This is a genomic window from Roseivirga sp. YIW32 (assembly GCF_057219245.1).
The window spans coordinates 1,033,255-1,148,597 of sequence record NZ_JBXVVG010000001.1; the positions used below are offsets into that span (position 1 = coordinate 1,033,255).

Here is a 115,343-nt window from a genome sequence, read left to right on the forward strand (position 1 = left end):
AAAAGAAATGAAAGGTTATTGGATCTGTCAACCTCTCGGCAATGATCGGATCAGCATAGAATATAGAATGTATGTAGACCCAGGCAGCAGCATCCCTAGCTGGTTGTACAATATGCGCATCAAGAAAGATCCATTCACTACACTCAAAAATATTCAAGCGATCGTCAAGGAAAGCGCTTTTAAGGATGCCTTTTATGCTGAACTCGTTGATGAACAAAACGAGTAGTCTACTGACTTATTTGATGATCTTCTCTTTGGTTTGATCTGCCCAATCGAGTGGTTTACGCAAAAACTTGGGTACCCTAAACCGGTAGCCGATAAACACTTCAAATCCATTTCTTGCTGCTGAAAGGTCGATTTCACGATCCGTACGATAATCAAACATGCGATAATTGAATACCGCTCCAGCAAAAAAGCGCTTGGCGTTGTAGCCGAGATTAACCCCGTAGCCATAGGCGATAACACTATTCGACACATTAAAATCCGGTCTGCTGCTGCCTGTGATGTCGGAATGTATCACCCCATAGCCTAAAGAAGCCACAGCACCAATGTAGTAATATTCGTAAATCACAAACTTATGGTTGTATGACAACCCTAAAACGGCTTGGTAATTATCCGTCCTATCAAATGGGATCAGATCAGTTTGTTTTTGGATGGTGTTGAAGTAAGAAATGCGAGCAAAGGGGATAAAGCTACCAGAGGATTTTAACTGACGCTCTGTCAAACTGGTTAATGCCTTCAACGAAAAATTCGAGTTGGTCAAATAACCGATATCTAAATGGATAGTATTGGTGGTGAAATTAGGGAAAATAATGGTGCCGTTGGGTTGTGGGGACGGATTGAGACTATTGTTGAGATAATAACCGACATTCTTATTGTAGTCAAAATTAAAGGCCCATTTGTCAAAGTTCAAGGCAGTACTGAATCCAGAGGTTTCTGTTTTTCCTTTCGACGTGTCGTCGTTACCGAAGAAACTCGGCACTTTAAAACTAAAACCGACTGTCAGCCATTTGTAATTGACAGATAAACGATTCCTTACATCCGTATTGGGTCGAAGGTCATAGTATTGATCAGCTGTAAATTGAATTCGATCGACCTCATTGAATCCATTCAATTTGATGGACAGATACTCATCAGTAGCTGCAATAAAATCGGATCTCTTCCATGTGGTGTCGCGAGCCGCCTGACCTGAAAGCTCGGTTGAGCAAAAAATAAGCCCGATCAAAAGAAATAAAGCGACTGAGAAACGCATGATGGAAACAATGCTACGAAATTATCAGAAGACTGCTAAACATTATCTAAAGTCCCTCAATTGTCTTTCTAAAAAAGAAGATGAGTCAAGGTGAAGCGCTCTAACCTAAACCCATTTCCTGATTTCGATGCCTATGGTTTGTTCCTCTTTTTCTTTTTCTTACCCGACAAAATTAAAGGCATCCACCATTAATACAGTGCCTGTTACGCCCGTAGCGCTCCCTACTAGTGCAACGATATTAGATGTAGGTAATTCGGGTGTTTGATCATCATCGTCGTCGCAAGCGACAACGGCAGTAAAGAAAAGCGCAGCAAAACACCAGGCTGCGAGTCGATTCCATTTTTGAGTTAGCTTCATTTCGATAAAAGTTTTGTTTGCCTATGAAACAGGACTATAGCCACTTAGTCAGTCCCTTCGCGACGAGTAGTCAATTGAAAGGTGTGAATCGTCGTTCAATTAGTGTCAAAGGTGTTTGATATCGCACCCCATGGTGCTATTTTTATAGGAAGTAACCTATTTCATATGAATCTCTTGAAACGCTCACTTTTACTTTTTTTTGTTTGCCTTACCTTTTCCCTGCAAGCACAGGTATCATCTTCAAATGAACAACCAAAAATTGGCTTGGTCCTTAGTGGCGGAGGTGCTCGTGGTATGGCCCATATTGGCGTCATCAAGGTACTAGAAGAAATTGGCATCTATCCTGACCTAATCACAGGCACAAGTATGGGAAGTGTTGTAGGCGGTTTATACGCATTAGGATACACCGCAGATGAACTCGATTCCATTACCAGAACAGCGGATTGGAGTGTCATCCTAGGCAACGACATCGATTATCGCAACGTCGCCTATGAGGAGAAAGACTTTTTTGGTCGATACCTGCTCGAACTGCCCACCGTCGGCCTTAGGCCTAGCTTACCCAAAGGAGTATTGGATGGTCAGAACCTATTTAAACTGTTCTCAGATCTTACCCGTTCTGCCCATGACATCGACGATTTTGATGAGCTACCCATACCCTACCGTGCCATTGCTACAGACATTGAAACTGGTAAGAGCGTCACTTTATCAGGGGGGTCATTAACGGAAAGTATGCGTGCCAGCATGGCCATCCCTTCTATTTTTACTCCCGTTGAGATTGATGGCAAACTATTGGTAGATGGTGGTTTAGTGCGGAATTTCCCCGTTACTGAAGCGAAGGAGCTTGGGGCTGACATCATCATTGGTGTTTTTGTTAGTACGGACTTGAAGGAAAAAGAAAGCCTCAATTCGCTGGTAGATATCTTATTTCAATCGAGCTTCGTGATGAGTGCTTATGATTCTCGCGAACAAACTCAGCTGGTCGATTTTTATGTTGAGCCACAGTTGGATGGTTACAGTTCAAGTTCTTTCACAGATGCTGATTCGATTGTGGCCCGGGGTTATCAAACCGCTTCTCTACTGAAGGAACGTTTCCAAGTCTTATACGATTCGTTAACGCAGCGAGGCAAAGTGTTCCAAAAACCTAAGCGCACCTTTACCCCTAACTCTTATCAATTGAATAACATTCGTGTCGAAGGAAACAAATCACTCTCGGCTGATTTCGTTTTGGGAAGGTTGCCCGTAGAGGAAGGCGTTGAAACGACCATAGAAGCGATCGATGAAGCGGTCGATAAGATCTATGGGACGCGCTATTTTGCGAAGGTCGGTTATACACTTCATCAAAACGAGGACGGCAGCCATGAACTCGTGTTTAAGGTTGAGGAAAAAGAAAATAATCAACTGAAATTTGCTGTACACTACAACAATGAAATTCGTGCAGGCCTGAACCTCAATTACACGTCACGGAACTACCTTTTACCAAATTCAAGGCTAGTTGCCGAGATCGATCTTGCTGAGAACTTTCGTGTAGACCTGAGCTATTTGAAGTACCTCGGTAAACGGCAGCTTGGTGCCGCCTCAGTGCATTACGATTACATCAATTACATTTTGCCCATATTTTCAGATGGCAATGAATTTGCAACCTTTGGTTTTAACAGAAACGACACCTTTTTTAGAGTACAAACGACCAATCGCCCGGACATGAGTTTTGGCATGGATTATTACTGGAATTTCAGCTCCTTAAAACCCCAAGTAACGGAGACCTTTAATTTCATTGACAAGGCAAACGTGCAAACGAACTTTGTTAGGCTTTTTTATGAATACATCACCTTTGAAAAGCCTTTTATCCCAATGCAAGGGGTTGACTTGCGAGTGGAGTCTGGTTTTTCATTGTCGAATAAAGCAGACATCAGGTATAACGAATTGTCAACTCCTGCATTTGAAGCCATTGTTAATGAAGCCTTCAGAGCAGAAGACTTTTATTACGTCAAATTGATCAGCACAGTCTACTTACCTCTTGCCGAAAACATCAGCCTGATCACTGAAGCCGACATGGTTTACACCAGTAATGACAGAACTGGCTTGAATAACACTTACGGGTTTGGCGGTTTTTATGACAATTACATTCTTACCAGCTCGTTCTACGGCGCTGCATTTTATCAATATGATGCCAATCATTTTATTAAGCTTGGGCTCGGTGTACAATTGAAAGCAGCGCGAAATCTCTATTTCAAAGTACATACCAACTACATTGATGGGCGATATCCCGTGAGATGGTTCGATTCGGGAGCAACCCGTGACATCAACCTATTTGATGGCGAACCTTCTCTCATTGGTTATGGAATCGGTATAGCATTCAATTCGATACTGGGTCCACTGGAATTCAATCTGGGATCGACAGAAAATACCGACAGGGTTAGAATTGGTCTGAATGTCGGTTTCTCTTTCTAGCGCTGATCTAGGTTTTAAGTAATAAGAAATTGGACTTTGAGCACAAGCTTGTCATCACCAAGTTCAAGAGCCTAGTATTTTTTACTTTTCACTCCAGCACAACCGATTTCCCTATGGCTTTATGAAAAATTGCGCTTATTATTGCCACTTTCCTTTTGCTTGTTCCTGATGGAAAAATTCATTGATGTAAGAAAGGTTATTGCCGAAAAGAACCCGAAGGTCCTCAAATGGATTCCTGGCTTTGTGCTCAATTACCTTCGAAAGATAATTCACGAAGAAGAGGTCAATGAATTCATGTCGCGTAATAAAGAAGCCGATGCCTACGACTTCTGTGATGCCTGCATGGAGAAGTTCAATATTACCATCCATTTGCATGGTGAAGAACATATCCCACCCATGTCAGAGTCGTGCATATTCGCGGCTAATCATCCATTAGGTGGTTTTGACGCCGTAGCGCTGATTTCAAAATTACGTGATGTCCGACCTGATATCACCTTTATTGTGAACGACTTCTTGATGCACCTCACCAACCTAAGGAGCATGTTCATCGGAGTGAACAAAGTGGGTAAAAATGCAGCAGAGTCTTTACAGCAGGTAGACAAACAGTTTGGATCTGATCGGGCCACCTTCATTTTTCCCGCTGGCTTGGTGAGCAGAAGAACCAATGGAAAGATAGAAGATGTTTTTTGGCGTAAGACCTTTATTTCTAAAGCCAAAAAGTATAAAAAACCTATAATTCCAGTGTATATTGAAGGAAGGCTGACTGACCGTTTTTATCGGCTAGCCAATATTCGAAAGTTCTTGGGTATCAAATTCAATATTGAAATGATATTCCTGGTTGATGAACTCTTCAAGCAGCAAGATAACGTCATGCACATCCGCTTTGGAGAACGTATACCACCAGAGACATTCGATGAAAGCAAAAATGAAAAGGAATGGTCGGAATGGGTAAAAGCAAAAGTTTATTCCATGGCTAACACGTTTGACAACTGATGGAGAAGAAAATAGAACAGGAAATCATCCCACCTGTGGACAGGAAGCTGCTCGAGCAAGAACTCTGCAAAGAGCGGTTTGTGAAGATGACAAAAAAGGGAAATAACGAGATCTACATCGTCAACCATCATAATTCACCGCATACCATGCGAGAGATCGGTCGGTTGAGAGAGGTTTCGTTTAGAGGTGCCGGTGGTGGAACGGGTGAAGCACTCGATATTGACGACTACGACACTTGTCAACGCTGTTATGAGCAGCTGATCGTATGGAACCCGGAAGATCAGGAAATCATCGGGGGCTACCGCTACATTACGGGCGAACGAGCTTTTAACCCCGAGACGAAGGAATTCGATCTATCCACGGCTCACTACTTCGACTTTTCAGATGAAATGAAAAAGGCCTACCTGCCCTATTCCATCGAATTAGGTCGGTCTTGGGTACAACCAGCCTACCAACCCGCAAATAACCCAAGGAAAGGACTTTATGCCCTATCAAACATATGGGATGGCTTGGGTTCCCTATTGACTGAGTATCCGGAGAACAAGTACTTCTTTGGCAAAGTCACCATGTACAAAAGCTACAATACTGAGGCCAGAGACATTCTCTTGGGCTTTATGGAGCATTACTTCCCGGACAACTCGCATCTGTGCGAGCCTAAAGCAGAACTCAACGCGCCCTTCAAACAGGAAACGTTTGATCTTCACTTTGACAAGTCCTTAGACTTTCACGAAGGCTTTCGACTACTTCATAAGTTATTGAAAGATAGAGGAGAATGGATTCCACCGCTGATCAATATCTACATGAATTTATCTTCAACGATGAAAACTTTTGGAACAGCGCAAAATCCGGATTTCGGTGATGTAGAAGAAACAGGTCTGATCGTCACCATAGCCGATATCAATCCAGATGTCATTCAACGACACACTTAAGTTTACTTCTTACTGTTCATTTGGTTATATTCGCTGCCAAATCTTTAAACCATGCGTTTAGGACAAGCGGCCCGAAAATTTGAAACTACCACTGATAAGCTCGTTAATTTATTAGAGCAGCACTTCAGAACAGTCAATGACCACCCCAATATTAAATTGACCGATGAAGAGGTTACTTTTTTTGCGACCACCTTTGCGCCAAAAAAGCCTATTGTCTCGCAGGATATGGAACCAGAAACTGTGGATGAGGTTCCTGAAAAGGAAGAGATTGAAGAACCGGGTGAGCTCCTAATAGACGAACCTGCGGAAGCACCAAAATTCATTGACTCGCTACGACCTCAGGTGTTTACTTTAGAAGAGGAGTTTATAGAAAAGACCAAAGAATTAGAAAAATTCAAGGCAGAAAAGCCCGAATTGGAAGGACTGAAAGTAGTCGGTAAGATCGAATTGCCAGAACCAAAGCCCAAGGTCGAAAAAGAAGCCAAGGAAAAGAAGGTAAGCCGAGAGAGGCCTGCACGAAATAGACAGCCGAGAAGCAATTCAGTAACGGAGCAGCGAAAGCGTGAAGAGCGCATTGCCAAGCGCAAAAAGATCGAGGCTGAACAACGAGAGAAGGAACTAAAAAGGAAGTATTACGAAGAACAGGTAAAAGCGAAGCTTCAGGCCCAAAAAACAAAAAAGAAGAAGAAAAAGGAGGAAACTCCTAGCGCAAAACCAAGCAGGGCACCACAAAAAGTCAAAGCAAAACAGACAAAAAAGGCCACAGGACTTAAGCGCCTCTGGCTTTGGCTGAATGGTGCTTACGATACCCATGATTGATGCCGCGAAAAGCGACATACGTCGATCACTTATGCATTCTTTATTCCAATAACCTCGGCCATCACGCTGAGTGCAATTTCTCTGGGCAATAAAGCATGGATATCCAGTCCTATCGGGGCATGAATTCTGTTCATCTGTGCTTCTTCAAACCCATACCCTTTTAATCGTTCAAGGCGTTTAGCATGTGTCTTTTTACTCCCTAAGGCCCCGATGTAGCGGACGTTGGAATTTAAAAGGATCTTCAGTGCCTCATCATCGATCTTCGGATCGTGAGACAGAATCACAGCGTAAGTATTTCGATCCAGACGAACATCATGCAAGATCTCCTGCGGCCATTTGACATGCAACTGATCAGGTGCCTCGTGGTAGCTTGTCTTTTTAGCGAAAGTATCGCGCGGGTCGATAACGATCGTTTCGAATTCGAACTTTTTAGCCAAGCCAATCAGCTCTGCTGTAATGTGCGCCGATCCGATCAATAGCATCCGACTAGGTAGAGGAAAAACATGGCAGAAGTAGGAAATGCCATCTTTCTCGATCAGTCCATTCTCCCCTTTTTGATAATAGGCTTGCATTTGATCGTTCACTTCCTGACTGTGCGCATTCTTTGTTTCAGGATCGATAAAATAGTGGTAGCCTTTGGGCTTCAATTCTGTAAGAATGATCAAGCCCCTATTTTGGCTAGTAAAGGTTCGAATGATGTCCCAGTCTTCTCGATTGAAAAACGGCTGAATGTAAACCGATAATGCGCCACCACAGCTCAGTCCAACCTCCCATGCTTCTTCATCAGCGACGCCATAGTCGACTAATTCGGGCGTTTTGGTTTCCAGCACCTTAAGGGCTTTTCCAATAACCGATTTTTCAACACAGCCACCACTCACGGAACCCATCATCTCCCCTTCTTCGGTCACCAATAATACCGAACCAACGGGTCGTGGCGAGCTTCTCCATGTCTTGACTACACGGGCCATGGCCAATGCTGTTCCGTTACTGATCGCTTGCGAGATTAAGTCTTGGTATGCTAACATATCTTTATCCTTGCTCGTTAGGCCTTTATGTTACAAATTGAATTCAGATTAGAGCCTTGAAGTTCTAAAGAGATTTGGTATTAGAAAAGGTTTAAGCAGTCAATGGCCAAAATAAGTTGTACAAGTTCACTGAAGCGTTTTTTTCCTAGTTTGGAAAAGGAGGACATTCAAGCCGACACCTTATTAGAATCAATCGATCGAATGAATCAGCTTTATCCCGGTTTCAAAGCCTATGTGCTCGATGAACATGAAAACTTGAGGGAATTCTTACATATTTATGTCAATGATGAACTCTTAAAGGAGAGAAAGAATTTGGCTGTAAAATTAAATGCGGAAACGACTATTTACATTGCTCAAGCCATATCCGGTGGTTAAGTCATAAATAAGGCAAATTTGGAGAACAAGGAATTGGATAAGGGACTTTACGATAACCATGGCAGACGACTGAATTATTTGCGTTTAGCCGTTACGGAGAGGTGTAACCTAAGATGTTTCTACTGCATGCCAGAACAAGGGTTGGCATGGAATAAAAAAGAGGAGATCTTAAGCTATGAAGAAATGCTCAGACTCGTCGAGATACTGGCTAGGCTTGGCATTTCAAAAGTTAGGATCACCGGAGGAGAACCTTTTGTCCGCAAAGACCTGCTTCCCTTTATGGCTGAATTGACACGTGTATCAGGAATCGAAAAGATCAACATTACCACGAATGGAACCGCCCCACTCCACTCCATAGAAGCCATGAATGCCATTGGCATTCACTCGGTCAACCTGAGCTTAGACGCATTGGATGCCAAGCGCTTTCATCAGATCACAAGACGGGACGAATTTGACCAGGTCTGGGCCTTCTATCGTGAGCTGATGAAACAAGGGTTGCAAACCAAGGTCAATGCAGTCGTGATGAAAGAGCATAACATCGAAGACATCATCCCAATGGTCGCACTAACAGAAAAGGATCCGGTAAATGTGCGTTTTATAGAAGAAATGCCATTTAACGGCGGAAGCAAAGGTTATGAACCCATTGAGTGGAATTACAAAAAGATCCTAGCCCACATACAATCGGTTTACCCGCACATTACCCGTTTGTCTGATGAAAAGACATCAACAAGCTATAATTACCAAGTCCCTGAAGCAAAGGGTTCTTTTGGCGTGATCCCGGCCTACACAAGAACCATCTGCGGTACCTGTGACCGTATCAGGTTGACACCCAAAGGTGAATTAAAGACCTGTCTCTATCAGCATGGCGGCTTCAGTTTTAGGGATTTCATGCGGTCGGGAGCAAGTGATCAAGACATTGAAGAGAAATTCCTGCTACTCTTTAAGAGCAGAGCGAAGGACGGTTTTGAAGCAGAAAAACAGAAAACGAACACGAGTTCTTTTGAGTCCATGGCAACCATTGGAGGTTAGGTACTGACATTTATATTGAGTTCCTTTAAAAATTTCAAACACATCAACGCATCAGATAAACCCAGTAATGATTAGTTATCAAGAAGCACTAGAGATCATAACAAGTCACTCCTTTCAGCTGAAACAAAAAACGGTACCGCTCGCTCAGGCCAATGGATATGTTCTCGCTGAAGACGTCATAGCAGATAGGCCCTTACCTCCCTATGATCGTGTGACAATGGATGGAATCGCCATCAACTACGATGCCTATGCTCGTGGTCAGCGTAATTTTGAGGTGTTAGCAACCATTGGTGCCGGCGTACCTCAACAACACATCACAGCTTCCGATAAATGTGTACAAATCATGACAGGCGCCATCATGCCTACGGGTTTAGATACTGTTATTCGCTATGAAGAGATCAGTATTACCAATGATGTTGCCACCCTGCAGGTAGAAGAGATCAAGAGAGCACAGAATGTTCATTTCAAGGGTGAAGACCGACCCCAAGGGGAAATCCTGTTAAAAAGAGGAATCGAGCTTGGACCTACCGAATTGATCGTAGCAGCTGCGGTTGGAAAAGCCGAACTCAGTGTTTATCAATTGCCCAAAGCCGCTATCATCACCACAGGCGACGAATTGGTCGATGTACACGAAAAGCCGGAAGCCCACCAAATCAGAAGGTCGAGTAATTATGGGGTATTGGCGGCATTAGCCGAGTGGAACATACAGGCGGAACAATTTCATTTGAGGGATGGCAAAGAGTTGTTAAACAGAGAGTTATCACGCTTAATTACAAGTTTTGATGTATTGATTCTAACCGGAGGTGTTTCACGAGGTAAATTTGATTTTCTACCCGAAGTATTGGATGAACTCGGTGTAAAGAAACATTTTCACAAAGTCAAACAGCGTCCGGGAAAACCGTTTTGGTTTGGGACATCTTCATCTGGAACTACGGTCTTTGCCCTTCCAGGCAATCCTGTTTCCTCCTTTGTTTGTGCGCAGGCCTACATAAAATATTGGGTGCGCCATTCTTTAGGATTGTCTACTACTCTGTCTCATGTCAAATTGGCGAGTAACCTCACATTTGTGCCTCCTTTGACCTATTTCTTAGAATGCAAGGTACAAACCAATGCTAGCGGTGAATGTGTGGCTGAAACCTTCAAGGGAAATGGATCTGGTGATTTTGCGAACATGACACTTGCCGATGGCTTTATCGTATTGCCAGAGGACAAAAATGAATTCTCATCAGGTGAAGTTTATCCGTATATTCCCTACCGAAAAACCCTCTAATGAGTAAAAAATTCTCTCATATCGAAAAGAATCAACCGGTGATGGTGGATGTCAGCGATAAATTGGACAGTAAAAGAACTGCAATGGCTCAGGCCATCGTCCAATTGCCTGACGACATGGCTGAACATGTGAAGGACGGTGAGATCAAATCGTTGAAAGGACCTGTTTTTCAAACAGCGATCATTGCCGGTATTCAAGGAGCCAAAAGAACCTATGAATTGATTCCAATGTGCCATCAACTCAATCTTAATAAAGTTGGAATTGAGATCGAACTAAAGGAAGGACTTCGTTTAGAGATCACCTGTGAAGCCCGCTGTAGTGGTAAAACAGGAGTAGAAATGGAAGCCTTGACGGGTGCCACAATTGCGGCATTGACGGTTTACGACATGTGCAAAGCCTTTTCTCATGATATTGAAATTCATTCCACACGATTGATCAAGAAAACCGGTGGAAAGTCGGATTATAACTCGAAATAATATTTATTGTCACTGCGAGCCTGCCTGACGGTAGGCAGGGCACGAAGCAGTCTTAACACGTCAAGAGAAAAAGATTCCTTCGTCCTACGTCCTCGGAATGACGTTCTAATAAAAAGAATGAAACTAGTCACAGGAACAGATAAAGGTCTACTCGTTTACTCGAAATCGGCAGAATCATGGAAGTTGGAAAACATCCATTTCATGGGACTTCCTGTAGGTGCATTTCACCAAACTCAAACAGGCAATTGGTGGGTTGCCATTAATCATAAACACTGGGGAAGCAAATTGTACATAAGTACGGATCAAGGACAAACCTTTGACGAGCACATCGCTCCCGCATTTGATCAGGATAGTCCGTATACATTACACTCGATCTGGACGATCGCTTCTCATGGAGAAGACCTTTACCTTGGCACCGAGCCTGCTGCCCTATTCAAACGAATTGGCAATACATTTCATGAGATCAAGGCCTTGAGCAAGCACCCAAGCCGACCCGAATGGCAAGGTGGCGGCAAAGGAAGCAAAAACCCCTTTTTGCACAGTATTCTATTTCACCCTTTAGATCCAGAACAACTCATGGTAGGCATCAGCTGTGCGGGTGTTTTTAAAAGTCTTGACGGAGGACAAAGCTGGTCACCGTCTAATAAAGGTTTACAGGCCTTCTACTTACCTAAATCGACTGTAGAGGTAGGTCATGATCCACATTCCATCATACGCCATCCACAAACCTCCAATGTGTTGTGGCAGCAGAACCACTGCGGCATTTATCGGTCAATAGACAATGGTGATACTTGGCAAGATGTTTCCGATCCAAAGGGCTTGGCTTATTATGGCTTCGATTTGGTCATTGACAACAAAGACATTGACACTGCCTGGGTAATTCCCGCTGAATCGGATGACATGCGAATGCCGCACAAAGGGCAATTGGTCGTTTATCGAACCACAGATGCCGGACTGAGCTGGCATCCACTGACCAAAGGACTTCCTCAGGATGCCGCCTTTGACCTGGTATTAAGGGATGGGTTTGATAAACGTGGAGATGTTTTGGCCTTCGGCACCAATAACGGAAATCTCTACCTCAGCCACGACCGAGGTGAGCATTGGACTTGTTTAAGTCAAAGTTTAAGCACCATCCGTTCCGTTCACCTCATTTAAATATTCGTTAACTCGCTCCCAACTGAGTGAGGCACATGCTTTTCGTTCTGGAAAATCTCTGGCAGCGGCAAAAGCCAATAGCTGCTCGTTTGTGGTGATTGCTTCCGGTTCGTTCAAAGAGTCCTCATCGATCAGTTCCAGAAAGCTAGTGATCAATGGGCCGATCTCAACCAGCGTTTTGCCAATCACAAGTTCGGCCAATACAGCAGTGGAAGCTTTGGAAATCGCACAGCCATAACCTTCGAACCTGGCATCTTCTACCCTGTCCTCTAACAAACGCAAATAGACCGTGTACTGATCACCGCACATGGGGTTATAGGCTTCGAGTGCATGGGTATAGTCGGCCAACTTACCAACAAGTTGCACCTCCTTAGATTTGGCCAGAATGTGCTTCTGATATAATCCTTTGATCCGTTCGTTCATAAGAAAAAGGCTTTGGCCTCTTCGATGCCTTCGACAAGCCTGTCAATATCTTCCCTAGTATTATAAATCCCGAATGATGTCCTTGTCGTTGCATGCACATTAAGCTTCGTCATCAGCGGCTGTGCACAATGATGGCCAGCTCTAACACAAATGCCCTTTTCATTCAGAAAGGTAGCCAAATCATGGGGATGTACCCCTGCTAAAGTAAACGCAATCACCGGTGCGCGTTCTTCACCACCCTTGATATCAATCAACTCAATGGCCTTTAGTTTACCCATTGCGTAATGAGTCAATTCATTCAAGTAGTTGTGGATTACCAGCATTCCAATTTCCTCCAGAAAATCAATGGCAGCAGCAAGACCAATCGCCCCAGCTATATGCTGTGTGCCCGCCTCGTGCTTATGAGGGCTCTTCTTGATATAGGACGACGATTCCATGGCCACTCTTGTGATCATTCCCCCACCATAGGATAATGGCTCTATGGCATCAAGCAAAGCGCGTTTACCATAGAGCACCCCGATACCGGTAGGTCCGTAGAGTTTATGTGCGGAAAAGGCCATAAAGTCACAATCCCATGATTGCACATCTATTCTACTATGGGCTAATGTTTGTGCAGCATCCACAACTACTTGAGCCCCATGTTCATGTGCAAGCTGCGTAATCCGTGCAACATTGAGACAGGTTCCCAAAACATTTGACGTGGCCGTGATACCCACCATGGCCGTCTTTTTCTGCAGTAATTGGATCAGTTCCTCAAAAGAAATATTTCCTTGACCGTCAATCGGCAATGCCTTGATCACAGCTCCGGTTCGGTGAGCCAGCTCCTGCCATGGAATAAGGTTGGCATGATGTTCCATTTCACTCAAAATGAGTTGATCTCCTGCCTCGACATGCTTTTCAAAATGGCTTCTTGCTAATTTATTGAGCGCATCTGTTGTGCCTGAAGTAAAAACGATCTCTTCAGGATAGGCCGCATGAATAAACTGAGCAATTCGTTCTCTGACCTGCTCAAATGCCGTACTCGCTGCACTTGCAGGCCAATAGCTACCTCTGCCTGAGTTGGCATAGTATCCTGCATAAAAGGATGAAATCGCATCGATCACCGCTTGAGGCTTCTGCGCTGAGGAGGCAGAATCCAGATAAATCAATTCCTGTCCAAGCGGGGTTTGCTGCTTGAAGATGGGAAATTGTGATTTGATCGATTTGATGTTCATTTATCCTTAATCGTCATTCCGAGGACGTAGGACGAAGGAATCTCTTTGAAATTCAAAAAGACTGCTTCGTGTCTAGCAGTAAAGGTCTAATTATATTTTGGTGAATTCTTTTGCATTCAATACTCAACATTAAGCATTCATCAGTTACCCTTAGTCCCTAAAGGGATGCCACATAATTAAACATTCACTATTTATTAATCATGGATGGGCGCTTACCCAAACCTCACCATCTTCAAAGACTTCTTTCTTCCATATGGGTACCGTTTCTTTTAAGGTGTCTATGGCAAACTCGCAAGCGGCAAATGCCTCCTTTCGGTGAGCTGAAGAACAAGCAATGACAACCGCTTCTTCTTCAATGGGCACATGTCCGACTCTATGATGAATGACCATATCGTGTAAACCCCATCTCTTAATCGCTTCGTCGGCGATTTTGCACATTTCTTTAATTGCCATCGGTTCATACGATTCGAATTCCAAATGCTTCACCGATTTGCCTTTAGTCTGATCACGCACTGTACCTACAAAGACCACTACTCCTCCTGCTCCAGGATACACAACAGCATCCGAACATGCTTTGCTATCCAATCGTTGTTCTGTTATCAAAATTCTATTCATCAGCCACCACTTACAGGTGGAATCAACACCACCTCATCATTCGGATTCAATTGATAATCGTCCGAAACGTATTCTGTATTCACCGCAAATCTGAGCGAAGCAAGCTTTTCAAAATCTGGGAAGTTCCCGATCAACTCCTTACGCAAAGCAGCAACAGATGGATCATCCGACAGCTCAACTTGGGTGCGTTTTTGTTTTAATATGTCCTTGGCAATGCCAAATGCCGTTACTTCTATTTTCATTATTTCAACTATCCACGTCATGCTGAATTCATTTCAGCATTTGTTATTCATGAGACCCTGAAACAAGTTCAGGATGACGAATAACGATTAATAAGCCGGCAAACTCGGATCAATCTCCTTTTGCCAAGCAGCTATTCCACCTTTTAAATTTACTAAATTATCAAAGCCGTGTTCCCTTAAAAGCGCAATCGCTTTCTGACTTCTACCTCCCATTTTACACATTACGACCACTTCTTGATCTCTGGGAATTTGTTCGATTTGATTCAACAGCTTATTCAACGGAATCAAATGACCTCCCAAATTAGCGATCTCATATTCATAATCTTCACGTACATCCAAGATCCAAAGATCTCCCTTATCGATTTTTTCCTTGAGTGCCTGCACACTCATTTCATTCATTGGCTGCTTTTTGATCTCACCCATGCAAAAAGCCTCATAATCGATCAGCTCAGTGATGGTTGGGCTATCACCAGATATCGGGTTTGCCGGATTCTTGGTAACGTTTAACGTATGCGTACCGAAATCCAAGGCATCGAAAACAAACAAACGACCCGATAGGCTCTCACCTATTCCAGCTAGGAGCTTGATCGCTTCATTGGCCATCATGGAGCCAATAATACCTGGCAAGACACCCAAAACGCCTCCTTCGCTACAACTCGGCACCAGTTCTGCCGGTGGTGGCGTCGGGAAAAGATCGCGATAATTCGGTCCTCTACCTGCCGTTGATTCGGCATTAAAGACTGAAACTTGTCCTTCAAATCGATAGATGGCCCCATAGACCAAAGGAATACCGCAGAAATAGCAGGCATCATTGACCAAATAACGTGTTGCCAGGTTGTCTGAACCGTCGATCACCAAATCGTATGAAGCGAGCAGCTGCAGCGCATTGGAGGAGTTCATGGCTTCTTCATAGACCTGAAAGGTAAGCTCTGGATTGAGCGCTGCTAAGCGTTTTTCCGCCATTCTTGCCTTTGAACGTCCCAGTTGATTGCTATCAAAGAGTACCTGCCGTTGCAAGTTGGATAAACTGACCGTGTCAAAATCAACAATACCGATTTTTCCCACACCGGCAGCGGTCAAATACTGAAGGATTGGTGCACCAAGCCCTCCAGCTCCTATCACCAAGACAGCTGCATTTTTCAGCTTCGCTTGTCCTTCTTCGCCGAATTCGGGGATGATGATCTGGCGGTTGTATCGTTGATGGTCCTTATTACTGAGCACGGGTTTTGAATTCGGCTAAATTTTCTGGTGTGTCAATATCGAAAAAGTAATGGTCAGATGTTGTGTCCAAGTGTATCAAATGCGACTGGTTGGCCTGAATGATCGAAGCACATCCCTCCATGTTTGTATGTTCAGCTATTGCTTGAAAATGAGCTGCACCAAAGACAACAGGATTTCCCTTTCTAGCCTCTTTAAATGGTGCCGCGATGCCGTCTCGTCTATTGTTCTCACGGAATTTAGTTAGTAATGCATCATAATCAGCCGAAGTGAGCAAAGGCATATCTCCCAGACAGATCATCACAGCATCTGCATCGAGGGCTTCATTCAATCCCGCTTGAATGGAGGTGGTCATGCCTAACGCAAAGTTTGCATTAAAAACGAACTCTGGAATTGGCAAGTCACAATTGACAATTGACGATTGTACTCGATCAGCATCTCTACCGGTAACCACAATTAATTGATCTACGGTTGAAGCCTGCAAGGCAGCAAAAGTATGTTGTATCAAAGTCTTTCCCGGTACAATAGGCTGGAGTAATTTATTCGGTCCTTGCATCCGTGAAGACAAGCCTGCAGCAATCAATATGGCGGTTATGCGCATGTACGAATAAACAAAAAAAGGAGCACATGGCTCCTTTCCTTAAACGTCTTTTGTTAACGCTTTCTTAGTTGGCATTGTTGTAGTAAAAACGTTCGTGAACGATCTTTCCGTCTTTCCAACGCTGAACACCCACTTGTTCCATTTTTGCTCTTGTGCCATCTTGAAACGTCACATCCATCATGGTTTCATGCATAACCACTCCATCTTCCTCGTTAGAGGTAATACTCCTCACATCTAAGCCATGGAATTCTTTTACCATACTTAAAAACTCAACTTCATGGGCTCTGCAAGATTCTTTTCCTTCCCATGTTCCTCTTGGCTCGGTCAATACCACATCATCCGCGTAATACTTATCAAATGCTTCCAACAATTGACCTTGTCCAATCATGTTGTAAATGTCTTCTGTTCTTTCTCTATAAGTCATAATGATTTATTTATATGTATATACACAGAAATAACATCACAACTGAATAAAGGTTCAATTAACTGAAAATATTTTTATTTGAATTCTATTGGAGACGTTATAAAAAGAATGACTTGGGGTCTGGGCAATTCTTTAAATATAGCGCTGCTCCTGATTGTTTGCATACACCCGGATAATCACCAATGTGGCCTTGCATGTCCCACATCAACTGAAAGTGTAGATGCGGTGGCCAGTGAAAATTCTCTTCGTAGGCTCCAATGCGGGCGAACATCTCTCCTTTTGAAATAAACTGACCGACCTCTTTGTCATCCAATGACGCAATTGACAAATGCCCGTAGAGGCTATACAACTTTCTATCCCCTAAATCATGCTCCAATATAATGACAGGACCATAATCTCCATGAAAAGCCCGGTTATCAAAGGAATGAATCCTTGCATCCAGTGGCGAAAAGACTGGAGTACCTACTTTCGCCCAAAGGTCTATCCCGAGATGAACCGTCCTTGGTTCTTCGCCCTCAAAAAGATCACTTCGACTATACAAGCTGCGCTCCTCACCGTATCCTCCAATGCCAACCGTACATTCGTGCTTGTCCAGCAAGCCAAAGATATAGTCTGTGAACTGCTCTTTATTGTTCAGGTCAATGGAAGCTAACACCTCGTTATCCTTACTTAGGTCTAAATGATGCACCTTCTGTGGGTCAAATTGCACCACCTGAGCCGGCTTTATGTTATGTCGTTCTAATAGTTCTTGTAGCATTCTTATTTTTTATGAAGCCTATGTATTCTTCTGATGAGTCTCAGCGAGACGCTAAGGCTAGTCCTTCAATGATTTTAATGCGTCATTCCCTACTCCGAAAGAGAATGACGCCTAGTTTTTGAGGGACTTGGCTCAAATTGATAGTTTCTCAATCAATCGATGCATAAAATGTACCCCTTTCTCGAGCTGTTCCTTGCTGATGAACTCATCGGCGCGATGAGCTTGGGCAATATCACCAGGGCCACAGATCATAGCCTGAAATCCGGCTTCCTGGAATTGGCCGGCTTCGGCTGCATAGCTAACCGCATCAATGGTATCGTTCTGAGCCAAGTCCTTCACAAGGCTGACGATCTCCTCATCTTCGCTGGTATCTAGTCCCGGAACTGCAGGATGAATTGGGTTCGTTTTGATTTCGAAACCCGGAAAAGTCTTTCGCAAGACTGCTTTACGCTCTTCACAATAGGCTTCGAACTCCTCTAGTATTTCGTTAGGCGTCTCTGACGGAATGGTGCGCACATCCCACGTGAAGTAACAAGATTGGGCGATCACGTTGGAGGCAATCCCCCCTTTCATGATTCCGACATGGATACTTGTGTGATTAGGTGTAAATCGATCGTCCGTTTTTTTCGCTGCGATCAGACTGTTCATTTTATCTTCTAACCAGAGCACCAGACGCATGGCTTCGTGAATAGCACTTACTTCCGTTTTGATTCGGCTACTATGGCCCTCAGAGCCCGTTACTGTCGTTTCAAATATGCATATTCCTTTTTGTCCGACGGTCGGCACCATCATGGATGGCTCTCCTATAATGGCAAAGGCCGGCTTTTCCTTGTAATGATCATTTATTGCTGCGGCAAGCTCGGGTGCTGCCAAACAGCCAATCTCTTCATCATATGAAAAAGCAAAATAAATGGGTCGTTTCAGCTTTACTTTGACCATATCAGGTAAAGCAGCTAGACAGCAGGCAATAAAGCCCTTCATGTCACAACTTCCACGAGCATACAGTTTGCCATCTCCTTTATCGATCAGTTCAAAGGGATCTGAGGTCCATTCTTGACCTTCTACCGGTACGACATCAGTATGTCCAGATAAGATCACTCCTCCATCTTGAGGAGGTCCAACACGACAATGTAATGAGGCTTTTGTTCCTGCTTCATTCGGCACCAAGGTGGTCTCAACACCATAGGATTCAATGTATTCTTTGATCCATGAAATGATGGACGTGTTCGATTCTCCTCCTAATACAGGAAATGATACGAGTTTAGATAAAATTTCTTCAGCTGTCATTGGTAGTATTTAGCACACGAGATATAGTACAAAGCGCAGTTAAGCTAATTGTTCATGGTTAATTTTTAATTGAACTAGGCAGGGCCATAATTCACCGCCACTGCTATGGTAAGGGCGATCCAAGACACGAGAAGGATGACGCTGACTTTAGGCATAATAAAGCGTAGCCACCGATCGAAAGGAATTCTGCACATGGCCAGCATGGCGATCAGCCCTCCCAGGGTCGGATTGAATAAATTAGTCACACCATCCCCTATTTGGAAGGCCAAAATGGTCGTTTGACGCGTCAAGCCCAACAGATCTCCCATGGGTATCATAATGGGTAATGTGGCCAAGGCCTGACCACTACCTGAAGGAATAAAGAAGTTGATCAGGCATTGTGCCCCCGACATAGCCACTGCTGAACCGTAAAGGGGCAAAGTTTGTAGACCTTCTGCGAGATAATATGCAATGCTGTCAGAAATATTCCCCATCTCCATCGCTACTTTGATCGATGTTGCGAAGCCCACCATAAAAGCGCCTGGCGCTACGACGGCCACTGATTTGAGTGCCGTTTCGCTGATTGCCCGTCCAGATTGTCCAGAGGCAATACCGGCGAGAATAGAGACAATGATGAACATTGCTGAAATTTCATTGATGTACCAATGCGCCGTAAACACACCATAAAGCGTTACGGCTAAGCCTCCAACAAACAGTAGCAACACCAACCAATTGTTGGGCGTCATGCGATAGGCCTCAATTGGTTTCGAGAGTTCAAAGCCTTTGGTGTCGATACCCAACGAAAGACTTTTCTCAGGATGTTTTAAAATCCGCTTGAAGTAGCGCACATTCACAAAGGCCAAAAATGAAAGCCCCGTGATGCAGAGAAGTGCTCTCAACCACCATCCTGAGAACATCGGCATTTGGGCTATGGTATGACCTGTTCCGACCGTGTAGGGATTAACCGGAGACAAACCAAATCCAACGGTCACCCCGCCGACGGCAATACTGGCAGCTAGCATCAGATCGCCCCCTATCGCCAAGCTAGTAATGGCTGCGATAGGAATAAGGGCAATGTTGTTTTCATAGCCAACAAATACGCCTAGTGCACCAAAAACAAAGGTCATGGCAACGACTAGCAAGTATTTGCGCTCTACCCCAAGTTTCTTGATAAAAGAACCGACGGCATTTTCGATCATCCCCGATTCTTCCAAAATTCCGAACATAATACCGCTGGAAAGCACAATGAAGATGATGGCTATGGCAGATTCAAAGCCACCCGGAATGGCCAAGAACGTATCTAAAAAAGAAAGGGGTGTTTGCTCTACTTGCTCATAGGTTCCCGGAATTACGCGCTCACGATCGTCGATCAGTTCACGTTGAAACTCTCCTGCAGGAATCACATAGCTCAGGAATGCCGTTAAAACAATGATACCAAAGAGCATCACCAGCGGATGTGGGATTCTTTGGTACCATTGTTTGTTAGAACTTGGAGTCAATTACTGAAGTTTTTCAAATTCAGCTTTGATCGCTTCGTAGCGTTCCTGTAATTCTTCTAAACGGTCATAGGCATCTTTGCCTGGTCGTTGATCGGCCCTTCCTATCATTGAGCCTAAGTAACCCGTCTGGGCTTGTAGCATGGGCTGCATGTACGTACCCGGAGGGGTAACCAATTGATAATAAACTCCGTCGAGCGCTTCTTTTTTGCGCTGCTCCTTCTTACTTACTTTTTCTTGATCAAGTGAGTTTTGCAAGGCTTCTCTCTCTTCGTCCACCGCGGCGATCAGCTGATTGACCTTGTCTTGGAAATCTCTTATCTCCAAAGCGAGCGCTTCCTGTGCTGCCACGTCCTCATCCGTCGTCAATGTAACTCGAGGATCTAATAAGACCTTGAATTCTCGTTCTAAGACTTGGTCACCTACGGTCAATTTCGCTTTATATGTTCCTGTGCTGACCATCGGACCATTGCCTCTGTACGCTCTTCTTTCATTGGCACTCCAGCCCCCTCGGTGACGCATATTCCATACAAAACGATTGAGTCCTTGCTGATTCGGTAGACCCCCTGATGCCGGTACATTCGAAAACTCTGTCGACATGTCGCGTTCTGTATTGACCGCTGGCTCAGGTCGTCCACTGACATAATTTCGAACAAGCTGACCTTCGTCATTAAAGATCTCAATTTGAACATCTTTATCATTAGCGAGATAATAATCGAAACGAACACCCATACTTGAGTACTCAGGCCCGTTGTTATCGCTAGAAGCTCTCATATAAACTCTTAATCCATCTTTTGGCTGGAAGAAGACCGCCTCCTGATTACCTATTTCATTGATTCCACGAAGACTTGTCAAATCATCCAAAATCCAGAATCCTCTACCCATGGTAGACAAGGCCAAATCGCCATTGTGAACTTTAATATCAGTCACCGGAGTCACCGGAAATTGCTCAAACGGCGTCCATGATGTGCCATCGTTTAATGAAACAAATAAGCCGAACTCAGTACCTGCGTAAAGGATGCCTTCCTTTTCATCGTCCTCACGAACAACACGAGTGGGGTGATCTGATGGAATGCCATTGTTTCCGTCTGTTAATAAGGTCCAAGACTGACCATAATCTTCTGTTTTATAGATATATGGACGATAATCATTCAACTGATACCTTAATATGGAAACATAGGCTTTAGCAGGATCATGTGGAGAAGGCTCTACCGCATCTACTCTTCCGCCTTTCGGCATGTTTGGTGTAACGTTCGTCCATGATTTACCACCATCTTTCGTAACATGTACGGGTCCATCATTTGCACCTACCCAGATCAAGCCTTCTTGTAATGCAGATTCTCTGATCGCATAGATGGTAGAATAATACTCTTCACCCGTTACGTCTCTTGTGATAGGTGCTCCGGGCACCACTTGTTTGTCTGGTTCGAAAGCCGTTAGGTCTGGAGAAATGATCTCCCATGTTTTGCCATCATCGATGGTCTTGTGCACATACTGAGAGGTATGATAGACCACATCAGGATTATGAGGTGAAACATGAATTGGCGCCACACGCTGGAATCTAAACTTGAGATCTTTTGGGTTATGCCCGTAGATGTTGGTCGCCCCAACGTAGTATTGCAGCTCCTGACCCGTTGTTTTATCGTAAACACCAAAGCGTCCTTTACAATTTGAATAGACAATGTTCGGGTTACCCGGCTTCGGAACAGCAGGTCCTGTTTCACAACCACCAGTATTTAAAATGAAGGAATTACTTCCAGCCTGAACACTCAAAGGCGGTTCGCTAGGCACTGCAATGGTGCTGGAGTTATCCTGCTGACCAGCATAGAGGTAATAAGGAAATTGATCATCCACTTCTACTTGGTATAATTCAGCGGTTGGCTGATTGAATTGTGTGGACCACGTTTTACCGTTATTTAGCGTGACATTGGCTCCACCGTCATTGGATTGAATCCAGATACTGGTATCATTTGGATTCACCCAAATGTCATGATTATCACCATGAGGCGTGCGCATCGTACTCCAGCTTTTACCACCATCAGTAGACTTTAAAAATCTTAAGGCATTGTTGTAGACCACATCCTCATTTTTCGGATTGGCATAAATGTTGGTGTAGTAAAAGGGTCGATTTGTCAAATTACTATTGTCGGATACGAAGGTCCAACTTGCCCCTCTGTCATCCGAACGATACAAACCACCTTGCTCATCTGAAGCTTCAATATTTGCATACACCACATTTGGATTAGCAGGCGAAACCGCAAAATCGATCTTGCCAACATATTGATCTGGTAAGCCATTCGTCAATTTATTCCAAGTCTTGCCTGCATCCGTAGATTTATAAACTCCTCCTTCTTTCGAACCAGAAATGATAGTCCACGGCTTACGCTCGCCTCTCCATAGCCCTGCGTAGATCGTGTTTGGATCGTCAGGAGCTAATTCCAAATCCGAAACACCGATGCTGTCTGAATGATAAAAAACTTTATCCCATGTTTTTCCACCATCTGTGGTTTTAAAAACACCTCTTTCCTCGTTTCTTCCAAAGGCTTGTCCAATGGCCGCAACGTACACCGTATTTGGGTCATTCGGGTGAATTTCAACCGACCCGATCTGTCCGGTTTTTTCTAGGCCTACGAAGGACCAGGTTTTTCCTGCATCTTCTGACTTATAGACACCTTTCCCCGTGATCACATTAGAACGAAGCCCATCAGAACCTGTGCCGACATACATGATATCCGGTTGCGGCTGATAAACCGCTATTGCCCCTATGGAAGGAGTTGAAAAGTACCCATCGGATACGTTTTCCCAATTCATGCCGTAGTCATTCGTTTTCCATACACCACCACCGGTAGCACCCATGTAGAAGGTTGAGGGTCTTTTTTCCACACCCATGACGGCTGTCACACGTCCGCCTCTAAGTGGGCCAACGTTCCTGAATTTATAGCCATTGATGATTTGCTGCACGTCCTGTCCTTGGACCATTACGGCAAGACAAAGCGTAAGAATAGAAAGAATCGCTTTTTTCAAAATAGTAGAATTTAGTTTATGCTTGGAATTTAGCATAAAAGCCAACAAATGTTGAATAGACTTTTGATAAATGGACAGACTTTAGTGCGAAAGTTTGCCGGCGACAAAGCCCGTTGCCCAGGCTGCTTGGAAATTAAAGCCTCCCGTTACGCCATCAATGTCCAACACTTCACCGGCAAAATAGAGATTAGGTACCGTTCTGCTTTCCATCGTTTTCATCTGTACACTTGCCAAGGAAACGCCACCACAGGTCACAAATTCTTCTTTGAATGTTGTTTTTCCTTTGACATTGTATTGATCATTGGTCAGTAAGTTGATCAGCCTGTTTTTATCCTTCTTCCCTAATTCTATCCAAGGCTTTTCCAGATCAATTTCGGTCTTTTCTAAGAAGAACAACCATAGTCGTTCCGGAAGGTCGAATGGGTTTTTATTCTTCACTTTACGCTTTCCTGCCTCTTTGACCAACCCTTCAAAGCTGGCTCTCAGCTCATTTTCGGTTTGACCGCCTAGCCAATTGACTTGAATACCAAATGCATAGTTGCGCTCTGCCAATAGCTTTGCTCCCCAGGCTGATGTTTTCAGTACGGCAGGACCGCTCATGCCCCAATGGGTGATCAATAAGGGGCCTTGCTGAACGAGGTTCGTTCCCATCACACTGACTTGCGCATTTGAAACACTAAGGCCCATGAGTCGCTTGATTGGTTCCTGTGGCATATTGAAAGTAAACAATGATGGCACTGGCGGAATGATGTCGTGTCCGAGTTGTTCTAGCCAGGTAAGCCCACTGAGTTTTGGACTACCGCCGCTCGCCACGATGACGTGAGAAAATTCTTCCCACTGCCCATTGACCTGAAGGCGCAGCAGACCCTTATGTTCAATGGCATTTACTTCTTGCTTTGTTTTGATCTGGACCCCGAGTTGCTCGCAAGCTCGGCTTAAAGCGTCTACAATGGATTGCGAATTATCCGTCATGGGAAAAACCCGACCATCATCCTCTGTTTTGAGCAAAACTCCTCGAGACTCAAACCAATTGAAGGTGTCTTGAACACTGAATTGATCGAAAACCGTCCGCAACTTTTTGCGCCCACGAGGATAGAACTTGACCAATTCATGATTGGCAAAGCAAGCATGCGTCACATTACAACGACCACCACCCGAGATTTTCACCTTGGCGAGTAATTTTGAGCTTTTTTCGAAAAGCGTAACACTTGCCTCGGAATGATGCAGTGCAACAGAATGCGCTGCAAAAAAGCCTGCAGCACCGCCACCAATCACCGCCACCTTGATCTTATTCATGCGGAAAGATACCCTATTGTTGAGAATTTATTGAATGGACTGTTGCGTTCTCTGATGATCGAAGGCCTTAAATAGCCAGCCAAAGAATAATGTCGACGCGACGATTTTTGCGTCTGCCCTCCCATGTTGAATTGTCATAAATGGGATTGAACAAGCCAAAATCTTTGATCTCAATAAATTCCTCTTTCACTTTTTCATTGATCAAAAGTTCTTCGACTACCGATTCCGATCTCATTTGACTTAGCCATTCGTTGTACTCCTTACCTCCTACATTGTCGGTATGGCTGTGGACCGTAATCACATAATTATGAATATTAGGAATAGAATCGAGGAACTGTTGAACTCCAATGGATTGCTCCCAATCCACAAAAAAACTCCCGCCGCGGAAATAAACACTCTTCATGAAGGAAGGCTCACCGAAGTCTTGTCCTTGTGCACAGAACGAGCAGAGAAACATACAAAAGATCAAAGAGGCTTTTTTCACTAGAGACAATTTACAAAAAGAACGAAATGTCCATGCTACTGTTTCGCCTACTTCGTGAAAGTCTTTAACTTGAGCCACGTGCATTCAAAAAAAGTAGCGGTTGTTATGGGAATCAGCGGTTGTGGTAAAACAACCATTGGACAAGCCCTTGCGCGTCAAATTTCCGTACCCTTCCTTGACGCCGATGATTTCCATCCACGCGAGAATATTCTAAAAATGAGTCGAGGGATTCCATTGGAAGATGAAGACCGATGGCCCTGGTTGGCAGCCATTGCCGAATACATCAAACAAAGTCATCGTGAGCACTTTGTTTTGGCTTGCTCTGCATTGAGAACTAGCTACCGCAGTTTTTTGAACCAAGGCTTGGATTGTGATTTCTATTGGCTGGAGATTGATAAAGAAGAAGCCATCCAACGTTTGTCGAACCGTCAAGGACATTTTATGAAAGCAGAACTCGTCGATTCCCAGCTCGACACGCTCGAAGTTACTACAGATCTACACCGCATCGATGGAACCATGGTTCAAGACGATGTCATTCAATCCATTATTCTTAACATGAAATAATTCCCTAGCTTGTAAGGCTCAAATTTACTCCTATGGAAGAAGTTCAGTTGATACTTGCCATTGTGACTGGCGTGATCTTACTCTTAACCCTCATCATTAAGATGAGATTGAATGCCTTTCTCAGCTTATTGATCGCAGCGATCTGGGTGGGCATTTTAGGAGGGTTGAGTACAACTGAAGTCATTCAATCCATCTCGACGGGCATGGGAGAAACCTTAGCCTTCGTCGCCACCATTGTCGGCTTAGGCGCTATTTTTGGCGCTTTTCTTGAGCATTCAGGAGGTGCTCAAGCACTGGCGATGTTCCTATTGAAGAAAGGCGGAGAACAACGTGCACGTTTGGCCTTACTTATCACGGGCTTTATCGTCGCTATTCCTGTTTTCTTTGATGTGGGCTTGATCATCCTGCTACCCATTGTTAGTGCCTTATCCAAAAAAAGCGGTAAACACATCTTACACTTTGCCTTACCCTTAATCACAGGGCTGGCCGTCACCCATAGTTTCATTCCTCCCACTCCCGGACCCGTTGCTGTAGCAGAGATCTTACAGGTTGATCTCGGATATGCCATTGCCATCGGTGCCATGATCGGATTACCCATTGTACTGTTGTGCGGTTTGTATTTAAGTCGATTGATCACCCCTAAGATGCAGACAGAAGCTCAGGCCGTTGTTTTCAATTTCAACTATGATAAATCCTTGGTCAACATCATCTTTTTGGTTTTAGGATTTCCGCTCTTGCTCATCTTAGGAGGTTCTTTTGTTCAGACATTAAGCAATGAAGGCCTGTTAGCACCATCAAAATGGATAGAGATCCTCAGTTTTCTGGGGCACCCATTCATTGCCTTGATCATGGCTACGCTCCTGGCCATGTATTTTCTCGGAACCAAAAGAGGCTTGTCAAAGCAAGAACTATTTGAGGTAGCCAACAAAAGCCTAGCCCCTGCCGGGTCTATCATCCTCATTACTGGTGCCGGAGGAGTATTGAAAAACACCATGATCAACACTGGGATCGGTGACATGATCGGCAATGCCATGGCGAGCTCAGATTTCTCGGTGATCCTCTTGGCTTATCTTGTGGCTGCCTTGGTGCGTATCATGCAAGGATCAGCAACCGTTGCCATGCTTACCGCCGCAGGCATAGTGGCTGCCGTTCTGGTCGACATGGATTTGTCCATGATCGATCGAACCTTTGTCATGATGGCCATTGCAGCAGGCTCTGTCATCGCCTCGCATGTCAATGATAGTGGCTTTTGGCTGGTGAATCGTTACCTCGACCAATCAGTTCAAGAAACCATGAAGGCCTGGACCATCCAATCCACTTTTATCTCTGTCACGAGTTTCCTATTGATCTTTGCCTTGTATCAATTGATCTGATCAATCCCATTCCGTGTGGAAGATTCCCTCTCGATCGATCCGCTCGTAGGTATGCGACCCAAAATGATCACGCTGTGCCTGAATCAAATTAAGAGGAAGTCGCCCACTGGTGTAGGATAAAAAGTAATTGAGTGAAGCACTCAAAGCCGGAACCGGGTATCCAGATCCTAAAGCAGCTGATACCACCTTTTTCAATTGCGGTAATTCTGTTTTCACTTTGTCAACCAAAACTTCTGACATCAGGATATTGTCGATGGTAGGTTCCGCATCAAAAGCCTTTCTGAAATCCTCCAATAGCGTCGAACGAATAATGCAACCCCCTCGCCAGATTTTGGCAATCACTTCCATGTTGAGGTCATAGTCGTAGGCTTCGGATGCACTTTTCAATTGAACAAAACCCTGTGCATAGGCCAAGATAAAGCTCAAATGAAGCGCCTTTTTCATGTCATCCACGGTCAGTTCTAAGGGGCTTTTGTCCAGTTCATAGCGCCCTTCTGCTTTCACGCGTTGGTGTTTAAAACTTGAAATTTGACGCATACTAACGGAAACATCCACGGTTGGGATCGGAACACCTAAGTCCATGGCATTTTGGGAGGTCCATTTGCCCGTTCCTTTTTGTTTGGCCTTATCCAAGATCTGATCGACCAATTCTCCCTCGGTCAGTTCATCTTTTTGAGCAAAAATTTCTGCTGTGATTTCAACCAAAAAAGAAGAAAGATACGATTTGTTCCAGTCCTCAAAGATCAACCGAAGGCCATCGTTGGATAAACCGAGTCCATTTTTCAAAAGGTGATAGACTTCGGAGATCATTTGCATCATGGCATACTCGATCCCATTATGTACCATTTTGACATAGTTGCCCGCCGAGCCGTTGCCTAAATGTGCGACACAGGGCTCTCCGTCCACTTTTGCCGAGGCTGCCTCAAAGATCGGCTTGATGTGTTGATAGGCCTTCTGATCTCCGCCAGGCATAATGCTTGGTCCCTTACGAGCCCCTTTGGCTCCTCCAGAGACACCAGCCCCAAAAAAGTGTATACCTTCTTTTTTCAACTCTTCAAAGCGACGATCGGTATCGGTAAAATAGGAATTACCACCATCAATAATGATATCACCAGGCTCAAGCAGTGGCTTGAGGTCATTAATTACACCATCGACCGGCTTACCAGCCGGAACGAGTAACATGATCTTTCGCGGCGTTGCCAGCGCATTGACAAACTCTTCCTTTTTCGTAGTTGCAGTAACTGTTTTGTCTTCAGACTCTTCTAGCAAAGAAGACACCTTCTCTTCATCAAGATCAAGTCCAATAGCTGAAAATTCATTGTCTGCAACATTCAAGATAAAATTACGACCCATTACACCGAGTCCTACCAAACCAAAATCGTATGTTGTATTCGCCATAGGCGCAAGTTTATTAATTCCACTTGAAAATAAGCGGGAAAGAATTAGTTTATTGTCCAAATACCCGCGAACAATCTACTGCTTTTGATTAGTTTTGGGAACTATTACGCGTTGGTAACCATTGGGCAGAATAGGTTATTAGCAGATCACCCTTTTAGAATGCATGAAGAAAACTAAAGATCAACAACTAGTCATTTTTGGCGCTTCCGGAGACTTAACGGAGCGCAAGTTAATCCCTGCCCTTTTCGACTTGTACTGCGGTGGCTTTCTTCCTGAAAAATTCGCCATTACAGGCGTTGGCAGAACTTCTTTTGATAATTCCGCCTACCGCAGAAAGGTCATATTCGAGAACGAGGGAGTTCTTAAAAAGGACGAAAGCGGTGATCAACTCAACTCCTTCGCTGAAAAGATCCATTACCATGCCATGGACACCAAAAGCCTCGACAGTTATGCCGGCTTACAACAGCGACTGGAAGAAATAGACCAAACCATAGGCTGTGCGGGGAATTACATCTTTTATCTGGCCACCCCTCCCAGTCTTTACAGCACCATCACCTCAGGATTAGCAAAAACAGGACTGAATAAGAATGCGAACCACTGGAGAAGATTGATCATTGAGAAGCCTTTTGGCTATGACTTGGCTTCTGCCAAAGAGCTCAATCAGCATATCCTCCAGGACTTCGATGAAGAGCAAGTGTATCGAATCGATCACTACCTAGGCAAAGAAACGGTTCAGAACATGTTTGTGACTCGTTTTGCAAATACCATTTTCGAACCGCTGTGGAATCGGAACCATATCCACCGCGTCGAGATCACAGCCGCTGAATCTGTTGGTGTGGAAAAAAGAGGCGGCTACTACGACAATGCAGGGGCACTCAGGGACATGGTACAAAATCACCTGTTCCAACTGGTTGCGCTAGTAGCAATGGAACCGCCTGTCAAGGCAGATGCTGAGTCCATACGAAATGAAAAACTCAAGGTATTTCAAAGTTTAAGACCTTACACTCAAGACTCTGTCAAACAAGATGTTATAAGAGGTCAGTATTTAAGTTCTAATGTAAAAGATAAGCACATCTTAGGTTATCGAGAAGAGCCTGGTGTCGACCCCAATTCCAAAACGGAAACCTATGTAGGGATGAAATTTTTCATCGACAATTGGCGATGGGCAGGTGTCCCTTTTTATATCCGTACAGGGAAACGACTACCCACGCGGGTCACGGAGGTCGTGATACACTTCAAGCCTAACCATCATCATCTTTTCGCCAATGAAAAAGCTTTGGCCAATCCTCAGAATACGCTTGTGCTGCGAATTCAACCTAATGAGGGCATCTTATTAAAATTTGACATGAAAATCCCAGGGGCCGGCTTCAATACGGAAACGGTGAACATGGATTTTCACTACGACGAATTATCCCATGTCTACGTACCGGGTGCTTATGAACGTTTGATCCTAGACTGCATGCAAGGCGATGCCACCCTATATGCCAGAGGCGACAGTACGGAAGCAGCTTGGGAGTTCATCGACCCGATCTTGAAAGCATGGGCACAGGATGATGAAATTCCGATCTATGGCTATCCTTCAGGCACATGGGGACCAGAACATGCAGATGAATTGATCGAAGGCGACAATATGCAGTGGCGGTATCCATGCTCCAATCTAACCGATGATGGCAATTACTGTCAACTTTAACTTTAACCGAGCTACGTTTTGAAAACACTCATCTCACAAGATCCTTTATCCACTGCTCAAGCATTTGCTGATTTCTTTGCTGACAAAGTGAGCGAGAAGGAAACCTTTCATATTGCCCTTTCAGGAGGATCTACGCCTAAAATTCTCTTTGAATTATTGGCCGATGAATACGACGAAGACATCGACTGGGACAAAATTCATTTTTGGTGGGGCGATGAACGATGTGTAGCCCCTACTGATGAGGACAGCAATTACAAGATGACAAAAGAACGTCTTTTCGATGTCATTAGGATCAACCCAGACAACATCCACCGCATTTTAGGTGAAAATGATCCTGAGAATGAAGCTCAGCGCTACAGCAGCGAAATTGAAGCTCACTTACCCCTTGTCAATGGACTTCCACAATTTGACATTATTCTCTTAGGGATGGGTGATGATGGCCATACAGCCTCAATTTTCCCGCACCAAATGGAACTACTGGAGGCAACAGCCGTCTGCGGGGTAGCGACGCATCCTGAAAGTGGTCAAAGACGCGTAACCCTCAATGGACCTGTGATCAACAATGGACAATACATCTGCTTTTTAGTGACAGGTGCAGGCAAGGCCGAAAAAGTGGATGAGATATTTCATAAAAAAGCAGGGTATCGTTCCTATCCTGCCGCCCATTTCAATGGAGACAACGTCAGCTGGTTCATGGACGATGCGGCAGCCAGCCCATTTGCCCATCGATAAGTGAATATGATCGTTTTCACGGAATCTCTTTCGTGATCTAGGAATATCATTGGTGTGATTTTTGGAATTTGGACTCCCTAAACAACAAGTCTTACTTAACAAAATGAAAAACCTTTCGCTCCTGCTTCTTTCGATCCTTCTATGCCTGAGTTGCGAGAAGGAGGCTGAACTTTGTTCCTTGCCGCCGGATAGTACACCCGCCTGGATGAATGACTTCTATGATGATCTTCAACAGAGTGACTTGGGTAAATTCTTTTATTTCCAATCTGCTGAGCTAGACAAAAAACAAGTATTTGTCCTCAACAACTGCTGTCCCAACTGTGGGACAATCATTCAAGTATACAATTGCGAGGGTCAAGTCATTGGAAACCTTGGGGACGATATTGATCCAAACGATCTTAAAAATTTGCAGCTCTTCCTAACTCCTCCTGACTTTCAATGCCAGGTGGAAGCAGATAACTCGCCCCAGTAGATTCAAAAAATAATATTTATTGATTAGATTGGTTGTAAACAACTGATCTAATCATGTCATCAAAAAACGCGTCCCTCCTATTTACTCTCTGTCTTTTGCTCAGCTTATCAGTCTCTGCTCAGGAATCAAGACTTTTGCGCCAACCCTCACTTAGCAGTGATCAAATCACCTTTACCTATGGATCCGACATTTGGGTAGCTGACTTGGACGGGGCAAATGTAAAGCGTATCACATCAACACCTGCCATTGAGAGCAATCCACACTTTTCTCCCGATGGCCAATGGATTGCGTTTAGTTCGAATCGGTCAGGGAATACAGCTGTTTATGTAGTTTCCAAAGAAGGAGGCATGCCGACTCGTTTGACATGGGAACCTTCCGCTGCTAATGTTCGAGGTTGGACGCCTGATGGTGGTCAGGTATTGTATGCATCTGCAAGAGGTACGGCTCCTCGAGGTTATGCCCGCCTTTGGACGGTGCCCGCTCAAGGAGGTCCCTCTACTTTGGTCTCTTCCCAATGGGGTTTTGATGGCTCCTACGGTCCGAATGGTCGACTAATTGCCCTTGATCGCATGGACCGCTGGGATGTTGAATGGAGAGCCTATCGTGGTGGCCAGAACACTCCACTGATCCTTTTGGATACACGCAATCAAAACGAAACGCTTCTTCCTTTTGATGAACGCACTACGGACATACAACCGACATGGCTAGGCAATAAGGTGTATTTTCTTTCTGATAGAGATTGGAACATGAACGTCTGGTCCTACGATCCCCGCTCAAAAGCCCTAGAGCAGATCACCACCTTGGAAAATACCGATGTCAAGTGGTTAGGGTCTGGTGGTGGACAATTGGTGATCGAACACGATGGCTATTTGCATCTACTCAACCCACAAACAAAGGCCTTGACCAAATTGAGTATTGAGATCAAAGCTGATTTTCCTTGGGCCGAAGAGCAATGGGAAACCGTAAGTGATCGAGCTAGCGCAGTGTCTTTATCAGCAACTGGGAAACGCGTATTGATGGAAGCGCGCGGGGAGATCTTCACGGTTCCGACTGAATTTGGCGATGCAAGAAACATCACCAAGAGCTCTGGAACGGCAGATCGAAGACCCATATGGTCGCCTGAAGGAGATGAAATTGCCTGGTTTTCAGATGAAGGAGGCGACAAGTACCGCTTGTACATTACCAAACAAGATGGAATCTCTGACAAAAGAAGTTTCGACATCGGTGAATCTAAATTAGGTTGGGAACCTACCTGGTCTCCTGACGGTAAACACATAGCCTTTGTAGATGATGACGTGCGGATCAGGGTGTTAAATCTTGCAACAGGGAACATCATCACCGCAGATGTCGGAGGTACCAATCTCGAGAGAGGCAATACAGGTATTACCTGGTCTCCTGATTCCAAAATGCTCGCTTACGCTAAATCTGCTCCGAATAACTTCAGAAAGATCATGATCTGGAATAGCGAGACCAACGAGGTCAAGCAAATGACCAATGAATTGGCCGACGCGACCTCTCCTACCTGGGACGCAGACATGACACATTTCTATTTCTTAGCCAGCACGGATGTTGCACTTGGATCAAGTTGGGCAAACACCAGTGCCATGATGGCAAATCCTAGTTATGCGGCTTATGTAGTCGTATTGCAGGAAGGAGTCGACTCGCCTTTTATTCCTCAAAGCGATGAAGAAAAACCAGTGGAAGAGAAAACACAAAAGGATGAGGAAAAAGAAAAGGATAAAAAAGCAGAAAAAGAGGAAGAAAAAGGTATTTCAATTGATTTTGAGGGTATTGACCGCCGAACGATCGCTCTGCCTTTGTCTACGGCCAATTACGTTGCGACAGCAAGCGGCCCAGCAGGCTCCTTTTTCCTTGCGGAAAGAAAACCTGGTCAATTCGCATTGACATTGCATAAGTTCTCTTTGGCCGATAGAGAAGCCAAGGAATTCATGGAGGGTGTCAGACAATTCAGTCTCTCCCCCGACGGCAAAAAGATCATCATGCAAGCCGGTGGACGTTGGACCGTAGCATCAACCAGCGGTCCTAGTGGGAAAGGAGGAAAAGCCGTTCAGGTCAATTTGAAGATGAAACTGAATCGATTAGAAGAATGGGCACAGATCTTCAAGGAAGCCTGGCGTTACGAACAGGATTATTTCTATGACCCGGGAATGCATGGAAGGGATTGGAATGCAGTGTATGACCGATATGCCCCATTGATTCCTTATGTAAGACATCGGGCGGATTTGAACTATGTGCTGGACATGATGAATGGAGAACTTTCTGTTGGCCATAGTTTTGTCGGCGGTGGTGATTACCCAAGTGTAGACCGCTCACAAATGGGCTTGTTAGGCGCTGACTTGGTCTTGGACAAAAACAAATGGAAAATTGAGCGGATATACACCACAGAAAGCTGGAACCCAGGGCTCACCTCTCCTCTTGACAGACCCAACATCAAGGTCAAAGAAGGCTATTATTTGGTTGGCATCAACGGTCAAGAACTGACAGCTGATCAAAGTCCTTTTCAACTATTGGACGGTACAGCAGGCGTTCAAACACTGATTCACATCAATGACCAACCGACCTTTGACGGAGCATGGACTGAAACCATCGAACCCATTCGCTCTGAATCGGCATTGCGACAACGGGCCTGGGTGGAAGACAACCGCAGACGAGTGGATGAATTGTCCAATGGAAGACTTGGCTATGTCTGGGTTCCTAATACCGGAGGACCGGGATACGTATCTTTCAATCGTTACTTCTTCGCCCAGCAAGACAAGGAAGGCGCTGTGATCGATGAACGCTTTAATGGCGGCGGTCTTTTAGACGACTATATGGTCGATCTGATGACTCGTTCACTCCGAGCAGGCTTGACTAATGAAGTACCCAATGGGCAGGCCTTTAGCCTTCCAGGTGGTATTTTAGGACCTAAAGTATTGTTGATTAATGAACTTGCAGGTTCAGGAGGTGATTTCTTCCCTTGGGCCTTCAGGCAACAGAATGCGGGTCAACTCATTGGCATGACTACTTGGGGTGGTCTAGTAAAGTCTTCGACGCATTATGCCATGATCGATGGCGGTTCCTTAACCGCTCCAGACAATGCAGTATTCGACCCGATCAACAACGTCTATGTAGCAGAAAATGAAGGCGTAGCACCGGATATTGAAGTACGCCAAGACGCCAAGGCCTTAGCAGAAGGCCGAGACCCACAATTGGAAAGAGGAGTAAATGAGCTTATGAAACTCATCAATGCAACTCCTAAACAAGTGGTCACCCCACCCCCTTTTAATACGCCAGCCAAGAAGAAAAACTAAGGACGCATGAAAGAGGTTTTGGAGCACAAAAGCATCTTAGCACTCAAACTCGAAATTCAACGCGAAGCGAAGAAAGGCGTTGATTTTCTACTGGCAGCAGGTCTTTTGTGTCTATTGATCAGCTTTATTTGGTCTTGGGATCAAACCTCTTACAACAAGAGCATCTTTGCTTTCATGGTTGGGGCCTTACTACTGCCCCTCGCATTTGGATTGTCAAACGTATTGAAAACTACCTGGAAGATTAAAAACAACCCATTGCAACCCCTCGGACTCTGGTTGAACTTTGCTCAACTGATCTATTTTGCGATTTCTGTTTTTATGTTGATCAAGTTTCCTGACTATTTTATTCTGGTCCACGCGATCATAACTGGTGCTCATTTATTTCCTTATGCATGGTTCTATGATGAGCTCGGTTATGCGGTGGCCGCAAATTTCATTGCCGCCGGCAGTTTAGTCTTGGCTTTATTGGAGGTATTTGAAAATACATTGGCTATTCCCCTGTTAACAGCCTTGACTTTTCTATGTCTGGCAGCATGGATTCTTCTCAAAGGGGTGCATTCAAAAAGTTAAGGCTTCAACATCTCGCAATATCCGTTTGGTCGAAGCCACCCGTTGTAAAAGAAAATGTTTATTTCGCTATATTGAATATGGTAATAACCTTTTGTCTTCATTCTATGAATGAAAATTGTTGAATAATAAATCCATTTATCATCGCATGCTACGTTCTCAGTCAGTAAAAATACTCAGCCTTTTATCACTCTTGATCTTATCCTTCCTCTTGGTCAGCACGGTCTTGAGACCCATCCCTATTCTTCCGGAATCTGATCTCTTAAGTCATTCAGGACGAGTGGTTAGCATTGTAGAAACGACACAGGCGGATATTGTATTTCGCCTTGACGATGGACGTGCATTTTATGTCAATCGTGGAACTGAACGAGGGTTAACAGCCAGTGCTCTGGAAGATCAGTTAGTTGGAAAGGAGCTAACCTTCAAGTACCCTGATTACCGCACCTACTGGGGAGATGCGTCATTAAAACACGTGTCAGTGATTCGCTATAAAGACGAGCTTATATTTACCGAAAGCCCTGAATAGCCAGAATGTCTCCGCTTGACTTATTCTCCTTGCCCGGAATTGAACATGTTCTTGATCATATCACCAATTCTTTAAATTAATGAGCCAACCTGCTTCCTATAAAACGTACGCCTCCTATTTTTTCAGCGCACTCTGTCTAGTTGTTCTGCTTGATTTCATTCTTCCCGGTAAAGCATTTGAAGAAACCGTTAGAGAAGCAAATCAACAGCGTGAAGAGTATTATAATGCAGCACAAGGATATCATTACAGCTACAGCATTTCAACGGCACACCATACCATCAACCTGCCAGAGGACCTCTATCGATCAGACTTGATTGGCACAACGGTTAACTACCGGGTTTCGCTCATTTTTAGGGAGATCAATCAATTTCAGATCGTTGATCAAGCGAAAACAACGAACAGTCTTCGGTATTACTCAGGCCTAATAGTTCCTCTACTTGTCCTGCTCATTGGGCTCTTCTACTTGCGCTATCCGAAACGCTTGGATATCCTTGTCTTTGTCACACAGGTGGTTCTCCTAGGCGACCTGATCTATTTGCTCCAATAATACTGCTTGCACCTGCATAATTAATTTTCTACTAACTTTAGTAAAAGACATTATTGAATCTAGGAGCTTTCTCTGTTAGCTTAACTGTCAAGGACATTAACGCTTCAAAAGAATTTTACGAAAAACTAGGCTTTAGCCCATTTGCTGGATCAATTGAACAACACTATCTCATCATGAAAAATGAGGATACCCTCATTGGCTTGTTTCAAGGAATGTTTGAAAACAACATCCTGACCTTCAATCCTGGATGGAACCAAGAGGCAAAGGAACTCGAAACTTTTGACGATGTTCGGGCCATACAGCGCGATCTAAAAGCAAAAGGCATCCCTTTGCTTTCTCAGGCGGATGAGGAGACCAGTGGACCTGCAAACTTTATGATTCAGGATCCTGATGACAATGTGCTGCTTATTGATCAGCATCGCTAAACTTTTTCTTGGCACGTTTTTTTTTAAAGCCTGCTCTGGATCTTTATGCTTTTGACTATTGAATTTTTGCTGTTCTGAGGTATTCCAATACAGCCCTTGCTTCTTGTTCAATAAACCCCACATTCGTCATTGGAGAACCATTGAACTCCATAAACAGCGCTTTGGCCAGAGAATCATCTCTTAGCATGTATTCTGTATTCAGGATCATGTTCATGATCCATTCTGGGCTTCTACGCTGCGTTACTCCTTGCAATTCGGGTCCAATAAATTTGGCGTCAATTCGATTACACACCGTACACGACGAATTGAACAGCTCCTCTCCTGACGTCGCCAGCTCTTGGTCAATTGTTGATTCTAGCTTTAGCTCCTTGATCGGTCCAATACCTTTGTTTTCAAGATCAATGATCTCTGACGCTTTGATCACTACTTTTTCTAGGCTCTGAGAGCTATTGATATCAAAGTCGTCTGTTCTATCCTTCTTCCCCCCACAAGAAAGGATGAGAAAGCAAAGGATGAAAAGCTGCGTGGATTTCATGTCTTTAGTTTATATAAGCGAAACGTCAAAAACAATGAATTTTGTTTATCTATGTTATTCAATCGTCCACTATGAAAAAAATAGCCCTAGCATTCCTATTCCTTTCGATCCTCAGTTGTTCAACAAATGAAGGATGGGAAGACCTGTTTAATGGAAAGGATCTTAGCGGTTGGCATGTGTACAACGGCGTCGGGCAGGCAAATGGCTGGTATGTAGATGATGGAGTACTCGTTTTTGACCCCACATTAAGAACAGATGCTTCAAACGCTAGCCTCATCTCAGACAACACCTATAAAGACTTTGAGCTCTCCATTGATTGGATGATCTCGGCCAACGGCAATTCGGGACTTTTTTGGTCCGTCAAGGAAGATACCGCTTATGCCTTTCCTTACCAAACCGGACCTGAAATACAGATGCTCGATGACAATTGGAAGGAGTATATTGAAGCGCGTGGTAATATACAAAGGGCCGGCTCGCTCTTCAATGTGTTGGCTCCAAACCAATGGGTAAGTAATCCTGCTGGTGAATGGAACACATACTTACTCCACATCAACCAAAGTAAAAATGAGGGGTGGTTAGACTTCAATGGCGTACGAGTACTTGAATTCCCGGTCAATGGACAGGAATGGATGGATTTGATCGGTCCCACTCCTTTTGCTGATTGGCCTGAATTTGGCACCACACAAACGGGTCACATCGGTCTTCAAGATCATGGAGCAAAAGTAGCTTTTCGAAGAATTCAGTTGAGAGCCTTATAGAGGACTTAAGGCCAGCATACCACCTAACAGCCTGTCTATTAGCACATTTAAACCAATTGAGTCTAACGCTAGTTATTACAATAGACGACTCAACTTATGAAAAACAGATCTTCCTACTGCTGTTTTCAGGTTTCCTATTAACAGCAGTCATCCTCACCGTTGTACCCAACACAAATCATTCGGCAGAAACCCTTGCCACCACGACCGGTACTGTTGAAATGATCTATGAGACGGATCATTTTGACATTATTGTAAAACTTAAAGAGAACGATAGCCGGTATCTGATCAAACGAGGCATTGAGCAAGGCCTTTCTACTGCCGTATTAACGAACAAGTTGCTCCTTCGAAGAGTGGTGATCAAGTATCCCCAATATTGGCTTCCGCTTCAAAACAACAAGCCGAAAGAGTTGTCCACGTTGATCTACCAAAATGAAGTGATCTACACGGCTTTTAGCACCGACCTGATCACTAGAAATTAAGCCAATAGGTCATCTTAAAGACTAAGGCCCTTGATTTTGATGCACCGAAGTTGATGAATCCGTCTTGGTTTTCAGCTAAGTAATTATCCGTATACACCAAGAAGATGTCCGAGACTGGTGCAAAACGCCATTGGAGTCTCGAATTGATGTTAACATTTTCAATTTGGCTGTTATACTGAACAAAAGTGGTCCAGAACAATTTCTTGCTAAAGGTAAAATCAAAGCGTGGTCCGATCAGAAAAAGGTTCGCATTGTTATGTGGCTCAGGAAGCCTGATGCGATTAACGGAGAAATCGATGCTGGTGAAACCCAGGGGTTGATAACGCCACTGCACACTTCCCTCCAAATTGATGCGTGTGCCATTGAAATACTCACCAGATCGCGTACTTACATTGAATGAGATCTCCTTGCGTTCGTCGGATTGGTAGCGCGCAATGATCAAATTGTTCGTATACTCCGTATCAGCAGGTAATGGAACACCCCCGGAACCACTAGGATCGAACCCATTAAACAAATACGTGTATTGTCTTCTCAAGCGAAATGAAAAACTTGCTGACGAGCGCCAGTTGATATCATATAGCAAATTAATATCCCAGTCAAGTAAGCCAAACTCATCGTTGCCGACCATGTCAAAATCAACCCCAGGGCCATGTCGTTGTATCGGTCCGCTGGAGGGGAAAAAGCTTCTCCTGTACGTACTGGCCAATTGCCTGATGTCTGTACGGCGGACAAAGCCTACCTCCGGTGCGTAATTCTCTCCCACGATCTGAGATCTCATGTTCCAAGACCATGCGGGCACATTGTATTCCAAGCTCACCCCAGTGGCAAAGGCATTGTCAAGACGCTCTTGCTGTATGTTTTGATGATAAAATACTTTCCCGTTGACCCGGTTATCGGCAGATGCGATATTATAATCCAAACCGAAGGTTCTATCCCACTCGTTATACAGCGCATTGTCATAGTCATTCATGCCTTCAAAAGTCTGTTTATTGACCAAAAAGCCTGAGATGTTCGAACGAGCAAATACCTTTTGCTGTAGAGAGAGCATGGAATAGTTGTAGGAAGGAAGATTAGCCGATTCGTCATCGGCAACCTGCATACTCAAAACGCCCACTCGCAAGTTGTCATTCGCCTTGCCACTCAAGCGCATCCCGAACGGAATCGCTGAGGAGATATTCTGTCCTGTACTTTCGTCTCTGGAAACACCGATTCGTCGACTAAAGAACGGTCGGGTCCCTTGAATACCGTAATTCGCAAATAGGTCCGCGTTTTCAAGAAAGAACTGTCTCCTCTCAGGAAAAAAGATCTCAAAACGATCCAAATTGGTGACTTGTTGATCGACTTCAACCTGGGAAAAATCGGGATTAACTGTCAGGTCTAAATTCAAGCCCGGTGTCACTGCATACTTCAAATCGAAACCAGCATTAAAACCCGTCTCTGAAGGTGTACCATCCTCGAAGTTCTGGTTGTAATTCCCTGCGATGTATGGTATGAACGAAATATTGCTGCCGGACTTTTTGGTGGGTTCTTCCCACTCTGCGCTCTTCATGCTGGCCAGATTGAAGATCTGGAAATTTCGAGAAATCGGTGCCCAAGTAGAGCGTTCAGCATTCTCGCTGTCAATGCGATAGAAGTTCACGTTCCAATTCGTTTGTCCTTCATTGAATCGCAAGGAGTTCAGTGGAATAGCGATTTCTGCCACCCAATAACCTTCGTATTGCTTCGATTCGCCTCTCCATACATTGTCCCAATCTAGACTAAAAGAACTCATGCCGCTGCCGCCATTGGCAATGAGTCCCTCCCTTCGTACCCCATAAGGATTTATACCAAAAATAAAGGCATTGGTATTGTCTTGAAAGGTGTCAAAAATGACCGAGAAGGAATCATTTGCGGAACCTCTAAAATCCCGGCGCAATGACGGGGTCACGTATTCTCGATCAGGCGCTGTATTGTACATCACACCCAGCACATACACAAACTTATCGTCATACAACACACGCGCAACCGACTGATTAACAGCCAATGAAGAGTCATAAGGAAAATACTGCATCCAATTGAAAGCTGAGTCGGCTTCCATCCAGACATCCTCTATAACCCCATCAATAGTAATCGGGCTGTCAATTTTCTTGAATTGAATGTCCTGAGCGAGGATTGGAACAAAGCCGAAGCAGATACCCAATAGTACAAATAGCCGTTTCCGCATGGTGCAAAAATAAGCGTCTAGGATGTGGGTCAGTTTGAATTTATACCAACGGTCTATTCTCAATAAGATCGCATGCCGATCTGTTCCGAAGAAGAAATGATCTTCAACCAATGATCATGGTCCATGACGGCACGGAAACCGACGTGGTCTTGCCCGGTGTCAGGGCTTGATTTCATCCGAGCACTGGCGCGATAGCTGCTGCAATAACTCTCATTACACAAAAAAGAACCCCCTCTTTGCACCCGCTGCGGCATCGTGGGTTGATTGGGATCAAAGGGAGTTGTGGCCCCTTTAGGATCCTTTATGCTACCTTGTTTAGCAAGTTGGGGGTAGTAATTGACATTATACCAATCTGCTGTCCATTCCCAAACGTTTCCGGCCACATCATATAAGCCGTAGCCGTTGGGTTCATAGGTTCCAACCGGCGCTGTTGTAAAGTATCCATCTTCCTCATGATTGTGCTCTGGAAAGTCTCCTTCCCAAGTATTGCCACAGATGGTGATCGACTCGAAATCATTACCCCAGGGATAGAGGTTATCTTTCAGGCCACCTCGTGCTGCAAACTCCCACTCCGCTTCTGTCGGTAGGCGTTTACCTACCCATCGCAAATATGCCTGCGCATCGTCCCATGAGATCTGCACAACTGGATGGTCCATCTTGTCTTCTATCGATGAACCCGGACCTTGTGGTTGTCTCCAATTGGCTCCTTTCACCCAGCTCCACCATTGCGTCCAGTCTTGGAGGTTATCGGTTTCTATTGGCGTAAAGACCATTGATGACGCTACCAAGATTGAATCCGGTGGTTTCGGCGTACCTGGAGGCAATTGTTGCTTGAGCACTTCCCAATCAATGTCTTGTTCAGCGGTAGTGACATAACCTGTGGCATCAACAAATCGCTTAAACTCTGAATTTGTCACCTCCGTTGCATCCATCCAAAAACCGGATACTTCAACCGGATGCGCAGGGAACTCATCTCGCCTGGCTTGATTATCTCCTTCAATGGCTCCCATCATAAATTCGCCACTCGGCACCCAAACCATGCCCGGAGGACCGTTTTCAGGTGCTTCCATCTGTTGACCTTCCTGCTGGCAAGAGATTACAAAAAGACATGCCAACATACATGCGACACATTTTATTATGAATTGCAACATATGTGCTAAACTAAGTGGTTCCTATCAAAGTGACCTACCCTTACCATGAGTTTTTGGTCTCTTATTTGACTCGCCATGGAATTTCTCTCCTGAACTTCAATTGAAACAAGAAATTATTAATACTGGCATTGGGATCTAAGGCCTTTCCATCTATATCAAAATTAGCCAAAAAGGTCACTCGCCAGATCTCATCTACATTATAGCCTATACCGATGTACATTCGAGCTCTATCCCGCGTCAGTTCAGTCAATCGATCTTCTACAGAACGAAACAGCTCAAAAGAAAACGGAAAGAACCAATAGCTATCTCCAATGGGGTTTAATACTTCATACTGTCCTGATAAACGCAATCTAAAGCGTAATTCAAATCGAGCGCGATCGTCGAGCAGGTCGTCAAAACTTATTCGCTCCTCCACCCTTCCTAGGATGTTCAACCGAAGATTATCTGTCGGGTCAATGTTGTATTGAACACCCTGATAAGGTCTTAATTCAAAACGATTGGTAAATGCGTCTCGAAACTCATAAAAAAGACCAACACCACCTCTAAGAAACCATTTGTCGTTCAAGCGGTAAAGAACTGACGGTCGAATATTCCATCGCGTTTCTGATTCAGCGGCTAGTAGCCTGCGATAGCCAAGATCACCGTACAGTTGTAATCGATCATTTACATTGGCATGCAAGCTGAAATCCAACCATATTGATTCAGCACTTTGTGCATGTAGCCCATGACCGACGAAAACCAAATAGCAAAACACTAATAACCTTATGCGCATGGATCAATTCATCAGTAATAAGGTGAAGAGCAAAGACTTTATGGGTATGACCTGTTGGTATTAGTTAAGCGTAAAAAAGGAATTATTGGAAGAACTTTTAGCCACGATCATGCCCTGGAGTTCGCCTTGCATCCTCAGCTTCCTCTATTGATACTTGATGAAGGTTAATTGGCTACACACTGGAAAGGTTCCATATGATCAACCCATAAACAACAAAGCGGAGGACACGAAAAGAGGAAAAGATCAAGTATTTCTTTACCGGATAGGCCAAAGAACCGGCGATCAAACTGATCAGTGCAAAAGGTAATGGTGTCAATGCTGCTACAATGATGATGCCTCCCCCGTATTGGTCGTAGCGCTTCCGGTACTTTTTCAGCTTCTTACCGAAGAACCGTCGGAAAAAGGCCATATCACCAATTTTATTACCGAAGTAAAAATTGATCCAACCAGCTCCAATGGACAAGAGAGTCATCACAATGATCACCCATTCATAAAGTATTGCAGGATCATCTTTCGTCCAGATCATGAATAACTCCGGGGGAATCACACCTACCATTACCTCACTGATTAGAAAAATGGTGAACATGAGCCAATAATCATCTGATATCCAATGCTCTAATGCCTCATATTGGCTGGCGAAGTATCGTTTAACCAAAACTACTGCAACAATCAATACCACCAAATACAGAAAACCTCTAATAAGGTTCTGAGAAAAGTAGTTGTAGAAGTCTCGATTATTTTGTGCCATATGGAACAGGTCCTATGCGCAATTAAATGAATTCTCTACTTCTTCTGTTTAAAATTTTGAAGGATATCTTTAAAAAACATTGGCGAGGTAAACTTGTCAATGATCTTGACCTCTCCATATGCTGACAGGTCGATCGTCAAGTCTTCCATCAATTGCCCACTGTAGATATAGATTTCCGTACCGTCTGCTCTCAATTTCTCAATCGTTTGGGCAATGAACTCAGATCCTTTCATGTCTGGCATCATTTGATCACTGATCAGGATATCGTAACGATTTTCATTGACAAGAGCGATCGCCTCACTACCGTTCCGAGCTTGATCTATCACAATGTCTTCTACAAAGAATTCCAGGAAATCCTTCATGGTATCCCTAACGGAGAAGACATCATCCACAATTAATAGCTTGATCATAAGTTGATTAAAACGATAGCGCTCGTTCCTCCATGTTCATTTTGGGTCACCGAAAGACCATGACCCAGTCGTTTCGAAAGCTCTTTGGCTAGATAAAAGCCCATTCCTTCGACTTCCTGCGTCCTTGAAATCCTTGGACTGGCATTTCCTAGGGTAGACAAGGCTTCATTGGTAATCCCGTCGCCAAAGTCTCGCACCTCAATGGTTAATTCAGTTTCCGTGTTGAATATATGAATTTCAGGTCGTTGTACCTCGGTTCGGGTGTGCTTGTGTGCATTATTGACGAGTGTTCTCAAAATATAGAGCAAGGTAACGGTTCGAGATTCAAATCTTAGGTCATGCGCTGCTGCGCACACGACATTGTCGGTCACTTCAGATTCAAGCTTTTTCTGCAACAGTTCCACCGTCATCAACTCTTTCGCCCCTTGTTCTTCGGCAGACATAAAGAACAAAAAATCATTCAGCATTTGTTTGATGGTCTGAACCGACCGATTCGCGCTGTCGATACTTTTATCCTTGATCTTCGCCAACAGGTGTTGGTCAGATTTTGCCTCAGCAAGCATTGCCAAATTCATTTGCAATGAGGAAACAGGAATTTTGATTTCGTGTGAGATCAAACTTAACATGGTATTTTTGGTGTCGGCCAATTCCAATTGTGCAGCGCGCTCATTTGCCAAGGAAACACTCTTCAGGAAGGTCCGGAATAAGGCGATGTTGCAGATCACGATGATGGCACTGACCAAAATCACGTTCAAAAGGAAAGGAATTTCGCCCAAATTCAAGAAGGTAAATACTTGAAATAAGGTCCAAATAAAGACCAGGATCAGGGCTGCGATCAAAAAATTGGAACTTGGTGCTTTTTCCAGTTTGGCCTTGACAATGGTGTAGATAAAGACTCCCACGTAAAGCAAAATAAAGAACAGGTAATACTTCAAGGTTGCGGTAAAAACTGCAGGTCCGGCAAATAAGACCACCGCCATGCTGATGGATGAACCGATGTAAAATATGCGAGTGAGTACTTTAGATGCCTGCTTTCGGAAGGTTTCGAAAACGAATAATCCACCAAAAAGTGCTGCTGTATGAATCGTCAGGTACTCCAATGTGATGGACAAATAAAAATTCGTATCAGGTGCTAGGCTATGCAATGGATATGGAGATGCGCCTAACATCCGATACATCAAGCTCAATGAAAACAGCGCGTAGAAAAACACTTGAAGCTCCAACTGACGACTCAAGAGCGAAAAGCCGAATAAAATAAATCCGGTTATGAAAAAACCACCAGCAAGGAATAGATTGATCCCTTGCTTCACGCGAAGATCTAAAGACAAATCCAAATAAGATCCAACGATGGGTTCGTAATAGATGCCAGAGTTCAAGTGATCAAAATTGGCGGCTTGTACGGCAACGATCAGTTCATTTCCAAATCGCTCAGGAATTGAAATGACAACAGGTTCTCGGTAGGGTTTATATTCAGCCTTGGACTTAGCTACTTTTCCTGATTTGTAAATAGACTGCCCATTGATGAACAGCTCATAGGATGAAAACACATGATCAAGCTTTATCCCCAGCGATCCATCGTTTGCGATAGTTAGTTCCTTGATATAAGTTGCATAACCAAACTTGGATACGCCCGGCAACCCCCAGCTATTCCAATCAGAGGGGACTTGCATGGTTACTCCCCTATTTTTGGCCTCTTCCGGGAGCTTGATCAACTCCTGCCAAAAGAATTGCCATTCTCCGGCAAGCGATTGGTTGTCTTGTTGACCCTTTTCAAATTGAGGGTCGCCACTTACAAGAAAGACACTAAAGAGTGAAACAAGAAAGAGGTAATTCCCCATTAACAAGTAGATTATCAGTTGACTGCTTTGATCTCCTCTTGTCTACCATCAATGTACCAAACGCCGGTCGCATCGAAGAAGGCTTCTTCTTCCAACATGATGCGAATGTCTTTGTCCCATTCTTTTAAGTAGACTGTTGCATTGAGTTCAATAGAATAAGCTGTATTCAAGTGCAAAGGATAATCTCCCGTAACTGGTACACCTCCCTGCGAGTCCCACATTCCCAATGTAGTTCCTGAAGCATGTCCATGATACCCTATCGGATGCGTGTAAATGGAAGGACGAATGCCTTCTGCGATCGCTTGCTCACGACTCATTTTTAACACCTCGTTGCCTGTTCTTCCTTCTTTGAAGTTGTTGGTAAAGATATCCTGGAGGCGGTTACCAATAGCAAAAGCTTCCTGTAAGTAACTCGGCACTTCCTTTTCTCCTGGCTTTAACACATAGAAATGTTGTTGCTGATCGGTATTCAACCTTAAATAGGTAATGCCAAAATCACAGTGCAGCAAGTCGCCGGGCATGATCACGTTGGTCGCTGGGCGTTTCGAAAAGGAACGCAGCTGCTCTTGGTTATTCGGGTCGGCTCGCTGGACATCCACAGACGGTTGAAACCATGTCTGCAGTTTCATTTCCCGCACTTTCTCACGCATCCACCAGACCACATCGTCTGTTGTGGTTACCCCAGGGGTGATTACTTTTGATGAAAAGGCTTCTGCAATGATCGCATGAGATATTTTTGCAATGTGAGGATAAATGGCCATCTCGGCGGCTGTCCGTGTTTCCAACCAGCCTATGGCTACTTTTTCTGAAGAAACGATCTTGTCCCGATCCTTTTTATCTAGGGCTGCACGAAGCTCTTCTAAGTCCGTTGCCACAATGCCGTCGGTAATGCCAAAGTATTTCGATTTGTTAACAGCAATTTTCTTTGGGTTCCTTTCTCGAATGATCTCCGCCAATCGGGCCCATTGATCGGGTTGTTCCTCCTTGTTCCAAGCACTTTTAAATACGGAGCCAACATCATACCTGGCAACAGCCAAGGTTTCAATGCCCTGCTCCTCTCCCCGATCGAAAAACACCAATATGGTTCTTCTCCTGGCTGCCAACCATTCGGCAGGCAGAAGGGTCTTGATCACAGGATCTTCGTTGTATTCCCTCGAAATCACCAACCACATGTCAACGTTTTCTCTTCTCATGATCTCAGGCAAGTAATTTTGCACTTTGTCTTCAAGAAGTCGGTTGATCGTTTCGGCACGCTCTCTCATTGAGAGAATGTGGCCGCTAGAATGCTGTGCGTAGGCAAACACAGTAATGAATAAACATGCAGCGGTTAGAATGTGTTTCATGGTATTGATTTGGTTAGGCTATGAATCTATGTAATTCTTAGGCAGTCTACAAGCCTAACATGAGTTCTGATCACTGATTTACTTAGGAGAACCTGCAATGGTGAGGTCGGTGAGCATTTTTATGAACACACGCGATATTTAACGTAGGTTTTCTATCTTGACCATTCTTGAAACATTCGACCCAACCGTATCTATTAAAACTGACTGCAGGAAGGATTCCTCCTATTGCAGTTTGGCTGATCATCTCTCTACTCCAAGTCTTGTTCACAGTATTGACTTTTGTCATCGAAGAGATACCCATTACCTATGGTAATATTTACGTTTCCGCCTACTTCACATTCACTTTCGGTTATGTTGTTTACATTTCACGAGTCATTCACCAAAGCCATTCCAATAGCTTCAAAAAACTCCTTCATCATCCCCATTTAAGTGACGAAAACAGAGAGAAATAGCAAACAGAATTCGGGAAGTTCAGGAACATGTGGCCAGAGACCCTGATCGCTGTTGGTGTTGGCGTGGTGTTAGCCTATCAATACCTTGCCAATGCGTTCGAACAAAATGACAGCTTAGCGTTCTATTACTATTGGAGAGCCCTAGAGGTAGTGATCATTTGGGTGTTGATAACACAATCCACCTCATTATTCATGAGGAACACAACCATCATGAACAGGATGTCTCGAGACATTCCGATTGACCTGATCAATCTTGATGAGCTGATGCCATTGACAAAAGCAGGCATTACGAGCACCTTAGCATTTATCGGTGCTTACTCCTTTTTATTCATCAATGGAGTGAACATTACCGATCTAGATAACCCTGCATTAATTGTGCTCGTACCCTCCATAATCGTCCTTCTTGCACGCCCACTCAAAGGGGTAAGAAAGCGAGTGGTCGATGCCAAAAAACAAGAGATCGCCTTGATTGATCGGGCAATCGACGGCGACATGCAAGCTCTCGAATCAAGTCGATTGCAGAAGAACCTGGACAATCTTAATGCAATTGACCTCATCAATTACAAAAAGCTGATCGAGAATACGAGGGAAATACCACTGAATATCCCAACAGCTTCTCGTTTCATCTTTTATCTAGTGATCCCTTTTTTAACTTGGGTGGCTGCGTCCGTCGTTGACAAAGTCATCGACCATTTGCTTTCTTCAGCTGCATTTGAGTTATTTTAGTCAATACAATTTTTCGATACCCCGTATATTTGGATAGTTTTTCGATTTAATTTTATCTCATGATCTCTCGTTTTACACGCTCTCTATTGACCTTATTCGTCACGTTTATTTCAGTGCAAAGCCTTGCACAAAGAAACATCAAAGTAGAACCGCCTCATTGGTATGCCCATATGCCTGTCACCCAATTACAATTGATGCTGTATGGAGAAGACTTGGGTGAATATCGAGCAGAAATCGCAATTGAAGGAATTAAGATCACCAAACAAGTGGTTGGGGACTCAAAGAACTACCTCTTCGTCTATTTGGACATTAGCCCGGATGTTGAGCCAGGACTCTTGAATTTTACACTGAGTAAGGGAAAGACAACCCGTAATGTTTCTTACGAATTAAAGGCCCGAAGCCAGGAAAAGAACAGGAATCAAGGTTTTGATAGCTCAGATGTCATCTATCTACTCATGCCCGATCGTTTTGCTAATGGAGATCCGACGAACGATACGGTCGAAGGTATGCGAGAAGCTGCTCGACGAGATGACCCAAGTGGCAGACACGGTGGCGACTTACAGGGCGTTTTAGATCATTTGGATTATATCAAAGAGTTGGGCATGACTTCGGTTTGGCTTACCCCTGTCTTTGAAAACGATCAAACTCCGGAATACAAGGCTTATCATGGTTATGCAGCAACAGACATGTATCGAATCGATCGCAGGTTTGGCTCTAATGAAGAATTTGTCTCGTTTGTAGAGGCTTGCCATGCAAAAGGCTTAAAAGTGATCATGGACATGATCCACAACCATATCGGCGACCAACATTGGTGGATGAAAGATCTTCCCTTCAACAATTGGGTACATGATCAATCGGAATACGGCAACACCACTTATCGAGGAACGGTGGCTTCAGACCCTTATGCCTCACAATACGATTTTGATAAATTGGTCAAAGGCTGGTTCGTGGATGAAATGCCAGACCTTGACCAGCGCAACGAACAGCTGGCCGACTACCTCATCCAAAATACCCTTTGGTGGATCGAGTATTCGGGGATCGATGGCATAAGAATGGATACCTATGTATATCCTTATAAAGAATACATGGCACGCTGGGCAGAAGAAACATTGAATGCCTACCCTTCCTTTAATATAGTGGGTGAATCGTGGGTGGAAACCGTCAGCCACGAGTCTTTTTGGCAAGAGGACAAAGAAGGAGAGAATGATGGCTATGACTCTAAACTCCCTTCTGTGACAGATTTTCAAATTCATTTTGCCATTCGCGATGCATTTAACGAAACGTTTGGCTGGGAAACGGGCTTAATGAAACTCTACTATGCGCTGTCGCAAGATCGCTTGTACTCAGACCCGATGAAAAATGTGATCTTTCTAGATAATCATGACATCTGGAGGATCTTTTCAACCCTAAGCGAAGACCTGGATAACCTAAAGATGGCCTACGCCTATTTAATGACCACGAGAGGGATTCCACAAGTCTATTATGGTACTGAGCTTGCCTTTGCGGCAGGACCCTCCGCTTGGGGTGATGGTGCCAAACGAGCTGAAATGCCAGGTGGCTGGCCGGGTGATGACCGTTCTGTCTTTACTCAGAATGGAAGAACGACACAAGAAGAGGCCATGCACCACTTTGTATCGAAAGTAACGAACTGGCGAAAAACAAGCGAAGCGGTGACCAAAGGAAAGCTCTTGCATTTTCTACCGACCGATAATGTCTATGTTTATTTCCGCTATACCACAACGGATCGAGTGATGGTCATCATGAACATGAATGATGCCCCTGTCACCATTTCAAGAGACAAGCACATTGAGATGCTAAGAGGATACTCTTCTGCACTTTCTGTTGTTGATGATGAGCTTGTTGACATCAGTAAAGACTTCGAAGTTAGACCAAAAACAACAAGGATATTAGAGTTTAAGTAGAAGCCAAATGTTTTAAATTCATTGATATACCTAGCATGTTCTTTGTTTTATTCAATTAAACTACTAATACGAGTATGTTTTTATTCTGAAATCCCGGCAACTAACGCAATAATCAATTTGTTTTGAAAAGGATACTAAAATTTTATTTATTTAATTTTTTTAACTATTTCTTAAACACTTAGAGAAATCATAGGGTTAAGCACCTGTTTAACAAACCATTAACCTTATGACAATTTTAGCTATTGATGCGGTTAACCTTGATAAGATTATCAACGCTGACCCAATTGCAATCACATTCTTCATCGGCTATATGGCCATGTTCGCTTCAGCGGTCTTCTTCTTTATGGAAAGAAGCCAGGTGGAAGGCAAGTGGAAAGCTTCCCTTCTTGTATCAGGTCTCATTACAGGTATTGCAGCAGTGCATTACTATTATATGAGAGATTTCTATTTGGCAACAGGTGAATCACCAACAGCATTTAGGTATGTTGATTGGACTTTGACGGTTCCATTGATGTGTGTTGAGTTCTACTTACTCACCAAGCCTTTCGGTGCAAAAGGAAGCACATTGACCAAATTGATCCTTGCTTCGTTGGTCATGCTAGTCACTGGTTTTATTGGTGAGACTTCTGGAATCGAGAATAATGTGATGTGGGGAATCATCTCTACTCTTGGTTATCTCTACATTGTGTATGAAGTGTTCTTCGGTGACGTAGCCAAATTGGCTAAAGGAGCAAATAGTGAGGCCTTGAATAGAGCCATGTTCCTATTGAAGATCTTTATCACTTTAGGATGGTCGATCTATCCAATTGGTTACATGGTACTTCCTGGCAACTTGCTTTCAGGCATGTTCGAAGTAAGTAGCATTGACCTCTTCTACAACTTGGCAGATGCCATCAACAAAATCGGTTTTGGATTAGTGATCTACTCTGTAGCCGTAAAAGAAACAGCGAAAGCCAAATTAGCCGCTTAAACGTTTCAATAGTACAATGAGAGCCCCTTCCAGGGCTCTCATTTTTATCTCTTTTTATGACCTACGATTATATTTTTACTGGGGCAGGTTGTGCCGGACTATCGTTAGTCTATCGTATGTCGCAGGACAAATTCTTCGACGACAAATCCATCTTGTTGATTGATTCAGCACCTAAAAATCAAAACGATAGAACATGGTGTTTTTGGTCAACACAAGAAATGGACTTCCCTAGTATTCCCCATCGAAATTGGTCAAGCTTACAATTCAAGAGCACTACTGCTGAGCAAACATCAAGCATTACCCCCTATCGCTACCACCATCTAAAAGCAATTGATTTCTATCTAGCCATCAAAAAAGAAATCTGCAGAAAGGAAAATATCACCTGGTGCCAAGACGAAATTGTAGCCATGGATACTGATGAGCAATACGCTTATGTCAAAACAAAGTCCTTTGTTTATAAGGCTGCGATCGTATTCAACAGCATCATGACATTGACGAAGGAGCGGTTTGAGCCGGCGCAACTCTTTCAGCATTTTTTTGGGTATACCATCAAAACGAAAAAGGAAACGTTCGACAAGGAGCACGTAACCTTAATGGATTTCACCCTCTCATCAAACCAAGAAAATGTTCAATTTGGTTACATTATTCCTTTCAGCCCTCATGAAGCCCTAGTGGAATTCACGGAGTTTTCGGATCGCACATTGTCGAATGAAGCGTATCGTGCAGAACTCATACACTACCTGGAGCAAAAAGGCATCACGGACTATGAGATCATTGAGGAAGAATGGGGCCGCATTCCCATGGTGGTCAACGACTGGCATCGGCAACAGCAGAAAATGGTCAATATTGGCACTGCTGGAGGAATGACCAAACCAACCACAGGGTACACCTTTCGCAATATACAGCGCGACAGTGAACGCCTAATAGAAGACTTAAAGAAAGGAATCTTACAACCTAGGGCCCGGTCAAGGGCTCGTTTTAGCTTTTATGACCGCCTGCTTCTCGGCATTATCCAAGACGAGCCTCGCGTGGTGCATAAAATCATGAGTCGTTTATTTGCAAAAAATAAAATGACACACATTCTGAAGTTTCTCGATGAAGAGACCAATATGCTTGAAGAGATTCGTATATTTTTTTCTATTCCATGGGCTCCATTCTTACGACAATTGACGAAAAGGTAAGGTTCTTCTATCCGAAAACCCGTGCGATCATCATGCTGGTCGCGCTAACCTTGGCGATCATACCTCTACCGCCGCTTTTGCTCCAAATAGTATCGTTTGCGCTGATCCTCAGTATCGGACTAATGCATGGCGCTACTGATCACATTTTATACATGAACGCCAAGGGCCTTAAGACCTCCCAGCCCATCCCTTTGAGGTTCTTTAGTAAATACCTACTCACCCTTGCGTTGATGGCCTTGGTCTGGTGGCTATCACCGGGTATTGCCTTGGGCTTGTTTTTGTTGACTTCCGCCTATCACTTCGGTCAAACGCAATGGCAATACTTGGCCTTGAGTGAAAAGTCACTATTGAAAAAAAGCATCTATTGCTTATGGGGATCATTGATTCTTTGCCTACTGGTGATCCTCAACGCCGCGGAGTCCAACCTCTTGATCAATTCGGCACTGGATAGCACCTTGGATGTATCGCACTTCCATTGGCTCATTTATACCGCTGCATTCCTTTTCTCGCTTAGCCTTGTGCTCAGTTTTAAGTACATATCCATGGTGACGTTAAGCTTTGAGCTCATTGAGATCCTAGTCATTCTCATGGTGGCTATTTATGGTGATCTGTTGCTCTCATTTGCTTTATTCTTCGGTCTTTGGCACTCTTTGCGTGCTTCCCAAGTGCAAATTGACAAACTCAAAGAGGACCAAGAATTCAATTGGAAGTCCTTTTTCTTGGGCAGCCTACCCTTTACTTTGATCAGTTTATTCGGTATTGCCTTGCTCCTTTGGGTCTCGGTCGAACTCAATCAACGCATAGAACCCGCAATGCTTTTCCTGATTGCCATCTCTGTCCTGACCATGCCGCACATGGTGATCTATGAAGAATTCTATCAAGAACATGATAGCAATAGTTGATACTTATTGCTGATCAGCAGAATTCTTAACATCTTCAATGCATGAGTCAACAAGGCACTTGTGAAGAGCTGGTGTTCAACGAACTTTTTCGAAAGATCGCCCCCCCTTTTGCGAAACTTTCTTTTTGCCAAATACAAGCAGGAAGAACGCGCGAATGACATGGTTCAAGAGGCTTTCTTTACGTTATGGAAGAACTGCAGCAAGGTGCTTCCGGAAATGGCCAAAGCCTATGTTTTTCGAGTTGCAGAAAACCAAATGCTTAAGTCACTTGACAAGGACAAAACCCAAGCCAAACACATTCCCTTTATTCATCGTGACCGGCAAAATGAGAACCCTGAGTTTCAACTAGAATTTCCGAATTCGACAAACGGGTTCAAGCTGCAATCAGTGACTTGACCGAAGGCCAGCGTGAGGTATTTTTACTCAATCGGATCGAGAAAAAGACCTACGCAGAAATAGCTGTTTTACTCGAGATAAGTCAAAAAGCTGTTGAAAAAAGGATGCACAAGGCTTTGGTCGCCTTAAGAGAGAAAATTGGGAATATTTAGTTTTTAGGAGTAGGGTAAAATAGGAGAAAACGTATTAAAAGCTACAATTCGTATCCATGAGCAATGAAAACTTCGATAAAGAGCAGCTATTGGCCCAATGGGTGGCCAAAGAGATAAGTGATGAAAAGGTCGTCGAAGCCATTGGTGAAGAAGAATTTCAAGTGTATCAGGAATTGATCAAGGCTACTGACAAGCTGGATTTCCCGCCGTACCCTGTAGATGCTGAGCTCGATAAGCTGAATCAACGGATACAAGGTGCTGCACCATAGCAAAAGCAGGTGAATTTCCCTTTGATCCGCTATGCTGCTGCCGCGTTGGTATTGATCGGCATTACACTCACTTATTACCTCCTTACTCCTAATTATACCGTCCACCGCACGGGTTTTGGAGAAACCCAATCGCTCGATCTACCCGATGGATCTAAAGTGATCTTAGCCGCTAATTCAGAAATAAAGTATATCGATGATGCGTTTGACCAATCAGAAAGAGCGGTTCAACTTACAGGTCAGGCCTTTTTTGACGTTAAAAAAGGCACTGGATTCGAAGTGATCACCTCTGAAGGAACAGTCCGTGTATTGGGTACCACATTCGACGTGAGTCAGCGAGAAGCGTTCTTACAAGTGATCTGCTATACGGGAAGCGTTGGCGTACAAAACGCAACTATTAACCAACTTTTGGCGCCACAAGATGCTTTGCGGCTAATTGAAGGAAAACTCGATTTAAATTGGAAAACTGAAGGATCAGAACCGACTTGGCTCAACGGAATCACAGAAATAAATGAAGCCAATTTGGCCATTGCCATCGAAGCGTTGAGAAATATATACGGCATTGAAATCATTTCATCAATGGACCTCACAACTGTTCCTTTTGATGGTGCTTTTCCTCATAATAACCTCGATATTGCATTACAAAGCGTTTTAGGAACTGAAAACATCTCATATACATACGAAAAGAACAAAGCAATTCTTCGCATTAAGGCTAAACCTTAGTGCGGTATTCGCATTACTCTTTCTCTGTTTTTTCAACGTCGATCTCAACGCGCAAGAAAAAACACTCAAGACTGTTTTGAATCAACTCGAAGCTGAACGGGCCATCTATTTCTCTTACAACCCAACCGATATCAAAGGCATTAGCCTTCGTCTGACTGAAAATAACTTCTCCAACCTGTTGGATGAACTGGCCGATCAGCTAAGAGCCAACGGACTACTCCTCAATAAGGTAGATGAGCGCTTCTATGTCGTCAAAAAAGAAAGTAGCCGGTTCGTCAAATTCGTTATACGAGATGGAGAAACGAATGAACTACTCCCCTATGCGATGCTCCGCCTGGAGCAAACGGATTTAGGAAAGGTCGCTGATCTGAACGGAGAATTGAACATCATTGTGGATCGTCCATCTACCGCCATCTTAAACATCACTTTTTTAGGTTTTGAAGACCAACGAATCGCCGTCGATAGTTTAGCGGACTTATCAGTACATGAAGTTTTTATGCAACCGGTGACAACAGCACTTACTCAAATCGAAGTGAAAGAGTACTTAAACGTTGGCATTGCCTCTGATCCGATTGCCAGTAGCTTTAAGATCTTCCCGCATAGCATGGAAATTATCCCTGGACTCTCAGAGCGTGACGTGTTGCTCTCGGCACAAATGATCGCTGGTTTTGCAAGCAACGACGAATCGGCCGCAGGGATCAACCTAAGAGGAAGCGCTCGTGACAATACCTTATTGTATTGGAATAACATCCCTATATACCACACCGCCCACTATTTTGGACATATTTCAAGTTTCATTCCCTCTTCAATTGGAGAAATGAATTTATACAAGAATTACATACCGGTGAAATATGGTGGAGCGGCGGCCGGCATTATCGATCACACCAATTACCTGACCATCAGCTACGATCGGGGCACTGATTTCACTCAAGCGATGCTGATCATCGACCACATAACGACTATCCTTTGTGGTATCCGGGATGATCAGAGATTGCCCTTTCTGCGCCACATGACCTACAATACCATGGCCCAACGGTATGCTGATGGGATCCTTTATTTTTCGATCCTTGGCCTGTTTCGGTCCATAAGCAGCCAATTGTTCGAGGCATCCCTTTTCTTCGTTCAACAGGTAAATCACACAGTCTTCGAAACCAAAGCTGTCGATCACGTTTTCAGCGATTTCCCAAGCGATGCTCTCAATAGATTCATTGTCCAATAACTTGGTGACAAAATCATTAATTGCCGTCAGGTACTCTTCCTTTTGCTGAGGTTGTAAGTTTTGGCTTTGAAGTTTCTCTTGATCCTCTTTTAAGCGCTGAAGCGTTTCTTTTTGTGTGATAACAAAACCGATCCATTTGGAAAGCAACTCGACGAATTCCAGGTCATAGAGGTCAAACTCATTATCGCGCGGTTTGGCTTTTGAAAAGTTAATAGTTCCTCTGAGTTCGTCATTGACGTAATACGCTGCACCAATATAGGTCTCTAAACCAAAGGCTTTGTAGCACTTGTGATCGGCAAATTCTGATGCACTCCATTCGCGAATGGCCAAACGTCCATCATTATTCACTGTGAGATCACAATACGTGTCGGCCAGTTTATATTCGTCTCCTCTATTGAACCCCTCCATGTCCTCTGCCAAATAATAATCCAGCAGCTTATAGGTGCCCTTATCGATCTCACTTAAAATGGCAATGAGCAATTCCAAGTAATTCGCGGCGATCTTTAAGCCTTCTTTGATCTGATCGTCATAAGAGAGACTTCTGTTGGATGAGATCTCATTGATCGACTCTGCGCCTAATTTGTAGCGGTCGAGCTTCGCCTTGGTAGCAAAAAGCTCCTGTTCACTAAGCTTACGCTCAGTGATGTCGACATGAATTCCAATTGACCCCGTAATCTCTCCATGCAAATCGAACTTTGGTGCTCCACTGATCAGTGCCCAACGCTTTTGACCTGATTTTGTGCGTAGGCTGAAGGAATCCCTTTTTGACGCTTTACATGTTCATCATTGATCACACGCTTTTGATGTTCGTCGAGAAACAGACTTTCCGCATTCTCGCATAACAGTTCTCCACGGCTATAGCCTGTCAGCTGAAGCATGGAATCATTAACGAAAACAATGTTTCCGTTCAAATCAACCTCCATTAAACCAAATTGGAGGTTTTGTATAATGCTCCGGTATTTCTCCTCTGAAACTTCCAACGCTGAGTGCATCTCATATCTTGAGGTGATATCCCGAGCAATGGCCATGGTTCCGAACACGCCATGCGCTGACTCCAGCAGCTGAACATTCTGCCCTACCCATATTTCCGCTCCATTTTTTAAGCTCAGCGGCAGCTCCATGTAGGTCGTCTTCTTCGTCTCAGTAAATTGATCTCGGTAAAATTCACGAGCCCTATCTCTCCAATCTTCTCGGATCAAATCCAAGTATTTCATACCCAAGGGTTCTTCCCTTTTAAACCCTGTGACACTGACCGCCTTTGGGTTGACATAGGTGAACTCCCCGTTCATATTGGTTTCATAGATGAAATCATCCGCCGCTTCAACAAGCAGCTTGTACTTATCAATATCCTTCATTAAGGTGCCCTTGCTTTCTTGTAAAAACTCAATATGAAAAGATTCATTGGAAGCATCAAACACCACCGATAAATTCCAGTCATTAAGCGCAACGTGAAGGGCAACGGGCGATGTGGAAATGGCCGGTTGGATCATATCCAATAGTTCTTGATGTGGTCGCCGCAAGGGATACAATTCAAACCTCTCGATCAGGGACGTAGGAATAAAAAACCTCTTTTTGAGTACCTGGTGCTTGTCCAATAAAACGTAGGGCCGTCGTTGCATCTGCTGAATTGTGCCAATTTGCACCAACAATAGATGAAAGACCCTAGCTTTTCGATGAATGAACTGATTTCGTCGATGAGTGAAAAATGAGCTTCAGCATAGTAAGAAAGAGGGATCCCTTAACGTCACAGCAGATTTGAGATAAAGAGCCAGGCCATCCAGCCCGAGGCGATCAACTTAAGCAATGTTCCGACCAAAAACCCGATAAATGATCCAAATGCCGACCGTAATGCACTTTTGTTGTCGACATTGCCATTGCTCATTTCTCCTAAAAAAGCGCCAACAAAAGGGCCAATGATGATTCCTAAAGGTGGAAAAAACAGTAAGCCGACTAATAGACCTATGGTACTCCCCCAAACACCTCGTTTGGTTCCGCCGAATTTTTTCGTTCCGTAGATAGGGACCACATAATCCAAAGCCGTTACCACTACAGTAATGAATGCCCAGGTCCAAAGCGTATTTGCGCTGAATGGCTCACTTTCTGTCCACTGAAGCAATAACAAAGCAAAAAAGCTAATCGGAGGTCCGGGCAAAATGGGTAAAAAGCAACCTAAAATACCGGCTATGACAAAAATTGAACCTAAAACTATGAGAACTATATCCATTTCTTCACAAATTTAACCGTGGATATTCGTTTTGAACTACAAAAAGAACACGCTAAGGAAAATACGGAGAATATTGTACGATATGTGCAATCGAGTGATGAAAGGTTAGCTGAACTGATGGAAATCTTTCTGCACGAACGTTGGGAATTAGTGCAAAGAGCGGCCTGGGTGGTCGGTAAATTAGGCGAACAAAAAGGGCTGCTTGACAACTACTTACCCCAAATGATCAGCAAGCTGCACGAACCGAATATTCACGATGCGGTAAAAAGAAATACGGTCAGAACATGGCAGTTAATGGAAATTCCTGAGCATTACATAGGCGAGGTAGCCGATATCTGTTTCAATTATTTAGAAAAGAAACAAGAACCCGTAGCAGTTAAAGTCTTCTCCATGGTTGTTTTAGAGAAAGTCGTTCGACGAGTGCCAGAATTGAAAGACGAGCTCAAATTCCTCATTGAAGAACAAATGCCCTATGGCACCCCTGGATTTGTTAGTCGTGGAAGAAAAGTATTGGCTGGTATTGCCAATTTATAATTGCTCGCCCCTATATTTTGCTTTGATCAGTTGAGGAAAGTACTGATTCAACTTTCTTACTTTATCTCGCGCTACATTGATGATGTAAGGGTTCCCGGGGTTCAACTCGTAGTAGTCCTGATGATAATCTTCCGCCATCCAAAACTTGGTGAATTCAACTACTTCAGTAACGATCTTTCCGTCAAACTTTTTGTCATTGTACTTCTTAATGGCCTTTTCAATAGCCTCCTTTTGTCTTGTATCATGATAATAGGCTGCAGAGCGATACTGGGTACCCACATCATTTCCTTGCCTGTTCAATTGAGTAGGATCATGGGCTGCTGTAAAGAAGATGTCTAAAATGGTCTCAAAGGACAAAATAGAAGGATCAAAAACAATTTGAATCGCTTCTGCGTGAGTCGTTCGTCCATAACTCACTTCTCTGTAGGTTGGATTTTCCTCTTCACCACCCGTATAGCCGGAGTATACATCAATTACTCCTTCAACTCGTTCATAAACAGCTTCTGTACACCAAAAGCAACCGCCTGCAAGGGTCGCTACTGCGGTTTTATCTTGAGCAATTAGCCCTGAACTGACACAAAGACTTAGTAAAAAGAGGTATAAATTTCTCATGAATGATCGTTTGCCTAGCAAACGGCTTTCAACAGGAAAAAGTTTAGACTTAGGTGCCTGCAAGTATCGATTTAAGGTCTGCCGGAGAATAATTAACAGACTTTAAGGTTTTGTTATCCCCTTTTCGATAAACCAAAAAGTGACCATCAGATTCCTCAATGTAGCTTTCTGTGCCATCTTTGGCCAGGTAATGCTGTTGCGTTGCTTCCGCCTCTTCACGGCTTGCACAGGTTTTACTCATATTAGAGCGCTGTACTTCGTCAAAAAGTGCTTTGAATTTTTCTCCTAAACCAAATTCTAAGATAGCTCCTGAAAGTACATACTGGATATCACATAAGGCATCCGCAATTTCAACCAAGTCCTTGTCTGCGATGGCTTCCTCTAACTCCTTTAGTTCCTCGGCTATCAACGACACCCTCAACTTGCAACGCTCGTCAGAAGGGATTTCAGGAGACGATAAAATAGGATGTTTGAACGTTTTGTGAAATTCAGCTACGCTATTAAGGGCTTTGGGTTCTTGCATAATGATCGAAATAAAAAAGGCCTGAGTTACTCAGGCCAATGTTAAGGACATTAATGTTTTTCTGGAAATTAGTTGTCGTCTTTTTTAAACTTAGGCGGCTCCTCTCCTTCCGGAACAAAAATCAAGGCGGCAGAATTGATACAATATCTTTTGCCTGTTGGATCTGGTCCATCATCAAATACATGTCCTAGGTGGGATCCACTCTTGCTATCTACTACTTCCCATCGCACCATGCCGAAAGACGTGTCTTTGACTAGTTTCACAGACCCTTCGATCGGTGCATAAAAACTAGGCCAGCCCGAGTAGGAGTTATATTTCGTCTCACTTGAAAAGACGGGCTGCAGTGTTGCTGCGGAATAGTAAGTACCTTTTTCATACACCTTGTTGTATTCACCAGTACCGGCTCTTTCGGTACCCTGTTCTCTTAAAATATAAAATTGTTCAGCGGTAAGGCGCTTTTTCCATTGCTCTTCCGTCAACACAATTTCATATTCCTCTTTTTGCTTATTCTTATTGTCTTGGATATTGTCCTGTGCAAAATTCGGCTGTGCCTTACTGTGAAGAGCGAGAATACTCGTTATGAGAATTACCGCTAATCCTGCCACTAAAAGAATCTTTCCCTTCATGTCATTATCTTTTTGTTGAGAACTTCTAGTACGTTGAAAAGTTTGAAGAAGACGTGATTTTAGCTGAAATGCCTGCTCAATTCACCATTTTTAACAGTCACATCCTCCTTGGCTGTGACTGTTGGCCATTTGTATTGGCTAAAGTGCATGGTTGGGAGCTGTGTTTTTTTCCAAGGCATTAAGATGTTCTTTGCCTTTGTACTCAAGCTATCGGAAGCCAAAAGCTTCTTGAAAATAACTTGCTTGGCATCTACATACAATTTAACAAGAACGCCTGATGGCTGCAGTACTTCTTTCAACACATTGTAAAGACTTTCTTGCTCTTGATTAGACAAAAGATCGACTTCTTCCAAATCCACAAACGTATCTACCGTTGAAGGAGCCAGCGCTACTGAAGTTCGGTCGGTCAGTACCTGAATGACATCATCACCCAATTCTTTACCAACAGACTGTAAGCGACTAAAATTATGATCTAGGTGGATGTGGTGTTGGTAATCGAGGATGAATTCAGCACATCATCACCAGAAACCGCATTTGCTGTCACCAAAATCTCACCCTTTTTCGATACACAAGCGACCACCTCGTCGCGGAGGCTCTTGTCTAAGCTCGGAACACAGGCTACTTGTTCTTCACGCGGGTTTTCTAAACCGTAGCTTTCATAAAAAAGCTGATCTTCTGCTGGAATATTCTTATGATAAGGATTAGCAACTCTGCTTCTGGAAACAATTGCTGTCTCTTTCTTGAGCAACAACATTCCTTCGTGTACTTGGTAGATGTAAAGGTAATTGGCACTTGAAAATGCCTGCGTGATTTTCCCTTTGACTTGAGCCCCTTGATGATAAAAAAGCTCCCCTTTTCCAATTTAAACGTTGATTACCTCTAATTCCTTCTCAGAAAGAGGTATGAGCTCCTTTTGGGTGAAAGGGCAATTTAACACGTGCTTAGGTAAAAGTTGTAATTCCATAATCAATGCGATACTTACTTTACGGATACCTACGTGAATACCCTACCGGTTAGATCACAAAAATTTCTAGAAACAAAAAAAACCGAAAATAATGTCAATTGCCATTTTTCGGTTCATTAATTCATCTTACTCTCCCATCAATCGATGGTAATCTTCTTATGCCCGGCCATTAATGCACTCACATACATCAATTCCGAACTTACTTCATTAAGTGTTGTGGCATAATTACGTAATCTCTCAGTGGTTTTAGCTGAACGTTCTTGGAACTTCTCAGCACCATACTTCAAGATTTTTCCTCCAATTTCTTTTGTTCTTTTCATGGTATTTGCTCTGCGCTATTAAACACTCACACGAAGCATTCATTCCAGATAGCGTCTTCTTTTACTAGTGGATAAGTTAACTAATTAATAGACAACATAACAATACTATTACCTAGGGATTCCTCAATTTATTTCCAGAATATCCCTCTTTTCTCTGAACTGCTGTATGATTCTTTGGGCATCTGGATCATCTGGAAAATTTCGAATTCGCTCTTTGACCGCTGAAAGCTGATCAAGTTGCTCTTCTTGGCCAATAAAACAAAAACCTTGATAGGCACCCTTTTCAACCAGCACAAGGCTGTATTCCTCCGGATCCCTTCCCTGCCCTTTCAACAGAAAGGTGTCCGCAGCGCGACTAAGACTTAGGAGTGCTTTGTGGAAACGCTCTTGGATATCCTCGTTTTGTTCAGGACTAAAGGTGTAGCCGAAATATTTCATCGCCTCGGCTGGCAAACTGCATAGGCTGGGGTCAAGCTCGTATTCCTTTACTAGTGCGATCAATGCATTACGCGCTCGATCGAATGAGGTGAAACTCTTGAGCGGCTGAAGTCCTTTTTGTGCCTTCCCTACCGAAAAGCGGTGATTCCCCCGCCCATCCTGGTAATGAAAAATGCCATACTTACGTGTCGGGTATTTTTGTGCTTTGTTGAAAGGAGGAAATAGGCGTTTGATCTCGTAGGCTTCAAATAAGAAAGCGATCATTTCATCTCCACAGAGCTCATAGCTGATGTCATGAATCTGATCCTTCAAGCCCTGCTTGTAGATCACATCGGAGCTAGAAAAATGGCTCCTTATCCGTTTTTTGATATCATTTGCCTTACCCACATACAGCACCTTTCCTCGTTGGTCATGAAAATAATATACACCGGTTGTACTGGGTAATCGATCGAAATGCTCTTTCGGTAAATTGGGTGGAAGGTCTGCCTCTTTTGAATTCCTCTTCAAAAAAGCCTCAAAATGTCCTTGATCATTGGCCAGGAGCTTATCCAATAAGATCGCAGTTGCTCGAGCATCGCCCATGGCTCGATGCCTCGCCTGATTCTCTATGCCAAAATGCTCGCATAACCTGCCCAAACTATAAGAGGCCAAACCAGGGAAGATCTTCCGACTCAAACGAACGGTACAAAGCTTTTGATGCGCAAAAGATGCACCTAGCTCTTGAAACTCCTTTTTAAGGAATGAGTAATCAAAATTGACGTTGTGCGCAACAAAGATATTTCCCTCCAGCATCAAATGAATCTCTTTGGCCACTTCAAAGAACTTGGGCGCATCGGCCACCATGTGATTGGAGATGCCGGTTAAGGTGGTGATTCCTCCCGGAATGCCTTGCTCAGGATTGATCAGTGTTTGGTATTCATCCACAACACGCTGTCCATCGTGGATCAAGATGGCCACTTCTGTGATCTTGCCATAATTTGCTGAACTTCCGGTGGTTTCAATATCTACTATTGCGTACACAACTTGAAATTAGCTAAGTCTTCGTATTTTGACTACGCATGGAAGAGAAATGGGTAAAAAAATCGAATGGCGATCGGGTAGTCTTCGAAGCAGATAAGCTACGAAAGAGTTTGTTTCGTTCAGGAGCGAATGAGGAATTGATCCAACACATCATTCAAGAAGTAATGCTTGGAACGGAACTGGTCACCACAACGAAAAAGATCTATAACCAAGCCTATGCCATTCTTAGAAAATCATCTGTAAAGCTGGCTGGAAAGTACCGATTGAAAAATGCCATTCTACAACTTGGACCCTCTGGCTATCCCCTAGAGCATTACATCGGACACCTCCTTGCCTATCAAGGCTTTGAACGAAAGGTAGGGATCATGATGCAAGGCAAATGCCTAGAGCATGAGGTCGATGTTTATGCTGAGAACACAGAACAGCGTCTGATTGTCGAATGTAAGCATCATAGCCAGCCGGGGTACAAATCCGATGTCAAGGTGGTCATGTACGTTCATTCTCGCTACAACGACATCCTCAATGGGCAAATGGAAGACAGCGGCCATCGTTATCGCTGTGTCGTTGCCACAAACACGAGATTTACGACCGATGCGATCACTTATGCCAATTGCTACGACATCACGTTGATCAGTTGGGATTACCCACACCGAGGAAGCCTTAGAGAACGTATCGAAATATCTGCATTATACCCGATTACCTGTCTCCAGTCGCTCACCAAAAACGAAAAGCAAAAACTGCTGAATGCAGAAACGGTGCTCTGTAAGCAATTGATGGAAGAATCTTTTCGACTGAATTTGATCGATCAACGAAAACACCATAAGATCCTCAAAGATTGTCAGGAATTGCTATCGGGTGATTGACTCTTATTCACGAATCCATTCAATAAAAAACTGATTAGGATCACCATAATACAGCCAAAGGCGTTGTACCAAAGAAAACCCATGGTAAAAGGACCTGCTGTTCCTTGTGTATTGAGGTAATGCACAAAGATCACGATCGCCTGACTTAAAATGGCCGCCGGAAAAACTGCATTGCTTTTGATCGATCGGAAGAAGAAAGCGACCAAGAAAATGCCCAATATAATAGGGTAAAACAACGAACCGATCAGGTTTACTGCCTGAATCAAGTTCTCGAAAAGGCTGAGTGTAGAGGCAAAAATAATCGCAATTACGCCCCACATTAGCGTGAATACCTTAGAATACTTTAGGTAATGCTGATCCGTACCGCCGGGGTTAATCCTTCTTTTATAAAAATCGATCAAGGTGGTAGAACCGAGCGCATTGAGTTCTGAAGAAGTGGAGGACATCGCGGCGCTAAAGATCACGGCAAACAATAAGCCTATGATCCCTACAGGCATCGTACTCATGACAAAATTCATGAAGATATAATCCTTATCGTTCGTTTCCCGATCAGGCAACGCCTCATTGATCAACGTCTTGGCACTTTCTCTGATGTTGTCTGCATCAGCTTGTAGGGCATTTAAATTCTGCTGTGCAGACCGAACTTCCTCCTCGTTCCCAGAGCGAACGGCATCATTCAATTCATCAACCAAGGTCCTTTTTTCCGCAAACACATCTTGGTATTCCTCTTCCAGTAGTCGAAAGTCGGTTCCATATTCTTGGTCAGCAGAGATCTCTTGTCGGATGGTTTCATTAAAAAAGATTGGCGGCTGATTGTATTGATAATAAACAAAGACCAAGGCCCCTATGAGTAAAATGATGAACTGCATAGGAACTTTCAATAAACCGTTCATCATCAAGCCCAGGCGGCTTTCTGACAATGATCTTCCCGAAAGATAGCGTTGGACTTGCGATTGATCTGTACCAAAATAAGACAGAAACAAGAACACCGCCCCAGTAATACCGGACCAAAAATTATAGCGATCATTCAAGTCAAACTCAAAATTGACCACATTGAGCTTACCCATCTTTCCTGCAACGTGCAAGGCGTCCGTCATCCCTACTCCTTCAGGCAAGGCTTTGATCACCAAAATACCGGCGACGACCATACCGCCCATCATTACAGCCATCTGCTGCTTCTGGGTTTGCGTAACGGCTTCGGTACCCCCACTGACTGTGTAAATGATCACTAGCACCCCTATCACGATGATGGTGATCTGTAATGACCAACCCAATAATGTCGAGAGAATAATGGCAGGTGCATAGATCGTTATACCGGCAGCCAAACCTCGTTGAATTAAGAAGATAAATGCCGCTAACATCCTTGTTTTCAGATCAAAACGGCTTTCTAAGAACTCATATGCTGTATATACCTTGGCCTTGTAATAAAGCGGCAAAAAGAAGACCGAAATAATGATCATGGCAATGGGCAGACCAAAATAGAACTGGATGAAACGCATGCCATCCGTGTAAGCTTGCCCCGGTGTCGACAAAAAGGTGATCGCACTGGCTTGAGTCGCCATAATAGACAAGCCAATTGCCCACCACTTGGTTTTTTCATTTCCCTTTAGGTAACTCTCCATACTTTGAGCACCTCGAGACTTGTAAACGCCATAACTGACAATTAGCACAAGGGTACCAAAAAGTACGATCCAGTCGATTGAACTCATGAGAACGTGTTGGTGAAAATGTAAAAAAGTAAAATTAAAACAGCCAATACAGAAATTATAAGCACATAAGTAGCCTTCCAACTCTTACCAAAAAGGGGCTTATCTGGTCTTTCCCCGCTCATTCCTTATTCTCTTTATCAAGGTGATATTCTGGAATCTCATTGCCGAGAGAAATCATATTGGCGAAGATGCGAAAAGCCCCCGGAACACCTGCTGGCAATTCCCTAAACCAAGAATAACCAGTATACACAAAATACCCTTTTCCATATTCTGCCACTAGCAATCCACCATTTCGAGAAGGTTCACCAGGGTCGTTCGCTGCTAAAATTGGGATATACCTTTCGTCCCATTCATTGGGGAAATATAAACCTCTTTCCTGAACCCAACCTTCAAAATCCTTTGCTTTGATCTTATTTGGACCATCAATTACAGGATGATCAGGGGCCAAAATGGTAACCTCTGCCTCTTCTTTTGTTATCCTATCGCGTGAAATAGAAAATGGATAGGGTCCTATAGCCGGTTGGCCACGCATGGAAGTGTTGTACTGTACAATAACGGTTCCACCAGCTTCCACATAGTTCATTAATTCGGGTTGAATCAATGGCATACGATCAATGGTATTGAAAGCTCTAATGCCAAGGATCACAGCGTCGTATCCTTTGATACTTTCGGCTGACAGGTTGTTGGGATCCAACATGTCCACTTTGTAGCCTATCTGTTCAAGACTCTCAGGGATCGCATCACCAGAACCCATCAAGTACCCAACATATTGTCCCTTCTTTTTAAGTTCTACTTTAACCACTTTCGCCTGACTTTTTGGGAAAATGGTCTGAAAAGGAATGTGCTGATAATCGATTTCCTTTAGCCCAGACTGAAAACGCTGCTCATCATAAAATACTGTGGCCGTAGCGTATCCTTCAGAGGATTCAGCCGGAGGCATTACTTGAAAAGCAGCCCTGAACTCCCCTCCCTTTTTCTCTATGCTAAAGGATTGCCTTTCTGGATATGTCTTCCAGTTGGCGGGAACATCAAGGGTTAATTCTCCAGAGACATCATCCTTTCCAGCGATTACGGTCACGTTGATCTCTTTCGGTTCTGTCTCAGGAAAAACCAATACCGACTCTTGAATATTGGCCAATACGGGAGGTGTAATTACGAAGGGCCTATAATATTCACCAATGACCCGATCATTGCGTTTGAATACAATTGGCGTTTCATAAGAATAAGAAACTCCTTCTATGGTTAAATTAAAACGCCCCACATAGGCCGGTTTATTTTGAGGTAACCCTCTAAGGGCCTGCTCATCCACGCGATACATGCCGAGCGACGCCTCCTCTTCCAACCAATACGGCTGAGAGACCGGGCGGTCTACCGTGAAGGATAGCTGTGCTCGGAAGCCTTGGTTATTAGCAAGCTGTTGTTGTGTCGACAGCTTCGTTGCTGTACCAATTAATTCAAAGCCGCTTAAGGTCACCGATGCGTTGGATCGATTGATGGCTTCAAGACTTAAGGTCACGTTGTCGCCCTGAGTGGCAGTAGGTGTGTCTGCTACTACTTCTAAATACAGACCCAAAACAGACTTTATGATAAGATCTATTTCCTTGAGCTTTACTTCTTTCCAATACGTGTCGTTAATTTCAGTGATCAACTGCCTGGCACGCATCAAGTCTTTGATGCTATTGGCAGGATTTTCCATAACATAATTCTCATTGACCTTGTGAAGTAGCTGACCGATCTCTTTTCCACCCTCTACGCGTTCCCAGCTTGTATTGACATTAGCGAATACATCGCCCGTAGGCATCTCTCCTTTCCAGTAGACCAGGTATTCATTCAACTCTCCCCTTCTTCCCGTACTTCCAAAGCCCTGCGACTTATGCTGAGAACGGCTCAATGCTGATATTTCGTCGTAGGACTTCCCCAGTAATGCATTGTAGGTTCCCAGCGGCACTGAAAAATAGCCAGGTTCACCGTCAAATTCATTAGTATTCGTTCCTCTGAAATTGTAGGTATTCCAGTAAAGTCCTTTGGGTTGCCAGAGATCCACCGTTTCCAATTGTTCGGGAAAGGCCTTGGGATCTGCTGCAAGCTCGAACGCACGCTGCGCCAAGATGGCTGATGCCGTATGATGGCCATGCATACCGTCTGAACGCGCGGTATCGAAACGGGTGATAATAATGTCCGGTTTGAACCTACGGATGTTGTAAACCGCATCAGCCAAAACTTCTTCTCTTTCCCAAATCTCAAATGTTTCGTCAGGATTTTTCGAGTAGCCAAAGTCATTAGCTCGGGTAAAGAACTGCTCTCCGCCATCCATTCTTCTTGCGGCGAGCAATTCCTGTGTCCTGATGATGCCCAAATACTCTCTGATCTCTGTTCCGATCAAGTTTTGTCCCCCATCTCCTCGGGTCATGGCCAGGTATGCCGTGCGCATATTGCGCTCATTGGCCATATAGGCGATCATCCGAGTATTTTCATCGTCAGGATGCGCTGCCCAATACATCACAGCACCCAATACCTCAAGTTTATTGAGGGCTTGTTTGATTTCTGCAGCATTGAGTTTTTTCGGAGCCTGAGCGGCAAGAGGTGTGAAAAGAATAATAGCGAGAAAGACTGTAACAACTTTTTTCATAGGGTTCGTTCGTTCGCTTTTAAACGCCGACGAAGTTAACAAGTTGCGCTGATGCCGACAGTCGAATTTCTGTGAGTGGTAAAAGAAAAGGCCCCAGTCTTGGGGCCTTAATAACTATTAAAGGGCAGCAAGCGCCGCTTCATAATCCGGCTCTTGTCCAATTTCAGGAACCAATTCGGTGTAAATCACCTTGCCCTCAGTATCTAGGACGATGACCGCACGGGCATCTAATCCGGCAAATGCGCCATCAGTGATCAATACACCATTTTCTTGTGCAAATTCAGGAATTCTAAAGTCAGTGGTTACTGCGACGTTTTCGATACCTTCCGCTCCACAAAACCTTGCCAATGCAAAAGGTAGGTCTTTCGATACACACACAACGGTGGTGTTATCCAATGCCGCCGCTTTTTGATTGAACGTCCTTACAGAAGTCGCACAAACGCCTGTATCCACACTAGGGAAAATGTTTAAAACCACTTTTTGCCCTTTGAGTGATGACAGGTCTAAAGGAGACATGTCATGCTTTGTGAATTGATAATTGCTAAGCGAGCTACCAACGGATGGCAAGTCGCCTGATGTATTTGTCGGGGTTCCCCCTAATGTGATTTGAGCCATAATTGATTATTGTTTTGATTTACTTAACAAGTGAAAAAAGCAATGGGTTATGATAAAGCGCAACTATTTTGGTTTTTCATGGGTCGACCCACAATTCAAACCAAAGGGCGCGAGTTGTTTTTAGGCGATATTCGTGTAAACGGCCTGCACATCATCGTCTTCCTCAAGCTTGTCGAGCATCTTTTCAATTTCCTCCAATTGCTCATCTGAAAATTCAACTGGGGTGGTAGGATATCGTTTCAATGCGGCGTTCTTCACTTCAATGTTCATGCCTTCCAAAGCAGTCTGTAAGGAACCAAAATTGGTGTAGTCGCCGTAGACGAAAACTTTTAATTCCTCTTCCTCATCCCCCACATTTACTTCTTCAATTTCTTCCAGCCCTGCATCGATCAATTCCAGCTCCAGTTCTTCCAAATCCATCTCTTCGGGTTTGATGAATTCAAAAACCGCTTTACGGCTAAACATGAATTCTAAAGAGCCATTAGGCACTAAGCCACCTCCGGCTTTATTGAAATAGGATTTTACATTGGCCACGGTTCGATTCTGATTATCTGTTGCGCATTCAACAAAAACCAGTACGCCATGTGGTCCTTTTCCTTCATAATTGATCTCTACATAGGCCTCAACATCTTTGCTACTTGCCCGCTTAATGGCATTCTCGATGTTGTCTTTTGGCATGTTTTCGGCCTTCGCATTTTGAATTGCCGTCCGCAGTGAGGCATTCATGTCCGGATCTGCTCCGCCTTCTTTAGCCGCCATGGTGATGGCTTTGGCCAATTTTGGAAATATTCGGGACATCTTGTCCCAGCGCTTCATCTTAGCAGCTTTGCGGTATTCAAATGCTCTTCCCATATCGTGATTATTTGCTTGGCAAAAATATAAAAGTGCTGATAAGTTTAGTGCGCACGAGTTGATCATTTTTTGAATGAATTTTATAATCCTGTGATTTCGTACCCCTTGCTTGAGTTGCTCTCCGCCATTCTTTTAACTTCGCGAGTATGAGTAGATCTTTTATGCGAATTGTGACAACGACCTTAGTTTTGGCATGGTGTTTCCAGATCAATGCCCAACCAGACATCACCTACAATTCTCTAGAGCAAGCGCTAGCTCAACCTGAAGCGGTGTATGGGCTAGACCTTAGTAATCAAGGTATCCAAGCGCTACCTAGCGAATTAGCACAGTTCATCAACCTGGAACGACTGAATATTGCCAATAATCAGATAGCATCCCTACCCGCCGATATCGGTCAATTAAAGAATTTGGTTGAAGTCAATGCATCAAACAATCTACTCGTCACCTTACCCTCATCCATGGGTCAATTGCATAAACTCCAGCACCTGGACTTAAGAGTGAACAAAATCAAAACCCTGCCTGAAGAGATTGGCAACCTCAAAAGTCTGAAATCATTGACAGTTGGGAATAACGAATTGCGTAATTTCCCGGAAGCGCTCACTCAACTCAAGCAATTGGAATGGTTATTTGCAGGCAGCAATCAATTGGAATATCTACCCAAAAACTTTTCGACATTAACGAATCTTCAACGACTTTGGCTTGACTACAACCAGATCAAAGTGCTTCCGGAAAACTTTGGTCAGCTGACGAAGCTGTTTGAACTGATGCTTCACCACAACCTGCTAGATAAAATACCAGAAGAGATCACTGAACTGACCCAAATGCAAAAACTGAATGTCAGTGACAACCAACTCAGCACACTGCCTGAAAGGCTCGACAAACTCAAAGAGCTTGTCGAGCTTAAAGCCTCTTCAAACCAGATCATCGCATTGCCTTCCGCCATAGGCTCACTACAAAGACTTGAAACACTAGAACTTGGTAAAAACCAATTGAAAGAGCTCCCAAAGACGATCAATGACCTTTTTGGGCTTAGAAATCTCACTTTGTCACAAAATCCACTCGATCCTAAAGTGATTGAGCAAGTGCGCGATAGTTTACCGGGATGTTACGTCTACTTTATCAATTGATTTGCCTATTGCTAAAGCTATAATTTCATGCAACATTGTTGCGTTATATGATCGTGATTCAAAAGTTTTACATCAGCTTCTTCCTTCTTCTCTGCACATTGAGTCTATCGGCACAAGAAAAAGGCCGATTTAAAGGAAGCGTAGAGTTTGGCCCTCTTTTAGGACCAAATCTTGGCTTTCAGATCAGTTTTGAACCCAAATACAATATTTCGGATAGAAGTAATATTGGTCTAAGAATAGAGCTACCCGGTTTATTTGGTCGAGATGTCAATCTGAATGACAATACACTCGGCTATGATGACGAGACTGACAATATTCAAGGCATCTTCTTACCCCTTACCTACGAATACTATTTAGGAAAGCGAGGCAAAAGCTTTCAACCCTATGTGGGTGTTGGTCTAGGCTACTTTAGAATGAATGGCACTGTGGAGGTTTTTGCTCCCGGAGATATTGAAAACGCAATCTCAAGCTCATCAAAAGGTACAATTGGCGCTTTAGCCAAGCTGGGTTTTGAATGGGGTAAGTTCCGATATGGCTTTGCTTTCACTTATGTACCTGATACTGATCTGGTCACTGATCTCGATGAAACCATCGGTCAAGTGCGCGATTACTATGTGCATTTTAATATCGGTCTCACACTTTTTGGAGGAAAATGGAAAAACCAAGAATGAAAAAATTTACATCAGTCCTATTATTTGTATTGTTGACGCAAACAGCAATTGCGCAAACGTCAGATAAAAAAGTTGAGCTCAGTGTAACAACAGGATATGTAACAGGGCTTGAAAGGGATTTTTTCGAGCCTGCAAGAGGCTTTCATCTCGGCGCCAATATGTACAAGGCAAATGTAAATAGGCTTAGTTGGGATACACAAGTTTCGATGAATTTCACTTCCAATTACGAGACTGCTGCAGCGATCAATATATTGGGTGGTGGGCGAATTTATTTCAATGGAAGAGATAAGCGAAATAGATACTTTTTTAATGCACTTGTAGGTCCGTCATTGTACATGGCCTCAGGAGACGATTATATCGAAAGATCAATGCAAATCGGTTATTCTGGAGGGTTCTATGGAAAAACAAAGCGCCTCCTTTTTGGTGTCGGTATTGAAAGACAGGAAGTAATCGCCTTCAAATTAGGCTATACCTTCTAGCAAGAAATGTTAGTTGTTGGTCACAGTGGTAACTACAACGGCACTCGTGATGGCGATCATGATCGCTGCTTGAATTTCACGGATAGAGGCGTTGATCACTTGTGAGATCTTCATGTCGGAGGTCAACACCTCGATCTGCTTTTTGATCTCTTTGTGGTTGTCTTGTTCCCTGAAGGCCTCTTTCGTTAAATTCGACACATTGATCAAACTTAAAAGCATCAAATCTTCTGCCTGAGGTCTCTTATGCTGTAACACCACGTCATTTAACCGCTCGCGAACCTTGGTCTCGGGTAACATATTATGCGTTGGGTATTTATCGTTGGAGAAGATCCACAAGAACTTGTCTTCTCTCTTTTCTAAAACGCCCTTATTGATCAATCGCTGAAGGGTATCGTTCTTAAATTGGGAGGCCTTTTTGGCGAGCTTCCCAATGAGACCTCTGGTCTTCATTTGCCCTTCTTCAGTCAAGTATAAAATGGCTTTATTCAAGGCGATCTCCTTTTCTGTTGACTTATCCTTCAGAAGAATTTTATCACCGTACACCTCAATTTTGCCTCTGACGGCCAGTTCGAGCATAATGGCCCCTGCAAATCCGTAGTGCAAATGAATGGAATCATTGATGAATTTCCCCTTTTCATCATCAAGGGCAATCAACAAGTACTTTTCTAAGAGATTGAGTTCTAAATCCATGACCTTTTCTTTCGGTTTAATATAACCTGTATAAAAATGAGGCTTTTTTATTGGGACTTCAAATGCAACTCAAAAACATTGCGGAGTAAAGCCCGGAAATAATCTTTCTACCATTGAACTGGCTTCTTGGCGTTGATCCAGGCATTAATGCCTCCTTCCAAATGATATACTTCTTTAAACCCTTTTTCTTGAAGCATTTCAAAAACCTGATAGCTCCGTTGACCCACTTCACAATAAACCGCGATAGGCTGTTCTTTATTCAGGTTTGATATTCGTTCGTCAAAGTCAGGGGAATACAAATCAATCAACAGTGCATTCTCAAGATGTCTCGATAGAAACTCTTGAGGCGTTCTGACATCAACAAGCTGCAAGCTTATCTCATTGGTCATTAAGTTGCTGAATGCTTCCGGACCTAAGGCCACAGCCTTTTTTTTGTCCTCGCAAGCCACGAAAATGGCCACTACCATAACAAATAGAGAGACTCTTTTCATCTAGCTATACATGATATTTCCATCCTCATCCCACTGCGCCAATTGGCCTCGTTTCGATTGATCAATGCATTTGTCCAACCACTCCTTTTCATAGGAAACAGACTGCTTGGCCAGCACATTTTCAGGTACACCATCCCAAACATTTGGAACATTCCCTTTATAACCCAAATCCTTGATCCCGATTTCCGACGTATAATAGCCGGTTAAGGTCAAGTTTCGCATGCGCGTAAAGAACCTCTCTCCTGCTAAATGCTCAGGCTTCGTTTTGCCTGGAAAGGCGATCTCATCACAGATCTCGTATTGTTGCTCTTCGGTCAGCTTTTTAAATTCTAAATTGAATTTAGCGCGGCTGTGATTATCGATCCAGGCAATGCCACCGCGAATAGGCAGCTGATGGTTAGGCATGTCTTTCACAATGAACTCTATGAATTCTGGTACTTTCGCATCTGTAGCACTGCCAAAATTTGCATTCGCTGGTAAAATGATGTCGCACAGAACCGCAATTGTCTCAAGCTCATGTTCATTTAGAAACACCTCAGCCAATACTTTTCGATCGTGCTCTTTTTCTTGTTCATTTCTGCCATAGCCGGGTAAGCCTTGCTCCTCTTGTGCAAGTGCTTGCTCCTCAGGAGAACAGCCGGTAACTAACAAACCACCGGCTACCGAACCGACCAACATTGATTTTAAGGATTCTCTTCTTTTCATGGCTTAGATGTTTCTCTTTTTGACTTGATCAACTAAATAATCTGAGGCCCTCCAGGCGAGCGCTAGGATCGTCCATGTCGGGTTTTTATCCGCTTGTGACACAAAAGGCCCGGCATCCATAATGAACACGTTCTCACAATCATGTAGCTGATTGTACTTATTCGTTACCGAGGTCTTTTTGTCATTCCCCATCCGTGTGGTACCGACCTCATGAATGATCTGACCGGGTGCTGTCAGGCCATAGTTGCTCTCCTTGCCTGGCTTATTCCCTAGCAAGGTACCGCCAGCTGCTGTCAGCACCTCTTCGAAGGTGTCTTGCATGTGCTTGGCTTGCTGCACCTCATAATCGGTCCATTGGTAATGGAACTTAAGGACAGGGATGCCCCATTGATCGACTACCTCATTATCGATCTCACAATAATTATCTTTCTGCGGTACCGATTCCCCTCTGCCAGACACTCCCAGCATAGCACCGTAATACCGCTTGACATCGTCCCTGAGCGAATTGCCATAACCACCAACCGTACCGCCAATGGTCTTGTGAATGTCATTCGGGTTAAAGCCAAAGCCATAGCTCGGCATCCCCATTCCTCCCCATACTTCAATGTGATAACCACGAGGGAAGTCCAATTTTTTATCATTCAACCACCAAGGAGTGTACACGTGCATGCCCCCAACGCCATCTTCGTTGTAGATGTCTCGATCCACTAACTCCGGAATATAGGCCATGCGACTGGCTCCTGTGGAATCATGTAAATAGTGACCAACTAAACCACTGCTGTTGCCCAATCCGTTTTCATGTTGTGCACTTTTGGAATTCAGTAAAATACGTGCTGTAGAGCAGGCAGATGCTGCCATCACCACAACTTTAGCCTTCAAGTGATATTCTTTGCGATCAAGTTTGTTGATGTAATTCACGCCCGTCGCTTTGCCCTCTGCATTGGTGGTCACATCCTTGACCATGGCATCGGTAAACAGCGAAACCTTACCACCGCCACGTTGCGCGGGGAAGATCAGGCAAGTACCCGATGAAAAATCCGCATAGGCTTGACAGGCCCGATTACACTGACCACAATAAAAACAAACGCCTCGCTGGTCGTTGATGCGCTGTGTCAAAATGGACAAGCGCGAAGGAATCACCGGAATGCCTGCTTTACGAGCCCCTTTGATGTAATACAATTCGTGTAACCTGGGTTTTGGTGGAGGTAAAAAGAAGCCATCCGGTTCATTTGGAATATTCTCTTTGGAGCCAAAAACCCCGATCAGCTTATCGACCTTATCATAATAGGGCTTCACATCATCATAGCCAATTGGCCAGTTATCGCCTAGGCCATCGACACTTTTCCTTTTAAAGTCCAAGGGTCCAAAACGCAGGGAAATACGCCCCCAATGATTCGTTCTACCCCCTAACATCCGAGATCGAAACCACCAGAAATCAGTTCCAGGTCCATTGGTAAACGGTTCTCCGTCGATATTCCAACCGCCATAAGCCGCATCAAAATCGCCGAAAGAGCGTCTGTCAGAACTTGCTCCTCTCCTTGGAGACTCCCATGGCCATCTCAGCTGGTTTCTGTATTCGTCTTTGGCCGGATCGAAAAAAGGGCCAGCCTCGAGCACGGCTACATCAAAACCGGCTTCGGACAAGATCTTTGTGGCCATACCCCCTCCAGCTCCGGAGCCTACAATGGCGACATCGTATGTTTTTTGTGAATCAATGATTTGCATAGATGAGTTTTCAGTCAATTAGTTTTATCGCAGCGTGCATGGCCTTGCTTGTCACACGCAGTGCTGCGTTATTCTCCATTTCGTTCAATTTCGCATTAAAAGGTTCCGCACGTATGGGCCCATCATAACCAATAGCGTCCAGTGCTTGCAGGAATAACTTGAGATCGATGACACCACTTTCACCAGGAAGCTCTCGTTCCCAATCCAATTGTGCTGCTCTCGATCTGCCCGCTTTGGCATCGTTCAGGTCTACTGTTACGATATTTTCAGCTTTTAAGCTTAGTAAATCTTTTTGGTTTTCACCAGCACAATACCAGTGAAAGGCATCGAGTTGTACCCCCACATTAGCAGCTCCGATAGCAGAGATCAATTCCTTCACTTCTGCTAGATTAGACACAAAAGGATAACGTTTGCTTTGCTTCAAGGTCAATGGCCCTACATATTCTAAGCCCAAGCGTATCTTATGATCAGCTAGAAGATGGGCGGTCTTTCTTAATCTAGTCGCATGTAGGTCCCTATTCTGCTCATAGTTCAAGTCATCATGGCAGGGCATGATCCAAGTCGACATGCGCTCTATTCCCAATCGCTCTAGTTTTGGTAAAATGGTCCGTAGTTTTTGATAATCCGCGGTGAACTTGTCCTCGACTTGCCTAAACTCGACTGGTAAACCGGCTGCATCCCAACTGATCGTCTCCCTAGTCATGGTTTCTTTGAAGTCATCCAGCTGTCCAGTCGACCACGATTCAATTTCTGCGAGTTGTGGTGCAATGGCCTGAAAACCATATTGCTTTGCGGCCTCAAGTAGTTCTTCATTCGAGAGTTGTACACCTATAGCACCCGGATTGAGGGAAAGTTTAAACTGTTGGGCCGACGATTTCAACGGAAGCCATGCAGCTAAATAAGTAGCACCTATTGCCAGCGAGGTATGCTTCAGAAAGTTTCTTCTAGAGGTCATGAATTGTACAACAGAAACTAATCTAAGGAATTGACTAGAAATATGCGTACCCCACCCACAGATTTGCACAATAAAAAAAGGACAACCATTTCTGATTGTCCTTTTAAGCCTCGACTATTGACGCGGTAATAGAAAAGTAGAATGCATTTTACATGCTTGAAATCGTAACCAAAGACTTAAATACCAAGAAACAATAAAACCCTAACTAGCAATGGGACAATGGCAATCAGCTTCTATTCCTCTTAAAATTCTCTGCTTGTTCGAAGATCTCTTTATAGACTTCATCTCGATCTACCGGTGGATAACCATGCTCGGCAAGTAAAATGATCAGGTCTACCTTAAGACCGGCTTTGATATCTTCTCGCTTGTTCCAATCGGTATATTTGGCTTTGTCATCAACGACTTCTTTCACTTTCTTGGCCAATGGAATCAGCTGATCTTCCGGATACTCAAAGTCGTACTTACGCGCTAATGCCTGGAGGATATCATAGAAGGACTTCTCCTCAAAGCTAATGCCCATATCTTCGAAGGAGTTCATCTCTTCTCGAAGCTCATAGATCATATCTGAAAGAGATCCAGCCAATTCATCCAGGACATCTGACACTAGGACATCCGGATCACGCTCATTGTACTTCTTCACCAAGGCTTCCATCTTCTCACTGAAGTTGACGCCCTTAGCTTTATTGACCTTCTTGAACTGATCAATGGCTTGTGCTAGTAGCTTTTGAAGGATCTTGATCTTGGTGTTAGGTAGTTTGATGCGATCGATCTTGGCCAAATAATCATCATCGAAGATGTCTACCTCTTTCTCAGCATCTTCACCGATCTTGTAAAGCTCTTCCACGCCATCACTTTTCAGGGCGTCTTTGATCATCTCACGCACCTTGGCATTCATCTGATCAATATCAGGTGCATCTCCTTTTGTGAGCTTAAAGACAATAGATCGAACTGCTAAATAGAAATGGATATAATCACGCTCTTCTTGACTAAAAGCTTCTGAGCCGCAACAGATATCGTAAGCCGCTTTCATTCGCTTCACCAAATTCATAAAGCGCTTTTCTACAGCCTGCGCCTTCTGAACGAATTCTGATGCCCCATTCAATGTATCGAGTTGCATGATAGGATCTCCGGTGAAATATGGTGAACTATCGAATTTGTGGAAAAGCTTAGCCAATAAGTCTAAGTGATCTTTAACGACCGTGACAGAATGGTCGATATTCTCCACATTCTCTCCTTCGAATTTGCCGTACTGAGCAAGGGCCAAATTCATCTGCTTCTTGATACCGATGTAATCCACTACCAAGCCCTTGTGCTTACCAGCAAACTTTCTGTTCACCCTGGAGATGGTTTGAATCAGGTTGTGACGCTGAATGGGCTTATCGATATAAATGGTATCTAGGAAAGGCACATCGAAACCAGTCAACCACATATCCACCACGATGGCGATTTTGAAGTTTGACTTCTCATTCTTGAATTGTCTGTCTAGCTCCTTGCGATATTCCTTTGAACCAAGGGCTTCATATAATTCTTGAGGATCGTCTTTGTCTCTGGTCATGATCATTTTGACCATTTCCATCGGTTTGATCTCTTTTTTCTCTTTATCTGTAAGTTCTGCTCCTTCTTCATCGATCCGGACTTCAGCCCAATCCGGTCTGAGCTTGATCAATTCCTTATAAAGTTCAAAAGCTATATCTCTTCTTGAGCTCACAAACATGGCCTTACCCTTGATGGTAGCTCCTTCACCAATTCTCTTCTCGTAATGCTCTACAAAGTCTTTAGCAAGCGCTTCCAACCGGTCTGGATCTCCCAAAATCGCGCTCATATTGGCCGAAGCCTTTTTACTTTCTTCTATCTGGTACTCATTGGCACCATCATCTGCACATTGCTCATAGTACTTTTCAATTTCCTTCAGCTTGCTATTTTCAAGCGCCACCTTTGCAGCACGACCCTCATAAACGATCCTAACGGTGATCTCGTCTTTCACCGACTCAGTCATGGTATAGGAATCAACAATGTCCCCAAAAACAGCCATGGTCTGATCGATTGGTGTACCCGTAAAGCCGACATAGGTAGCATTCGGTAAGGATTCATGAAGGTATTTAGCAAAGCCATAGGTCTTTTTGACACCAGCTGCCGTAACCGAAACCTTCTGGTCTAAATTGATCTGACTTCTATGGGCTTCATCTGAAATACAGATCACATTCGTTCGGTCTGTCAGTAACTCAGTATCCTCTGTAAACTTATGGATGGTGGTTAAGAACACACCACCACTATTTCTGCCTTGAAGTAATTCTCTGAGATGCTCTCTGCTGGTAACAGACTCTACAATATTATCTCCGATATAGCCTTTGGCTTTTGTAAACTGACCACTTAATTGTTCATCCAGGTCAGTTCGGTCGGTAATCAAGACGATGGTAGGTGAAGCAAAATGCTTATCACGCATCAATAACCGAGTCAAAAAAAGCATGGTAAAGCTCTTTCCACAACCGGTCGCTCCGAAATAAGTACCTCCTTTACCATCTCCATGTGGTTTTTGATGAACCTTGATATTGGCCAATAACTTATTAGCCGCATAGTACTGTGGATAGCGACACACGATCTTGTCTTCTCTCTTCGAGGTATCCGGTAGATAGATAAAGTTGCGAATGATATCTCTCAACCGATCTCTTTGCAACATGCCTTGCACCAAGCTGTACATAGATGAAATGCCATCTACTTCTAATTCATTGCCCGTGATCTTGCGCCAGGCATAGAAGAAGTCATATTTCGCAAAGAAAGAGCCCGCCTTGCTATTGGCTCCATCAGAGATCACACAAAAGGCATTGTACTTAAAAAGCTCTGGGATGTCTCGCCTATATCGTGTGGTCAATTGCCTATAGGCATCCATTAAGGTGGCCTCTTCTCTAATGGCGCTTTTAAACTCAAAAACCACTAATGGCATACCATTAATAAAGAGGATCAAATCAGGGATGCGTACCTCAAAGCCCTCAATGGCCATTTGATTGACGATCTTATATGAATTCTGATCTTGATCTGAATAATCAATGAGTTGAATAAAAAGATCCTTTTGCGAGCGGTCTTCTCGTTTGAAGAGAAAGCCATCCGAGAGCATTTTCATAAAGGCTTTATTGCTCTCATACAGATCTGAGGCTGGAAAACGACTAACCTCCTTGATGATGGATTGCACTTCCGAATCTGTAATGCCCTCTGCCTTGTACCTGTTTTTTAGAAATGCAGCTAATTCTTCCTTCAGCAATACTTCATCATGCACCAAGAGCCCATAAGCCTCTTTGGGCTCACCTACCACATTGTCAATGGCATTGCCGGGCTCATAAGTAAAGCCTTCTTCTCCGAGAAGATTGATAAAGGCTTGTTCTAATTGTGCTTCGGTGAATTTCATGGCATGTGCTAACTATTTACTAATCTAAAAGCATTGGCTTTCATTTCAATTTCATTTCGCGATAAACCGAACTCCTGAGCGATAGATTGCCATTTTTTTACCGATCCCTTCACTTGTTCAATGATCGCTAAGGCCTCTTTTTCTTTCATTCTAAAATATGGACTTACTTCCATCGCTAAATCTAGGTCTAAGGCATTATCATCTTCAGAAACGTTGAGTTTTAAACAGGTCCCTGTTTCTACCGGATTGATATCATAGGCAGGCGATAGTTTCCATCCGGAATTGGTCAGCATAAACCCATGATTTCTCAAATGATCATCAGTATTGGACACGCACATGCTGAAAACGATCCTTCTCCATAATTCTTTAAGGTCTTCTCTTACCCTTGCGCCTGAAGTGGTGATAAATTCGACCAACTCAAGATAACTCACTCCTTCGTGAAAATCAGCACCATCTGCATAACCCAACATGGTCATAGCTGAGGCAAAGTGTATTCTCCCACCTTCTGCGGTTCTATCGAATCGCTTGGCTAAAAAGGTGTGGTGAGTAGATGAAAACGTTTTGGCCTGTGCAGGTGCCATATGGATGCCGCTCTCTAGGGCTAGTTGATAAGTGACCCATTCCCATGCACCGATATTTCCTTCGTCATTTTTACTGGGGAACTTGGCAATCCACAAATGGCCATCGGGATCTAAAACACTCGCCTTAGGTCTAGCACCTCCCAGAGATGAACCCGGAGCAATTAGCATATTTAACCATTCTAAGTATTCCGGATCGTCAACCACATCATCTTCCTCCAACTTTAAACTGATCTCTTCTAGCTCACGAATAGATGTCCATGGTGGAGAAGCCAATGCTCGATCGTTGTTTAGGAATGGCCCATCCTCTATTAATTTGAACCTTAAAGCACCCATTCTATGCTCATCGTGAACGCCAAGGAGATAATCTGTTTCAAATAGTGGTTTGGATGTTCGCTCCTCTTTTCTAGCCAAGGCAGCTTCTTTTCTGCGCATCAATACACGACCCCAACGATCTGGTGATGAGTCTGTAAACACCCCGAAGTTCTGTTTCTCTCCTGCTGCCAAGTATTGCCTACCTGAGTACAACTGAAGATCAGGATCTATGACTTGGGCATACTTGTTCTTTAACCATGACTCGCTGTAGCTAAATGAAAAGACCTCAGAACCGCGCACACGTTCAGAAATGAGTACACCAACGGGCACAGACCCAGACAGGCCTTCCCAATCGGCATAAACCAGAATTTCTTTATGGTCCTTTGACTTCGACATGTCTATCTTTTTGGCGCTCTACTTTTTACATCCAAGTTCGCATCTTGAATCTTTCTTCCTAACTCATCATCACTTGCTAATTCTAAGATGTCATTCTCTAACCCAAGAACTTTGAGAACATTTAAAAGATTACCTATAAATGTAGCAGGATGACCATTTTCAATTTTAGCAAGTGTGCCTCTATTAATTCCAGCACGTTCTGCAACTTGTTCACTACTGAGTTTTCTTCTTAGTCTAGCCAGTTTTATTTGTTCACCAACATTTGCTAATAGTCGTTCAAGTTTGGGTGTTAATACTGGAGTCTTCATACCTATAATGATTACATGAGTATACAAATATACTCATTTTTGATTACATGAGTGATCATTACAAGTTTTATTAAATCTGCGGAACTTTTACAGTAAGGCTGCAGTTGCTGTAAGCAACTGCATCTTCACTTCCTATTCCTCCCCATCCTCTTCCAACCCCTGATCCAATTCCAAGGCCTTTACAGACTGTACAGCCGAACCGGCAATGCCTTTGATGCTACCATACATATCGATGGTATTGGTGACCACCTTATCGATCTGCTTTTCGCGTTGCTTCCAGATGCGCTGCATGGAGCGTTTTTCCGACTCCAGGTCATTCTTCATTTGAGAGAAGCCTTCCACAATGGCTTCTACCTGCATGCGGAAGGTATTACTGGTAAGGAAATCATAAAGCAAGCTCATTTTATCACCTTTGCCTTCTTGAGACAAGGCTACTTTGTTGAGTTGTACCACTGACTCTCTTAGTACATTACATAAGCCTTTGAATTCAGCAAAGGAACAGACCCAAACCCCATCTTTGAGTCCCATGCGCTCCATATCTGATGGCATGGCCTCAGTCACCAATACGCCAACATCGGCCTCTTTGTCACGCATATCGGCTTTGAACTTCTCTATCCAACCGGCTTGGAAATCTTTGGTGCGTTTGGACTCATAATAGATCTTACCACAGTTTTGGGCGGTGCGGGTGTTGACTACCTGAATACAATCTGCTCCACGAGCACCTTTCTTAATCTCTTCTATGGTATCGAGAGGAAAGGTAGCAGCCAAGTATTCTTCAATGGCTAGCTCTTGCACCTCGCCTTGTAGCTGCATAGAACCTTGGGCTTGCTTGCGCTGCATTTCCTCGGTCAACTTCTTCTGATCTTCTAATTGCTTTTGCAACTCCTTGAAACGAAGCTCATTTTTCTCAGCTTCCGACTTAGAGATCTTCTCACGCTCTTGCCCTAGCATTTCGTTGAGCATTTGTTGCGCTTTGAGCTCAGCTTGTTCAGCAGCCTCAGCCTTTTCTCTTTTGAGTTTCTCTATTTCTACCCTCGACTTGTTGAGTTCTTTGACTTGTTCCGACTTCTCGTTCAGCTCCTTTTGCAAGGCCTCAAACTGCTCCTGGCTTTCAGTGGCCAGCTTGGCTTTGAGCTTTTCTTCAGCTTCTTTGGAGCGTTGCGATAACTCCTTTTCTAAACGTTCACGAAACAGCTCATTCTCCTTGCGCTTTTTCTCTTCAAACTCCTCTTGAGCTTTGGTTAAAGCATTCTGCTGACTCTTGAATTTTTCTTGCTCGGCTTGTAATTGCGATTGATACTTCTGCTTGATCTCCTCTTCTAACTGATGAGAAAGAATATCTTGTACATCTATCGCAGTACCGCAATTAGGGCAGTTGATTTGGTTATTATTGGACATATGTGTTTTATTATTTTCTAATTGCAATAGACAAATCATTCAGAAAGCTTGTCTTCAATATCGCTTAACCACTTTCTAAAACGGGGACACTTACTTAGAATCACTTCTATTTCTAGCATTTCGAAAATAAGTGTGCCATCACCTGTTTTATCATAACCAAAGACATCAAACAGCCTCTTTGAAGGAGCTGTTTGCGGTGAATTATTAATATCCTCTGGGTTAGGGTAATCAGACATTATCTTTTTCAACTGATTTAATTTACCATCGTCATCAACTACAAGCTCAAAACCGTCAATAGCTGAAAACATTAAGGCCTCCAATTCATGTCTTTGAACGTATGGCAAAAAATCAGGGCTACTTATATCATCTGAAATACCCTCTTCAATCTGTGCAATACGTGTGGAATCATCGGTATAATTAGGAAAGTCTGTAGGAAGCCTAAAAAAGTCAATTAATGTAGTCACGATAACATCTCCTTGTGCCAAGGTTCTCACCACCTCATTCTTAAACTTTCCGTAAGTCGAGACTCCGCCCTTTTTATGTTGCTTTCTATTAGTAATGATCGTTTGAACATGCATGACATTCTTAAAACCCTTGGAGATTAAATAAGGTACTATGAGTTTCTCAACAAGAATGATTTCAGTGTCTCCTTCAACAATAAAAACAAGTCTCTTCATTTTCAGACACTATAGGGTTGAGCACCTAATTTGTTTTGCCCCCACAAATCCCCCAGCGTATAATCTTCTAGCCAACCTTTTAACTCTTCAGGATTAAGTCTTTCGAAAACTGAACTATTTTCTTTTCTATCGGTCACAATGATATCTTCAGGTTCAAAATTGTCAATCAGATTAATTGACTGCGTTGAAAGTATTACTTGAGTTTTTTCAGATGCTTTACGTACCATTGCTGCTAATTTATTAATAGCAACTGGGTGCAATCCTAACTCAGGTTCATCGATAATAATTGTCAATGGAGGATTCGGTTGCATTAACAAGGTGGCTAAGCAAATAAAGCGAAGTGTACCATCAGACAAATGATATGCATTGAAATATGTATCAGGAAAACCTTTTTCCCTCCACTCTAACTGTATTGCTTGCTCATTTAATCTATCTGGTTCTAAAACAAAATGATCGAAAAATGGCGCAATTGATTTTACCGTAAGTTCAATACGTTTAAAGTGTTTCGGCTCTTTCTCTTTTAAGTAGAATAAAAAGGCTGCCAAATTTGAACCATCTCGTTTTAAACGAAAGTTATCACGTAAATCACTAATACCTTTAATTGGTGAGGTATCACTTGTATCATGAAAGTGATATACATCAAATTCCTTTAATCTATCATTCACATAATAAGCTTGGCTCTGTCGAATTTGAGCAAAATCTGACTCTAATACGTTCTCTTCGAATTTTGCATAATGCCATTTATATGCTGGCTTGAAAGCAGTTTCAACAGATTTAATGAAAAGTCTATCTTGCCCTGACTCGAGGACAATTTGAAACAAATTATTATGCCCACTTGAGCTTAAAAAGTAAATTTTCAATAATACTTCTGGAGTGTATTTTCTTCCAAAGTGTAATAAGCTATCTGGCCCACCCTTTTTCCTAATGTAATTCTGAAAATTTTGATTGTAAATATTCCTAATTAATGAGAATAGAGATATAAAATTACTTTTCCCAACACCGTTTCCACCCAACAATATATTTATGGGTGTAAGGTCGAGCTCTAATTTCTTAATGCTCTTATAGCCTTCTATCTCAATTCTAGTAATCATTAACTCAATATACCATCTTAAATTTTACATCTCAAAAGTAGTGAAACACTAATGTTTTGAACAAGCATCCTAACTTTCTAAAGCACTCCTACTTTTTCTACGACCTCTTCCGACACTCTCACCTTCCCACTAATCAACTGAGGCAATAAGGTGTCTCGAAGTTGGGTTAGTGTGTTTATTTCTTGTGAATTCACTTCAATTTTCAAGTCCATTTTGGAAGCCAGATTGTCAAAAGCCGCAATTATTTCATCAGTTGGTTTAGCCATTTGAATGCTTTTCAGCCCTGTTTGATTAATGCTGCCAAAAACTGTTCCTTCTCCTTCGAATACATCAAAAACCTCTTTTAACTGAAGAGATGAGTAGTAGGTATAAGATATTGATTGGGATTTATGCCTTACTGCACACAACCCTCGACCTATAATGCAATCAGAAGAGGCAAGATTGGCATTCCCAACGGGTGCTCTAACGCTTATCAAAGTATCGTTCTTGGCAGCCTCTCTTTTGGGCTCAGTACAATACATCCTGTTTGAAGGAAATCGAAAACCGAAGTCAGTCTTTCCCTGAAAGAATGGTTTTCCTATTCCTTCTTCATTGTATGATGAGCCAGGAGGTGATTGTCCCATTGTTACTCTGAACTCTTCACCAAAAGTAGTCTCTTCCCACCCCTCAGGAATCCATTTATCAAGTGCTTCGCTGTAGGTGAAGCTTGATGGGAATAAGGCGGCCAATTCTGGATTGGTATGTAGGAGCTTTTTATCATCTGCAACCAATTGGCGTTTATCATATTTAGTTTTTAACACATCAGGAAGGGCACCTGCCTGTCCGGCAGGCAGGTTGTCAATGACCGGATCAAAATCGACAAACCAGCTTTTAAATAAGGCCTGAGCCATGGCCTCCAAGGTTTGGTTCATTTGGCGATTCAGCTCGATTTTTTCGCTTAGTTCAAAATATCTTTCTCCGATGTATTTCTGTAACGATCTGTCTTGAGGGATTTCAAAGAAAAGACTATCGAAATCTCCTTTTTTGAAATGAGGGATCAGAGTCCCAACGTGCATATTCTCTATTTTTGCTTGTGTAGATCTTTGGCGAAGTAGCGCAAATAAAAATTTTGGATCTACAATTTCCTCATTGGCTCTTATTGCAAGCATATCTTGAGCTATGCAGAAATTAACAGGATTGGGTGTCCAAGCTACTCTACCTGGAGATCCTTTACATACAAATATTATATCATTAGGCTCAGGATGGCCTCTGAACCAATTCTGGTAGGTTTGGTCATCAACAAATCGTACTTTTTCAAAAACCGGGTATAAGTTGTCTTGCTTAACACAGTTGGTAGCAATTAATGGTAATCCATCCTCACTAATAGGGCATGTTTTACCTCTATTGTCTACAATGTTTGAGAGCAATTCTTTGAATGAGTATGAATTAGTTTTCATATCCAAGATCCTTTAGATTCTCAAGAATTTTTGTGTCAAGATCTCTAGAAAGAGTAAGTTGATTCCTCAATGATGTTGATAGCTCTTGCATCTTTTCCTCGAAGGGGATACCATCATCTTCCTCTTCAGGAATTCCCACATAACGCCCAGGAGTTAATACGAAATCATTTTTTTCAATTTCAGTCATAGCGGCTGATTTGCTATAGCCTGCTATGTCTTCATAAACTCCATCTTTGGTTTCACCTCTCCATGCATGGTATGTCCGGGATATTTCTTCAATATCGGCCTCGGTGAGTTCTCTTTGAGTCCGATCAATCATAGTGCCCATTTGGCGAGCATCAATAAAAAGGGTTTCGCCTTCACGGTTACGGTAGCCTTTTGTTTTATCCTCCTTTTTGTTTTTGCACATAAACCATAAGCAAACAGGTATTTGTGTGGTGTAGAATAGTTGGCCGGGTAGGGCGATCATACAATCGACTAAATCATTTTGAATCATTTGTTTTCTCAGCTCTTTTTCCCCAGTTGTACTAGAAGTCATGGAGCCATTAGCCAAGACAAAGCCTGCTGTACCATTCTCACTGAGCTTGCTCAACATATGCATGATCCGGGCATAATTGGCATTGCCTGATGGTGGGGTAACATAGCCATTCCACCTCGGGTCATCTTCTAGCTCGTTCTTCTCGCGCCATTGGCTTTGGTTAAAGGGTGGATTGGCCATGATAAAGTCCGCCTTCAAGTCAGGATGTTGGTCTTTAAAGAAGGTATCAGCGGGTACTTCTCCCAGGTTACCGGAGATCCCTCTAATGGCAAGGTTCATTTTGGCCAGTTTGTAGGTGACGGCGGTGTATTCTTGTCCGTAAATGGAGATGTCTTTCGTACTTCCTTGGTGGCTTTTCACAAAGTCAATACTCTGCACAAACATGCCCCCGGAGCCACAGCACGGATCGTAGATCTTGCCTTGGTAAGGTTCTAGCATTTCAGCGATCAGCTTTACAATACATTTAGGCGTATAGAATTCTCCACCTCCTTTACCTTCAGCTGCAGCAAAACGGCCTAAGAAGTACTCATAAATGCGTCCCACTACATCCTCTTCTTCATCGCCCATGGTGTTGATGTTATTGACGGTATCCAGAAGGGCTGCTAGCTTGCTAGGGTCTAGATTGAGGCGTGAAAAGTAATTGTCAGGCAAAGCACCTTTTAGCGAGACGTTGTTCTTCTCTATCGTATGCAAAGCCGTATCTATGATCAAAGCCAGGTCATCTTGCTTGGCACGGTCCATCACATATCCCCAACGGCTTTCTTGAGACAAAAAGAAGACATTGTTCATGGCGTAGAACTCCGGAATCTCAAGGTATTTGTCCTTGCCCTCTGCAATGAGCTCCGCTCTGCGCTGTTCGAATTTATCGCTGGCAAATTTGAGGAAGATGAGCCCCAGTACTACATGCTTGTATTCAGAGCTTTCTACCGTTCCTCTTAGTTTATTCGCAGCATCCCACAGCTGCTCTTCCATGGGTTTATTATTAGTTGTTTTGGCCATTAGTATGATTGTAAGCTCAAGTATTTAAGTAAGTCTATTTGTAGATCTTCAGATTTTTTAATCCATTCATGCAATTAGAGTATTAAGGGCATGGCCAAACTCGCCATTTTCGTGGTTCGAAGTTTTGAAGGGCGAAAGACATCACTGAATCAAAAATATCTCCAGCAAGGCCAGGATGATGATAAATAAAAGGTCTATTATCGTCACCACAGTTCCAGTTGATTGGTGGTGTATCCCATTGTTCTAATACAGCTTGGTTGGCATCAAGTAAGAAAAGTGAGAATCTCCTTCCACCTTCAGCAGCATTTCGCGTTTCACTGGATTCTGCAGTCTTGGCAGTCGTACGTCCATTCATATTACAGTAGGTCCTAAAGATTCCATTGGCATCTCTCGCATGTGTTAATACCCATTGCCAATCTTCAATGATTAGGTCCCCAAAATCCGTCTTAAACTTATACGGTGAGCGGGCTTTGAAGCTCTTGGTTCTTGATTGATCGTCTAAATCAATTAATTGCTTGTCTTGGAGGTCATTTAACTCAATTAGTTTGCCTTTTTCCATATGCAGTAATTGTTTTTTTATTGTCTTAAATCCGGTTGAACATAAAAACAGTTCACTTTCAATATAGAAAGTAATAACAAGGATTATACAATCAAAAATTAAAGTAGTCGGCAGAAACCCTATTTCACAGGGTAAAGACCTCAAAAAATACCTAGTAGTAGGGAGTGAATATCAAGTGAATGAAGATAAAAAAATAACTAATTGCAGATTGGTAGATTGCTTCGTCTCCCGATTACATCGGAAGCCTCGCAAAGACGCAAAGGAAGAGGAATGTCACTACTGGTCCGATATGTTCTAGATAACCAATGGTTATACCCCTTCTAAAAAGTATGGAGAAAAGTTTAAGGACTCGACTCAACCCTACGAACAGATTCACCGATAACCAAAAAGGACAACCATTTCTGATTGTCCTTTTGAGCCTCCTATCGGGATCGAACCAATGACCTACTGATTACAAGTCAGTTGCTCTACCAGCTGAGCTAAGGAGGCATTTCCTTTTAGCGAGTGCAAATATATGTGGGCTACTTAAATATGCAAAGGCTTGTGAACGGAAAATTCAATTAATTTTTGAAGCGGCTGATTATCAAAGATTTCTCAACACCTTCAGTTGCTTTTTCAATTGCTCTACTTCTTCTTTTGCCTGCTCTATCTTTTCATCAAATTCAGCCTTCAACTTATCAGCCGTTTTCGAATTGGCAAAAAAGGCCAAATTATTGTTCCAAAGCGCCATGTTATCTTCCAACTCCTTGATCTTTCTGCGCAACATGGATTCCTTCTTGCCTATTTTCTTATCTGCGGCCACTGTATTTCCACCGCCAAATTCTGCTTTCAGCATGATCTCTTGTGCGTCTTCCTGAGCCAAGCCAATCGCTTCGATATAAGCCTCCACAGCAGCCTTCAATTTCTCATCAGTCGACTTGATGCTATTGCGCGGCACAAAACCAATGGCATTGAACTCTTCCAACAAGGTACTCAACTCTTCTGCTGATCCCTTTTTCGCCTTAGCCGCCTTCATCATGCTCTCCATGATGGCTTCCTTCGCTTTCAGGTTATCTTGGAATTCGGCTTCAGTCTCACTCTGAGCAGCGCGCTTCTTATCAAAGAAGTTGTCACAAGCCTCTTTGAACCTGGAATAAATAGCATTTCTGAATTTTTCAGGCACCGGACCAATGTCTTTCCATTGCTTTTGTAACTGCTTCAACTTCTCTGCGGTACCCTCTAAATTATCGCTTTCACTTAGGGCAATGGCCTGCTCAACAAGCTGTTCTTTCTTTGCCAGGTTCTCTTTCCTCAACGATTCTAAGCGCTTGAAAAACTCATTTTTATTCGCAAAGAATTTCTTGAAAGTAGACCAAAAGAGTTTATTGATCTTTTTCGCTTGCTCTCTGGGTACTCCTCCTATGGCATCCCATCGTTTCTGTATGGCTAGAATCTCCTTTGTCTTGGCATTCCAATCGTTGATACGATCTGAATTGAAGTTAAGGAAAGGCTTAAGCTCTTCTGCCAAGGCAATTTTCTTACTCGCATTTTCGTCGAACTCTTCCTTGAGGTCTTCTAAATAGCCTTTTCTCTTTTTGTAGATCTTATCTGAAGCCGCCTTGAATCGTTGCCAGAGGTCTTCCTGCACCTCACGAGGTACAGCGCCAATGCGTTTGTACTCTTCATGCAATTCGTTCAATTCAATGACAGCATCTTTAATGTTTTCTAAGCTATCCAAGGCTTCGGCCTTTTCGCAAAGGGCCAATTTTGCCTCATGATTCTTTTTACGATCGAGTTCCTTCAGCTCGAAAAGGATGTGACGGTTGTTATAAAACCTGTCCAGTAAGGCGTTATAATTTGCCCATAAGGTACGATTGTGCTGCGGTGGAACAGGGCCTACCGCTTTCCATTCCTCTTGTAGCTTTTTGATGGGGTTTAAGTTCGTAGTGGCATTTTCTCCATCGATCAGCTCTCTGAGCTGTTCTAAGATCTCCTCTTTCTTTTCGAGGTTTCTTGTCTTGGCGGCTTCTCTCTCTTTATAAAAAGAGGATTTGCGATCGCGGATAAGCGTCAGACTAGCATCGAATCGATTATAATCTTCGTCGTGCCTGAACTCAAAATCGTCAGGTTCGCCTCCTTCTTCCTTGTATTTTGCCAAAGCCAAGGCTTTCCGTTCATCTTCCATGCCGAAGAACATGGGGACGATCTGATCTAAGATCTTTTGGGTGCGTTTAAAGGTCGTTTGGTGTGACAATTCCTCGATCAAATCAACTAATTGATCGCGCGTATAGGTGGTAAAATCCGGTAGCTCTTCCTCTTCAGCTCCTTCATCTTCCTCGTCGTCCTCTTCTTCTTCTTCCGTGTCGTTCGTACTGTCGGTGGCTGCAGTTTCATTTTCTGGACTTGCCTCAGTCTTGGATTCCGATTCCTCTTGAGTGACTTCTTCTTCGGTCTTTGCGCTTACTTCCTCAGCCTTAGGTTCATCTTCTTCCTCATTTGGTTGATTCTCCTTTGACGTTGCCTGAGCGACTTCCTCAACTTCTTCTTTCGCTTCTTCTTTCGCTTGCTCAGGAGTAGCTGCAGAACTCGGAGCAGGTTGTTCTTCTTGGGGTGTTTCTTCTTTCGCTGACTCCACCGGTTCTGTTGTAGGGGTCTGCTCTTCTGCTGCTGAATTTACTTCTGTTTCTGATGGCTTATTTTCAGCACTTGAATCTCCTGCTTCGATTTTATGATCTTCCATTGTAATTTTCTTTTCGGTTTTCACCGCACCGTTACGTCGTTAAAGTTAGTAAAAGTATTAATTCAGTCGAGGATCTACAGGGTAATTCGAAAATACCTTGTATTTACCTCCCATTGTTTTCAAAACCGACTTCCAGAGCTCCTCTGCACTCATTTCAAACAGTTCCTCTTGAGTCGCTCCTTTTTTCACAAACCATGATTGCGCATCAAGTTCTTCACGCAGCTGTCCTTCCGCCCAACCGCTGTACCCCAGGTAAAACTGAATATCCGCCTCATTCATAACCCCTGTGGCTAGGAAGGTCTTTACTTGTTTAAAATCTCCACTCCAGGCAAGACCGTTTCCCAAATCAACAGCGCCTTCCAGCTCTTTTGGCTTTGTATGTACAAAGTGTAGCGTATTTTGTTCGACCGGACCACCCAAATTTAAGGTCCCGAAGAAAGGAATTTCATCTGTTAACACATCCTCAAGCCTGAGCTTGGTTTTTTTATTCAACACAAGACCAAAGGTACCTTGGGCGTTGTGTTCACAGATCAAAATGACCGTACGCTCAAAATTCGGGTCATTCAAAAAAGGTTCTGAAATGAGTAAGTCTCCTTTTTCAGGTTCTGGTATGTTCTTATCGTATGCAAACATGGAAGTGCTTTCCTGTTAAATTATCAATCTGACATTATTTTGCCCAAGGAAAAGAAAAAACTTTCAGCGCACAACTTGTTATCTTTGCCTAAACCCTTAAAACATGTCGGAAATAGCTGATCTTAGAAGAGAATACAGTCTGGCCTCCTTAGACCTAGACTCCGTAGATAAGGACCCCTTTGTGCAATTCAGAAAATGGTTTGATGAAGCCCGAGCTAGTGAGCTATTGGAACCGAATGCCATGGTGGTAAGCACCGTAGACGCTCAACTACAGCCCTTTCAGCGGACTGTTTTGATGAAGGCACTAGACGATCGCGGAATTGTTTTTTACACCAATTACAAAAGCCGAAAAGCGCAGCACATCAATGAAAATGCGAAGGTGTCCTTACTTTTTCCGTGGTATGGCTTAGAAAGACAGGTTGCTGTTACGGGTGTAGCCGAAAAGATCTCAACGAAAGAATCGCTGCAATACTTTACCAGCAGACCATACGGCAGTCAACTGGGGGCTTGGGTCTCTGATCAAAGCGCTGTAATCTCTTCGAGGAGTATTCTTGAGGTCAAATGGAATGAAATGAAGGAGAAATTCAAGGAAGGAAAAGTTCCTCTCCCCGACTTTTGGGGTGGATTTCGCGTGATACCCACCAGCTTTGAATTCTGGCAAGGAAGAAAAAGTCGCTTGCACGACCGTATTCTCTACCAACAAGACGGTGAGGAGTGGCAGAAAGAGCGCTTGGCTCCTTAGATCAGGGTAGTAATATCGTCGATCCCTAGTTTACGCTCAACCGTAAAGCCTTCTCCGTATTGCACTCCGATCTCGTGACCATAATGGATTCCTCGACTGTTGATCATGTCTAGAAACCTTGGATTAGAGATGTAGGTTTCAGGTTCGTTGCTATCGGGATCAAAGAACTGGGTTTTGAACGCCTTTACCGCTTCCATTTTCACATCCCATTCTGCCGATACATCTACAATGAAATCAGGTTCCATCGGGATACTCTGGATGTAATGGTAAACAGCTTTTGGTCTCCATGGCGCTTGCAGCTGCCCGTTATCCAGCGTCTCCACTTTGGCCAGTCCACTCAAAAAACACGCCTCCTTCGCTAGCTGTGCAGCACGACCATGATCAGAATGACGATCGTCCATGGCATTTGCCAAGACAACATCCGGTTGGTATTTCCTTATCATGCGAATGACAGCCAATTGGTGGGTCTTATCAATGGTGAAGAAGCCGTCTTCAAAGCCTAAGTTCTCGCGAACAGAGAGTCCCAGGATTCTCGCTGATTCTGCTGCTTCACTTTCTCTCGTTTCTGGAGTGCCTCGTGTCCCAAGTTCTCCGGCCGTAAAATCGATTACCCCTGCTTTCTTACCCGACTTCACGGCTTTGTACAATGTAGCAGCACAAGACAATTCCACATCGTCAGGATGTGCGGCTAAGGCTAATAGGTCTAATTTCATGTAAGTCGAGTCAGTGGTGGCAGTTGATTTGCTCAGGCTAGTTCAGCTTGAGATTTTAATTCAAACTCTTTCTCCTGCAGAAAACGTTCGGCATCCAAGGCTCCCATACAACCTGTACCGGCAGCGGTCACCGCCTGTCTGTACACTCTATCGGCTGCATCTCCTGTTGCAAAGACGCCTGGCACATTGGTCTTTGATGACCCTGCTTGCACCTTTAGGTAGCCCATGTCATCCATGTCTAACCATTCTTTGAAGATGTCTGTATTCGGTTTGTGGCCAATGGCGACGAAGAATCCCGTGATTGCCAGTTCTTTTGTTTCGTTTGTTTGGTTATTGAGCACACGAACTCCGGTTACGCCTGAATCATCTCCCAATATCTCTTCAGCTTCAGTATTCCAAAGCACCTCGATATTAGGATGATCCAATACGCGCTGCTGCATGATCTGCGATGCACGCATTTCATCTCGTCGTACGAGTAAATATACTTTTGGACAAAGGTTGGCCAAATAGGTGGCTTCTTCTGCAGCGGTATCGCCACCACCAACAACTGCCACTTGCTGTCCTTTGTAAAAGAATCCATCACAGACCGCACAGGCTGAGACACCTTTGTTAGCGAATGTCTTCTCAGACTCTAAGCCCAAGTATTTGGCACTGGCCCCAGTAGAAATAATCACGGACTCAGCGGTGATCTCGTGCTTATCATCTACCACCACCTTATGTGGATAGCCGGAAAAATCGACAGCGGTCGCCAAACCGAAGCGTACATCTGTACCGAATCGCTCAGCTTGCTTCTGCAGATCAACCATCATTTGAGGACCGTTGATCCCATCAGGATAACCAGGGAAGTTCTCCACATCATTGGTTGTTGTCAATTGACCGCCCGGTTCTCCACCTGTGTAGAGCACAGGTGCTAAACCTGCTCTGGATGCATAGATGGCTGCAGTGTAGCCTGCCGGACCCGAACCAATGATCAATACTTTTACTTTTTCTGTCGTCATCTTCCTCTTTTGTTAAACCTCAAAACTACAGCATAAACACAAAGCTCACAACGATTTGTTCCAAGAAAAGGCATAAAAAAGGCGCTTTTAAAAAAGCGCCTTTCATTTCGTTTAGCTCACGTCGTCTTAGCCCAAATAAGGCTTCAAGGCTTTGCTTCTTGACGTATGTCTTAACCTTCTAATGGCCTTTTCTTTGATCTGTCGAACGCGTTCACGTGTCAAATTGAACTTTTCACCGATCTCCTCAAGTGTCATGGAATGTTCTCCATTCAATCCAAAGTACAAGGTGATGACATCGGCTTCTCGTTGCGTTAAGGTAGAAAGTGCTCGCTGCACTTCTCTTCTCAACGAATCGTTCATCAAGCCATCGTCTGGCTTTTCTTCCGCATCATTCTCCAGTACATCCAGAAGACTATTCTCTTCTCCTTGTACAAAAGGGGCATCCATGGATACATGTCGACCAGAGATCTTCATGGTATCCACCACTTCGTTCGTGGTTACTTCGAGCACCTCTGCCAATTCATCTGGAGAAGGCTCTCGTTCGAACTTCTGCTCCAGCTCGGAGAAGGTTTTAGAGATTTTATTCAATGAACCTACTCTATTCAATGGCAAACGCACAATTCTCGATTGTTCTGCCAATGCCTGAAGAATAGACTGTCTGATCCACCAAACAGCATAGGAAATGAATTTAAACCCTCGGGTTTCATCAAATCGTTGTGCTGCTTTGATCAATCCTAAGTTGCCTTCGTTGATCAAGTCTCCTAAGGACAAGCCCTGATTTTGATATTGCTTCGCTACAGAGACCACAAACCTCAAGTTTGCTTTGGTGAGTTTTTCCAAAGCCAATTGATCGCCTTCACGAATTCGCTTGGCCAAATCTACTTCCTCGTCAGGCGTGAGTAGATCTACCTTACCAATTTCTTGAAGGTATTTATCGAGAGATTGCGACTCTCTGTTCGTTATTTGCTTGCTTATCTTAAGCTGTCTCATTCAATCAATTTTTACAACGTCTATTCAATAGAACCATACGGAAAGTAGTAAAAGTTCCTATTCAATCAAACGCCTTATTTAACTAAACTGTTATCCCTCGTTGTTCTCCGGTTTAGGGAGCAAGGCTTTTCTCGACAATCTGAACTTACCAGATTTTTTGTCTATACCGATCAATTTAACGGTGATATCTTCACCAACTTCCATTAGACCATCCATGTTTTCAAGTCGTTCCCATTTGATCTCAGAAATGTGAAGCAAGCCGTCTTTTCCAGGCATAAATTCAACGAATGCACCGAATGGCATGATGGATTTGACCTTACCTTCGTAAGTCTCACCGACTTCAGGCATGGCTACAATTCCCTTCACGCGCGCAACAGCAGCGTCCATGGCATCTTTATCGACAGCAAAGAAAGAAACCTCTCCTTTGTTATCCACTTCTTCGATATTGATGGTAGCTCCAGTTTCCTTTTGGATCTCTTGGATCACTTTACCACCAGGCCCGATCACCGCACCGATCATGTCCTGAGGAATGATCAGCTTAAAGCTTCTAGGCACATGAGGTTTGTAGTCTTCACGCGGTTCAGTGATGGCTTTCGCCATTTCACCCAATATGTGTAGTCTACCCTCTTTGGCTTGGTTTAAGGCTTTCTCCAATACTTCATAAGAAAGACCATCGACCTTAATGTCCATTTGACATGCCGTGATTCCTTTTTCAGTACCGGTTACTTTAAAGTCCATATCGCCCAAGTGATCTTCATCACCAAGGATATCAGATAGAATGGCAAATTTACCTGTCTCAGCATCTGAGATCATTCCCATGGCAATGCCTGATACTGGTGCTTTGATCTTTAACCCTGTATCCATCATTGCCAATGAACCCGCACAAACGGTGGCCATAGAGGATGAACCATTGGATTCTAAAATATCAGAGACCAATCGGATCGTGTATGGATTCTCATCAGATGAAGGCAATACTTGTTTCAACGCTCTCAACGCCAAGTTGCCATGTCCAACCTCTCTTCTACCTGGACCTCTGTTCGGACGTACCTCACCAGTAGAGAAACCAGGGAAGTTGTAGTGTAGGATGAATTTGTTGTAACCCGCCATCGTGGCACCATCGATCATTTGCTCATCTAACTTTGTACCAAGGGTACATGAAGTCAACGATTGAGTTTCACCTCTGGTGAACACAGCAGAACCATGCGCTGATGGCAGATAATCTACCTCAGCTGCAATTGGTCTAATTTCAGTAAAGTCTCTACCGTCTAGTCGCTTTTGCTCATTGAGCACAAAGTTTCTGGCAGCTGACTTGTGTAGTTTTTTGAAATATTGTGACAATAGAAAACCATCATGTCCATGATCCTCTCCTAATGATTCAATGAATTCTTCTTTTATGGCTTTCACATCAGCGCTTCTCACTGACTTATCAGCAGTTTGCTTCGATACAGCTGCATAGAGCTTATCATAAACTGAAGCCTTCATTTGTTCGAATAACGCTTCATCCGACTTTTCGTGATTGTATTCACGCTTCACCGTAGAACCTACTTCTTCAGCCAATTCGATCTGCGCCTGACACTGTATTTTCGCAGCGTCATGTGCCACTTTCATGGCCTCGAGCAAGTCCGCTTCGCTCACCTCTTTCATTTCACCTTCTACCATCAGGATGTTATCCTTATCGGCGGCTACTATGATGTCTAATTCTGCTAATGCCTGAACATCTCTGTTCGGATTAACAAGGAACTCGCCGTCTTTCTTGACCACACGTACCTCAGAAATAGGGCCGTTGAATGGAATGTCTGATACTGCCAAAGCAGCAGATGCTGCCAATGCTGCCAGTGAATCAGGATTCATTCCTTCTTCGTAAGAGATCATCGAGATCATCACTTGTGTATCCGCATGATAATCATCCGGGAACATCGGACGAAGTGCACGGTCGACTAATCTTGAGATCAAGATCTCATGATCAGACAATCTTCCTTCTCGTTTGAGGAAACCACCAGGTATCTTTCCTGATGACGCGAACTTTTCTTGGTAATCAACTGAGAGTGGAAGAAAATCCACATCTTCTTTTGCATCATGAGCAGATACAACCGTCGCTAATAGCATGGTATCACCCATTCTTACAACTACTGAACCGTCTGCCTGTTTGGCTAACTTACCCGTTTCAATTGTAATTTCAGCGCCATCGGGCATTTTGATGGACTTATTAATAACTTTTGACATATATGATTTTTAAGTTGCAGGAATATACAACACCCTGCGGTTGAATAGAAGTAAAAAGGGAATTCTCAGAACTCCCTTTTTTAATTACTTTCTTAATTTCAATTCTGCGATGATCGCACGATATCTCTCGATATCTCTGTTGTAAAGGTAATCGAGAAGTCTTCTTCTCTTACCTACCAATTTCAAAAGACCCAATCTAGACGAGTGATCTTTCTTGTTTGACTTTAAATGCTCTGTGAGATGATTGATACGGTAAGTGAAAAGAGCGACCTGAGATTCTGCAGAACCTGTATCGTTTTTTGACTTTAACCGACCATGATTCTCAAAGAGCTCTTGTTTTTTCTCTGTTGATAAATACATGCTTAGCTAAATTTAAAATTTGTGTTACTATTAATAGCGGGCAAAGATACTGAAAGAAAGCGTGTTGTCCAACAGCGTTGACAATTAATGTTTCTTGCCGAACAAGGCCTTTATTCGTTTGCCTATGGTCACGTAAAAATCAGGCTCAAACAATCGCGCATCGTTTCTTGCTTGCTTTAAGAAGAAAAATCCGAACGGCAGCAGCGCAATATTCGATATCCACATCGCAAAGGCAGGAGCCACGACCTCCTGCTTCCCCCACTTCTCACCTAGCGTGTTCAAAATGTAGTATATCAAGAAAAAGACAATAGAAACGATCAAGGGCATGCCTAAACCTCCTTTTTTAATGATAGCGCCAATGGGCGCGCCGATGAGAAACATCACCAGGCAGGCGAATGACCTGGCCAATTGCTGATTGCGTGTCAAGATGTACTTTCGCTTGTACGAATTGACCGTTTCAATGGTCTTGTTTCTGGTTTCGATCAAATTGCGCGAACTCCTTGATTGATTGATCCCAAAATTCAATGCGGTCTGCATGCGCAAGGGACTGCTACCTTCAAGCGTGAGGTCATAATGATCCTCAAATGCCTGGTAGATCTCTTCTGCAGAAAGTGATTTCTTTTGTTTCGGAAGGTCAATCAATTGATCGATCTCAATTTCGCTTACGGCGGTTCTGGCGGGAATACGCCGTTGCTTATCTTCAGCTGCACGTGTAATGACTTTACCATTACTTAGCCTTACCTCCTCTAGGGTGCTGTCAGCCTTTGCTTCTACCTTCATATCCAAGGTATCTGCGTCTCCCCATGGTGCGTCATATCTTAGATTCCGAATCGAATCGTAGTAAACTTTACCCTCCATGATGCTTTTTGGCACCTTTGCCTGATTCAGCATGTGGTAGCGAAACGTATTCGACACCTGTACAAATTGACGTTCTCGTTTAAGGAAAATATCTCGATTGATCGAATCTAGTCCTTCCGCTAGCTGATCACGAGTTTGTACCAAGCGACTCCTTCTAAAGGCATTTTCATCTGTATCGCCCATGTCAAACGAGGCCAAATCGAATACCATTTTACTTGACTTGAAACGGTCACGGACGAATTGACCACCCTTTCGTTTGTCAATATAATTGTCCTTCATCTGTTCCTCGTAGCGAATGCCATCAAAGAGTTCTAAGGCCAAGTACCGTTGATTCATGAAAGAATACATGCGCCCCGAGTCTGCTAAAATGACCTTCTTGTTGGATTGTGCGTTATCCCCTGTATGGTCATAAATGATGATGTCTTTCAAATGCTCGTCTGTGACCTTCTCGTTCACTTTGATGCTATACCCTGGAATTCCTCCATAAAAGACACCCTCGGAGATGTCCAGAGCGGGTTTTTTGGTCCGCATGTCCCACAGCAAACTGTAGGTCTTCAGGTTGACCTTCGGAACCAATTGCGTGTTGGTATAATAGGTAACCCCCGTTAACAGTATGACAAAGAAAAAGATCGGCGCTAAGGCCCTGATCAAAGAAATACCAGAACTTTTGATGGCAGTTAATTCAGAATGTTCTCCCAAATTACCAAAGGTCATGATCGAACTCAGCAAGACGGCTAGAGGGAAAGCATCGGGTGAACTGGAGATGGAAAAATACCCCATCAGTTCTGCGAAAATGGACAAACTCAATCCTTTACCGAAGAGCTCATCAAAGTACCGCAATAAACCGACCAGAAGTAGGATAAAGTCGACAACGATGAGCGTCAATAAAAAAGGCCCAATGAAGGAGCCAAATACGAGTTTATCGATCTTTTTCATGAGCGTATCGACACAATGAGGACAAAAATCATGCCTTCTGCCACTTTTTCCAAGTTAAGGGAAGTTAAATTACCCTCCGATCATCTCTTTCAGTAGATGGACCTGATTTTCCCAAAGTTCCTGCTGCTCTTCCGGGTCATCAAAATCTGAATAATCGGTGATTTGCAAATAGACCGATTGTGTCAATTCGTTCACGTTGAGTTTGAGTTCTATATAACTTGGATCATCCTCGTCCTCTTCTGTCTCAGGTAAGAACTCGAACTTGGCGCTGACATTCATTTTTTGAGCCACCTTTTTGGCACGATGTTCTTCGCCGTCCCACCAAAAGATAAATACCTTGTCTTCGTTAATGTTGACGTCGTCTGCAAACCACTGCGAAAGCCCACTGGCTGAGCTGATGTAGGGAAATAACATCTTTTGAGAGGCGTTGACCTCGAATTCGGTAACAAATTTGACTTTTCCCATAGATGAAAATGATGTTTGAATAATATAGAACTTATTTATCAGATTACAAACCGAGCACATCACTGCACCCAATAAAAAACCCCAACATTGCTGATGGGGTTTTGTAGCGAAGACGGGAGTTGAACCCGTGACCTCAGGGTTATGAATCCTGCGCTCTAACCAACTGAGCTACCTCGCCATTTGATTATGAGGCTGCAAAGGTAAGCAGGAAAGCCATTAAATTACAACCTGACCCTACTCCTTTTTTCAAAAAAATACCCCGACCTAGGTCGAGGTATTGAAATCGTCTTGATTAGCAGTTACTTAAGCTTATCAACAACCGCCTTGAACGCCTCAGGATGATTCATTGCTAGATCGGCAAGTACCTTTCTATTCAATTCGATCCCTGATTTGCTCAATTGACCCATGAATTGCGAGTAAGACATTCCGTGTTGTCTTGCACCTGCATTAATTCGTTGGATCCATAATTTTCTAAACTCTCTTTTCTTTGCTTTTCTATCACGGTAAGCATAAACGAGACCTTTTTCAACGGCATTTTTAGCAACCGTCCAAACATTTTTTCTTCTCCCCCAGTACCCCTTGGATAACTTTAGGATTCTTTTTCTCTTCGCTCTTGAAGCGACTGAATTTACTGATCTTGGCATAATTTAATTTTTTGATTTTTGGCGCTCCTGAGTATCAGGATACTTAAGACCAAATCTCCGGTTAAACATTAGAACCTTCTAATGACTCATTAGATGTTGAGCATGTGCTTCACGTTCTTCTCATCAGACTTGTCGACCAAGCCCATCTGAGTAAGGTTGCGTTTCTGCTTCGTTTCTTTCTTGGTCAAGATGTGGCTTTTGAAAGCATGCTTTCTTTTGATCTTGCCTGATCCTGTCAATTTGAAACGTTTTTTCGCTCCTGATTTAGTTTTTACTTTAGGCATTATTAATAATTGGTTTAAAATTATTTCTTCGCTCCTTTTGGAGATAAAAAGAGAAACATTCTCTTGCCCTCCAATTTGGGAAGCTGCTCAACCTTGGCGTATTCTTCCAATGCTTGGGCAAACTTCAATAAAAGGATCTCACCCCTTTCTTTGTACACGATCGTTCTTCCTTTGAAGTGCACGTAAGCTTTCACTTTCGCTCCCTCTTTCAAAAAATTGACCGCATGCTTTAGTTTAAACTCGAAATCATGGTCATCCGTATTCGGACCGAACCTGATCTCTTTCATGACCGTCTTAGCAGCTTTCGCTTTTATCTCCTTCTGCTTTTTCTTTTGGTCATACTTAAACTTTGAGTAATCAATTATTTTACAAACCGGTGGGTTCGCTTTAGCTGAGATCTCAACGAGGTCTAACCCTTCATTCTTAGCCATATCTAGGGCTTTTGATAAAGGAAAGACACCTTGTTCTATGTTTTCACCTACAACCCTTACTTCCTGGGCTCTAATTTTCTCATTAACCTTGTAGGGCTCTTCTACCCGACCTCTCGGTGGATAGCGTCTTCTCATTTTCGCGATTGTAACCTCCTTGTTTTGTTAAAATGACTGCAAATATCGGTATTAATTTCTAATAATCAATGGCTGATTTTAATAAGCTTTACTTCGCCGAATGCCCCAATGATTTCTCCTTCTCTTCTTTAAAATAGGTCAAGAACTCAGCCAATGCTAAGGTACCTACATCTCCAAGACCGTGCTTTCGAACAGAAACTGCTTTATCGTCGGATTCTTTTTCGCCAACGATCAACATGATCGGTATTTTTTTAACCTCAGCATCCCTGATCTTTCGACCGATCTTTTCGTCTCGGTGATCAATAAAACCTGTGATGTCGTGTTCTTCCAACATGGCGTATACTTCGTTGGCATAGTCGGCATACTTCTCCGAAATGGGGAGAATGGCTACCTGGTCAGGCGTGAGCCAAAGTGGAAAATCACCGGCACAATGTTCGATCAACACGGCAACAAATCGCTCTAGCGAACCAAATGGCGCTCTGTGAAGCATCACCGGTCGATGTTTTTGGTTATCCGAGCCTGTATACTCCAGTTCAAATCGTTCAGGTAAATTGTAATCTACTTGAATGGTACCCAATTGCCATTTTCGACCCAGAGCATCTTTGACCATAAAATCGAGTTTAGGACCGTAAAATGCTGCTTCTCCCAATTCAGTCACTGTATTGAGTCCTTTTTCTTCGGCTGCTTCAATGATCGCTGCTTCGGCCTTATCCCAAGCTTCGTCCGAACCGATGTATTTTTCCTTATTCTCCGGATCTCTTAAACTGATCTGGGCAGTAAAGTCTTCAAACCCTAAAGAATCAAACACATGGAATACCAAATCGATCACCTTTTTGAATTCCTCCTTCACCTGGTCTTCGCTACAGAAGATATGGGCATCATCTTGAGTAAATCCTCTTACCCTGGTCAAGCCGTGTAATTCTCCACTTTGCTCGTAGCGATAAACGGTACCAAATTCAGCCAGTCTAACCGGTAAATCCTTGTAGGACCGTGGCTTTGACTTGTAAATCTCACAGTGGTGAGGGCAATTCATGGGTTTAAGTAAAAACTCCTCTCCTTCGTGTGGCGTATGGATGGGCTGAAAAGAGTCTTCTCCGTATTTGGCGTAATGACCTGAAGTAACGTATAAGTTCTTATGTCCAATATGTGGAGTGACAACAGGATCATAACCTGCCTTGACCTGTGCTCTTCGCATGAACGCTTCTAACCTTTCGCGCAGTTTGGCACCCTTAGGCAACCAAAGGGGTAATCCACTTCCAACTTTCTCGGAAAAAGTAAAAAGTTCCAGTTCCTTTCCAATCTTTCGGTGATCGCGTTTTTTGGCTTCCTCTAAAAGATGTAGGTATTCCGTGAGCTCTTTTTGCTTTGGAAATGTAATGCCATAAATCCGTGTGAGTTGATCACGTTTTTCGTCTCCACGCCAATAGGCTCCAGCGACACTCAGCAATTTAACGGCTTTGATGAAGCCGGTATGTGGAATGTGTGGGCCGCGACAGAGATCTGTAAACTCCCCTTGTTGGTAAAACGTGATCTGACCATCTTCCAAGTCTTGCAAAAGCTCGATCTTGTACTGATCTCCTTTTTCTTCGAAATAGCTGATGGCATCTGCCTTGGCCACTTCAGTTCGTTTGTAGGTATTCTTTTCCCTTGCGAGCTCGAGCATTTTCTTCTCGATGTTCTCTAAGTGAGTCGCATCAAAAGTCTGGTCACCAAAGTCCACATCATAGTAATAGCCTTTTTCGATCGGAGGACCTATGCCAAATTTTATTCCTGGATATAGCGCTTCTAAGGCTTCTGCCATCAAGTGAGCAGAAGAGTGCCAGAAAGTGTTTTTACCGGCATCATCATTCCATGTGAGGAGCTTTAGCTTTGTTTCCTCGGGCAACGGACGGTCGGCATCCCAAACCTCACCATTCACTTCTGCCGCCAAAACATTTCTTGCCAATCCTTCAGAGATACTCATGGCCACGTCCATGGCCGATGTGCCTTTGGGATATGTTCTTGTGCTGCCGTCGGGCAGCATCACGTTGATTTGATCACTCATGCGTTGTTACCTACCGCTACAAACCGGTAGGACTTGTTATGCTTTTCAGGCTGCAAATATGCAATAATTAATCTAGAGAATAGATTGAAAACAGGGAAAATTGGCAGTTTTAGAGCGTAATTTGGAAACTGAATTGAATAACAGCTTACGGATATTAAGCTTTCCTAAATAGGTCAGTCTTTTCACATAACCAGCTCTAAAAAACTTAAAGATATTTTCAATTCAATTAAATACAATCTTCAACAAGGCTTCAAATAAATTATTATTATTTAATAATTATTATTAATATTATAATTAATTATATTTTTATTAAACACATCACATCATACTTATGAAAAAATTTAAATCAATTTTATTATTAATTATTATCACTTTCAGTTGTGATTCAAGCAGCGAGATACCATTACAATTTGAAAAACCTGAATTGCAAGAATTACATGAATATCTATTAAGCGAAAATGCCTTTGATGAGAAAGTACCAGGTCTAATAATTGACTATGATAACTCAAGCATAGAAATTATTAACTCTGTCAAAATAATGCATATAGTCTTAAGGAATGAAGATAATTCAATGGCTGGTGTTATTCATGGTTTTAAAGTTGGCAACGAATTCCGAGATAACCTGCCTTATCTGAAAGACTATGCTTTAGTCTACGACTCTTTCCATCAAGTGGGTTATTCTCAAAAATCAGGAATAGTTAAAACTTACGATTGGAATTATAATAGTTTAGTTATGGAAATACAGTTCAAGAATAACTCAGTAGCCGACTATAATAGGTTTTCAATTCAAGAAAATCCAGACCGTGTCAAAAGCGAAATTGACGATGACGAATTTCCAGACTCGTGCTACGGTGGGTCAAATAATAACGTAAGTTGGGGGGAGTGCATGAGTTGCCTAAGAAGTATATGTATTTCAGATGCAGACTGTCAAGAAACACTTTATTTTACCGATATCTTCGGAGCTTGGAATGGTCAACCGGGAATTGGAAGCATAAGCATGGGTGCAGCTTGTCTATTCATAGCCGCAGTGAATTAATTTATCTGTTAGTTCTTATGAATCAGTTAATCGTAAAAAAAATAATTCTTGGATTTTCATTTGCTTTGCAGAATATCACGATTATACTATTTGGTCTTAATTGGTACAACCCGATAAAAGAACATATACCTTGGTCTCTATTAATTATTTCATTCGGCCTTTTGATGCTTAATTACATTATCATATTTCTTGACTTCAAAAAATTAAATTCTAAACAAAGAAATGTCTGGTTGAGTAGACTAAAAAAGAACCCGTTTTGGTTTCCTTTGTTTTACATTCGCAATTGTGAAACAATATGACAATAAGAGCAAGTCAAAAATCATAACTCTTCATCTAAAACATCTTAAATCAAAACAATCCTTATATCTCCAGCAATAGAGATGTAGGGGTTGTTTAATCAAATTTTTTAAATCAGAAACATATGAGCAACGTTGGCAAGGCTACACTTTACACATTGATTATCCTCTTCTTACTGATTACAGCTGTTTTTTTTGTTTCCACTATAACAGGATATGTAAGTACCTTTAATGGTGTTCGAAAAAATATTGAAAAATCAAAAGATATTAAATTGGTAAGAAATAGCCTTTTGTTTTTTAAAAATAATATAAAGGAGGAAACCCTCTTAATGGATAGTTTGCAAACCTACAAATTAAAGTTTTGGGCATCTTGGTGTGCACCATGCTTGGAGGACATTTTCAATTCGTATCAAATTGGCGCTAATACTTTTTATATAACATTAGAAGATTCAATAACTGTAGCATCTTTTATTAATGAAAACAAGGACAAGATTAAAATAGACTTATTTAGGATGCATCAAGAGCAGATCCCTTATGAGCCCCAAGAAGTTTTTTTTTATCCGAGTGAGGCAATAATCGAGGGTAATACAATTAGAATAAAAAAATAATAGATTGAACCTTGTGATAAGTCTAAAGTGTGATTTGAAAACTGACTTTAATATCTGAATTCCGAATATTTGATTTTTCAAGATAGGTCAGTCTTCGGACGTAATCTACCCGGAAGAATTTGAAAATATTCTCGATGCCGATGCCTACTTCGGCAAACGGTCGAGAGGTTTCAAGCACATCGAATTGTCTCAACGGATTTCCATTTTCATCCTGAGTGACCTGAGCGTCGAGCGTGGATTGACTTACGTCACCAAACAGGGCACTACCAGTAGCGACCAAACGCCACTTTAATCGTTTCATTAACGGTATTCTGTTCATCACAAAGCCTTCAAAGAAATGTTGCACTTTGACCTGAGCATAACTTTGCGAAACAAACTCGAAGAAGTTCATGGTATTGAAAGCGATATCGGTATAAACAAACTGCTCATTACCGATATGAGAGGTCAACAAGGTGTAAGGCAGCTCATTAAAAATGTGGCCTCCACTCACTTGATATTTCATGTTCCCCCAAAAGCCCATTCTGAGCTGCTGAGATACGGCAAAATCTACCTTATGGTAATCAAAATCACCTCCACCGGGACCTTTCAACCCTCTGGTGTAAGACATCAAAAAGGTTGGCCAACGAAAAGTACCCAAGCTGATTCGATTATTATCGTTGATGATGAAGGTCTCATCGCGCGCATATTTCAACCGGACGATCAGTTCTGATGTTGTGAAGTTGGTTCCCAGCTGCGAATTCACATCGTTGATGTCTGTGCGATATCGGAAGGGAAACAGCGGTTGATAGGACTGGTTTTTGAGCTGTAAAGCGCCCGAAAAGGATCTTGAGAATTGTCGAGCGAATTCAAACTGAGTGCGGTCATATCGAAAAGGCCGAACCAAATTACCGATCTGAGTCAAGGCAATGAATGCGCTCTCCTCTGACACATCCGTCAAGGGGCTCACCTGAACCCCGAACTGATCAACATCATTTCGGTAATTGAGGCTTAAGGTTGTCCACTTCTCTCGATCAACAATGTATTTCACCCCCATGCCATACTTCCATCGCTTATCCAAGAATCCATAAGCGCCAAAGCCGTTGAACTGCCATTTTTTACTGAACTTCTCATTGGTTCTCCCCCCTAATCTCACACGAAATCCTTCCACATCGTTGCCGGAGATCGTGACCGGATAAGGACCGATATCCACCTTGCCTACATCAATGTAGCCTCGGGCGAGCGTCTTAAAGATCTCCGTCCAGGTTTTGACAAAGCGAATGTTGTTCAGGGTGTCGATCATGGCGATCACATTGACCTCCGTTTCACTGAGCGCTTCATGACGATTTTGATTCCAGAACAATTCGTCATTTTCTCGTGCATCCTCCGCCAATTCTACCGAACGATCGTAGAAGCGTGTCGGACGGGGTGCAGTAACTCTCAAACTGTCGTTACTAGTATAGAACTTGGCTAAAAAACCTGCCGAACCATCGGTGAGCTCTGCCACATCAATGAGCACCCGGCTATTCTTTGGCAGCCAGGCTCCTTCTTCTGTTTTGACCAACTCCTGCTGTATCTTGATCTTTTCAATAAAGTTCAGGTTTGCCGTTCGCTGCATAGTAGCATCGATCTGCTTCAAAGCGAAGGCCTCCTTGGTGATCCACATAGAACCAACAAAAGCCAGTTCTTGATCATTTTTTGGTACAAAATCGATCAAATAGCAAAAATCATCACCGACAAAGATACTGTCCTTCAATTCATAATCGTAGAGCAATCGCCAACCGTTTCCAATCGGAGATGCAAATTCTTTATCTACGATCACCATCCGGTTTTGGTAAAAATTGTATTCCTGAAAAGAAGTACCGATCACCTGGCCAATCAATGACCCGTCTTCAATGCCTACACCGGTGATCTTGGTTTTCTTGATGAACTCCTTTTGGAGGATCGGATCAGATCGAAAATACACGTCCGATAGAGATTCGGAGATAAATAATGGGAGAATAGGCTTGCCATCGTCGCCAGCAATGGTCTCAATGGAATCCAAGACTCCTGTGATCTTCTGCATCCAAGGCTTCTCTCTCAAATTATCCGTGATGTTATCGACATCTACTTCTATTTTGGTATAGTTGCTCAACTCGTAGGCCGGAAGTCGTCTTTTGTCGTTGAACTTCTTATTGTCAATTACCTCACGAAGTATGCGAAAAGCAGGATTTTCCACCTTCCCGGAGTACACCACAAAATCCTCCAACTGAGTAGCCTCCGGTTCCAATTGAAAATCAATGCGCTGCTCTATCCCCTTTTGGTACAGTTTTTCTTTGGTTTGGTAACCGATAAATGACACCAATAGAGTGTCAGAAGGCGCTTCTCCTTTGATCTCGTAGAGCCCATCAAAGTTTGTGGTTGAACCCACAGCAGACCCTTTGATCACCACATTGGCAAAAGGGATTGGATCACCAGTGGAAGCATCCGTGATTTTACCCCTGATAACGGTTTGAGCTACAAGCCATTGGCTAAAGCACAGGAGTAGAAATAAGGTGATAGATCTTTGAATTGACAAACTATGGGTTTTGTTTACTGCTTTCTTGTTGGCTTTGAAAAAGTCAAAATTACCTTCAAAATCTGAACTTCAACGGTCAAAGGTTCAAGAATGTTCCTTTATGAAATTATTAATTAGCAAATCCGATCTTTTTACGATCTGTTGGTACCATACATACTTCAACTCGCTCTTTTCTTCATCGGACAGTTGCCATGCAATCGTGCTCTCCCGCAAACGACGAGAAAGCTCATTCATTACTAACGCCGCGCTTACCGAAATATTAAATGATTCCGTAAAACCCAACATTGGAATATGAACCAAGTCATCAACCTGTTCTTTCGCATAGTTACTCAGGCCTCTCTTCTCCGTTCCAAAAACGATCGCCGTCTTTTCGGTTAGTGCCATTTCATGAATAGATGCAGAATTTGGGTCCGGGGTTGTCCCGACTAATCGATAACCTTTGTCTTTTAGGTCAGAAAAACAAGATGCTATACTCTCTGGTCCTCGATCGTAACGCTGGATATTGACCCATTTTGAAGCTCCACGTACAACATTAGGGTTGACTTGATAGGCATGGAGATCTTCAGTGATGTAAAGATCCTGAATGCCAAAACAATCACATGTTCGGATCACCGCACTGGCATTTTGTTCTTGGTAAATGTCTTCCAGCACCACAGTCAAATGACGCGTTCTGTTATCCAAGACCTTATCAATCAGTGCTTGTTTGTTGGGCGTAACGTATTGCCCTAGCATCTTTATCAAGCGTTGTTTTTCCATAGAATGAATAGCTAAAGCAACAGCACTTAGTTGTGAACAAAAGTCATCGATCCAACACGCAATTAGAACAATTCGATGGTATCGCCCACATTATAGGCACCTCCTTGACCATCTTTTCCCTTCTTCGGTTCTTGAGGTGGTGCCGGCTTCTCCTCTTTCGCTGGGTCTGTTTTCTTTTCTTCCTGCTTCTCTGGCGCTAGCTTAATCTCTTCATCCGACGCTTGATTTGTATCCTCTGCTTCTGTTTGATCTCCGGTTGGTTTTGTGATCTCTTGAGACTTGATCTTTGGCGTTTTCTCCTCATCAATTAGGAAAACGGCTTTATGGACTTTATGCGGCGACAGTTTGTTGCCTGTGGCTTTCCATCCTTTGATGTCAATGATCATGTCTAAATCGAACATTGACTTTTGTCTTTCCTTTTTGCCCTTGATGGAATACGTCACCTCAATTTGTGCCGTATCCGATTGGATTACATCAATGAGCTTGGACCCTTTCGCTTCATTAATGAATAAGAATTTCTTATCGAGGGTTGTCGTTTCGATCTGAAATCTCTTCACGTAGTAAGTTGCTGATTCGCCGTCGTAGTGAATGGCTCCGATCGATAGGTCCTTTTCGAATTTCTCCAAAAGCATGATCTTATTCGGATCGTAGCGATTGGTCAGCTCAAAACTGGTCAGCTCATATTCCCCAGTATTATAGACCACAAGTACTTTGTCGTCGGCTTGAAAATTACCCAATAACCTCCCGCGTTCATCTCTGTTCAGTCGTCCGACACTGTCATCATACCACATGTCGAGTCCACCCAAAGTCGATTTCCCTTCCATTTTCAATTGTACCTTACGGACAGGGTATTTGGTTACAATATTACCGCCTGCTCCTCTCCCTTTGATGTCTACATCTGCAAAATTGAAATCGAACACTTTGATGCGTGCTTTTGCACCTGAAGTCAGATAAACCGTCACCAGCTCTGCCTCTCCATTCGGATTGGCCGTGAAATAAAGAACCCTCGACCCTCTTTCTCCTTTGGTGAGGTCGTATTCCTTGTCTCTTGTGACTGCGAGCACTTGAAAACGCTTGACCATGGTGCGACCTGATTTCCCGTCGAGGTACATCAGGTTATACACCATGCGCTCGTCGTTCTTCTTGAATACGCCGGCGTAAATAATGTCTTTGCCGACAAACACTTTATCGCTGATTCTGACGACTTGAAAATTACCATCCTTGCGAAACACAATGATGTCGTCGATATCGGAACATTCACAAACGAATTCATCCTTCCGCAAACCATAACCGATGAATCCATCTTTTCGGTTTACATATAGCTTGGCATTATTAGCTGCAACAACGGTTGCTTTGATGTCTTCAAACGACCTGATCTCTGTTTTGCGTTCTCTTCCTTTACCGTATTTATCCAATAGGTTCTGGTAGTAAGAGATGGCATATTCGATCAAATTGGCAAGGTGATGCTCTACCTGCTCCAACTCCTCTTGCAGTCGGCGCATCAGCTCATCTGCCTTGAATTTATCGAACTTGGAAATTCTCTTGATCTTGATCTCGGTCAATCGCACGATGTCATCTGTCGTGATCTCACGATAGAATTCCTTCTTGAATGGGTCTAAGCCTCTGTCGATTGTTTCCAAGACCGCTTCCCATGTTTCACATTCTTCGATGTCACGGTAAATGCGGTTTTCAATGAATATTTTTTCAAGGGAAGAAAAGAGTAATCGTTCAAGTAATTCTCCTTTTTTGATCTCTAACTCCCGCTTTAGCAGTTCCACGGTCTGTTCCGTACAAACTTTTAGAATGTCATTGACCGTAATGAAATGTGGCTTATCGTCTATGATCACACAAGCATTGGGCGAAATACTGACTTCACAATCGGTGAATGCATACAAGGCATCAATGGTGATATTAGGTGACTGACCCGAAGCCAGTTCAACCAGGATCTCGACATGTTCTGCCGTATTATCTACCACCTTTTTTACCTTGATTTTCCCTTTATCGTTGGCTTTGATAATGGACTCGATCAAGCCTGTTGTGGTCGTATTGAATGGAATGTCTTTGATGACCAAGGTTTTCTTATCGAATTCCTCTATTCGTGCCCTGACCTTAATCTTACCTCCTCTTTTCCCTTCATTGTACTCAGAGAAATCTGCCATCCCCCCTGTTGGAAAGTCCGGATAGATTTTTGGATTTTTACCTTTCAATACCTTGATCGAAGCTTCGATCAGCTCGATGAAATTGTGAGGCATGATCTTGGTAGACAAGCCTACTGCGATCCCTTCCACCCCTTGAGCTAACAACAATGGAAACTTCACCGGTAGCGTAACCGGTTCTTTTTTCCGACCATCGTAAGAGAGTTGCCATTCAGTGGTTTGCGGATTGAAGACAACATCCAGAGCAAACTTAGATAAACGTGCCTCAATGTATCGAGGTGCTGCCGCGCTATCTCCTGTTCTAATGTCTCCCCAGTTCCCCTGGGTTTCAATGAGAAGGTCTTTTTGACCCATATTTACCATGGCGTCGCCTATGGCCGCATCACCATGTGGATGGTATTGCATGGTCTGACCGATCACGTTAGCCACCTTGTTGAACCTGCCATCATCCATTTCTTTCATGGAGTGCAGTATTCTTCTTTGCACAGGTTTTAACCCGTCTTCAATGGCAGGAACCGCTCGTTCTAATATGACATAGGAGGCATAATCAAGGAACCAATTCTCATACATGCCAGAAACCGGTATGGCTTCTTGCATCGCTCTATCTTCTTGCTCTTCGTTACTATTCGACAATTCGTCACTCATGCTTAAAATGGCTTCTTTAAGATGCTTTTTCTAGCGCTAACTCTTCGGCTAGGTCTTTTTCAATTTTCAAATTATCAATAATGAAAGTCTGCCTATCGGGTGTGTTTTTACCCATATAGAAGGTCAATAGGTCTTTGATACTCGTGTCTTTCTTCAAGATGATCGGCTCTAACCTCATATCAGGTCCAATGAAGCCTTTGAACTCATCGGGTGAGATCTCGCCTAATCCTTTGAATCGTGTGATCTCCGGTTTGTTACCGAGCTTCGCAATGGCCCGCTGCCGCTCTTCATCGCTGTAACAGTAAATGGTTTCCTTCTTATTTCTAACCCTAAAAAGTGGAGTCTCCAAAATGTAGACGTGTCCCCTTCTCACCAAATCAGGGAAAAATTGGAGAAAATAAGTAAGCAAGAGCAACCGAATGTGCATTCCATCTACATCGGCATCAGTAGCGATAACGATCTTATCATAGCGCAAGCCCTCCAGCCCATCCTCTATATTCAAGGCATGCTGCAGCAGGTTGAATTCCTCATTCTCATAAACCACCTTTTTCGTATATCCGAAACAGTTCAATGGCTTTCCCCTCAAACTGAAGACCGCTTGCGTCTGTACGTTTCGGGACTTTGTGATGGAGCCAGAAGCACTATCTCCCTCAGTAATGAACAAGGTGGTGGCATTTTTCTGATCCTCATCCCCTTTTTTATCATCCAGATGGATGCGGCAATCTCTCAGCTTTTTATTGTGAAGATTGGCTTTCTTCGCTCGCTCATTGGCCAGTTTTTTAATGCCTGCTATTTCTTTTCTCTCCCGTTCTGACTGTAAGATACGTTTGAGTAATTTTTCGGCCGTATCAGGGTTTTTGTGGAGGAAGTCGTCCAACGATTTCTTCACAAAATCATTGACGAAGGTTCTCATCGTAGGACCATCAGGAGCTACATTTTGTGAACCTAATTTTGTTTTTGTTTGAGATTCAAATACAGGTTCTTGCACCCGCACCGCTATTGCCCCAACGATTGATGCACGTACATCGGAGGCCTCAAAGTTCTTATTGTAAAACTCTCTTATGGTTTTCACCAACGCTTCACGCAGGGCCGCTTGGTGGGTTCCGCCTTGGGTAGTGTATTGCCCATTCACAAAGGAATAGTAATCTTCTCCATATTGATTGGTGTGAGACATGGCAATTTCGATATCTTCACCCTTCAGATGAATAATGGGATAACGCAATTGATCTACGTCCGATTTTCTTGACAACAAGTCGTACAAACCCTTCTCAGAGTGGTACTTTTCACCATTGAAGTTGATGGTAAGTCCGGCATTCAGAAAGCAATAATTCCAGATGAGATCGTCTAAGTATTGTGGAATGAAATGATAGTTCTTGAAGACCGTTTCGTCAGGACGAAATTCGATCAAGGTGCCGTTTCTCCCGCTTACAGTGGTTTCCTTCGCATCGTTCGTGATCTCCCCTTTTGAGAATTCTGCCAGCTTCGTTTTTCCATCTCGATAGGACTGCACTTTGAAATAGGTAGAGAGTGCATTAACCGCCTTCGTCCCCACCCCATTCAACCCAACAGATTTCTGAAAGGCACCAGAATCATATTTACCACCCGTATTGATCTTGGAAACACAATCGACCACTTTACCAAGCGGAATACCTCTTCCGTAATCACGAACAACTACTTTATGCTCTGAAACTCGTACGTCGATAGTTTTGCCGTAGCCCATCATGTGCTCATCGATACTGTTATCGATCACTTCTTTTACCAACACATAAATCCCATCATCTTGAGCTGATCCGTCGCCCAGTTTACCGATATACATCCCGGGTCTTAATCTTATGTGCTCTTTCCAATCGAGAGACCGAATGCTATCTTCGGTGTAGTTCGCTTCCTGATTTGCCATTCAGTATGTCAACATTTCTAGTTCGAGAAAATAACGGACACGTGTGTCCCTATCAATGCGGAATTTAGAATTATTAATCTAAAAAATCACTTAGATCGGTTGCCTTTTCTGAAAGTTTTAAAAAGGCCTCTGTAAATGAGGAAATTAGTATTGAGGTGCTCTATTTTTTTGTTAAAAGTACCGCTAAATAAACGAACCACGCCAACAAGAGCATCGGCCCAAGGTAGACATAGAAATTGAGTGTAAAAGCGTCTCGGCTTTCAGAGAGGTTCATCAACCCAACAAAGAACATCATGAGCGAAAGCGCCAAGTTCACCAAGCCACCAAACCCTTTGAACCAAACCAAAAGGTCCTGCTTGAGGCTGTAATTTCGTAGTCCTTTTCCTTCTTCTGACGTCTTGATCTTTTTCAAGCTTTTGAGAAACCAGGTAATGCTCAGGTTAACAAATAAGAAAATGACTATCGCAGAAAAGAAATAAACATTGCGATCGATCATTGGGGCCTCACCTTCAAGTCCCAGACCATAATCCACCTGACCTACCATGTAGGCATACGACCATAACAATGCTGCCAGAAAGAACAAATAACTTACACTGCGAAAGAATCCTATAAACTTCTCCATATGCTCAATTCTTGGGGCGAAGATACAAATTGCCTCCTGTATCACTTTATGTTTTGAAATTTTTAGAACCCTTTATGAATTCGTTTGTTCCTTTTTTCTTCACCGTTTAACTTGTGCAAGAATAATTGACTTGTGAATCTGAACCCAACTGTAATTGCTATCCCCGTCTATTTTTTGCTGATCGGCATTGAATTGATCGTGCATGCGATTAAAAAGAAAAAGTCGTATCGGCTGAATGATGCCGTTACCAACATCAACTGTGGTGTTACATCACAAGTAACTGGTGCTTTTCTCAAAGTACTCACCATCGGGCTATACACACTGATCTTCGAGCAATACCGCTTCATGACAGTAGAAAACAGTGTAGCTACCTGGATCATTGCCTTTTTTGCCTACGACTTCTGCTACTATTGGGCACATCGCATGAGCCATGAGGTCAATCTCTTCTGGGGTGGACACAGCGTTCATCACCAAAGTGAAGAATACAACCTATCCGTGGCGTTGAGACAAAGTTCTACACAGACCATCTGGACGTTCTTCTTCTACATTCCAATGGCACTCTTTGGTTTTGACCCACTCGTTTTGGTCTCAGTATCAGGTTTTAATCTTTTGTATCAGTTTTGGATCCACACTGAATCCATAGATCGTTTACCAAAATGGTTTGAATGGTTCTTCAATACCCCGTCTCATCATCGAGTGCATCATGCCAGGAACCCAAAATACATCGATAAAAACCATGCAGGCACTTTCATCATCTGGGATAAAATGTTTGGCACCTTTAAGGAAGAAGAGGAAAAACCAACGTATGGCATCACCAAAAATCTGAATAGCTGGAATCCAGTATGGGCAAACATGGCGCATTATGCCGACATGGCCAGAGAGATCTCGACCATACCCAAGTGGAAAGACAGGTTCACTTATTTATTTCAAAAACCCGGATGGCTACCTGAATATTTGGGAGGATATCGTGCTCCTTTTGATGTAGACCCGAATCAATACACCAAGTACAATGCACATGGCAGTCGTCTCTTGAATGGCTACATCATTTTTCAATACTTGATCTTGTTGGTGGGAACTGCCTTCTTCTTGTTCAACATCTCTTTTTTCGACGAGCATCTGACCGATAAAGTCCGTGTTGCTGCCCTGATCATTTATTCTACCGTCTGTTTTGGAGCGCTTTTTGAACAGCGTGCTTGGGCTATGCTGGGTGAAG

General features: G+C 43.4%; 112 protein-coding genes and 2 tRNA genes (2 of these 114 only partly in view). 41 read left to right on the forward strand and 73 right to left on the reverse strand.

The window, feature by feature from the left end; genetic code table 11:
- Nucleotides 1-226, forward strand: partial view of an START domain-containing protein gene (locus tag AC2D6U_RS05000; RefSeq protein WP_484719850.1) — the 3' portion only. Its footprint begins 428 nt before the window's first position; only the last 226 of its 654 coding nucleotides appear in the window; the start codon falls outside the window, past its left edge; the stop codon is at nt 224-226.
- Between the two features lie 9 nt (nt 227-235).
- Here AC2D6U_RS05000 and AC2D6U_RS05005 read toward each other — a convergent pair whose 3' ends face one another.
- Together AC2D6U_RS05005 and AC2D6U_RS05010 are read right to left on the reverse strand one after the other, a co-directional pair.
- A complete protein-coding gene (locus AC2D6U_RS05005; protein ID WP_484719851.1) occupies nt 236-1,252 on the reverse strand; it encodes a DUF4421 family protein in 1,017 nt (338 codons plus the stop codon).
- Between the two features lie 159 nt (nt 1,253-1,411).
- A complete protein-coding gene (locus tag AC2D6U_RS05010; RefSeq protein WP_484719852.1) occupies nt 1,412-1,609 on the reverse strand; it encodes a hypothetical protein in 198 nt (65 codons plus the stop codon).
- 165 nt (nt 1,610-1,774) lie between these two features.
- On the opposite strand from AC2D6U_RS05010, the gene AC2D6U_RS05015 reads away from it, so the two are divergent.
- The 4 genes from AC2D6U_RS05015 to AC2D6U_RS05030 all read left to right on the forward strand — a co-directional run bounded on the left by AC2D6U_RS05015 (nt 1,775) and on the right by AC2D6U_RS05030 (nt 6,798).
- Nucleotides 1,775-4,057 (forward strand): patatin-like phospholipase family protein, encoded by a 2,283-nt coding sequence (locus AC2D6U_RS05015; protein WP_484719853.1) that lies wholly within the window; start codon nt 1,775-1,777, stop codon nt 4,055-4,057.
- 168 nt (nt 4,058-4,225) lie between these two features.
- A complete protein-coding gene (gene glsA, locus AC2D6U_RS05020) occupies nt 4,226-5,050 on the forward strand; it encodes a lyso-glycine lipid O-acyltransferase GlsA (protein ID WP_484719854.1) in 825 nt (274 codons plus the stop codon).
- On the forward strand, nt 5,050-5,979 hold the full coding sequence (glsB, locus tag AC2D6U_RS05025) for a glycine N(alpha)-acyltransferase GlsB (protein WP_484719855.1): 930 nt from the start codon (nt 5,050-5,052) through the stop codon (nt 5,977-5,979). The genes glsA and glsB overlap by 1 nt, the downstream gene beginning before the upstream one ends.
- Nucleotides 5,980-6,030: 51 nt before the next feature.
- Nucleotides 6,031-6,798, forward strand: a complete 768-nt coding sequence (locus AC2D6U_RS05030) for a hypothetical protein (RefSeq protein ID WP_484719856.1) — start codon at nt 6,031-6,033, stop codon at nt 6,796-6,798.
- Nucleotides 6,799-6,827: 29 nt separating this feature from the next.
- Here the strand turns inward: AC2D6U_RS05030 and AC2D6U_RS05035 are convergent, their stop codons facing one another.
- Entirely contained in the window at nt 6,828-7,823 is a 996-nt protein-coding gene (locus AC2D6U_RS05035; RefSeq protein ID WP_484719857.1) for an XdhC family protein, read from the reverse strand.
- A 102-nt stretch (nt 7,824-7,925) separates the two neighbouring features.
- Between AC2D6U_RS05035 and AC2D6U_RS05040 the strand changes: the two genes are divergently transcribed.
- From AC2D6U_RS05040 to AC2D6U_RS05060, 5 genes are all read left to right on the forward strand, one after another.
- Nucleotides 7,926-8,198 (forward strand): ubiquitin family protein, encoded by a 273-nt coding sequence (locus AC2D6U_RS05040; protein WP_484719858.1) that lies wholly within the window; start codon nt 7,926-7,928, stop codon nt 8,196-8,198.
- Nucleotides 8,199-8,216: 18 nt separating this feature from the next.
- Nucleotides 8,217-9,227 carry a GTP 3',8-cyclase MoaA gene (moaA, locus tag AC2D6U_RS05045; protein WP_484719859.1) on the forward strand — a complete coding sequence of 337 codons (1,011 nt, stop codon included), beginning with the start codon at nt 8,217-8,219 and terminating at the stop codon, nt 9,225-9,227.
- A gap of 67 nt (nt 9,228-9,294) precedes the next feature.
- Complete coding sequence (locus tag AC2D6U_RS05050; protein ID WP_484719860.1) at nt 9,295-10,497, forward strand: molybdopterin molybdotransferase MoeA; 1,203 nt, start codon at nt 9,295-9,297, stop codon at nt 10,495-10,497.
- Entirely contained in the window at nt 10,497-10,973 is a 477-nt protein-coding gene (gene moaC / locus AC2D6U_RS05055; RefSeq protein ID WP_484719861.1) for a cyclic pyranopterin monophosphate synthase MoaC, read from the forward strand. The genes AC2D6U_RS05050 and moaC overlap by 1 nt, the downstream gene beginning before the upstream one ends.
- 117 nt (nt 10,974-11,090) lie before the next feature.
- Nucleotides 11,091-12,128: a WD40/YVTN/BNR-like repeat-containing protein gene (locus AC2D6U_RS05060; protein ID WP_484719862.1), complete on the forward strand. Its 1,038-nt coding sequence runs from the start codon at nt 11,091-11,093 to the stop codon at nt 12,126-12,128.
- On the opposite strand, the gene sufU is transcribed toward AC2D6U_RS05060, so the two are convergent.
- The 13 genes from sufU to AC2D6U_RS05125 all read right to left on the reverse strand — a co-directional run bounded on the left by sufU (nt 12,096) and on the right by AC2D6U_RS05125 (nt 25,188).
- Nucleotides 12,096-12,551: a Fe-S cluster assembly sulfur transfer protein SufU gene (gene sufU, locus AC2D6U_RS05065; RefSeq protein WP_484719863.1), complete on the reverse strand. Its 456-nt coding sequence runs from the start codon at nt 12,549-12,551 to the stop codon at nt 12,096-12,098. The genes AC2D6U_RS05060 and sufU overlap by 33 nt on opposite strands.
- Nucleotides 12,548-13,765 (reverse strand): aminotransferase class V-fold PLP-dependent enzyme, encoded by a 1,218-nt coding sequence (locus AC2D6U_RS05070; RefSeq protein ID WP_484719864.1) that lies wholly within the window; start codon nt 13,763-13,765, stop codon nt 12,548-12,550. Before AC2D6U_RS05070 ends, sufU begins: the two co-directional genes overlap by 4 nt.
- Before the next feature lie 198 nt (nt 13,766-13,963).
- On the reverse strand, nt 13,964-14,380 hold the full coding sequence (locus tag AC2D6U_RS05075; protein WP_484719865.1) for a molybdenum cofactor biosynthesis protein MoaE: 417 nt from the start codon (nt 14,378-14,380) through the stop codon (nt 13,964-13,966).
- Nucleotides 14,380-14,622: a MoaD/ThiS family protein gene (locus tag AC2D6U_RS05080; protein WP_484719866.1), complete on the reverse strand. Its 243-nt coding sequence runs from the start codon at nt 14,620-14,622 to the stop codon at nt 14,380-14,382. The genes AC2D6U_RS05075 and AC2D6U_RS05080 overlap by 1 nt, the downstream gene beginning before the upstream one ends.
- 87 nt (nt 14,623-14,709) lie before the next feature.
- A complete protein-coding gene (gene moeB / locus AC2D6U_RS05085) occupies nt 14,710-15,843 on the reverse strand; it encodes a molybdopterin-synthase adenylyltransferase MoeB (RefSeq protein ID WP_484719867.1) in 1,134 nt (377 codons plus the stop codon).
- Complete coding sequence (locus AC2D6U_RS05090; RefSeq protein WP_484719868.1) at nt 15,833-16,441, reverse strand: nucleotidyltransferase family protein; 609 nt, start codon at nt 16,439-16,441, stop codon at nt 15,833-15,835. The genes moeB and AC2D6U_RS05090 overlap by 11 nt, the downstream gene beginning before the upstream one ends.
- Before the next feature lie 64 nt (nt 16,442-16,505).
- The gene (locus AC2D6U_RS05095; protein ID WP_484719869.1) at nt 16,506-16,865 is read right to left on the reverse strand and encodes a nuclear transport factor 2 family protein; all 360 of its coding nucleotides are present in this window, start codon (nt 16,863-16,865) and stop codon (nt 16,506-16,508) included.
- A gap of 97 nt (nt 16,866-16,962) precedes the next feature.
- Nucleotides 16,963-17,622 carry a peptidoglycan DD-metalloendopeptidase family protein gene (locus tag AC2D6U_RS05100; RefSeq protein WP_484719870.1) on the reverse strand — a complete coding sequence of 220 codons (660 nt, stop codon included), beginning with the start codon at nt 17,620-17,622 and terminating at the stop codon, nt 16,963-16,965.
- A gap of 132 nt (nt 17,623-17,754) precedes the next feature.
- Nucleotides 17,755-18,909 (reverse strand): acetylornithine deacetylase, encoded by a 1,155-nt coding sequence (argE, locus tag AC2D6U_RS05105; protein ID WP_484719871.1) that lies wholly within the window; start codon nt 18,907-18,909, stop codon nt 17,755-17,757.
- Between the two features lie 74 nt (nt 18,910-18,983).
- Nucleotides 18,984-20,387 carry a YfcC family protein gene (locus AC2D6U_RS05110; protein WP_484719872.1) on the reverse strand — a complete coding sequence of 468 codons (1,404 nt, stop codon included), beginning with the start codon at nt 20,385-20,387 and terminating at the stop codon, nt 18,984-18,986.
- Nucleotides 20,388-23,408, reverse strand: a complete 3,021-nt coding sequence (locus AC2D6U_RS05115; protein WP_484719873.1) for a WD40/YVTN/BNR-like repeat-containing protein — start codon at nt 23,406-23,408, stop codon at nt 20,388-20,390.
- Nucleotides 23,409-23,489: 81 nt separating this feature from the next.
- Nucleotides 23,490-24,704 carry a BaiN/RdsA family NAD(P)/FAD-dependent oxidoreductase gene (locus AC2D6U_RS05120; protein WP_484719874.1) on the reverse strand — a complete coding sequence of 405 codons (1,215 nt, stop codon included), beginning with the start codon at nt 24,702-24,704 and terminating at the stop codon, nt 23,490-23,492.
- Between the two features lie 67 nt (nt 24,705-24,771).
- Nucleotides 24,772-25,188, reverse strand: a complete 417-nt coding sequence (locus AC2D6U_RS05125) for an OmpA family protein (protein ID WP_484719875.1) — start codon at nt 25,186-25,188, stop codon at nt 24,772-24,774.
- A gap of 78 nt (nt 25,189-25,266) precedes the next feature.
- Here AC2D6U_RS05125 and AC2D6U_RS05130 point away from each other — a divergent pair, with 78 nt between their 5' ends.
- Entirely contained in the window at nt 25,267-25,752 is a 486-nt protein-coding gene (locus tag AC2D6U_RS05130; RefSeq protein WP_484719876.1) for a gluconokinase, read from the forward strand.
- Between the two features lie 32 nt (nt 25,753-25,784).
- Nucleotides 25,785-27,125 (forward strand): GntP family permease, encoded by a 1,341-nt coding sequence (locus tag AC2D6U_RS05135; protein WP_484719877.1) that lies wholly within the window; start codon nt 25,785-25,787, stop codon nt 27,123-27,125.
- Here AC2D6U_RS05135 and gndA read toward each other — a convergent pair whose 3' ends face one another.
- Nucleotides 27,126-28,523, reverse strand: a complete 1,398-nt coding sequence (gene gndA, locus AC2D6U_RS05140; protein ID WP_484719878.1) for an NADP-dependent phosphogluconate dehydrogenase — start codon at nt 28,521-28,523, stop codon at nt 27,126-27,128.
- A gap of 163 nt (nt 28,524-28,686) precedes the next feature.
- On the opposite strand from gndA, the gene zwf reads away from it, so the two are divergent.
- The 8 genes from zwf (at nt 28,687) to AC2D6U_RS05180 (ending at nt 36,793) form a co-directional block, all read left to right on the forward strand.
- Nucleotides 28,687-30,213: a glucose-6-phosphate dehydrogenase gene (zwf, locus tag AC2D6U_RS05145; protein WP_484719879.1), complete on the forward strand. Its 1,527-nt coding sequence runs from the start codon at nt 28,687-28,689 to the stop codon at nt 30,211-30,213.
- 18 nt (nt 30,214-30,231) lie between these two features.
- A complete protein-coding gene (gene pgl / locus AC2D6U_RS05150) occupies nt 30,232-30,945 on the forward strand; it encodes a 6-phosphogluconolactonase (protein ID WP_484719880.1) in 714 nt (237 codons plus the stop codon).
- A gap of 103 nt (nt 30,946-31,048) precedes the next feature.
- Nucleotides 31,049-31,417 (forward strand): hypothetical protein, encoded by a 369-nt coding sequence (locus tag AC2D6U_RS05155; RefSeq protein WP_484719881.1) that lies wholly within the window; start codon nt 31,049-31,051, stop codon nt 31,415-31,417.
- A gap of 134 nt (nt 31,418-31,551) precedes the next feature.
- Nucleotides 31,552-34,728 (forward strand): S41 family peptidase, encoded by a 3,177-nt coding sequence (locus tag AC2D6U_RS05160; RefSeq protein ID WP_484719882.1) that lies wholly within the window; start codon nt 31,552-31,554, stop codon nt 34,726-34,728.
- 6 nt (nt 34,729-34,734) lie between these two features.
- Nucleotides 34,735-35,298 (forward strand): DUF7010 family protein, encoded by a 564-nt coding sequence (locus AC2D6U_RS05165; RefSeq protein ID WP_484719883.1) that lies wholly within the window; start codon nt 34,735-34,737, stop codon nt 35,296-35,298.
- A 145-nt stretch (nt 35,299-35,443) separates the two neighbouring features.
- Nucleotides 35,444-35,821 (forward strand): hypothetical protein, encoded by a 378-nt coding sequence (locus tag AC2D6U_RS05170; RefSeq protein WP_484719884.1) that lies wholly within the window; start codon nt 35,444-35,446, stop codon nt 35,819-35,821.
- A 79-nt stretch (nt 35,822-35,900) separates the two neighbouring features.
- A complete protein-coding gene (locus AC2D6U_RS05175) occupies nt 35,901-36,368 on the forward strand; it encodes a hypothetical protein (RefSeq protein WP_484719885.1) in 468 nt (155 codons plus the stop codon).
- 53 nt (nt 36,369-36,421) lie between these two features.
- Nucleotides 36,422-36,793: a VOC family protein gene (locus tag AC2D6U_RS05180; protein ID WP_484719886.1), complete on the forward strand. Its 372-nt coding sequence runs from the start codon at nt 36,422-36,424 to the stop codon at nt 36,791-36,793.
- Between the two features lie 55 nt (nt 36,794-36,848).
- Here the strand turns inward: AC2D6U_RS05180 and AC2D6U_RS05185 are convergent, their stop codons facing one another.
- A complete protein-coding gene (locus AC2D6U_RS05185) occupies nt 36,849-37,328 on the reverse strand; it encodes a c-type cytochrome (protein WP_484719887.1) in 480 nt (159 codons plus the stop codon).
- Nucleotides 37,329-37,399: 71 nt separating this feature from the next.
- On the opposite strand from AC2D6U_RS05185, the gene AC2D6U_RS05190 reads away from it, so the two are divergent.
- Both AC2D6U_RS05190 and AC2D6U_RS05195 read left to right on the forward strand, forming a co-directional pair.
- Nucleotides 37,400-38,086 carry a 3-keto-disaccharide hydrolase gene (locus AC2D6U_RS05190; RefSeq protein ID WP_484719888.1) on the forward strand — a complete coding sequence of 229 codons (687 nt, stop codon included), beginning with the start codon at nt 37,400-37,402 and terminating at the stop codon, nt 38,084-38,086.
- Between the two features lie 56 nt (nt 38,087-38,142).
- On the forward strand, nt 38,143-38,565 hold the full coding sequence (locus tag AC2D6U_RS05195) for a hypothetical protein (protein WP_484719889.1): 423 nt from the start codon (nt 38,143-38,145) through the stop codon (nt 38,563-38,565).
- Here AC2D6U_RS05195 and AC2D6U_RS05200 read toward each other — a convergent pair.
- The 7 genes from AC2D6U_RS05200 to AC2D6U_RS05230 all read right to left on the reverse strand — a co-directional run bounded on the left by AC2D6U_RS05200 (nt 38,555) and on the right by AC2D6U_RS05230 (nt 47,030).
- Nucleotides 38,555-40,879 (reverse strand): carbohydrate binding family 9 domain-containing protein, encoded by a 2,325-nt coding sequence (locus AC2D6U_RS05200; RefSeq protein ID WP_484719890.1) that lies wholly within the window; start codon nt 40,877-40,879, stop codon nt 38,555-38,557. The genes AC2D6U_RS05195 and AC2D6U_RS05200 overlap by 11 nt on opposite strands.
- Nucleotides 40,828-41,838, reverse strand: a complete 1,011-nt coding sequence (locus AC2D6U_RS05205; protein ID WP_484719891.1) for a formylglycine-generating enzyme family protein — start codon at nt 41,836-41,838, stop codon at nt 40,828-40,830. The genes AC2D6U_RS05200 and AC2D6U_RS05205 overlap by 52 nt, the downstream gene beginning before the upstream one ends.
- A 142-nt stretch (nt 41,839-41,980) precedes the next feature.
- The gene (locus tag AC2D6U_RS05210) at nt 41,981-42,691 is read right to left on the reverse strand and encodes a DUF2490 domain-containing protein (protein ID WP_484719892.1); all 711 of its coding nucleotides are present in this window, start codon (nt 42,689-42,691) and stop codon (nt 41,981-41,983) included.
- 172 nt (nt 42,692-42,863) lie between these two features.
- On the reverse strand, nt 42,864-43,439 hold the full coding sequence (locus AC2D6U_RS05215; protein ID WP_484719893.1) for a VTT domain-containing protein: 576 nt from the start codon (nt 43,437-43,439) through the stop codon (nt 42,864-42,866).
- 35 nt (nt 43,440-43,474) lie between these two features.
- Nucleotides 43,475-43,849 (reverse strand): response regulator transcription factor, encoded by a 375-nt coding sequence (locus tag AC2D6U_RS05220; RefSeq protein ID WP_484719894.1) that lies wholly within the window; start codon nt 43,847-43,849, stop codon nt 43,475-43,477.
- Complete coding sequence (locus AC2D6U_RS05225; protein WP_484719895.1) at nt 43,846-45,687, reverse strand: sensor histidine kinase; 1,842 nt, start codon at nt 45,685-45,687, stop codon at nt 43,846-43,848. Before AC2D6U_RS05225 ends, AC2D6U_RS05220 begins: the two co-directional genes overlap by 4 nt.
- Nucleotides 45,688-45,701: 14 nt before the next feature.
- Nucleotides 45,702-47,030 carry a M24 family metallopeptidase gene (locus AC2D6U_RS05230; RefSeq protein WP_484719896.1) on the reverse strand — a complete coding sequence of 443 codons (1,329 nt, stop codon included), beginning with the start codon at nt 47,028-47,030 and terminating at the stop codon, nt 45,702-45,704.
- Nucleotides 47,031-47,197: 167 nt separating this feature from the next.
- On the opposite strand from AC2D6U_RS05230, the gene AC2D6U_RS05235 reads away from it, so the two are divergent.
- The 10 genes from AC2D6U_RS05235 to AC2D6U_RS05280 all read left to right on the forward strand — a co-directional run bounded on the left by AC2D6U_RS05235 (nt 47,198) and on the right by AC2D6U_RS05280 (nt 54,720).
- On the forward strand, nt 47,198-47,482 hold the full coding sequence (locus AC2D6U_RS05235; protein ID WP_484719897.1) for a hypothetical protein: 285 nt from the start codon (nt 47,198-47,200) through the stop codon (nt 47,480-47,482).
- Nucleotides 47,483-47,509: 27 nt separating this feature from the next.
- Nucleotides 47,510-48,208 carry a hypothetical protein gene (locus AC2D6U_RS05240; protein WP_484719898.1) on the forward strand — a complete coding sequence of 233 codons (699 nt, stop codon included), beginning with the start codon at nt 47,510-47,512 and terminating at the stop codon, nt 48,206-48,208.
- Between the two features lie 59 nt (nt 48,209-48,267).
- On the forward strand, nt 48,268-50,130 hold the full coding sequence (locus AC2D6U_RS05245) for a glycoside hydrolase family 13 protein (RefSeq protein ID WP_484719899.1): 1,863 nt from the start codon (nt 48,268-48,270) through the stop codon (nt 50,128-50,130).
- Between the two features lie 226 nt (nt 50,131-50,356).
- Entirely contained in the window at nt 50,357-51,100 is a 744-nt protein-coding gene (locus AC2D6U_RS05250; RefSeq protein ID WP_484719900.1) for a bacteriorhodopsin, read from the forward strand.
- A 56-nt stretch (nt 51,101-51,156) separates the two neighbouring features.
- The gene (locus AC2D6U_RS05255) at nt 51,157-52,281 is read left to right on the forward strand and encodes a lycopene cyclase family protein (protein ID WP_484719901.1); all 1,125 of its coding nucleotides are present in this window, start codon (nt 51,157-51,159) and stop codon (nt 52,279-52,281) included.
- Nucleotides 52,245-53,183: a Brp/Blh family beta-carotene 15,15'-dioxygenase gene (locus AC2D6U_RS05260; protein WP_484719902.1), complete on the forward strand. Its 939-nt coding sequence runs from the start codon at nt 52,245-52,247 to the stop codon at nt 53,181-53,183. The genes AC2D6U_RS05255 and AC2D6U_RS05260 overlap by 37 nt, the downstream gene beginning before the upstream one ends.
- A 60-nt stretch (nt 53,184-53,243) precedes the next feature.
- Nucleotides 53,244-53,579, forward strand: a complete 336-nt coding sequence (locus tag AC2D6U_RS05265; protein ID WP_484719903.1) for an RNA polymerase sigma factor — start codon at nt 53,244-53,246, stop codon at nt 53,577-53,579.
- Nucleotides 53,576-53,731 (forward strand): sigma factor-like helix-turn-helix DNA-binding protein, encoded by a 156-nt coding sequence (locus AC2D6U_RS05270; protein ID WP_484719904.1) that lies wholly within the window; start codon nt 53,576-53,578, stop codon nt 53,729-53,731. Before AC2D6U_RS05265 ends, AC2D6U_RS05270 begins: the two co-directional genes overlap by 4 nt.
- Before the next feature lie 56 nt (nt 53,732-53,787).
- Entirely contained in the window at nt 53,788-54,000 is a 213-nt protein-coding gene (locus AC2D6U_RS05275; RefSeq protein WP_484719905.1) for a hypothetical protein, read from the forward strand.
- 9 nt (nt 54,001-54,009) lie between these two features.
- The gene (locus tag AC2D6U_RS05280) at nt 54,010-54,720 is read left to right on the forward strand and encodes a FecR family protein (protein ID WP_484719906.1); all 711 of its coding nucleotides are present in this window, start codon (nt 54,010-54,012) and stop codon (nt 54,718-54,720) included.
- Between the two features lie 823 nt (nt 54,721-55,543).
- Here the strand turns inward: AC2D6U_RS05280 and AC2D6U_RS05285 are convergent.
- The 3 genes from AC2D6U_RS05285 to AC2D6U_RS05295 form a co-directional block, all read right to left on the reverse strand.
- Nucleotides 55,544-56,653, reverse strand: a complete 1,110-nt coding sequence (locus AC2D6U_RS05285) for a GAF domain-containing protein (RefSeq protein ID WP_484720581.1) — start codon at nt 56,651-56,653, stop codon at nt 55,544-55,546.
- A complete protein-coding gene (locus tag AC2D6U_RS05290) occupies nt 56,650-57,459 on the reverse strand; it encodes a PAS domain-containing protein (protein WP_484719907.1) in 810 nt (269 codons plus the stop codon). Before AC2D6U_RS05290 ends, AC2D6U_RS05285 begins: the two co-directional genes overlap by 4 nt.
- Nucleotides 57,460-57,683: 224 nt before the next feature.
- A complete protein-coding gene (locus AC2D6U_RS05295) occupies nt 57,684-58,163 on the reverse strand; it encodes a DUF456 domain-containing protein (protein WP_484719908.1) in 480 nt (159 codons plus the stop codon).
- Nucleotides 58,164-58,181: 18 nt separating this feature from the next.
- On the opposite strand from AC2D6U_RS05295, the gene AC2D6U_RS05300 reads away from it, so the two are divergent.
- Nucleotides 58,182-58,697 (forward strand): hypothetical protein, encoded by a 516-nt coding sequence (locus AC2D6U_RS05300; RefSeq protein WP_484719909.1) that lies wholly within the window; start codon nt 58,182-58,184, stop codon nt 58,695-58,697.
- On the opposite strand, the gene msrA is transcribed toward AC2D6U_RS05300, so the two are convergent.
- From msrA to AC2D6U_RS05335, 7 genes are all read right to left on the reverse strand, one after another.
- Nucleotides 58,692-59,309 (reverse strand): peptide-methionine (S)-S-oxide reductase MsrA, encoded by a 618-nt coding sequence (gene msrA, locus AC2D6U_RS05305; protein ID WP_484719910.1) that lies wholly within the window; start codon nt 59,307-59,309, stop codon nt 58,692-58,694. The genes AC2D6U_RS05300 and msrA overlap by 6 nt on opposite strands.
- 49 nt (nt 59,310-59,358) lie before the next feature.
- Nucleotides 59,359-59,832: a pyrophosphohydrolase domain-containing protein gene (locus AC2D6U_RS05310; protein ID WP_484719911.1), complete on the reverse strand. Its 474-nt coding sequence runs from the start codon at nt 59,830-59,832 to the stop codon at nt 59,359-59,361.
- Between the two features lie 68 nt (nt 59,833-59,900).
- On the reverse strand, nt 59,901-60,458 hold the full coding sequence (msrB, locus tag AC2D6U_RS05315) for a peptide-methionine (R)-S-oxide reductase MsrB (protein ID WP_484719912.1): 558 nt from the start codon (nt 60,456-60,458) through the stop codon (nt 59,901-59,903).
- 59 nt (nt 60,459-60,517) lie between these two features.
- Nucleotides 60,518-60,892, reverse strand: a complete 375-nt coding sequence (locus AC2D6U_RS05320) for a hypothetical protein (RefSeq protein ID WP_484719913.1) — start codon at nt 60,890-60,892, stop codon at nt 60,518-60,520.
- A gap of 38 nt (nt 60,893-60,930) precedes the next feature.
- Nucleotides 60,931-61,212, reverse strand: coding sequence for a hypothetical protein (locus AC2D6U_RS05325; RefSeq protein ID WP_484719914.1), 282 nt, complete (start codon nt 61,210-61,212; stop codon nt 60,931-60,933).
- A 347-nt stretch (nt 61,213-61,559) separates the two neighbouring features.
- Nucleotides 61,560-61,742 carry a hypothetical protein gene (locus AC2D6U_RS05330; protein ID WP_484719915.1) on the reverse strand — a complete coding sequence of 61 codons (183 nt, stop codon included), beginning with the start codon at nt 61,740-61,742 and terminating at the stop codon, nt 61,560-61,562.
- A gap of 123 nt (nt 61,743-61,865) precedes the next feature.
- Nucleotides 61,866-63,200, reverse strand: coding sequence for an exonuclease domain-containing protein (locus tag AC2D6U_RS05335; protein ID WP_484719916.1), 1,335 nt, complete (start codon nt 63,198-63,200; stop codon nt 61,866-61,868).
- Nucleotides 63,201-63,238: 38 nt separating this feature from the next.
- Here AC2D6U_RS05335 and AC2D6U_RS05340 point away from each other — a divergent pair, with 38 nt between their 5' ends.
- Nucleotides 63,239-64,063 carry a restriction endonuclease gene (locus AC2D6U_RS05340; RefSeq protein WP_484719917.1) on the forward strand — a complete coding sequence of 275 codons (825 nt, stop codon included), beginning with the start codon at nt 63,239-63,241 and terminating at the stop codon, nt 64,061-64,063.
- Here AC2D6U_RS05340 and AC2D6U_RS05345 read toward each other — a convergent pair.
- The 4 genes from AC2D6U_RS05345 to AC2D6U_RS05360 all read right to left on the reverse strand — a co-directional run bounded on the left by AC2D6U_RS05345 (nt 64,039) and on the right by AC2D6U_RS05360 (nt 69,868).
- Nucleotides 64,039-65,772: a sodium:solute symporter family protein gene (locus AC2D6U_RS05345; RefSeq protein WP_484719918.1), complete on the reverse strand. Its 1,734-nt coding sequence runs from the start codon at nt 65,770-65,772 to the stop codon at nt 64,039-64,041. The genes AC2D6U_RS05340 and AC2D6U_RS05345 overlap by 25 nt on opposite strands.
- A 118-nt stretch (nt 65,773-65,890) precedes the next feature.
- Nucleotides 65,891-68,401 carry a PIG-L family deacetylase gene (locus tag AC2D6U_RS05350; protein ID WP_484719919.1) on the reverse strand — a complete coding sequence of 837 codons (2,511 nt, stop codon included), beginning with the start codon at nt 68,399-68,401 and terminating at the stop codon, nt 65,891-65,893.
- Between the two features lie 117 nt (nt 68,402-68,518).
- The gene (gene tpx, locus AC2D6U_RS05355; RefSeq protein WP_484719920.1) at nt 68,519-69,016 is read right to left on the reverse strand and encodes a thiol peroxidase; all 498 of its coding nucleotides are present in this window, start codon (nt 69,014-69,016) and stop codon (nt 68,519-68,521) included.
- Nucleotides 69,017-69,136: 120 nt separating this feature from the next.
- The gene (locus AC2D6U_RS05360; protein WP_484719921.1) at nt 69,137-69,868 is read right to left on the reverse strand and encodes a YebC/PmpR family DNA-binding transcriptional regulator; all 732 of its coding nucleotides are present in this window, start codon (nt 69,866-69,868) and stop codon (nt 69,137-69,139) included.
- 146 nt (nt 69,869-70,014) lie between these two features.
- On the opposite strand from AC2D6U_RS05360, the gene AC2D6U_RS05365 reads away from it, so the two are divergent.
- The 3 genes from AC2D6U_RS05365 to AC2D6U_RS05375 are packed head-to-tail and all read left to right on the forward strand — an operon-like array spanning nt 70,015 to nt 72,145.
- Nucleotides 70,015-70,995, forward strand: coding sequence for a leucine-rich repeat domain-containing protein (locus tag AC2D6U_RS05365; RefSeq protein WP_484719922.1), 981 nt, complete (start codon nt 70,015-70,017; stop codon nt 70,993-70,995).
- Between the two features lie 47 nt (nt 70,996-71,042).
- Nucleotides 71,043-71,666 (forward strand): hypothetical protein, encoded by a 624-nt coding sequence (locus AC2D6U_RS05370; RefSeq protein WP_484719923.1) that lies wholly within the window; start codon nt 71,043-71,045, stop codon nt 71,664-71,666.
- Complete coding sequence (locus AC2D6U_RS05375) at nt 71,663-72,145, forward strand: hypothetical protein (RefSeq protein WP_484719924.1); 483 nt, start codon at nt 71,663-71,665, stop codon at nt 72,143-72,145. The genes AC2D6U_RS05370 and AC2D6U_RS05375 overlap by 4 nt, the downstream gene beginning before the upstream one ends.
- 9 nt (nt 72,146-72,154) lie before the next feature.
- Here the strand turns inward: AC2D6U_RS05375 and AC2D6U_RS05380 are convergent, their stop codons facing one another.
- From AC2D6U_RS05380 to AC2D6U_RS05460, 17 genes are all read right to left on the reverse strand, one after another.
- Complete coding sequence (locus tag AC2D6U_RS05380; protein WP_484719925.1) at nt 72,155-72,835, reverse strand: GOLPH3/VPS74 family protein; 681 nt, start codon at nt 72,833-72,835, stop codon at nt 72,155-72,157.
- Nucleotides 72,836-72,942: 107 nt separating this feature from the next.
- The gene (locus AC2D6U_RS05385; RefSeq protein WP_484719926.1) at nt 72,943-73,326 is read right to left on the reverse strand and encodes a rhodanese-like domain-containing protein; all 384 of its coding nucleotides are present in this window, start codon (nt 73,324-73,326) and stop codon (nt 72,943-72,945) included.
- Nucleotides 73,327-74,031, reverse strand: coding sequence for a gluconate 2-dehydrogenase subunit 3 family protein (locus AC2D6U_RS05390; protein WP_484719927.1), 705 nt, complete (start codon nt 74,029-74,031; stop codon nt 73,327-73,329). It abuts the gene before it with no gap.
- Nucleotides 74,032-74,034: 3 nt separating this feature from the next.
- Nucleotides 74,035-75,756, reverse strand: coding sequence for a GMC family oxidoreductase (locus tag AC2D6U_RS05395; RefSeq protein WP_484719928.1), 1,722 nt, complete (start codon nt 75,754-75,756; stop codon nt 74,035-74,037).
- 10 nt (nt 75,757-75,766) lie between these two features.
- A complete protein-coding gene (locus AC2D6U_RS05400) occupies nt 75,767-76,711 on the reverse strand; it encodes a sugar phosphate isomerase/epimerase family protein (RefSeq protein ID WP_484719929.1) in 945 nt (314 codons plus the stop codon).
- A gap of 226 nt (nt 76,712-76,937) precedes the next feature.
- Nucleotides 76,938-80,111, reverse strand: coding sequence for a type I restriction endonuclease subunit R (locus AC2D6U_RS05405; protein WP_484719930.1), 3,174 nt, complete (start codon nt 80,109-80,111; stop codon nt 76,938-76,940).
- A gap of 8 nt (nt 80,112-80,119) precedes the next feature.
- The gene (locus tag AC2D6U_RS05410; protein ID WP_484719931.1) at nt 80,120-81,400 is read right to left on the reverse strand and encodes a type II toxin-antitoxin system HipA family toxin; all 1,281 of its coding nucleotides are present in this window, start codon (nt 81,398-81,400) and stop codon (nt 80,120-80,122) included.
- 2 nt (nt 81,401-81,402) lie between these two features.
- On the reverse strand, nt 81,403-81,708 hold the full coding sequence (locus tag AC2D6U_RS05415; RefSeq protein WP_484719932.1) for a helix-turn-helix domain-containing protein: 306 nt from the start codon (nt 81,706-81,708) through the stop codon (nt 81,403-81,405).
- A 132-nt stretch (nt 81,709-81,840) separates the two neighbouring features.
- Entirely contained in the window at nt 81,841-83,106 is a 1,266-nt protein-coding gene (locus AC2D6U_RS05420; protein ID WP_484719933.1) for a DUF2130 domain-containing protein, read from the reverse strand.
- A 35-nt stretch (nt 83,107-83,141) separates the two neighbouring features.
- Nucleotides 83,142-83,783, reverse strand: a complete 642-nt coding sequence (locus AC2D6U_RS05425) for a DUF4276 family protein (RefSeq protein ID WP_484719934.1) — start codon at nt 83,781-83,783, stop codon at nt 83,142-83,144.
- Nucleotides 83,784-83,785: 2 nt separating this feature from the next.
- The gene (locus tag AC2D6U_RS05430; RefSeq protein ID WP_484719935.1) at nt 83,786-84,874 is read right to left on the reverse strand and encodes an AAA family ATPase; all 1,089 of its coding nucleotides are present in this window, start codon (nt 84,872-84,874) and stop codon (nt 83,786-83,788) included.
- 77 nt (nt 84,875-84,951) lie between these two features.
- The gene (locus AC2D6U_RS05435) at nt 84,952-86,310 is read right to left on the reverse strand and encodes a restriction endonuclease subunit S (protein WP_484720582.1); all 1,359 of its coding nucleotides are present in this window, start codon (nt 86,308-86,310) and stop codon (nt 84,952-84,954) included.
- Complete coding sequence (locus tag AC2D6U_RS05440; RefSeq protein ID WP_484719936.1) at nt 86,300-87,847, reverse strand: type I restriction-modification system subunit M; 1,548 nt, start codon at nt 87,845-87,847, stop codon at nt 86,300-86,302. The genes AC2D6U_RS05435 and AC2D6U_RS05440 overlap by 11 nt, the downstream gene beginning before the upstream one ends.
- An 82-nt stretch (nt 87,848-87,929) precedes the next feature.
- The gene (locus tag AC2D6U_RS05445; RefSeq protein ID WP_484719937.1) at nt 87,930-88,406 is read right to left on the reverse strand and encodes a hypothetical protein; all 477 of its coding nucleotides are present in this window, start codon (nt 88,404-88,406) and stop codon (nt 87,930-87,932) included.
- A gap of 416 nt (nt 88,407-88,822) precedes the next feature.
- Nucleotides 88,823-88,895 (reverse strand) — tRNA-Thr (locus AC2D6U_RS05450).
- A gap of 94 nt (nt 88,896-88,989) precedes the next feature.
- On the reverse strand, nt 88,990-91,125 hold the full coding sequence (locus AC2D6U_RS05455) for a DUF349 domain-containing protein (protein WP_484719938.1): 2,136 nt from the start codon (nt 91,123-91,125) through the stop codon (nt 88,990-88,992).
- A 57-nt stretch (nt 91,126-91,182) separates the two neighbouring features.
- Nucleotides 91,183-91,758, reverse strand: coding sequence for a YqgE/AlgH family protein (locus AC2D6U_RS05460; protein WP_484719939.1), 576 nt, complete (start codon nt 91,756-91,758; stop codon nt 91,183-91,185).
- Nucleotides 91,759-91,861: 103 nt separating this feature from the next.
- Here AC2D6U_RS05460 and pdxH point away from each other — a divergent pair, with 103 nt between their 5' ends.
- Nucleotides 91,862-92,500, forward strand: coding sequence for a pyridoxamine 5'-phosphate oxidase (pdxH, locus tag AC2D6U_RS05465; protein WP_484719940.1), 639 nt, complete (start codon nt 91,862-91,864; stop codon nt 92,498-92,500).
- On the opposite strand, the gene bshB1 is transcribed toward pdxH, so the two are convergent.
- From bshB1 to thrS, 12 genes are all read right to left on the reverse strand, one after another.
- On the reverse strand, nt 92,497-93,213 hold the full coding sequence (gene bshB1 / locus AC2D6U_RS05470; protein ID WP_484719941.1) for a bacillithiol biosynthesis deacetylase BshB1: 717 nt from the start codon (nt 93,211-93,213) through the stop codon (nt 92,497-92,499). The genes pdxH and bshB1 overlap by 4 nt on opposite strands.
- Nucleotides 93,214-93,245: 32 nt before the next feature.
- Nucleotides 93,246-94,211, reverse strand: coding sequence for a thioredoxin-disulfide reductase (gene trxB, locus AC2D6U_RS05475; RefSeq protein ID WP_484719942.1), 966 nt, complete (start codon nt 94,209-94,211; stop codon nt 93,246-93,248).
- A 126-nt stretch (nt 94,212-94,337) separates the two neighbouring features.
- A complete protein-coding gene (locus AC2D6U_RS05480; RefSeq protein ID WP_090258349.1) occupies nt 94,338-95,201 on the reverse strand; it encodes a sigma-70 family RNA polymerase sigma factor in 864 nt (287 codons plus the stop codon).
- 90 nt (nt 95,202-95,291) lie between these two features.
- Nucleotides 95,292-97,424 carry a polyribonucleotide nucleotidyltransferase gene (gene pnp / locus AC2D6U_RS05485; RefSeq protein WP_484719943.1) on the reverse strand — a complete coding sequence of 711 codons (2,133 nt, stop codon included), beginning with the start codon at nt 97,422-97,424 and terminating at the stop codon, nt 95,292-95,294.
- 84 nt (nt 97,425-97,508) lie between these two features.
- The gene (rpsO, locus tag AC2D6U_RS05490) at nt 97,509-97,784 is read right to left on the reverse strand and encodes a 30S ribosomal protein S15 (RefSeq protein WP_484719944.1); all 276 of its coding nucleotides are present in this window, start codon (nt 97,782-97,784) and stop codon (nt 97,509-97,511) included.
- Nucleotides 97,785-97,868: 84 nt separating this feature from the next.
- On the reverse strand, nt 97,869-99,578 hold the full coding sequence (locus tag AC2D6U_RS05495; RefSeq protein WP_484719945.1) for an LptF/LptG family permease: 1,710 nt from the start codon (nt 99,576-99,578) through the stop codon (nt 97,869-97,871).
- 69 nt (nt 99,579-99,647) lie between these two features.
- A complete protein-coding gene (locus tag AC2D6U_RS05500; protein ID WP_484719946.1) occupies nt 99,648-100,043 on the reverse strand; it encodes an START-like domain-containing protein in 396 nt (131 codons plus the stop codon).
- 104 nt (nt 100,044-100,147) lie between these two features.
- Nucleotides 100,148-100,221: transfer RNA gene (locus AC2D6U_RS05505), tRNA-Met, on the reverse strand.
- 121 nt (nt 100,222-100,342) lie between these two features.
- Nucleotides 100,343-100,687 (reverse strand): 50S ribosomal protein L20, encoded by a 345-nt coding sequence (gene rplT, locus AC2D6U_RS05510; RefSeq protein ID WP_484719947.1) that lies wholly within the window; start codon nt 100,685-100,687, stop codon nt 100,343-100,345.
- Between the two features lie 89 nt (nt 100,688-100,776).
- Nucleotides 100,777-100,971: a 50S ribosomal protein L35 gene (gene rpmI / locus AC2D6U_RS05515; protein WP_484719948.1), complete on the reverse strand. Its 195-nt coding sequence runs from the start codon at nt 100,969-100,971 to the stop codon at nt 100,777-100,779.
- Nucleotides 100,972-100,991: 20 nt separating this feature from the next.
- Entirely contained in the window at nt 100,992-101,537 is a 546-nt protein-coding gene (gene infC, locus AC2D6U_RS05520) for a translation initiation factor IF-3 (protein ID WP_484719949.1), read from the reverse strand.
- A gap of 88 nt (nt 101,538-101,625) precedes the next feature.
- On the reverse strand, nt 101,626-103,581 hold the full coding sequence (gene thrS / locus AC2D6U_RS05525) for a threonine--tRNA ligase (RefSeq protein ID WP_484719950.1): 1,956 nt from the start codon (nt 103,579-103,581) through the stop codon (nt 101,626-101,628).
- A gap of 331 nt (nt 103,582-103,912) precedes the next feature.
- Between thrS and AC2D6U_RS05530 the strand changes: the two genes are divergently transcribed.
- Both AC2D6U_RS05530 and AC2D6U_RS05535 read left to right on the forward strand, forming a co-directional pair.
- Nucleotides 103,913-104,617, forward strand: coding sequence for a hypothetical protein (locus AC2D6U_RS05530; RefSeq protein WP_484719951.1), 705 nt, complete (start codon nt 103,913-103,915; stop codon nt 104,615-104,617).
- Nucleotides 104,618-105,038: 421 nt separating this feature from the next.
- Entirely contained in the window at nt 105,039-105,521 is a 483-nt protein-coding gene (locus tag AC2D6U_RS05535; RefSeq protein WP_484719952.1) for a hypothetical protein, read from the forward strand.
- Between the two features lie 22 nt (nt 105,522-105,543).
- On the opposite strand, the gene AC2D6U_RS05540 is transcribed toward AC2D6U_RS05535, so the two are convergent.
- From AC2D6U_RS05540 to AC2D6U_RS05560, 5 genes are all read right to left on the reverse strand, one after another.
- Nucleotides 105,544-108,054 carry a DUF5686 and carboxypeptidase-like regulatory domain-containing protein gene (locus tag AC2D6U_RS05540; protein ID WP_484719953.1) on the reverse strand — a complete coding sequence of 837 codons (2,511 nt, stop codon included), beginning with the start codon at nt 108,052-108,054 and terminating at the stop codon, nt 105,544-105,546.
- Between the two features lie 84 nt (nt 108,055-108,138).
- Nucleotides 108,139-108,810: a TrmH family RNA methyltransferase gene (locus AC2D6U_RS05545; RefSeq protein ID WP_484719954.1), complete on the reverse strand. Its 672-nt coding sequence runs from the start codon at nt 108,808-108,810 to the stop codon at nt 108,139-108,141.
- A 62-nt stretch (nt 108,811-108,872) separates the two neighbouring features.
- On the reverse strand, nt 108,873-111,611 hold the full coding sequence (locus AC2D6U_RS05550; RefSeq protein WP_484719955.1) for a DNA gyrase/topoisomerase IV subunit A: 2,739 nt from the start codon (nt 111,609-111,611) through the stop codon (nt 108,873-108,875).
- Nucleotides 111,612-111,627: 16 nt separating this feature from the next.
- Entirely contained in the window at nt 111,628-113,508 is a 1,881-nt protein-coding gene (locus tag AC2D6U_RS05555; RefSeq protein ID WP_484719956.1) for a DNA topoisomerase IV subunit B, read from the reverse strand.
- Nucleotides 113,509-113,668: 160 nt separating this feature from the next.
- Complete coding sequence (locus tag AC2D6U_RS05560) at nt 113,669-114,130, reverse strand: hypothetical protein (protein WP_484719957.1); 462 nt, start codon at nt 114,128-114,130, stop codon at nt 113,669-113,671.
- Between the two features lie 132 nt (nt 114,131-114,262).
- Between AC2D6U_RS05560 and AC2D6U_RS05565 the strand changes: the two genes are divergently transcribed.
- Nucleotides 114,263-115,343 carry the 5' portion of a sterol desaturase family protein gene (locus AC2D6U_RS05565; protein WP_484719958.1) on the forward strand. 161 nt of this gene lie beyond the right edge of the window, so only the first 1,081 of its 1,242 coding nucleotides appear in the window; its start codon is at nt 114,263-114,265; the stop codon falls past the right edge of the window.

Coding starts and splice junctions, on each gene's coding strand:
- AC2D6U_RS05005 (WP_484719851.1), bottom strand. CDS start 1,252: ATGCGTTTCTCAGTCGCTTTATTTCTTTTGATCGGGCTTATTTTTTGC.
- AC2D6U_RS05010 (WP_484719852.1), bottom strand. CDS start 1,609: ATGAAGCTAACTCAAAAATGGAATCGACTCGCAGCCTGGTGTTTTGCT.
- AC2D6U_RS05015 (WP_484719853.1), top strand. CDS start 1,775: ATGAATCTCTTGAAACGCTCACTTTTACTTTTTTTTGTTTGCCTTACC.
- glsA (WP_484719854.1), top strand. CDS start 4,226: ATGGAAAAATTCATTGATGTAAGAAAGGTTATTGCCGAAAAGAACCCG.
- glsB (WP_484719855.1), top strand. CDS start 5,050: ATGGAGAAGAAAATAGAACAGGAAATCATCCCACCTGTGGACAGGAAG.
- AC2D6U_RS05030 (WP_484719856.1), top strand. CDS start 6,031: ATGCGTTTAGGACAAGCGGCCCGAAAATTTGAAACTACCACTGATAAG.
- AC2D6U_RS05035 (WP_484719857.1), bottom strand. CDS start 7,823: ATGTTAGCATACCAAGACTTAATCTCGCAAGCGATCAGTAACGGAACA.
- AC2D6U_RS05040 (WP_484719858.1), top strand. CDS start 7,926: ATGGCCAAAATAAGTTGTACAAGTTCACTGAAGCGTTTTTTTCCTAGT.
- AC2D6U_RS05050 (WP_484719860.1), top strand. CDS start 9,295: ATGATTAGTTATCAAGAAGCACTAGAGATCATAACAAGTCACTCCTTT.
- moaC (WP_484719861.1), top strand. CDS start 10,497: ATGAGTAAAAAATTCTCTCATATCGAAAAGAATCAACCGGTGATGGTG.
- AC2D6U_RS05060 (WP_484719862.1), top strand. CDS start 11,091: ATGAAACTAGTCACAGGAACAGATAAAGGTCTACTCGTTTACTCGAAA.
- sufU (WP_484719863.1), bottom strand. CDS start 12,551: ATGAACGAACGGATCAAAGGATTATATCAGAAGCACATTCTGGCCAAA.
- AC2D6U_RS05070 (WP_484719864.1), bottom strand. CDS start 13,765: ATGAACATCAAATCGATCAAATCACAATTTCCCATCTTCAAGCAGCAA.
- AC2D6U_RS05075 (WP_484719865.1), bottom strand. CDS start 14,380: ATGAATAGAATTTTGATAACAGAACAACGATTGGATAGCAAAGCATGT.
- AC2D6U_RS05080 (WP_484719866.1), bottom strand. CDS start 14,622: ATGAAAATAGAAGTAACGGCATTTGGCATTGCCAAGGACATATTAAAA.
- AC2D6U_RS05090 (WP_484719868.1), bottom strand. CDS start 16,441: ATGCGCATAACCGCCATATTGATTGCTGCAGGCTTGTCTTCACGGATG.
- AC2D6U_RS05095 (WP_484719869.1), bottom strand. CDS start 16,865: ATGACTTATAGAGAAAGAACAGAAGACATTTACAACATGATTGGACAA.
- AC2D6U_RS05100 (WP_484719870.1), bottom strand. CDS start 17,622: ATGCTACAAGAACTATTAGAACGACATAACATAAAGCCGGCTCAGGTG.
- argE (WP_484719871.1), bottom strand. CDS start 18,909: ATGACAGCTGAAGAAATTTTATCTAAACTCGTATCATTTCCTGTATTA.
- AC2D6U_RS05120 (WP_484719874.1), bottom strand. CDS start 24,704: ATGAATAAGATCAAGGTGGCGGTGATTGGTGGCGGTGCTGCAGGCTTT.
- AC2D6U_RS05135 (WP_484719877.1), top strand. CDS start 25,785: ATGGAAGAAGTTCAGTTGATACTTGCCATTGTGACTGGCGTGATCTTA.
- gndA (WP_484719878.1), bottom strand. CDS start 28,523: ATGGCGAATACAACATACGATTTTGGTTTGGTAGGACTCGGTGTAATG.
- zwf (WP_484719879.1), top strand. CDS start 28,687: ATGAAGAAAACTAAAGATCAACAACTAGTCATTTTTGGCGCTTCCGGA.
- AC2D6U_RS05155 (WP_484719881.1), top strand. CDS start 31,049: ATGAAAAACCTTTCGCTCCTGCTTCTTTCGATCCTTCTATGCCTGAGT.
- AC2D6U_RS05165 (WP_484719883.1), top strand. CDS start 34,735: ATGAAAGAGGTTTTGGAGCACAAAAGCATCTTAGCACTCAAACTCGAA.
- AC2D6U_RS05170 (WP_484719884.1), top strand. CDS start 35,444: ATGCTACGTTCTCAGTCAGTAAAAATACTCAGCCTTTTATCACTCTTG.
- AC2D6U_RS05175 (WP_484719885.1), top strand. CDS start 35,901: ATGAGCCAACCTGCTTCCTATAAAACGTACGCCTCCTATTTTTTCAGC.
- AC2D6U_RS05185 (WP_484719887.1), bottom strand. CDS start 37,328: ATGAAATCCACGCAGCTTTTCATCCTTTGCTTTCTCATCCTTTCTTGT.
- AC2D6U_RS05190 (WP_484719888.1), top strand. CDS start 37,400: ATGAAAAAAATAGCCCTAGCATTCCTATTCCTTTCGATCCTCAGTTGT.
- AC2D6U_RS05205 (WP_484719891.1), bottom strand. CDS start 41,838: ATGGAAGCACCTGAAAACGGTCCTCCGGGCATGGTTTGGGTGCCGAGT.
- AC2D6U_RS05210 (WP_484719892.1), bottom strand. CDS start 42,691: ATGCGCATAAGGTTATTAGTGTTTTGCTATTTGGTTTTCGTCGGTCAT.
- AC2D6U_RS05215 (WP_484719893.1), bottom strand. CDS start 43,439: ATGGCACAAAATAATCGAGACTTCTACAACTACTTTTCTCAGAACCTT.
- AC2D6U_RS05220 (WP_484719894.1), bottom strand. CDS start 43,849: ATGATCAAGCTATTAATTGTGGATGATGTCTTCTCCGTTAGGGATACC.
- AC2D6U_RS05225 (WP_484719895.1), bottom strand. CDS start 45,687: ATGGGGAATTACCTCTTTCTTGTTTCACTCTTTAGTGTCTTTCTTGTA.
- AC2D6U_RS05230 (WP_484719896.1), bottom strand. CDS start 47,030: ATGAAACACATTCTAACCGCTGCATGTTTATTCATTACTGTGTTTGCC.
- AC2D6U_RS05240 (WP_484719898.1), top strand. CDS start 47,510: ATGTGGCCAGAGACCCTGATCGCTGTTGGTGTTGGCGTGGTGTTAGCC.
- AC2D6U_RS05245 (WP_484719899.1), top strand. CDS start 48,268: ATGATCTCTCGTTTTACACGCTCTCTATTGACCTTATTCGTCACGTTT.
- AC2D6U_RS05250 (WP_484719900.1), top strand. CDS start 50,357: ATGACAATTTTAGCTATTGATGCGGTTAACCTTGATAAGATTATCAAC.
- AC2D6U_RS05255 (WP_484719901.1), top strand. CDS start 51,157: ATGACCTACGATTATATTTTTACTGGGGCAGGTTGTGCCGGACTATCG.
- AC2D6U_RS05260 (WP_484719902.1), top strand. CDS start 52,245: ATGGGCTCCATTCTTACGACAATTGACGAAAAGGTAAGGTTCTTCTAT.
- AC2D6U_RS05275 (WP_484719905.1), top strand. CDS start 53,788: ATGAGCAATGAAAACTTCGATAAAGAGCAGCTATTGGCCCAATGGGTG.
- AC2D6U_RS05295 (WP_484719908.1), bottom strand. CDS start 58,163: ATGGATATAGTTCTCATAGTTTTAGGTTCAATTTTTGTCATAGCCGGT.
- msrA (WP_484719910.1), bottom strand. CDS start 59,309: ATGAGAAATTTATACCTCTTTTTACTAAGTCTTTGTGTCAGTTCAGGG.
- AC2D6U_RS05310 (WP_484719911.1), bottom strand. CDS start 59,832: ATGCAAGAACCCAAAGCCCTTAATAGCGTAGCTGAATTTCACAAAACG.
- msrB (WP_484719912.1), bottom strand. CDS start 60,458: ATGAAGGGAAAGATTCTTTTAGTGGCAGGATTAGCGGTAATTCTCATA.
- AC2D6U_RS05325 (WP_484719914.1), bottom strand. CDS start 61,212: ATGTTGTTGCTCAAGAAAGAGACAGCAATTGTTTCCAGAAGCAGAGTT.
- AC2D6U_RS05330 (WP_484719915.1), bottom strand. CDS start 61,742: ATGAAAAGAACAAAAGAAATTGGAGGAAAAATCTTGAAGTATGGTGCT.
- AC2D6U_RS05340 (WP_484719917.1), top strand. CDS start 63,239: ATGGAAGAGAAATGGGTAAAAAAATCGAATGGCGATCGGGTAGTCTTC.
- AC2D6U_RS05345 (WP_484719918.1), bottom strand. CDS start 65,772: ATGAGTTCAATCGACTGGATCGTACTTTTTGGTACCCTTGTGCTAATT.
- AC2D6U_RS05350 (WP_484719919.1), bottom strand. CDS start 68,401: ATGAAAAAAGTTGTTACAGTCTTTCTCGCTATTATTCTTTTCACACCT.
- tpx (WP_484719920.1), bottom strand. CDS start 69,016: ATGGCTCAAATCACATTAGGGGGAACCCCGACAAATACATCAGGCGAC.
- AC2D6U_RS05360 (WP_484719921.1), bottom strand. CDS start 69,868: ATGGGAAGAGCATTTGAATACCGCAAAGCTGCTAAGATGAAGCGCTGG.
- AC2D6U_RS05365 (WP_484719922.1), top strand. CDS start 70,015: ATGAGTAGATCTTTTATGCGAATTGTGACAACGACCTTAGTTTTGGCA.
- AC2D6U_RS05370 (WP_484719923.1), top strand. CDS start 71,043: ATGATCGTGATTCAAAAGTTTTACATCAGCTTCTTCCTTCTTCTCTGC.
- AC2D6U_RS05375 (WP_484719924.1), top strand. CDS start 71,663: ATGAAAAAATTTACATCAGTCCTATTATTTGTATTGTTGACGCAAACA.
- AC2D6U_RS05380 (WP_484719925.1), bottom strand. CDS start 72,835: ATGGATTTAGAACTCAATCTCTTAGAAAAGTACTTGTTGATTGCCCTT.
- AC2D6U_RS05385 (WP_484719926.1), bottom strand. CDS start 73,326: ATGAAAAGAGTCTCTCTATTTGTTATGGTAGTGGCCATTTTCGTGGCT.
- AC2D6U_RS05390 (WP_484719927.1), bottom strand. CDS start 74,031: ATGAAAAGAAGAGAATCCTTAAAATCAATGTTGGTCGGTTCGGTAGCC.
- AC2D6U_RS05395 (WP_484719928.1), bottom strand. CDS start 75,756: ATGCAAATCATTGATTCACAAAAAACATACGATGTCGCCATTGTAGGC.
- AC2D6U_RS05400 (WP_484719929.1), bottom strand. CDS start 76,711: ATGACCTCTAGAAGAAACTTTCTGAAGCATACCTCGCTGGCAATAGGT.
- AC2D6U_RS05405 (WP_484719930.1), bottom strand. CDS start 80,111: ATGAAATTCACCGAAGCACAATTAGAACAAGCCTTTATCAATCTTCTC.
- AC2D6U_RS05410 (WP_484719931.1), bottom strand. CDS start 81,400: ATGTCGAAGTCAAAGGACCATAAAGAAATTCTGGTTTATGCCGATTGG.
- AC2D6U_RS05415 (WP_484719932.1), bottom strand. CDS start 81,708: ATGAAGACTCCAGTATTAACACCCAAACTTGAACGACTATTAGCAAAT.
- AC2D6U_RS05420 (WP_484719933.1), bottom strand. CDS start 83,106: ATGTCCAATAATAACCAAATCAACTGCCCTAATTGCGGTACTGCGATA.
- AC2D6U_RS05425 (WP_484719934.1), bottom strand. CDS start 83,783: ATGAAGAGACTTGTTTTTATTGTTGAAGGAGACACTGAAATCATTCTT.
- AC2D6U_RS05430 (WP_484719935.1), bottom strand. CDS start 84,874: ATGATTACTAGAATTGAGATAGAAGGCTATAAGAGCATTAAGAAATTA.
- AC2D6U_RS05435 (WP_484720582.1), bottom strand. CDS start 86,310: ATGAAAACTAATTCATACTCATTCAAAGAATTGCTCTCAAACATTGTA.
- AC2D6U_RS05440 (WP_484719936.1), bottom strand. CDS start 87,847: ATGGCCAAAACAACTAATAATAAACCCATGGAAGAGCAGCTGTGGGAT.
- AC2D6U_RS05445 (WP_484719937.1), bottom strand. CDS start 88,406: ATGGAAAAAGGCAAACTAATTGAGTTAAATGACCTCCAAGACAAGCAA.
- AC2D6U_RS05455 (WP_484719938.1), bottom strand. CDS start 91,125: ATGGAAGATCATAAAATCGAAGCAGGAGATTCAAGTGCTGAAAATAAG.
- AC2D6U_RS05460 (WP_484719939.1), bottom strand. CDS start 91,758: ATGTTTGCATACGATAAGAACATACCAGAACCTGAAAAAGGAGACTTA.
- pdxH (WP_484719940.1), top strand. CDS start 91,862: ATGTCGGAAATAGCTGATCTTAGAAGAGAATACAGTCTGGCCTCCTTA.
- bshB1 (WP_484719941.1), bottom strand. CDS start 93,213: ATGAAATTAGACCTATTAGCCTTAGCCGCACATCCTGACGATGTGGAA.
- trxB (WP_484719942.1), bottom strand. CDS start 94,211: ATGACGACAGAAAAAGTAAAAGTATTGATCATTGGTTCGGGTCCGGCA.
- AC2D6U_RS05480 (WP_090258349.1), bottom strand. CDS start 95,201: ATGAGACAGCTTAAGATAAGCAAGCAAATAACGAACAGAGAGTCGCAA.
- pnp (WP_484719943.1), bottom strand. CDS start 97,424: ATGTCAAAAGTTATTAATAAGTCCATCAAAATGCCCGATGGCGCTGAA.
- rpsO (WP_484719944.1), bottom strand. CDS start 97,784: ATGTATTTATCAACAGAGAAAAAACAAGAGCTCTTTGAGAATCATGGT.
- AC2D6U_RS05495 (WP_484719945.1), bottom strand. CDS start 99,578: ATGAAAAAGATCGATAAACTCGTATTTGGCTCCTTCATTGGGCCTTTT.
- AC2D6U_RS05500 (WP_484719946.1), bottom strand. CDS start 100,043: ATGGGAAAAGTCAAATTTGTTACCGAATTCGAGGTCAACGCCTCTCAA.
- rplT (WP_484719947.1), bottom strand. CDS start 100,687: ATGCCAAGATCAGTAAATTCAGTCGCTTCAAGAGCGAAGAGAAAAAGA.
- rpmI (WP_484719948.1), bottom strand. CDS start 100,971: ATGCCTAAAGTAAAAACTAAATCAGGAGCGAAAAAACGTTTCAAATTG.
- infC (WP_484719949.1), bottom strand. CDS start 101,537: ATGAGAAGACGCTATCCACCGAGAGGTCGGGTAGAAGAGCCCTACAAG.
- thrS (WP_484719950.1), bottom strand. CDS start 103,581: ATGAGTGATCAAATCAACGTGATGCTGCCCGACGGCAGCACAAGAACA.
- AC2D6U_RS05530 (WP_484719951.1), top strand. CDS start 103,913: ATGAAAAAATTTAAATCAATTTTATTATTAATTATTATCACTTTCAGT.
- AC2D6U_RS05535 (WP_484719952.1), top strand. CDS start 105,039: ATGAGCAACGTTGGCAAGGCTACACTTTACACATTGATTATCCTCTTC.
- AC2D6U_RS05545 (WP_484719954.1), bottom strand. CDS start 108,810: ATGGAAAAACAACGCTTGATAAAGATGCTAGGGCAATACGTTACGCCC.
- AC2D6U_RS05550 (WP_484719955.1), bottom strand. CDS start 111,611: ATGAGTGACGAATTGTCGAATAGTAACGAAGAGCAAGAAGATAGAGCG.
- AC2D6U_RS05555 (WP_484719956.1), bottom strand. CDS start 113,508: ATGGCAAATCAGGAAGCGAACTACACCGAAGATAGCATTCGGTCTCTC.
- AC2D6U_RS05560 (WP_484719957.1), bottom strand. CDS start 114,130: ATGGAGAAGTTTATAGGATTCTTTCGCAGTGTAAGTTATTTGTTCTTT.